The following is a 115,058-nucleotide window of genomic DNA, read 5'->3' as shown; positions in this document are numbered from 1 at the left end:
TCGCGATGTTGTTGCCCCACCGCGCGTTGGCGCTGGGCGCCCCGCGGCGGATCTGCGCCTCGTCCATCACATCGTCGTGGTACAGCGTGGCCAGGTGCACCAGCTCGATCACCGCACCGGCCACCGTCACCTGCCAGGCGTCCGCTTCGGGCCCCAGCTGGGCCGACAGCACCGTGAACAGCGGACGGAACCGCTTTCCGCCGGCGTCGAACAAGTGGGTCACGGCCTCGGTCATCAGGCCGTCTCCACCGCGCAACTCGGTGTCCATCAGCTCTTCGATGCGGGCAACCCCGTCGCGGACCCGGTCCGCGAAACCCGGGTCTCCCAAGCCGCCGAAATCCAACCCCGCCACCACGTTCGCCGGTGTCCTCACGGCTCCAACATACTGGTCAGTGTGAATTCCAGCGCTGAGACGGTGGCCGAGGTGGTGATAGTCGGTGCGGGACCGGCGGGGTCGGCGGCGGCCGCCTGGGCCGCGCGGGCGGGCCGCGACGTGCTGGTGGTCGATTCGGCCGTCTTCCCGCGGGACAAGCCGTGCGGTGACGGCCTGACCCCGCGAGCCGTCGAGCAGCTGGAGTTGCTGGGGCTCGGCGAGTGGCTGGACAGTCACATCCGGCACCGGGGCCTGCGGATGGCCGGCTTCGGCGGTGAGGTCGAAGTGGCCTGGCCGGGTCCGTCGTTCCCGTCGACCGGCAGCGCGGCGCCGCGCACCGAACTCGACGAACGCATCCGCAAGGTCGCCGAGGAGTCCGGTGCCCGGATGTTGTTGGGCGTCAAGGCCGTCGGGGTCCATCACGATTCGTCCGGGCGGGTGCGCTCGGTGGTGCTGGCCGACGGGACGGAGGTCAGCTGTAAGACGCTGATCGTCGCCGACGGGGCCCGCTCCACGCTGGGCCGGGTGCTGGGCCGCCAGTGGCACCAGGAGACGGTCTACGGGGTGGCCGCCCGCGGTTACCTGGCCTCGCCTCGCAGCGACGAACCGTGGCTGACGTCGCATCTGGAGCTGCGATCCCCGGAGGGCGAGGTGCTGCCGGGCTACGGCTGGATCTTCCCGCTGGGCAACGGCGAGGTGAACATCGGCGTCGGCGCGCTGGCCACCGTCAAACGGCCCGCCGACGTGGCGCTGCGACCGCTGATGTCCTACTACGCCGACCTGCGCCGCGAGGAGTGGGGCTTCGAGGGGCCGGTGCGCGCCCCGGCCAGCGCGCTGCTGCCGATGGGCGGCGCGGTCTCGGGTGTCGCCGGACCCAACTGGATGCTGATCGGCGACGCCGCGGCCTGCGTCAACCCGCTCAACGGCGAGGGCATCGACTACGGCCTGGAGACCGGACGGCTGGCCGTCGAACTACTGGGGAATGCGGGCGCCGCCGACCTCACGCAGGCCTGGCCGGAGTTGCTGGCCGCCCACTACGCGCGCGGGTTCTCGGTGGCGCGGCGACTGGCGCTGCTGCTGACGTTCCCCCGGTTCCTGCCGGCCACCGGCCCGCTGGCCATGCGCTCGACGATGCTGATGCGGGTGGCGGTGCGGGTGATGGCCAACCTGGTCACCGACGACGACGCGGATCTGGTGGCGCGGGCCTGGCGCGGCGGGGGGCGGATGTCCCGGTTGATCGACCGCCGCCGCCCGTTCGTCTGATCTGGCGGCTTTGGCCTGACGCCAGCAGTCAGGACCATTGACACATATCAACTTGATTGATATACCGGATTGATGAGTGAATCAATGGAATTCCAGTTCGACGCCGTCTACCGCGGCGAATCTGACCGAATGGGAGCGGGCGTCAAGCCCCCGTGGAGCATCGGGGCGCCCCAGCCCGAGTTGGCCGCCCTGATCGAGCAGGGCAAGTTCCACGGTGACGTCCTTGACGTCGGCTGCGGCGAGGCCGCCATCTCGCTGTATCTGGCTGAGCGCGGGCACACCACCGTGGGCCTCGACAGTTCACCCACCGCCATCGACCTGGCCCGCCGCGAGGCGGCCAAGCGCGGTTTGAGCAACGCCTCCTTCGAGGTCGCCGACATCAGCGACTTCTCCGGCTATGACGGCCGCTTCGGCACCATCGTCGACAGCACGCTGTTCCACTCGATCCCGGTCGAGGCCCGCGACGGCTACCAGCGCTCCATCGTGCGGGCCGCCGCCCCTGGGGCGTCGTACTTCGTGCTGGTCTTCGACAAGGCCGCCATCCCCGAGGGCCCGCCGTTCGCAGTGACCGCCGACGAACTGCGTGAGGTGGTGTCGAAGTACTGGGTGGTCGACGAGATCAAGCCAGCCCGGCTGCACGCGGTGTTCCCCGACGACTTCCCCGGGTTCGGCGGCGTGCCGCTGCGCGACGAACCGGGCGGCCGCAAGTCGGCTGCGGGCTGGCTGCTCTCAGCGCATCTGGGCTGAAAAGGAGGCCCGCCGTGAGTGATCCGAAGCCGCCGCGCTGGCTGAAGCCAGTCAACAAAGTCATGATCGGCCTGCAGAAGCTGGGCATCCCGATGGGTCCGCCGATGGTATTGACGGTGCCGGGCCGCAAGTCCGGGCAGCCGCGCAGCACCCCGATGACACCGTTCACCGTCGACGGCCAGCTCTACACCGTGGCGGGCTTCCCGAAGGCCGACTGGGCGCTCAATGCCCGTGCCGCCGGTGCGGGCCTGCTGCGCCACGGCCGCCACGAACGGCCGGTGCGCATCGTCGAGCTGTCGGCGGAGGCGGCGCGCCCGGTGCTGCGGGCGTTTCCGGTGCAGGTGCCCGTCGGCGCCCGCTTCCTCAAGCAGGCCGGCCTGGTGGAAAAGGGCACGCCCGACGAGGTCGAGGCGCTCGCGGGCCGGATCGCGGTGTTCCGGTTCGACCCGGCTTCCTAGGCCCAGCGCAGGGGGCTACCGCGGTTTGCGGGCCGAGTGCAGCGCGACGATGCCCCCGGTGAGGTTGCGCCAGCTCACGTCCGACCAGCCCGATGCGCCGATCTGCTCGGCCAGCGCGGCCTGATCCGGCCAGGCGCGGATCGATTCGGCGAGGTAGACGTAGGCCTCCGGGTTCGATGACACGGTGCGTGCCACCGCCGGCAACGCCCGCATCAGGTACTCCTTGTAGGCGGTGGCGAACACCGGCACGGTCGGGGTGGAGAACTCGCACACCACCAGCCGGCCTCCGGGCCGGGTCACCCGGGCCATCTCCCGCAGCCCCGCGGCGTGGTCGACGACATTGCGCAGCCCGAAACTGATCGTGACCGCGTCGAAAACCTCGTCGCCGAAGGGCAGCTTGGTGGCGTCCCCGGCGACCTTGGGCACGGGTCGGCCGGCACCGGCGGCCAGCATTCCCACCGAGAAATCCGCCGCCACGCACCAAGCACCGGAGCGGGCCAACTCCACCGTCGACACCGCAGTACCGGCGGCCAGGTCGAGCACCTTCTCCCCCGGCCTCAACTCGAGTGCTTTCCGGGTGGCTCGACGCCAGGACCGGTCTCGCCCCAGCGACAGCACCGTGTTGGTCAGGTCGTAGCGACGGGCGACGCCGTCGAACATCGACGCCACGGCGTGGGGGTCTTTGTCCAGGCTCGCGCGGCTCACCCGGTCGACGGTACCCGCCTTTCGATAGGGTTCTGGAATGCGGTCTTGGCTGGGCACATTGGCAGCACTGGTGATATTCGGCGGGGCATTGGCGGGTCCGGCGGCAGCCGACCCCGAGGCGCCCGGCGGTTCAGCGAGCCTCGACGGAGGAGAGGCGAAGCTGGGACCGGCGCATGAACCCGGCGGTTCAGCGAGCCTCGACGCAGGAGAGGCGAAGCTGGGACCGGCGCATGAGCCCGGCACGGCGTGGAGCGCCGACCACTTCGGCGTGCTGGCCGGAACGGCCTCCGCCCCGGTGCAGCTGGAGATCTTCTGCGACCCGCAGTGCTCCGAGTGCGCGAAGTTCGAGGCCGCCTCCGGCGACGACCTGAGCCGGCACCTGGCCGCCGGTGACGTCGCGGTGACCTACCGGTGGATGACGTTTCTGGATGCCCGCCGCAAAAACGACACCTCGGCGCGCGTCGGCAACGCCCTGATGGCAGCGGCCGATCCGGCCACCCCGGCCGGTGCCTATCAAACGTTCGTAGCCGACCTCTACCGCAAGGGCGGCACTCCCAGCGTGGCGGAGATCGCGACCACCGCGCGTGAAAGCGGCCTGCCCGGCCACGTCGTGGAGCGGATCGCCACCGGGCAGCAGGTCGTGGACGCCACGTCGATGAACGCCTTCAACCGTGTGCAGCTGCTGTCGGCGAACCCGGAGAGCCCCGGTACCCCGACGGTGTATGACGTGGCGACCAGGACGGTGGTGGACACCGACGACGCCGGCTGGCTCGACCGGCTGGTGCAGCAGCGGTAGCCGGGCAGCGCTGTCCAGCGCTGCTTATTCGCAGGCGATACCGTCGCCGTCGCGGTCGAGCGCCCTGCGGTAACCGGGCTCGCCCTCGTGGATGGGCGCCGCTCCGGCCGCTCGGGCCTCAGAGCAGTTCTTGTAGTACGGCTCCGCAGCGGCAATGGGAGCGGTTGCGATACCAACTCCGAACGCGAAAATGCCTGCAAGGACCACCGTGCGACGGATCATTGAACGTCTCCTCACCGTTGAGGGCCGTCGTTTGGCACGAAACGAACAGCGCGAAATCCGCAGCAGCCTAACAAGCGCCTGTGCGCCGGCGGTTGCCGCGTCAGGACCTAGCCGGCAGCCCACCGTCGTTCGGCGACATTGCATCCCGCCAACGCCGCGATCCCGATCAGCCAGGCGATCACCGCAACGGATCCGGCCGGGATGACCGCCAACACCGCGGTACGGTGCTGGACCCGCACCAGGTCCGGATCGGACTTGTCGTATTCGACGTAAATCCGCATCCCCGTTGCTAATTCGGAGGGGTAGAGCACGCCGAGCTCCGGGCGGTAGGTGATCCGCTCCGGCGTGACGAACTCGATGGTGGAGCGCCGGAAGCCCGCGTTGAGCACCTCGGCCTCGGCCACCCCCATGTCGCGCTCGATGGTGATGTCGTTCCGCCACGCCCCCGCCACCAACAGCACCGACTGCAAGGTGACCAGCGCCACCAGGATCACCACGCCGGTGCGCGCCCACCGCAATGCACGTCCACGCCAGGTATTGCCGGGAAGGGCGCCGTTGCCGCGAACCAAGTTGCGCAGCAACGGTTTCAACGTTCGATAGGCCCGGTTGGACCGGTAATCGGGCAGTTTCACAACGCGGCCTTGATCGCGGCGTGCAGTGTCCGCAACGAGGAGCGGTCGGCTTTGACCTCCAGCACCCGCACACCGCCGGCGGGTTCGGCGAGCGCGGCGGTCAGCGCGTCGGCCTCGACCTGGGAGAATTCGACATGATAGGCGCGGCACAACGCGGCGATGTCGACGTCATGCGGGGTGCCGAAGATTCGCGACGAGACGTCGGCGAACCGTGGGTCTCCTTGCTCCAGCAGCTCGAAGATGCCGCCACCGTTGTCGTTGGAGACCACGATCGTCAGCTGCTGCGGCCTCGGTTCGGTGGGCCCGATCAGCAGACCGGAGCTGTCGTGGACGAACGTCAGATCCCCGATCAGCGCAATGGTGCGGGCGTCGGGGTTCTGCTGCTCGTGAGCCAGCGCGGCACCGATCGCGGTGGACACCGTGCCGTCGATGCCGGCGACTCCGCGGTTGGATCGCACGGTGACGCCTCGGGCGTCCTTGGCGTTGCCCAACCCGACCAGCGCGGCGTCGCGCACCGGGTTCGACGCGCCCAGCACCAACTGATCCCCGGGGCGCAGCGCGTCGGCCACGGCCGCGGCCACGTGCAGGCCGGTGGTGAGCGGATGCGACGCCAGCTGCGCGCGCACCGCGGCATTGGCCTGGGCGTTCAGCTCCGCGCAGCGGCGCAGCCAGGCCGGATCCGGCTCCCCGGAGGTGACGGCTCGGGTGCCGGTGGCCTGCGAGTTCCCCGACACGTCCGGCCAGCGTGGCCCGGTGGTCAGCGCGTAGACCGGCACCGTGGGGTCGGCCAGCAGGTTCGACACCGGACGGTGCAGGGTGGGCCGGCCGGCCATGATCACCTGCTGCGGGCGCAGCAGTGGCAGCGCCAACGGGTGCAGCGGATTTTCCGGTGTCGGGGCGGTGGGTTCGGCGACCGTGGGCAGTGCCGCCAAGTTCGGGTGCAGACCCGCACCGTGCCCGGCGATCACCACGGTGTCCGGGGCCAGGTCGATATCCAGGGGCTGGTCGAAGCTGACCGGCGGGGTCAGTGTCCAGGGACGCCCGTGTGGCCGGCCTGGCGGCAGCGACCCTGTGTCGTCGGCGTCGGGCACCAGTGGTTCGCGCAGCGGGATGTCGAACTGCACCGGACCAGCGTTCGCGGTGCGAGATCCGGTGGCGGCGACCAAAACTCGGCACACCGCCGAACGCCAGGTGGCGTTGAGGGCGTCCATCCGCTCGGGAGCGTCCTCGGCCAGGCCCAGGCTGATGGCGGCGCGTACCTGGGTACCGAAGTAGCCGAGCTGCTCCATGGTCTGGTTGGCGCCGGTACCCAGCAGCTCGTAGGGACGGTTGGCGCTCAGCACGATCAGCGGCACCCGCGCGTAGTTGGCCTCGACCACCGCGGGGCCCAGGTTGGCCACCGCGGTGCCCGAGGTCATCGCCACACACACCGGAGCGCCGGCCCCCACCGCCAGCCCGATCGCCAGATACCCGGCGGTGCGTTCGTCGATACGCACGTGCAGGCGCAGCCGGCCGGCCCGGTCGGCGTCGTGCAGCGCGAACGCCAGCGGTGCATTGCGCGATCCGGGGCACAGCACCACGTCGCGGACACCGCCGCGGATCAGCTCGTCGACGACGATGCGGGCCTGTGCCGTCGAGGGGTTGGTCATTGGTACCAGGTTAGTCGTGCGCCGTGGGCGCAGGCGCCCACCGGAACGGCTTGCCGTCCACCTCGGCGAGAAACTCCAGGGCTGCCTTGTTGACCTGGTCCGGCTTCTCGATGAAACCGAGGTGCCCGGCGTCCGGGATCTCCAGGTAGCGCGCCCCCGGGATCGCGTCGGCAACCTCGCGGCTCAGATGTGCCGGGGTGACGACATCGTCGCCGAAACCGATCACCAGCACCGGCTGGGTGATGTTGGCGTAGGCGGGCAGCCGGTTGGTCAGCGGCGCCACGTCCAGCTGGCAGCGCAGCCCCGGGGTGTTTTTGACCGGCCACATGGTGAACATCGCGATCCAGTCCTTGATGGCCGCGTCGTCGCTGAGCGTCTTAGGCGAAAAGCTCTCCAGGAGGCGCACTTTGGCTTCGTATTGGGCAGGAAGTTCGACGCCGGACTCGGCGAGTCTCGCCTCAGCCTGATAGAAGAAGTCCCGGGCGCGGTCGTGGCGGCCGCGAGTGGCCATCAGGACAGCGGATTTCACCAATTCGGGCCGGGCCAGCATCAATTCCTGGGCGATGAAGGAGCCCATCGACACCGCGACAATGCGGACCGGGCCCACGTTCAGCGACTCGATGAGCTGGGCGGTGTCGGCCACCATGGTTTCGGTGGTGAACCCCGAGGCGTTCTCGGTAGCACCGATGCCGCGGTTGTCGAAGGTGATCGGGCGGTACCGGGCGAGTTGGAATTCGCGCACCTGGTGCAGGTGCCAGCCGCGACCGGCGCCACCACGCCCGGCGATGAACAGAACCGGCTCCCCATCCTGATTACGGTCGTCGTAGGCGAGGTTGGTCACCAGAGTGAAGGTACGCGACCCCTCGACGCTTTATGGTGTCAGGATCGCAACTGCGCAGCTGGGGGACGGTGATGCGGATACGGAGCGTCGGGTTGGCTTGCACGCTGGTGCTGGCCAGCACCGTCATGGCGGACTGTTCCCGGGTGACCGGCGGCGTGGCGGTGCCGGCCGACCAGGACGGGCCCCGTCCGGTGACAGCCGCGATGCTGCCGGAGCTGCTGTTGAAGGCGGCCACCGTCAGCGACATCATGGGCGCCCACGGTATGCGGGTCAAAGACTCCCGTACGCGGATGTTCGATTCCGGACGCCAATTCCCCGAGCACGGATGCCTGGCGGCGTGGATGCCCGTCGAGAAGCAGGTCTACACCGACGCGGACTGGACAGCGACCCTCGCCCAAACCCTCACTCAGAGCGCACAAGACCACTTCGTGATTCAGGCCGTGACGGTGTTCGCCACCCGAGATGCCGCACAGAGTTTCTTCGACGCCACCGCCCGCAGTTGGAACTCCTGCGGCGAGCGGACATTCGCGACCGCCAAGGACGGCTACCCCGACACGTCCTGGACGTTCGACACGGTCTCCGACGTCGACTCCACACTGTGGATGACCCAGCACCAGGACGACAGCGCGGGCTGGTCTTGTCAACGGGCCCTGCGGGTGACCAACAACGTTGCGATCGACGTGCTGGCGTGCAAGCTCTACGTCAGCGACGAAGCCGTCACGATCGCCAACGGGATCGATGCGCAGCTGCCCAGCGTGTGAGGGTTAGGCGGCAAGCCGGTGCAGTGAATCGCGCCGAGTGTGCGGTTTAGCGGGCGATTCGGCGCTGTTTGCCCACTAAACCGCACGTTCGAGCGCGATTCAGCGGTCACCCAACAGTCGATGGCAGGCTTTGATCCGGTCGATCCACCACTGGCGTCGCTGCGGCGAAGCGGCCAGGGCGTGCAGCCGGGCGGGGTCCGGGGCGATGGGCTGTACTGGTAGGTAGCCGTCCTTTTGCGCCGGTGTCTCGGCGATATCGTCGACGAACAGCGATCCGGTGCCCAGCCCGCAGGCGTGCTGCAGTTCCGGCAGCGCGGCCGCTGCACGCAGGCCGGTTGCGATACCGACCGCCGAGTCGATCGCGCTGGAGACCACCACCGGGATGCCGATCTGATCAGCGATCTGAAGCAACGACGAAATGCCGCCCAGCGGAGCGACTTTCAGCACAGCGATGTCGGCGGCGCCGGCTTTCGTGACAGCGAGGGGGTCGGAGGCTTTGCGGATGCTCTCATCGGCGGCCACCGGCGTGTCGATGCGGCGGCGCAGCTCGGCGAGTTCGGCGACGGTGGCACAGGGTTGCTCCAGGTATTCCAATGCGCCCAACGCCTTTGCCGCCTCCACGGCCTGATCGAGGGTCCAACCGCCATTGGCATCGACTCGCACCGTCGGGATGAGCGCGCGGACGGCTTCGACGCGGGCGACGTCGTCGGCCAGGGTCTGGCCGGGCTCGGCGACTTTGACTTTGGCGGTCTTCGCGCCGGGGAATCGGGCCAGCACCTCGGGAACCCGCTCGGCGTCGACGGCGGGAACCGTCGCGTTGATCGGGATGCGGTCGCGGAGCGGTTGCGGCAGTTCGCAATAGGCGCTCTCCAGCGCGGCGGCCAACCAGTGCGCCGCCTCGGGCGGTGCGTATTCGCCGAACGCGCCGAACTCTCCCCAGCCTTCCGGGCCGTCGATCAGGGCCACTTCGCGCACCGTGATGCCGCGGAACTTGACGCGCATCGGCAGCGCCACCACGTGTAGGCGGTCAAGGATGTCGTCTAGAGGCGGCGGCATCGGTCTATGGTGCCGGTCCGGTGGCGAGGTGCGCCAGACCAGCGGGCGAACACCTCAGCACCGTCGGATGCACAGCTGCGCGCGGATCGAGGCGCCCGCCACCATGGTGAAGGCAACCCCGAGGGGAAACTCCTCGTTGACCGATCGGATTTCGTTACGACTGAAGCTCCCTGGATTTATCTTCCCAATCGGTCACAACGGTTCACCGACGTCAGGAAGTAATGCGATATCTTCCGGCTTCTTCCAGTTACGAAACATCTCGGCAAGTTGCCGGACTCGCCTCTTAGCCCAGCGCCCCCGGTCAAACCCGAGCTTTCCACGTTCGTAGAAAGCAAAGTGATAGGCACCGTCGTCATCCACGAAAATATTGAGCCCGTCGTTGGTCCGCATCCCGATCGGCATGGAGCGGACGCCGAACTCCGCCGACAACCGATCGATCTCAATCTGCAGTTCCCTGGACTTATCGCCCGAGGGCTCGTCCACACTCATGAACCACTAGCGATCATGGGACAATAGCGCAGCACGCGCTGCCTCGATATGAGTGTCGAACAACGCTTTCCTCCAAGCCCATAGCGCATCGTCCCCTCCTGTCAGGGGCGGCAACCCTAGTTCGTCGTTAGTATCACTAAGGGCCAACATAAAACGCCACTTCTTCGACTGGTTCACCAGCCCGAACTCATTCGGTGCGTCTAACGGTGCCAGCATGAAGTCTGCCCCGCCCTCGCGAGCTGACCAGCAAACTTGAAGTTTGCAATCTGGCCCGCGGTAGAACACTGCCCATGCTGGGCGCTCACCGTATACGAGATCAGAGTCGACCGCATCAAGATGGAAGCCGTGGGCCGCCAATATCGGAGCCATCTGACGTTCCGCTTCGCCGGAGCTCATAGTCGCTTATTCACCTCCGTAGATCCAGGAATTTCCGATACGTTCATATCCGAACGCCGCTGCGTTCTGGTCCATGTAATTAATCTCGAACGCCGAGAAGGTTTCCCGACGGACACGCGCAAGTTCGTCAACGCTGCTGAAGCCATCCGGTAGGCGGTATTCAAAACGTGGTACCCGCTCCTCCATTTGCTGGCGGAGGAACGCCGCATTCGGCTGCCATGCCAGGTGCTTTGCCGGCACCTCGGCCAGTCCACTGGTGAGAGCAGTCCAGGTTGGATCACCAGTGTCGAAGTAGATTCCGCCGTTGGCTCTGGCCTCGCCGATGTAACCACCGTCTTGGCCATCGAACCTGCCCAGAACCACTCGGGCTGGAAATTCGCCCACATAGTGGGTGGACATGGCAGCAACTTGCTGACTGAGCCCGGCTGTAGGTACGCCGTTCGAAGCAGCCTGGTTGAGGTCCATGGCCGTGGCTTCTGCCCACGCGTCATAAGTTGCAGCGGAATCGAGGCCGATGGCCGCATATCGCGAGAATGCCGGCCCGGTTTCGAGCGCCTCGCTAAGCCCCGCCCGGACCATCGCACCTTCCCCGCCGAACGGCGCGGCGACTGCGGTGGCGCCGACATCGAAGGTCTTCTCCCCCAGGAAGTAGGGCAGACTGGGCGCGTTCATTGCTCGTTTGATGTCCTCCATGCCGACACCGACGGGGTTCATGAAGGCACTACCCACGCCCTTGGCCATTCCGCCCCAGGATTGCCGAACACCCGGGGCGCCCGGCCCACCCTGACCCAGCAGATTCTTGACGGCTTGTTCGGTGGCTCTCCAACGGTCACCGAGTCCGTCGCCGTAGCCGGGTGCCGCGGCCCGCTGCGTTTCCGGGGGGATATAGCGCGGCAGCGGCTGCTGGGCGGCGACCACGGCCGCGTTGATCCGCGCCTCGATCTGATCCGGTGGTACGCCGTCATTCGTCAGCACCTGCCGGGCCAGGACTTTGAAGGACTCTGCGTCCTTAAGATTCGACGGCACTTGAGGAACCGAGCCACCGCCCTGCCGCGTCTGATTCAGCAGCCACGGCAGGCTTCCGGCCGCCGCATCACCGGATGCGCCAGCCTCCCGTTGCGGCATCGGCGGGCCGAATATCGCGCGACCGTCCGCGTTGACTTTGGTGTCGCCGACCACTGCCCGGATGGCCGTGGCCAGATCCTGGTCGGTCCTGCTGGCGTCGGCCATCAGCTTGGTCAGCCGACTTTGCAGGGCATCGAAGTCGTTACGCTTCTTGTCGGCGACCTCACCGCTCAACCGTCCATCCGAACTGATGGACCAGTTATTGCTTACCGCAGTTGATTTGATGGATGCCCATTCCGCCTTGCAGGCAGCGACCTCCCCTCGTGCGGCATGGAAGGCGTTGGCGATCGCGGTTGCCTCTGTCTGGTGATCGGTGATGTCAGCGCGGTGTTTGCCCAACTCGCGGCGGAAGGCATCGCCGCCGTGGCCCTCCCAGTCCTTGAGCCCGTTGCCGGCGTCGCCTAATGCCCCGCCGAAGTCGGCCTTACGCATGGAGCGTTCCGTGGCGATCTCGAATGCCGTGTCCAGGGTTTCGAGATTCCACTTCTCGATGCCGTCGGTGGTGATCGTCATGCGCTACGAAGCGCCGGTTCCTTTGGGAACGAGCGCGGTGAACGTCCTGGCGTGCTCCTGCTCCATCGCCGTATAGCGACGACCGCCCTCACGCATGGCTTCGGAGAACGCGCTCACCCGCCCGTGCAACCCCGCATCGGCCGCCTCCCAGTGCGCGGCCAACTCAGCCAGGGCATCCGCCGAGCTTCCGGCCCACGCCGTGGCGCATTCGCCCAGGTAGCCGGCGTGCCGGGCCGAGAATGTGTTTGCCACATCGGTCGCGTCGGCCACCCGCGAGGCGTGGGTATCAAGCAGGGCTGGTTGCACTGAGATTATGGCGGGATCAGTTGGCGCCGAAGCCATGCTCACACCTCCCGTCGGAGCCCCGAGCAAAAGCTAGCAAGTTAACCGCAATTACCGCCAGTCACCTGCACTGCCGTGCAGGTGACTGGCTGCGAGCTACTCGCCCGCCTGCCCGCCACCCAGCTTGAACACCCGCTCGGCATTCCCACCCAAATAGTCCGCGCGGGCCGCGTCATCGAGCCCGAGATCGTCCAGACCGTCGAGCGCGTGGGCGTGCATGATCATCGGATAGTTGGTGCCGAACAACACTTTTCGCTGCCCGGTTCGGGTCCTCATGAACCGGGTCAGCTCATCGGGAAGCCGCTTGGTGGTGTAGGCCGAGGTGTCGATGTAGACGTTCTCATGCTTGCGGGCCACCGCGACCATCTCCTCGGTCCACGGATAGCCGACGTGTCCGCACACGATCGTCAGTTCGGGAAAGTCCAGTGCCACTTGGTCGATGTAGGGAATCGGGCGACCGGTTTCCGACGGCCGCAGCGGGCCGGTATGCCCCACCTGGGTGCAGAACGGGACGCCGAGTTCCACGCACTCGGCGAACAGCGGATAGTAGCGACGATCGGTGGGAGGTGCATTCCACAACCAGGGCACCACGCGCAGCCCGACGAATCCGTCGTCGCGCACCCGGCGCCGCAGTTCACGCACCGCTTCCATCGGGCGATCGAGATCGACGGTGGCCAAACCGGCGAACCGGCTCGGATGCGCTCGGACCCAGCCGGCAACTTCCTCGTTGGAGACCAGGTCCATGCCGTTGGGGCCGCGCCACGCACTGAGCAGTCCGAAATCCACGCCCGCGGCGTCCATCGCCGACACGGTGGCCTCGATGGGGATCTCCTCGTCGGGCATCGCCCCGCCCGTCCAGCGTCGCAGGGACGCCAACATGTCGTGGTCGAGGAACCGCCGGGTCGGGTGCTGCATCCACACGTCGATGGTCATCGACTCCACGGTAGACAGCGTGGTCAAGCGGCGGTCCCAGCTTCGCCTCTCCTTCGTCGAGCCTCGCTGAACCACCGGGTCAGCCGGTGGCCGCCACTCCGGCGACCAAAAGATCCAACAGCCGCCCGGTCTGCTCGGGTGAGCCGCTGGTCAAGAAGATGCCGATCAGGCTCGACACGACGTCGTCAGCGCGCACATCAGCGCGCAAGCTGCCGTCCTGCGCTCCGGCCCGCAGCAGCAGATCGACCGCGCCGACGATGCGCTCGCGCGTCTCGTTGGGCTCCATCGCGCCAGACTCGACCATGGCACGCAACGACTCGGCCATCCCCCGCTTGGCCGCCACGAAACCGGCGTAGCGGTCCATCCAGCGCCGCAGCGCCACCTTCGGCGGGTGGCGGGTGACCAGCTGTTCGGCGACGGCCGCGACGTCGCCCAGTTCAGCGCGATAGACGGCCTCGACCAGTGCCTCGCGGCTGGGAAAGTGCCGGTAGAGCGTGCCGATGCCGACACCGGCGTCGCGCGCGATCGATTCCAGCGGAACCGGACTCCCGTCGGAGCCGCCGAACGCTGCGGCGGCGGCCGCCAACAGCCGCTCTCGGTTGCGGCGGGCATCGGATCTCCCAGCCAAAGCGGAGGAACCTCCGTTTCTGTTACGCTACCTAAACGGAGGGTCCTCCGCATCTGTACCAGTGTCTCACGAGGAGCACCATGACCGACCAACTCCAGCCCGGCGGCCTCGGCCGCATCGGCACACCAGCCGTAGCCCGTGTCGGCTACGGCGCCATGCAGCTCGACGAGAGAATCTCTACCGACGACGCCATCGCGGTCCTGCGCCGCGCGGTCGAGTTGGGCGTCAACCACATCGACACCGCGTCCTTCTACGCCGGTGGCGAGGTCAACCACCGCATCCGCAAAGCACTGGCGCCCTACCGCGACGAGCTGGTCATCGTCAGCAAGGTCGGTGCCGCCTACACCGGCGTCGGCCCATTGCCGCTGACCGCCGCCCAGAAGCCCGCCGAGCTGCGCGCCGCCGTGGAGAACGACCTGCGCCAACTGGGACTCGACACCGTTCCGGTGGTCAACCTGCGGCGCTACGACCTCGGTCCCGCCCCGGCGCCCGAAGGCGATCAGAACGTCGACCTCGACGACCAGCTGGCCGAGATGATCGCGTTGCGCGACGAGGGCAAGATCGCCGCGATCGGCATCAGCAGCGTGGGACTGGAAGCGCTCCAGCGAGCCCTGCCGGCCGGCATCGTCTGCGTGCAGAACGCCTACAGCCTGCTCGATCGCACCCAGGAGGACGCGCTCGACTTCTGCGCCGACGAAGGCATCGCCTGGGTGCCGTACTTCCCGCTCGGCTCGGCGTTCCCCGGCTTCCCGAAAGTCACCGACCACGCCGTCGTCCGCGAGGTCGCCGCCGAAGTCGGCGCCACCCCCGCCCAGATCGGGCTGGCCTGGCTGCTGACCACCTCGGCGAACACCTTGCTGATCCCCGGCACCGGATCTCTTCCCCACCTGGAGGAGAACATGAAGGTGGCCGACATCGTGCTAAGCGACGACGCCGTCGCCCGGCTGGATGCGATCACCGCCCCCGGGCAGGGCCCGGACTATGCCGCGAGCCTGCGCGAAGCGTTCCGGGGCGCCGCAACCACCTGATGGGGAGAATGCGGTCACCTGCCGAGTCGGTGACGTGCGCCAGGCAGGCGTCGAGAATGAGGCTTCGGGCATGCAGCCGCCGCAGATCGCCAAGACACTGCAGGTCAGCGATGCGGCATTAGAGACCGAGGCTCGTTGGTGTGAGTCTCTTGCTGGCAGGCTGGCCGCCAACATGGCTCCGACGGGCGCGGCATCGTCCTCGCCGCTGGCCAGCGCAGCAGCGGTTGCCGCCGTAAACGCCGCGGTGGTAACGGCCAGCACCAACACGGCGAGAGTGCATACCACCGCCGCCAAACTCGCCGACGCCGCACGGGGATACGCCGCGAACGAGACCGAGGCCGCAGCCCGCATGGGAGCGGTTAGCCCGCCGCGGGTGTGTTAGATGCCAGCCGCCGCACCGCCCTCACCTAGCACCAAAGCAGGCGGACTCGGCCCACTTCGATCTCCCGCTGGCGGAGGACTCCCGTGGGATTCGCCGGCAGCAGGACCCCGACCCGTCTATCTGCCGGACCGCGCGGATCACCCACCGGTCTTGGGTGAGGACCAAGCCGAAAATCCACTACCTTGAAATCATGACCATCCCTGAACCGGTGGCGATCGACCTGACCGACGACGAGCGACGACTGATGGTCCACGGCCTCAATGAGTACCGTGGATCTGCGACGCGCGCCATGCCATTTCTCACGCCGGTAATGGGCTTGTCAACGATCGACGAGTTCCGCGCCCTTGTCCAACGACTAATAGATGCCCTGGAAGCTGGTGCCCCGCTCTCCGATCTGGACTGGGCACGCGCTTTGTTTCTCACCGAAATATCCTGGGCCAGTGACCTAGTCGGCTCAGGCATCGACTTCGCAACCAACGTACGCGACGAGAAAGCACTACCACTACTGCGGTCGATCCAGTACAAAGTTAGCAATTACGATCGTTTCGTCTTGCTCCGAGACAATTTCCTCAATCCCCCGCTGGATGCAGCGCCGCGATGAGCCGCAGCTCCGACACCGAACCCGATGGGCCCGGTCCGACGGGGAAGATGTGGTTGACTACCCCACCGGCACGGGCGCTGCGCGCCCTGTTCGGTGAGTCGCTGGAACAGCCCGAGTCCTGAACACATGCAGCGCGATTCCCTCGATTCCGCGATCGACACGAATGCACGGCCCCAGTGGTCACGAACCGGGTATAAGTTCTTCCCTTACGCCGCACAGCAATCCGATCAGTGGTGGGTACTGCGGGTGAACGTCGGGTTTCCCGAACACGATTTGTACACACTGTTCATCGACAGCGTTCCGGCCGTGGATATCACCGGCGATCCGACCAATCCGCTTCCGTTGGCCTCGAGTGTCGGTTCGCTGAGCCCCTTCCCTCCTGCGATGGACGAACCGATACTCGATCCGGCTACCGCCCACCGGGTGGTTAAACCGGTGGCGCAATACGTTAACTACGGCAGTGAATGGAATGATCCGTGCGTGTTCTGCTCCGATGAGCGCGACGGCATGGCTCGCGTCCACACGTCCGACAACGAGGGAGAATGACGCGTTGAGTGACAACCCCTTCAACCCCAGCATCTGGCGCACGGTCGACGGCTTCGCCGACCTGACCGACATCACCTATCACCGCCACGTCACCGACGCGACAGTTCGGGTGGCGTTCAACCGTCCCGAGGTGCGCAACGCGTTTCGACCGCACACCGTCGATGAGCTCTACCAGGCACTGGACCATGCCCGGATGTCTCCTGATGTCGGCGTGGTGCTGCTCACCGGTAACGGACCGGCGCCCAAGGACGGCGGCTGGGCGTTCTGCTCGGGCGGAGACCAGCGCATCCGCGGCCGCAGCGGCTACCAGTACGCATCCGGGGAGACTGCGGACACCGTCGACGCCGCCCGGGCCGGGCGGCTGCACATCCTGGAAGTGCAGCGACTGATCCGGTTCATGCCCAAACCGGTGATCTGCCTGGTCAACGGCTGGGCAGCCGGCGGCGGGCACAGTCTGCACGTAGTGTGCGACCTGACCCTGGCCAGCCGCGAGCACGCCAGGTTCAAGCAGACCGACGCCGACGTGGGCAGCTTCGACGGCGGGTACGGCAGCGCCTACCTGGCCCGGCAGGTGGGCCAGAAGTTCGCCCGCGAGATCTTCTTCCTGGGCCGGACCTACAGCGCCGAGCAGATGCACGCCATGGGTGCGGTCAACGAAGTCGTCGACCACGCCGACCTGGAAGCCACCGGCGTGCAGTGGGCCAAGGAGATCAACGGCAAATCGCCTCAGGCGCAACGGATGTTGAAGTTCGCCTTCAACCTGCTCGACGACGGACTGGTGGGCCAGCAACTGTTCGCCGGCGAGGCGACCCGGCTGGCTTACATGACCGATGAGGCCGTCGAGGGCCGAGACTCGTTCCTGGAGAAGCGCGAGCCGGACTGGAGTCCCTTCCCCCGGTACTACTGAGGCCCGGCGCGTCCGGCGTCCCGCATAGACTGGCTAACCATGAGCAGAAGCCCGCTACGCCGGTTGTCCGACCAGATCACGCTCGCCACCATGCGCCCCCCGGTCGCCGCGCAGCTGATGCACCGGCCCGGCGCCAAGACCGTCGACCTGACCGGCAAGCGGGTGCTGGTGACCGGTGCGTCGTCGGGCATCGGGGAAGCCGGCGCCGAACAGTTCGGGGCGGCGGGCGCCACCGTGATCGCGGTGGCCCGCCGCCAGGAAAACCTCGACGCACTGGTCCAGCGGATCACCGCCGCCGGTGGCACCGCGCACGCCATCGCGTGCGACCTGTCTGACCTGGCGGCGATCGACGCACTGGTCAAGGACGTCGACGAGCGGTTCGGCGGAGTGGACATCCTGGTCAACAATGCCGGGCGCTCCATCCGCCGTCCGCTGGCCGAATCGCTGGATCGCTGGCACGACGTGGAGCGGACCATGCAGCTGAACTACTACTCGCCGCTGCGGCTGATCCGCGGGTTCGCCCCCGCGATGCGCGAGCGCGGCGACGGCCACATCATCAACGTCGCCACCTGGGGCGTGTTCACGGACTCCTCGCCGCTGTTCGGTGTCTACAACGGCTCCAAGTCCGCGCTGAGCGCCGTCAGCCGGGTCATCGACAGTGAGTGGGCCCGCTACGGCGTGCAGTCCACCACGCTGTACTACCCCCTGGTGAAGACCCCGATGATCGCGCCCACCGCGGCGTTCCAGGGCAAGCCGGGGCTCACCGCGCAGGAGGCCGGCGCGTGGATGATCGACGCGGCCAGATACCGCCCGATCCGCATCGCGCCGAGGCTGGCGCTGGCGTTTCGTGCGCTGGACAACCTCAACGCCGGTTGGGCCACCGCCATCGTCAAGCGGAACCGGATCGAGCCGGTCGAGGACTGATGGAGATTCTGGCCAGCCGGGTGTTGCTCCGGCCCACCGATTATCAACGATCGCTGCGGTTCTATCGCGACGAGATCGGGTTGGCGATCGCCCGTGACTACGGCGCCGGAATGGTCTTCTACGCCGGGCAGTCGCTGATCGAACTCGCCGGGCACGGCAACCCCGAACACGCGGACGCGAGCTTCCCCGGGGCGCTGTGGCTGCAGGTCCGCGACGTCGCCGCCACCGAGGCCGAACTGGAGTCCCGCGGGGTCCCCATCGCCCGGCCCGCGCGCCGCGAGCCGTGGGGGTTGCGTGAGATGCACGTCACCGATCCCGACGGCCTGACGTTGATCTTCGTAGAGGTCCCAGACGACCATCCGCTGCGCCGCGATACCCGCCAGGACAGCCCCCGGAAGCCCTGAGGTTAACGAAGGGGAAACAGTTCAATACGTCTCGACGTACACCGGCGTTTCGCGAGGGTGATCGTTAGACAACGGCCCCATCGAGGCCTCAGAATCAGTGCCGTGATGCTCCAGTGAGCCTCGAACTGCTCCTCCTGATCATTGTGGTGATCACGGCTTTGGCCTTCGACTTCACCAACGGATTCCATGACACCGGCAACGCGATGGCGACCTCGATCGCCAGCGGTGCGCTGAAGCCCAAGGCAGCAGTCACCATGTCCGCCTGCCTGAACCTGGTCGGCGCCTTCCTGTCGACTGCGGTTGCCGCGACCATCGCCAAAGGTCTGGTCGACGCCCACCTGGTGACCCTGGAGATCGTCTTCGCCGGGCTGGTCGGCGGCATCGTGTGGAACCTGCTCACCTGGCTGCTCGGTATCCCCTCCAGCTCGTCGCACGCCCTGATCGGCGGCATCGTGGGAGCGATGATCGCCGCGGTCGGCGGGCACGGGGTGAACTGGAGCGGGGTGGTCTCCAAGGTCCTCGTCCCGGCGGTGGTGGCCACTGTGGTCGCCACCCTGATCGCCTCCGTCGGCACCTGGCTGGTCTACCGGGTCACCCGCGGCGTCGACGAGAAGAAGTCCGAGAAGGTGTTCCGGCACGGCCAGATCGGCTCGGCGGCGCTGGTGTCGCTGGCGCACGGCACCAATGACGCGCAAAAGACCATGGGCGTGATCTTCCTGGCACTGATGTCCTACGGCGCGGTGAGCACGTCGGCGACGCTGCCCCCGCTGTGGGTGATCGTCAGTTGTGCGCTGGCCATGTCGGCAGGCACCTACACCGGCGGCTGGCGCGTCATCCGCACCCTGGGCAAGGGCCTCGTCGAGATCAAATCCCCCCAGGGCATGGCCGCCGAGTCAGCCGCTGCCTCAGTCATCCTGCTGTCCAGCCACTTCGGGTACTCGCTGTCGACCACCCAGGTCGCCACCGGGTCGGTGCTGGGCAGCGGCGTCGGCAAGCCGGGTGCGCAGGTGCGCTGGGGTGTCGCCGGGCGTATGGCGGCCGCCTGGCTGGTGACGCTGCCGATGGCCGGCGGGGTCGGCTCGGGCGCCTACGGCCTGGTGCACGGCATCGGCGGCTACCCCGGAATCATCATCGGCGTAGCCCTGCTGATCACCGCGGTCCTGGCGATCTGGCTGCGGTCGCGCCGGGCCCGCATCGACCACAACAACGTCAACGCCGAATGGGACGGCACCCTCACCGGCGGTCTCGACGCCCCCGGCGTGCAGCCCGAAGAAGCGGGCCGCGAGGTCGAGAACGCCCTCAGGTCGGCATTCGACGCCGGCCATGAGGGAGCCAAGTTGACTGTCGTCTCCACCGACGACCCCAACCCACGTGAGGTCATCCGGTCATGAGTCAGTGGTTCAACCTCGCAGCCACGCTGAAAATCCTGGTTTTCGGACTGCTGGTCGGCGGGTTGCTGCCGGCACTGTTCGCGGTCGGGGTGCGGGTCAACGTGGCCGGTAACAGCGCTCCCGCCGTCGCCGGCGCCACTGCGGGTGCGACCGGCGCCCGCCGGCCACTGCTGGTCGCGCTCAGCTGGGCGATCTTCCTGCTAGTGCTGGCCGTGGCGGTCATCGGGGTGCTCTTCATCGCCCGTGACTTCCTGGGGCACCACCTGGGCTGGTACCTGCTCGGAGCCAAGCCCGCCTAACCCGGTTCGACAACGCAGGCGTGCGGCTGCAAAAATCCGCACGGTGACCTTGGAGCTGTTCCTGTTGATCACGGTCGTGATCACCGCCCTGGCTTTCGACTTCACCAACGGCTTCCATGACACCGGCAACGCTGTCGCCACCGGGATCGCCAGCGGTGCGCTCAAGCCCAAGACCGCGGTGACGCTCTGCGCCACGCTCAACCTGGTCGGCGCGTTCATGTCCACCCAGGTGGCGGCCACGGTGGCGAAGGATCTGGTGGTCACCAACCTGGTGACGCTGGAAGTCATGTTCGCCGGTCTGGTCGGCGGCATCGTCTGGAATCTCGCGACCTGGCTGTTCGGTATCCCGTCAAGCTCCTCACACGCCCTGATCGGCGGCGTGGTGGGGGCCATGCTGGCCGCGGCCGGCAAGGCCGGGGTGCGCTGGCCCGGGGTGGTCTCGAAGGTGCTGGTGCCGACGGTGATCGCTGTGCTCGCCGCGACGCTGGTCGCGACCGTCGGAACCTGGCTGGTCTACCGGCTGACCCGGGGAGTCTCCCACGGGCGCACCCTGCGGGACTTCCGCCGCGGTCAAGTCTTCTCTGCCGCCCTGATGTCGCTGGCGCACGGCACCAACGACGCCCAGAAGACCATGGGCGTGATCTTCCTCGCACTGATCTCTTACGGCGCTGCCCACAAGACCGACATCACACCGCCGCTCTGGGTGATCGTGTCGTGTGCGGTGGCGATGGCTGCCGGCACCTATTTCGGTGGATGGCGGGTCATCCGCACGCTGGGCAAGGGCCTGGTCGAGATCGAATCCCCGCAGGGCATGGCCGCCGAATCATCCTCGGCGGCCATCATTTTGCTGTCCAGCCACTTCGGGTATTCGCTGTCGACCACGCAGGTGGTGACGGGGTCGGTGTTGGGCTCGGGCCTGGGAAAGCCGGGCGCCAACGTGCGCTGGGGGGTTGCCCGCCGGATGGCGACCGCGTGGGTGATCACCCTGCCGCTGGCCGGTGCCATCGGCGCGGTCACCTACCACCTGATCCACCGCATCGGCGGCTACCCCGGCACCATCACCGGTCTGGTGTTGCTGATTGGAGTCTCGGCGCTCATCTGGCTGCAGTCCCGCAAAGTCCCGGTCGACCACACCAATGTCACCGCCGATTGGGGTGCACATATGACCGATGGCCTCGAAGTCATTGCGCCGGAACCCAGTACCCCCGGTTCGTCTCGCGAGATCGGCACGGAGGGGGTCGGTGGGTGAACACCTTGAACGCCTGGTTCGACTACGTGGCCACAGCCAAGATTCTGATCTTCGGACTGCTGGTGGGCACCGCGCTGCCGGCATTGTTCGCGATCGGAGTACGCCTGGGCGACGCAGCCGAGGGACCGACGGAACACCGCCGGGAATTGACCCTGTTGAGGTGGATGGTCTTCGGGCTGCTGCTCGCGGCGGTACTGGTGGGCGTGTTGTTCATCGCCCGTGACTTCATCGAGCACCGCATCGGCTGGCAGTGGGATGACTGGGGCAACTGGGACGAGGTGTTCGGCCTTGAATAGACGTAATATTGCAGCTGACATGTTCCTTCCGGTGTCGGCGCGGGGAAGTTGACGCAGTATGAACAAATTTCTCACCTCGATCGTCGCCTGGCTGCGCGCCGGGTACCCCGACGGTGTGCCACAGAACGACTACGTTCCGCTGTTGGCACTGCTGTCGCGGCGCCTGACCAATGACGAGGTCAAAGACGTCGCCCGGGAATTGATCGGCCGCGGCGAATTCGACCGCATCGACATCGGGGTGCTGATCGCCCGCCTGACCAACGAGCTGCCCGCCGCCGAGGACGTCGAACGGGTGCGAGAGCGGTTGGCGGCCAAGGGCTGGCTGCTCGACGACGCCCCCACCAACGGAGGAAACCCATAGCACGCCTGCGTGCGCTGGCCATCCCACCCGGTGATGCCGTCTCCACGCTCCTGCCCGCCTTACAGGGCGTCCTGGACGGTCATGATGCCGCGTTCACTCCCGTAGGCCCCGACACCGATTCCGCGGCCCTGACCGCGCTGCGGGTGGGCGATACCATCGGCGACGACATCGCGCTGGTGGTGACTACGTCGGGAACCACCGGGGTGCCCAAGGGTGCGCTGCTGACCGGTGCGGCACTGGCGGCCAGTGCCTCCGCCACGCACGACCGGTTGGGCGGGCCAGGCAGCTGGCTACTGGCGCTGCCGGCACACCACATCGCCGGAATCCAAGTGCTGGTGCGCAGCCTGCTGTCCGGCACGGCCCCCGTGCAACTCGATGTCGCAACGGGTTTCGATGTCACGCGGTTGCCCGCTGCGGTGGCGGCGCTCGGTTCCGGCCGGCGCTATACGTCGCTGGTCGCCACCCAACTGGCCAAGGCTCTGGCGGTTCCCGCGTCCGCGGCCGCATTGGCCGAGCTGGACGCGGTGTTGTTGGGCGGCGGACCGGCGCCGCAACCGGTCCTGGACGCTGCAACGGGCGCGGGGGTGCGGGTGGTGCGCACCTACGGCATGAGCGAGACCGCCGGCGGTTGTGTCTATGACGGGCTGCCATTGTCGGGTGTCCGGCTCCGCATCGGCGGCGACGGACGGATCGCGATCGGTGGCCCGACCGTGGCGCAGGGTTATCGCAATCCCGTCGAGCCCGACCCGTTCGCCGAGCCGGGCTGGTTTTCGACCAATGACCTTGGCGCCCTTGACTCCTCGGGGAGCCTTACCGTGCTCGGTCGCGCCGACGACGCGATCAGCACCGGCGGCCTGACGGTGCTTCCCGGGCCGGTGGAGGCGGTGTTGGCAACCCATCCCGCGGTGGCCGACTGCGCGGTGTTCGGGATCGACGACGACCGGCTGGGGCAGCGCGTCGTCGCCGCGGTCGTCGTCGCCGGTGCGACGCCACCGACTCTGGAAGCGCTACGCGCCCACGTCGCGGAATCGCTGGACACCACGGCTGCGCCACGCGAGTTGCATGTCGTTCCTGCACTCCCCCGGCGCGGGATCGGCAAGCTGGACCGAAAAGCGCTGGCACAACGGTTTTCTGCCGGGTATTGCCCCCGATTAGACCACTGGTCTAATTTGGAGACCAGTGGTCTACAAGGGGGTCAACCGCTGCTCTGGAAAGGGGTCGCAACCATGCACACACCCACCACCTCCGCGGAACGCACGCGCTCTTTCGCACGCGTCCTGGGACCGTTCATCACCGTGATCACTGCGATCGTCGCGTTCAGAGCCGGGAGTATCGGCAATCAGCTGTCGAGTTTCTCGACCGACCCGATGTGGCCGTGGGTGCTGGGCGCATTGCTGCTCGGCGGCGGCCTGTTCATCATTGCGTTTCACCAATATTGGCGCGGTGTTGCCGCGGTGATCATTTCGCTGTTCGGGTGGTTCCTGCTGCTGCGGGGATTCGTCTTGCTCGCTGCACCGCAGCTGATCGTGCGGGGAGCCGAATCTGCCACCGACACATCGAGTGGCGCCCTCGGTGCGGTGCGGGCCGGCTTCGGACTACTCGCACTGTGCGGGGCGTACCTGACCTACGTGGGATGGCTGAAGAAGTCCGACTGATTCAATACCGCCATGCGCCGTCTCGTGAAGCCCCGGGATGTCCGGCGGGCCGAACTGCTCGACCAGGCGCTGGCACTCTTTCTCGAACGCGGCTATGACAACGTCAGCCTCAACGAGCTTCTCGCTGCGACGGGCATTCCGAAAGGCGCTTTCTACCACTACTTTCCGTCCAAAGACGCACTCGTCACCGCGCTGGCGCAGCGCAGCGCTGAGGCGGCGTTGGAGGCGTTGCGTCCGGTCTTCGACCAGCCGGGTGCGAGCGCCCTGGAACGCCTCAACCGCGGGCTCGCGGCCAGCTACGACGTCAAGATGGCGATGGGCGCTGCAGAGCAGATCGCGGCGATGACGGCACTGTTCGCGCCGCACAACCGCGGGCTGTTCACCAAGATCGTGGACACCTGGGAAGACCTGTTCCGACCCGTGCTGACCAAACTCATCAGCGAAGGGGTCGACGAAGGCGTGTTCGACACCTTCGACCCCGAAGGTGTCGGCGACATGATCCAGGTTTTTGCGGCCAGCTTGCGCAGAAACCTGATGCAGGTACTCGATGCGCCGGACGCGAAGGCACGCAGTCAGGCCGTCGACGACTGTGTGAAGCGGATCAAACTGCACGGTATCGCGACGGACCGCATCCTCGGATTGCCCGACGGGTCAACGGTTGTGCTCGACCGCAGACAGGTGGAAGCGATGGTCGCGCGTATCACGCCCTGACCTGTGGGGGCCGCGACTCAGTCGCCTCCCCCACCGGAGCCACCGCCGCTCGACCCACCGCCCGAGCCACCACCCGAGCCGCCGGACCCGCCGCTCGAACCGCCGCCGGACCCGCCGCTTGAGCCGCCGCCAGAACCGCCGCTCGAGCCGCTTCCGGAACTACCCCCGGAGCCACCGCTCGAACCCGACGAGCTGGACCCGCCACCGGAACTGCCGGCAGAACCGCTGGAGCTGCCGCCGGAGCCGGAGGAAGCACCGCCGGAGCCGCTGCTCCCGGAGCCGCCGGAATCACTACCCGCACTGCTGCCCGAGCCGCCCGAACTACTGCTGCCCGACCCGGAACCACCCGAGCCTGCACCGCCGGATCCCCCTGCATCGCTGCCGGATCCGCCCGACGTGGATCCGCCTGACGTTGATCCGCCTGAGTCACTTCCCGCTCCGGTGCCACCCGTGCCGCTGTCGTCGGATCCTCCAGAGGTGCCGCCGGAATGACCACCCGAACCGGTCTCTCCGGAACCGCCCGAACCACTACCCGATCCGCCCGGATTGTTGCCGGAACCACCTGCACTGCCCTCGCCCGCACCGCTGCCGCCGGAATGCCCAGCACCGGAACCGTTCTCGCCGGAGCCAGTGCCACCCGAGCCAGTGCCACCGGAACCATTACCGCCGGAGCCATTGCTGCCCGTTCCAGTGCCACCCGAACCGTCATCGCCGCCGGAATGACTGCCGCCACCGTGATCACGTCCAGAACCGCTACCGCTGCTACCACTTCCACCCGACCCGGGCAGCCAACCGCCGCCGCCACCAACGGGCCCGGTGTTGATCGGGATCGGGATCGGAATCGGAATCACCGCGGGCGGCGCGGGTGCGGGCGCAGCCGGAAGTTCCGGAACGGCCGCCGGAGGGGCAACGACGGCCGGAGCCGGGTTTGCCGGGGCTACAACAGGATTAGGGGCCGGGGCCTGCAGCGCGGGCAACGGCGCCGGCTTCGGGGCGGGCAGCACCGGCATGAAGTTGCCGGGCACCGGTTGGGCCTGCGGCGGCTGCGCCACCACCGGAGGCTGCGACGGTGTGGACGCGGCGGTCGGGCGGATGCCGATGGTCACGGCCACGGCCAACGCCGCGCACCCGGCCACCAGAATCCCGCCGACCGAGCTGCCGACCAGAAGCGCACGCCCCACCGGCGGTGGCGCCTCCCGCTCATCGACCTCGGCCGCATCGTCGTCGCCGTACTCGGCGCCGTAGTCGTCGTAGCCTTCGTAGTCGCCTTCGGCGTACTCCACCGGCAGCAGTTCGGAGTCATCGTCGGTCATCGAATACGCCAGCTGTTGTTCCGGCTGTTCGCCCTCAGCCTGTCCGCCCTCAACCGCCGGGGCGAGCATGGTGGACGTTCCGTCGGGGGAACCGGCGTTGGTCAGCGCAGGCGCAGCCATCGTCGCGTCACCGGCCGGCGCAGGCAGCCACGTCGTCTCGCCGTCCTCGCCCGAGGCGTTGCGCGCCAACGCCACAGCCGAGCGCGCCTGGGGCTGCTCGGAGACGTTCTCGACTCCGGCATCCTCAAGGGCCCGGCGCAGCTCCGCCATCAGTTCCGAGTCCGACCAGCACAGCCGCGTCGCAGCCAGCCGGTGGCCCTCTTCGGCCAACATGCGGTGGGTTCCGGTCACCGTCTCGGTCAGCGTTTCGACTGGGTTGCGGGTCAGATCGAGCATGGACTCGTCGAGCACGGCATCGCCGTAGGCATCCGATTCGACGAGCGCCAAGCGGGCGAGCGCACCGGTAACCGACACTCCGAGCGCGACATCCATTGCGCGTCTCCTTCCGCGGCCACTCGATTAGCCAGTTTAGCCGCGCGGATCGACCAGCGAGCGGACCGATCTTCGCAGTTCAATGGCGTATGCCCCGCCCGCGGTTATGGTGAGCAGGTGATCGCCGAGTCGACCAGGAGCTGGAATATCGGCCGCGACGCGACCGCCGCGGCACTGCTGCTCGCGGCGCCGGCGCTGCCGTGGAGCCTGTACTTCGGCGCCGGCATCCCGGCCAGCAAGCCCGGCCTCTTCGCCGCGCTGGCCGTGGCCACCGTGTTCGCGCTGGCAGCGATCGCCGCGACCTACGTCGGTCCCTGGGGGATCTTGCGTGTGCCCAACAATCCCGCCGTCGCGGGAAGGCTGCGGCTGTTGCTCAGCGCGCCGTATCTGGTGTTGCTACTCGGCGTGGTGGCCGCCGACGTGGTCCAGACCGTCCGCTACGGCGGAAGCCCGCGACCGCCCGGCGGCGTCGGGCCTGGCGCCTTGCTGGGCGCCGCCGGCGCGCTGCTCGCCGCGCAGCCGGTGCTCGCTGGGCCGGTACGACTGTGGCGACGCACGGTCCAGATCCTCGGCTACGCATCGATCGCCGGTGCCACGTTGAGTGTGCTGTTCAACCTGTACTGGCGGGTGCGCTACGCCCTGCCGGATGCGAACTCCCCGACCGGCTTCGGCCGGCAGCAGGTCGCGATCATTGCGACCGCCCTGGTGTACGGAGCGGTGGCGTGGGCCACGGTGCTCGTCGCCTCAAGGTGGGTTCTGCAGCGCGACAAGGCTTCCCAGCTCGGCGTTGTCCTGCTCGGTGGGGCCACTCTGCTCGCCGGACTCCTGGTGTGGGTGCTGCCGGTGGGCCGCGACATCGACGGTTTTCACGGGATCGCGCAGAACACCTCCACCGCGGGGGTCGGCTTCGAGGGCTACCTGGTGTGGGTGGCCGCCGCAGCGCTGTTCGCGGTGGCGGCGGCACGCGGCGCATCGGCGGCGACGTGGCTGGGAGCCACCCGGAACACGTTGCTGCTCATCGCGATCTGGAGTCTGGGGTCGGCACTCATGCGCATCGTGGATCTCAGCGTCGCGGTCGGCCTGGACCTGCCGTATTCGCCGTATGACAGCGCGGCGATGGCCTCCTTCGACGTGGTGACCGCGGTGATCGCGATCTGGCTGCGGCTCAACCTGGGCACTCGCTCCCTGCCGGCGGCGGCCGTCTGGTCGGTGAGCGCCGTCCTGTTCGGTTTCACGATCGCCCGCGTCGTGGTGGGTGTCGGTCTGGCTCCGCGACTCGCGGAAGCCCAGCGTGCCAGCGCCTGGGCGAACCCGGTGTACGGCAACGGACTGGCGCAGCAGATCACCAGCACATTCGACGTAGTGCTGTGCGGCCTGGCGTTGTGCGGCCTGGTGGTGGCGATCGTCGTCGGACGCTTGACGGTGCCCACCGACGACCGCCCCATACCCGGCGAGCCCGGCACACCCCGCATCTTCCGATCAGCCGACTCCCCGGCCGTCGCACCCGCGGGTGGACCGAAGATCTATCGGGGAACCGACGATTCAGCCGAAGACGCCGTAGAGCGTTTATCGGACGCCGACGGCGGGTAGCCGAAACTGCGTTTCTGCTCGTGAGCCCGGTCGGGTGGACGATACGAATGAAGGTCACCATGTACAGCACTGCACTGGTCGCAACGATGGCACGGCGCATCACCCGGTACCTGGGTGCGGCCCTGGTGATGGGCGGTGCCGCGCTGGTCGCTCCCGGCACCCCGTCCGTCGCGGCGCAGCCCTGCCCCGACGTGCAGGTGGTTTTCGCGCGCGGCACCGCCGAGCCGCCCGGCGTCGGTGGCATCGGTCAATCTTTCGTCGATGCGCTACGCGCCAAGGTGGGTGAGCGCTCCTTCGAGGTGTATCCGGTCAACTACGCCGCCAGCAGCGACTTAGGCGGCGGAGTCGACTTCGCCCGCACCGTCGTCGACGGCATCCGAGACGCCGGCAGCCATATCGAGAACACCGCCGCGAACTGCCCCAACACCCGCATCGTGCTCGGCGGCTTCTCGCAAGGTGCGGCGCTGGCCGGCTACACCACGTCGTCGGAGATCCCCAAGGAAGTCCCCGCCGAGTACCGTGCCTACCTTCCCCAGCCGATGCCGCCGTCGGTGGCCGACCACGTTGCCGCGGTCGTCTTGTTCGGCACGCCCTCGGCGGAGTTCCTGGCACCCAACGGCGCGCCACCGGTGCGGATCGGCCCACTGTATGCGTCCAAGGCCGTGGAGCTCTGCGCCGACGGCGACACCATCTGCAACGGCGCCCCGGCCGGCGGACCGCCCATCGCGCACGCGTCGTACGGCGTCAACGGAATGACGGAGCAGGGCGCCGACTACGCGGTCGCCCACCTCTGAGCGCACTCCGTTGAGTCAGGGCAGCTCGAACGGCAACTGAATGCCTTCGTGCGGCAAGCAGTGCGTGCAGGTCCGCTCTTCATCGATCTGCTCGATCGCTTGGTGCACCAGGCTTTTGAACGGCTCGATGTTCTTCTGGAACTCCGCGAACACGTCGACGACCTTCACACCACTGCCCACGTCGGCACCGGCGTCTAGATCGGTGACCAGAGCTACTGCGGCATAACACATTTCCAGTTCACGGGCCAGCACGGATTCGGGATATCCGGTCATGTTGATCAGTCGAAATCCCGCCGCGGCGAACCATTGGCTCTCGGCGCGGGTGGAGAACCGCGGCCCCTGGATCACCACCATGGTCCCGCCGTCGACGACGTCGGGCAGGCCGGTCACCGCGGTCCGCAGCGTCGGGCAGTACGGGTCGGCGAACTCGACGTGCACGCCGCCGTCATCGAAGTAGGTGTCGACGCGGCCCCGGGTGCGGTCGACCAGCTGATCGGGCACCACCACCGAGCCGGGGGGCAGCTCCGGAGTCAGGCTGCCGACCGCACAGGGCGCGAGGATCCGACGCACCCCCAGCGCCCGCAACGCCCACATGTTGGCCCGATAGGGCACCGTGTGGGCCGAATACTCGTGCGCGGCGCCGTGACGCGGCAGAAACGCCACTTCGTGCCCGCCGACGGCACCGATGGTGATGTCCGCGCTGGGCGTCCCGTAGGGGGTGTCACAGCTGACGCGGCGCGCATCGTCACCGAAGAACGAGTAGAAACCGCTACCGCCGATCACGCCGAGCAAGTCGTGCTCCTCCCGCATGCAAGGATCGTGCGGTGGCCAGCTTCGCACAGTGGATAGAGGGGGCGCGTCCCCGCACCCTGCCCAACGCGATCGCTCCGGTGATCGCCGGAACCGGCGCTGCAGCCTGGCTGGGCGCCGCGGTGTGGTGGAAGGCGTTGCTGGCGCTGACCGTCGCGGTGGCGCTGATCATCGGCGTGAACTACGCCAACGACTACTCCGACGGCATCCGTGGCACCGACGACGACCGGACCGGACCGGTGCGCCTGGTGGGCGCCCGGCTGGCGAGCCCGCGCGCGGTGCTCACGGCAGCGATCGCCGCGCTGTCGGTCGGAGCGCTGGCCGGTCTGGCGCTGGCCCTGGTCAGCGCGCCATGGCTGCTGGTTGTGGGTGCGGCCTGCATCGCCGGCGCCTGGCTGTACACCGGCGGGTCGCGACCGTACGGCTACGCCGGCTTCGGCGAGATCGCGGTGTTCGTGTTCTTCGGTCTGGTCGCGGTGCTGGGCACCCAGTACACCCAGGCCCTGCGGGTGGACTGGGTCGGCGGCGCGCTGGCGGTGGGCGTCGGGGCACTGTCGTCCGCGGTGCTGGTGGCCAACAATCTGCGCGACATCGCCACCGACAAACCGGCCGGCAAGATGACCCTGGCGGTACGCCTCGGCGATGCCCGCACCCGGGTGCTGTTTCAGCTGCTGCTGGCGCTGGCCGGGGTGCTGACGCTGGCCCTGATGCGGGCCACTCCGTGGTGTGCGGCCGGGCTGATCGCGACGCCGCTGGCGCTGCGGGCCGCGGCCCCGGTGCGCTCCGGGCTCGGCGGCGCGGCACTGATCCCGGTGCTGCGCGACACCGGGCTGACCATGCTGGTGTGGGCTATCGCGGAGGCGACGGCGCTGTTTCTCCGTTGACGAGGGCGGTTCACTCCCCGCGCAGTCGGGCCTGCAGTTCCTCGCGAGCCCGGCGGCGTCGCTCGCCGGCCACGGTCAAGCTCTCGGTCGCCCGCTTACGCAGCGGCGTGAAGATCCACATCCCCAACGGCAGCGCCACGATCAGGGCCAGCATCGCAGCGATGATCGGCGGAAAATCGCTGAGCCCGAGCAGCCGGCCCAGCCCGTAGATCACCGCCGTCAGCACAACCACCAGCGCCAGCCGCGCCGCCGTGTACACCGCCACATCGACTACCGCACGGCCCAACGGGGCCCGACCTGTCGCCACGGTGATCAAGCCTACTGGCGGGCTGGACCGGCCAGGACGACGCTAACGGTATATTCGGCGCCAGGAGGTGTCGCGAGTGCTCTACCTGCTCCTCGTCCTGACCCTGGGAACGCTGCTCTACCTCAGCCTGCGCGCCATCCGTGCCCGGCCGAAGACCCGCGTGATCGGTCCGGACGACGACCCGGAATTTCTCTGGCGGATCAGCCACGGCGACAACCAGCCCTAGGGCTGCCGCACCCCTGAATCAGGCCCCGACCTACACGAAGTGCTGGTTGAACCGGTCGTCGCCCGGGAACGCCTCGGCGACCACCGCAGCCAGCTCGACAAGCGCCTCGCGGGTCTCCCGCTTCAGCCGCATCAGGTCGATCTCCGCGCCTTCTTCCAGGTGCGGGTCGAACGGCACCAACCGCACCGCGCGGCAGCGCCGGGAGAAGTGGTCGACCACCTTCTGCATGTCGACCTTGCCCGAGCGTGGCCGCACCGCGTTGATCACCGCGATCGAGTTGCGCACCAGGTCCTCGTGCCCGTGCGCGTCGAGCCAGTCCAGCGTCGCCGAGGCACTGCGGGCGCCGTCGACCGAACCGGAACTGACCACGATCATGGTGTCGGCCTTGGCGAGCACCGCTGACATGGCCGAGTGCATCAGACCGGTGCCGCAGTCGGTGAGGACCAGGCTGTAGAACCGCTCCAGCACCTGCAGGGTGCTGGCGTAGTCCTCGGCGCTGAACGCTTCCGAGACGGCCGGGTCGCTGTCGGAGGCGAGCACCTCCAGGCGGCTGGGGCCCTGGTTGGTGTAGCTGCGAACATCGCTGTAGCGCTGGATTCCTTCGGCGTCGCGCAGCAGGTGCCGCACCGTCGCCGGCGTCTCCATCGGCACCTTCTGGTTCAGCGTGCCGCGGTCGGGGTTGGCGTCCACGGCGACCACCCGGTCGCCGCGAATGGAGGCGAACGTGGCCCCCAGGGTCGCGGTGATGGTGGTCTTGCCGACACCGCCCTTCAGCGACAGCACCGCGATCCGGTGGCAGCCCTGCAGCGGCCGGTTCACCTGCACCACCAAGTCGTTGAAACGGGTGGTTCGCGGGCTCTCCCCGACGTTGATCAGCTGGCCGGACAGCACGTAGAGCAGGCGGCGCCAACCCGACGTCGGCGGCGGCTTGACCTGCCGCAGCAGCGAGGTGGTGGACAGATCCGAGAACGGGGCGATGGGCTCGGAGGCACGATACGGGGCCTGTCCGGCACCGCCGGGGCTGCCGCTGTAGTAGACCGGAGCGGGGTTCTCCATGGGCTGGGGGACCCAGGTGGGCGATGGGTTGGGGTTCCAGGACTGTTGCTGAGGCGGGGTGTCCGCGGGCGCCGGCGGCCACGGGTCGACCGGCTCGGAGAACCGGCGCTCGGTGCGGAAGCCGCCGAAGGAGCGGGTCTCGCCTCCCTCGGGCCGCTGGTTGAACGACCCGGTAGCCCCGGACTCCGATGCGTCCGCTGGGCGGTCAGCAGCCTCGCTGACGTGCTGTAACGGCCGGAACTGGGTGGTCGGATGATCCGTCACGTCGTGGCCCGCAGTGACATCACCGGGTGCATGGTCGGACACGTGTATCTCCCCTGTCGCACTGGTTAGGACGTCAATGGACGTCGGTAACCGCAGGGTAGCGCAGCTGTCATAAAGGAATCTGTCAGCTGGATTAGCCGACTCCGGCATACGAGTGCAGGCCGACGGTCACCAGATTGACGAAAAACAGGTTGAAGATCATCGCCGCGAAGCCCACGACGTTGATCCACGCCGCCTTGTAGTCGCGCCATCCGGCCGTCGACCTGGCATGCAGATAGGCGGCGTAGACGACCCAGGCGATGAACGACACCGTCTCCTTGGGATCCCAGCCCCAGTAGCGGCCCCAGGCGCCCTCGGCCCAGATCGCGCCGAAGATCACACCGAAGCCGAACACCGGGAAAGCGAAGATCGTGGTCCGGTAGGCGATGCGGTCCAGGGTTTGCGCATCGGGCAGCCGGCGCACCATCCGGGCCAGCGCCCCCGGGGCGTCGGGGTCACTGAGCCGCGACGAGCGGATCAGAAACAGGATGCTGGCCACCCCGGCCACCAAGAACACCCCGGAGCCGATGCTGACCACTGACACGTGGATCGGCAGCCAGTAGGACTGCAGTGCGGGCATGACCGGCGCGGCCGTGGCGTAGAGCCAGCGCCCGGAGACCGTCAGCAGGATCAGAACCGGCAGCAGCACGAACACCCACAGGTTGCGGTGTTGCGGCCTGCGCAGCGCGACCGCGGACGCCACCAGCCCGGAGAAGCAGGTCAGGTTGATGAACTCATACATGTTGCCCCACGGCGGGCGCAGCGTGGCGGCACCGCGGAACACGATGCAGGCCAGCAGCAGGGCGATGCCCAGGTAGACCAGGGCCAGTCCGGCGCGGCCCACCCGCTCGCCCAGGGGCCGTCGCTGCGCAGCGAGCACCACGCCCGGGGTGGCACTGTCGGGGCGCACACCGCCGGCGGGAACCAGCTCGGCCTCGGCGGGTGTGCGGGCCCGGCTGGAGGCCAGCTCGACGGCCAGTAGCAGCATTGCGATGACCAGCACGACCATCGCCGAGGTGAACGCCCAGTCGGAGTAGCGCGCCAGCCCGACGTCGATGTGCGTGGTATTCATCTAGATCTCCTTGCCGAACAGCCGCGCGCTGAGACGCTCGAACTCGTCACCCCAGCCGGAGTTGTCGGTGCGAGCCAGCCCGCCTAGCTCGACGTTCACCGTACCGGCCTGCTCCATCGACTCCGTTGGCGTGATCCGGACCCAGATCCGGCGGCGGCGCACCACCAGCGACACCACCAGTCCCGCCATCATCGTCATCGCGAACACCAGCACCCAGATCTCGGCGGGGTCGTGCGACACCTGGATGTTGACAAACGGCACCGCACCGTCGAAGCGCACCCTGGTGCCGTCATCGAGGCGGATCTGTTCACCGGCCTTCAGGTTGGACCGCGCCACCTTGGTCAGCCGACCCTGGTCGATCAACCGGGAATCCAGCGTGAACAGGCTCTGCGGCCGGCCGGTGTCGAGCCCGGTGTCGCCGCGGTAGACGTCGATCGCCACCGCCGGGTCGTTCATCGCGGGGAACGCCGACGACAGCAACCGGTTGTCGAGCTGTTCGGTCGGCGCGAACAACCCCTGGATGCCGATCTGGTGTTTGCGGCGCTCGGCGGCGTCGGGGTAGACCCCGGCCGGGGGGTCGATCCGGACCGCGCCCGACGACAACAGGGTCAGCGGGTTGTCCGGGCGGAACTGCACCGTCTGGGTGCGGGTCTGACCGTCCGGGAAAGTCACGGTGAAGGTGGGCGCGTAGCCGTGGCCCTGCAGGTAGGCCCGCACGCCGCCGACCCGCAGCGGATGGTTGACCTCCAGCAGGTAGGGCCGCCACTGGTCGGTGCGCAAGTCTTCGCCGGCCTGGTAGTCGATATGCGCGGTGAAGGAGGTGGCCAGCCCGGAGACCAGATAGTCGGCGGTGAAGTCGTTGACCCGCACGCACAGCGGGTGCAGCTTGGTCCCGTCGACGGTGGCGCCGGCGCGGAACGAGTCGAACGCGGCCGGCGACGCCGAGCAGAATCCCGGTCCGCCGTCGGCGATCACCATCACGTTGCCCTCGTAGCCGAACATGCGGCCGAGCGCGACGGCGGCCAGCAGCCCCAGTAGCGCGAAATGGAAGATCAGATTGCCGAATTCGCGCAGATAGCCCTTCTCCGCCGAGATCTCAATGCCGCCGGCGACGCTGTCCGAGGAGCGGGTGATCCGCCGCCAGCCGCGCAACTCTGCGGCCATCCGGGCGCCGAGCTCGCCGGCGTCACCGGTCAGCTGCGCGCTGGCGTGCTTGGGCAGCCGGGACAGGTTGCGCGGTGCGGCGACCGGAGTGGCGCGCAGGTTGCGCAGGTGCTCCAGGGTCCGCGGGGTCAGGCAGCCGATCAGCGACACGCACAGCAGCACGTAGATGGCGGTGAACCAGAAGCTGGAAAAGACGTCGAACGCCTGCACGCGTTCCAATAGCGGGCCCAGCACCGGGTGCAGCGCCAGGTACTCCTCGACCTTGGCGGCGTTGAGGCTGCGTTGCGGCAGCAGTGCCCCGGGGATGGCGGCCAGCGCCAGCAGCACCAGCAGGACCAGCGCGGTGCCCATCGAGGTCAGCGCCCGCCAGGTGTTGCGGGCCTTGCCGGCGAGCAGACGCAAAGTCCCCCTAAAACGCGCCATTTTGGGGGCTTTAGCGTCTGTTCGCGGTGCAGAGGTGGCGGCCATCAGATCGGCAGCCTGACGTCGGAGACCAGCCCGTCGCGGACCGCGGCCACGAAGTGGTCCCACACCCCGGTGACCAGGGCGAGCCCGACCGCGATCAGCAACACCCCGCCCAGGACCTGGATCGCGCGGGTGTGCCGGCGCAGCCAACCGAGCCCGGCCACTGCGCTGGCCGACCCGAACGCCAGCGCCACGAACGGGATGCCCAGGCCCAGGCAGTAGGCGATCACCAGCACCACGCCCCGGGCCACCCCGGCGCCGTCGGTGGTCGAGGCGACCGCGATCACCCCGGTCAGGGTCGGCCCCAGACACGGTGTCCAGCCGAGCGCGAACACCGCGCCCAGCAGCGGCGCCCCGAACACGGTGGACAGCTGCTGCGGGGTGAAGCGGACTTGCCGCTGCAGCGCCGGGACGAAGCCGACGAACACCAGGCCCATCAGGATCGTCACCGCGCCGCCGACTCGCTGCAGCAGCACCTGATTGGTGATCAACGTGGTGGTCATGCCCAGCACGGCCACCGAGCCCAGCAGGAACACCGCGGTGAACCCGGCGACGAACAGCGCCGCCGACCCCGCGACACGCCACCTCGCGCCCGGCGGGGGCTCGAGCGCACCGGCCCTTGGAGTTTCGTCGACGCCCACCACGGCCGCCAGGTAGGACAGGTAGCCCGGCACCAACGGCACCACGCACGGCGAGGCGAACGACACCAGCCCGGCCAAAGCCGACACGGCGACGGCCAACAGCAGCGGACCGGTGGTGGCGGTAGCGGTGAAGCCGCTCACGGCGCCGCCTCGGCAGCCAGCCGCTGCACGACGGGCTGCAGGTCTTCGGCGAGTACTTCGCGGAGGAACACCGCCGCCACCCGGTGCTGGCGGTCGAGCACCATGGTCGCCGGGATCACCGACGAGGGGTAGCGACCGCCGAACGCGATCATGGTGCGCATCGCCGGGTCGTAGATCGACGGATAGGTGATGCGGCGGTCGGAGATGAAGTCGCGGGACGCCTGCGGCTCGGGGTCGCGGACATCGATGCCCAGGAAAGCGACACCCTGGGCGCGGGTGTCGTCGTAAACCTTTTGCAATTGGCTGATTTCAGTACGGCACGGTCCGCACCACTGCCCCCACACATTGACGACGACGACCTTGCCACCGAAGTCGTCGACGCCGATGGTGCGTGACGGGTCCATCAGGTCGGGCCCGGAGATCGGGCCGGGCCGGCCGCGGGTGTCCGGTGGGTCGTAGAAGATGTCGGTCTTGCCGCCGGGGGAGACGAACTCAAACGTTCCGCCGTGCGTGACGGCATCGTCGCCGACCGAGCAGCCCGAGATCAGGGCGGCCAGCACTGCCCCGACGATCAGCACTGCCCGCATCGTCAGCCGCCGGCCGGAACCTGGTAATCGACGTCGACGAGAAGGTCACCGTCGTAGATCAACGTGGTCACCGAACCCACGCCGCATTCGCGCCGGCGCGGGTCGTGCCAGAGCCGGTTGCCGGTGAGGTGCTGGCGTGCGGTCCAGACCGGCAGCTGATGGCTGACGCACACCACCTCGTGGCCGGCGGCGCGAGCGCGGGCCTTACTCACCGCGGCGGCCATCCGGGCCGCGATCTGGTCGTAGGGCTCGCCCCACGACGGGGTGAACGGGTTCCGCAGATGCCACCAGAACCGCGGGTGGCGCCAGGCGCCGTCGCCAGGTGAAACCCGCTTGCCCTCAAAGATATTGGTCGACTCGATCAGGTCATGGTCGGTGTCGATCGGCAGGTTGTGCCGGGCGGCGATCGGGGCGGCGGTCTCCTGGGCGCGCTGCAGCGGCGAGGCGATCACCGCGACGATGTCGCGGCCGGCCAGCAATTCGGCGGCGGCCACGGCCTGGGCGCGGCCGGTGTCGGAGAGCCGGAAACCGGGCAGCCGGCCGTACAGAATGCCGTCGGGATTGTGGACCTCGCCGTGGCGGATCAGGTGGACGCGGGTTTCTTCTGCCATCAGGGTTTCGGCTCTCCGGTGGTGGCGGCGGCACGTGCCGCGGCGGGTAGCGCAGCGGCGATCTGTTCGAAGGCCTCGTCGGTCAGGGCGGCCGAGACGAACCACGCCTCGAAGGCACTGCAGGGCGGGTAGACACCGGCCTCGAGCAGGGTGTGGAAAAACGCCGGGAAGCGCCAGGTCGCACTCGCGCGGGCGGCGGCGAAGTCGGTGATGGGCTCGTCGGCGAAGAACACGCTGAACATGTTCCCGGCCCGCGGAATCTGGTGCGGCACACCGGCGTCGGTCAACGCCTCGGCCAGCATCGCGGTCAGTCGGTCGGCGTTCTTGTCCAGCGCGGCGTAGACGTCGTCGTCGGCGGCACGCAGGGTGGCCAGACCGGCGGCGGTGGCCACCGGGTTTCCCGACAGCGTGCCGGCCTGGTAGACCGGCCCCAGCGGCGCCAGCCGGTCCATCACCTCGGCGCGGCCACCGAATGCCGCGGCCGGCAGCCCACCGCTGATCACCTTGCCGAAGGTGAACAGGTCGGCGTCCACCGGATCAATGCCATACCAGCCGCTGCTGCTCACCCGAAAGCCCGTCATCACCTCATCGATGATCAGCAGCGCCCCGTGCTCGCTCGTGATCGTCCGCAGCTCGGCGTTGAAGCCGGGCGCCGGTGGCACCACACCCATGTTGCCGGGGCTGGCCTCGGTGATGACGGCGGCGATCTGGTCGCCGAACTCGGCGAAGGCCTTCCGGACGGCGTCGACGTCGTTGTAGGGCAACACGATCGTGTCGGCGGCGGTGGCGCCGGTGACCCCCGGCGACGACGGCAGCGACAGGGTGGCGACCCCGGAGCCTGCGTCGGCGAGCAGCGCGTCGACGTGGCCGTGATAGCAGCCGGAGAACTTGACGACCTTGGACCGTCCGGTGAAGCCGCGAGCCAGCCGCAGCGCGCTCATGGTGGCTTCGGTGCCTGAGTTGACCAGCCGGAGCTTGTCCACCGCCGGTACCCGGGCGATGATCTCGGTGACCAGCTCGGTCTCGCCGCGAGTAGGTGCCCCGAACGACAGGCCGGTCCCGACGGCGTCGCGAACCGCGTCGACCACCGCGGGGTGCGCGTGGCCCAGGATCATCGGCCCCCAGGAGCAGACCAGGTCCACATAGCGGTTGCCGTCGACGTCGGTCAGCCAGCAGCCCTGCCCTTCGGCGATGAAGCGGGGCGTGCCCCCCACCGCTGCGAAAGCCCGGACCGGTGAGTTGACGCCGCCGGGGATCACCGCGCAGGCCTCGGCGAACAACCGCTCCGACACCGCTGTGGCTCGATCCGCATTACCCACGGCGACCAGTGTCCCAGCTCGCGCGACCTCGCTCGACTACAGGGTGTAGTTGAGGGTTGAAGTGGGTCGGTGCCCGGAGTTGGATGGCAATCATGCAACTACCGCAACGGCTGGCCCGGTTCAACCGGCATGTCACCAACCCAATCCAGCGAATGTGGGCCGGCTGGGCTCCGACGTTCGGAATCCTCGAGCACGTCGGGCGGCGCTCCGGCAAGCCCTATCGCACCCCGCTGACCGTGTTCAGCACCAATGACGGGGTGGCCATCCTGCTCACCTACGGCCCGGACCGTGACTGGCTGAAGAACATCACGGCCGCCGGTGGTGGCACCATGCGCCGGCACGGCAAGACCTTCGGCGTTAGCGAGCCGCGGGTGGTCAGCAAGGCAGAGGCGGCCGAGCACGTCAGCCCGCGGGCGCGGAGGGTCTTTGCCCGGCTGCCGTTCGAGCAGGCGGTGCTGCTCACCCGGCAGGCCTGAGCGGTGCAATTCTCCGAGCGGCGCGCCCGGTTCAACCGGGTCGTGACGAATCCGTTGTTCCGCCCGATCTGCGGCTGGGTGCCGATGTGGTCGATCGTCGAGCACACCGGCCGGCGCTCCGGCACCACCTACCGCACCCCGGTCTCGATGTTCCACACCGACGACGGCGTCGCGGTGCTGCTTCCGTACGGCACCGGCCGCGACTGGGTCAAGAACCTGCAGGCCGCCGACGGCGGGCGGGTCAAAGTCGGCGGGAAGACGTTCGCCGTCACGAACCCGCAGGTGGTGCCGACCGATGAGGCGGTGGGGCTGCTGAAGCCGCCGTGGCGTCAGCTGCTTGGACGGGCCGGGGTGCCGCACACCCTGTTGCTTACCCGCGCTTGAGGCCGGTGCCGGAGATCGAGAGCCTGGAATCCCCGCTGGGCTGGCTGCTGGCGCCGGTGACGGTGCAGTCCTTCCTCGACGAGTTGTGGGGCGCCGCCCCGCACCACATCGAACGTGGGCGCACCGACTACTTCGAGCGCCTGCTGGCCGGGCCGTCGGCGGCCGAGGATCTGCTGGCGGCGTTAGGCACCGAGCCGTCCGCGGTACGCCTGGTGCGTGGCGCCGATCACCTGAAGCCCGAGCAGTACACGCTGCCCGACGGCACCCTGGACGCGGCGCGCGTTCGCGCCGCGGCCGACGCCGGCTACACGATCATCTGCAACAACATCGAGAAGTACCTGCGCACCATGTCGACGCTGACCCACGGTGTCGAGGTCGAGCTGAACTTCCCCACCCACGTCAACGCCTACATCACGCCGCCGGCCGCCACGGGCTTCCTGCCGCACTACGACCACCACGACGTGCTGGTGCTGCAGATCCAGGGCAGCAAGACCTGGTATTTCTACGGTGACGACCCGGTGCCACCACACCTGATGCAACAGCTGCACGAAGTCGACCCGGCTGACCTGCCGGAGCCGACCCGTTTGCACCTGGCGGCCGGGGACACCCTGTACCTACCGCGGGGCCGCGTGCACTCCGCCGAGACCGCAGCGGGACCGTCGGTGCACCTGACCGTCGGGATCCATGTGCCGACCGTGCTCACGCTGCTGACCCACGCCCTGCACATGCTGAGTCTGCGCGACGACGTGGTGCACACCCGGTTGCCCGCAAGACACCTGGACGACCCGCGGGTGCGGGCGAGCCTGGCCACCCTGATCCATGCCGGGCTGACTGCCGTCGAGTCCCCCGACACCGTCGCGGAAGGCCTTGGCGCCATGCAGGATCTGCTGGTGCGGCGAGCCCGCTGCCCGGTGGTCGGCCAGGTCGCCGACACCGTCGGGCTCGACGCCGACACGGTGGTGCGCAAGCAACAGCCGCTGTACTCCCGAGTGACCACGACGCCCGACGGTGTCGGCCTGCAGTTCGCCCAGCTGATCGTCACGGCACGCCCGGATCACGAAGCCGCGATGCGGTTTTTGTCGGAGCGCACCGAGCCGTTCCGGGTCGGCGAACTTCCGGGACTGGCGACCGCGCAACAGGTAGAGCTGGCCCGCAGTCTGATCATGAGCGGTTTTCTGGTGCGCCCGCCCGCCCGATAAACCGCTTGAGGTACATGGACCTCCATGAATGCGGACGAAATCGCCAATCGCCCCCGCATTCGGAGGAAACTTCCAGGAAATGACCAAGATTTGAGGTTTAGGCTTCGGCTATTCACCGCGCGAAAGGCGGCTATGACGGAGCCGATCTGGATGGCCTCACCACCGGAGGTGCACTCAGCCTTGCTGAGCAGCGGTCCGGGCGCCGGGCCATTACTGGCTGCCGCCGCGATGTGGGATGCGTTGAGTACGGAATACACCGAAGTGGCACAGGAACTTTCCGCGATGCTCTCGGCGGTGCAAGCGGGATCGTGGCAGGGGCCGAGCGCGGAATCCTATGTGGCGGCCAATGTTCCGTATCTGGCCTGGCTGGCGAAGGCCGGCGCGGACAGTCTGGCGCTGGCCGCCCAGCACCAGACCGCCGCCACCGCCTACACCTCCGCGTTGGCCGCCATGCCCACCCTGGCCGAGCTGGCGGCCAACCACGCCATTCACGCGGTACTGGTGGCGACGAATTTCTTTGGGGTCAACGCGATTCCGATCGCCCTGAACGAGGCCGACTACACCCGGATGTGGGTCCAGGCGGCCGCCACCATGTCGACGTATCAGGCGGTGGCCGGCGCCGCGGTGGCGTCGTCGCCGGCGGCGTCGACCGCGCCGACGGTGCTCAACCCCGATACCCCCCAGCACCGCGACCACCAGCACCGGACCGATCAGGCACCCACCCAGGACTTCGGCAACATCTACCAGGAGAGCTGGTGGACCACCCGGATCGCCGAGATCAACGAGGCCATCCAAGCCGACCTGTCCAGCAACAACCCGCTGACCAGTCTGATCAGCGATCCGGTGCTGATGACGATCGCTCCGCACTACGCGGGTGAGATCGTCCTCGGGATAGCGCCGGCCGTCACGTCGCTGACCGAGACGATGCTCGGCTTGGTGGCTCCGGTCTCACCGGTGGGCGGATTCGCCGGTCTCGCCGGGCTGGCCGGCCTGGCGGGTATCACCGCTCCCGCCGCGCCGGCGCTGCCGGCCCCGAGCACGCCGATGCCCGTTCCGGCCGCCGCTGCACCACCGGCTCTGTCGGCCCCGCCGGCCCCCGCCCCGGCGGCTCCCCCGGCCATGGCTCCGCCGACGCTGGCCCCGGCCGCCACTGTCGCCGGAGGCGCCCCGGCGGTTCCGCCTCCGTTCACCGGCGCCGAGGCAGGGTTCGTCCCCTACCTGGTGGGCGGCGGCCCGGCCAGCGGGGCGCGCATGAAAGTGCGCGTGGGCACTCCTGCGCAGGACCAGCGCCGCGATGCGGCCGAGGCGGTGGCCGCCAGTGCCGCTCTCGCGGGCCAGCAGCGCCGCCGACGGCAGCGCAAGGCCCTGACCGATCCCGGAAACCGCTACGAATACCTCGACCCGAACGACGTCGCGGCCGCCGAACACGGCGCGGGCCCGATCGGGTTCTCCGGCACCGTTCGTCACGAGACCGGTTCTGCGGTAACCGGATTGACCACCGTGACCGAGAGCGCCGCGGGCCCGACCATCCCGATGTTGCCGCACACCTGGGAAACTCCCGAAGACCCGGACCAGCTCAGCTGAGTCGGCCTGCGCGCCAGTCAGCTAACCGGCTAGCCGGCTAACCGTAGGACTCACCGGGACTGCCCGGTTGGCCGGCAGCACCGTTCGGATCACCGGCGCCACCGCTGCCAGGCTTGCCGGCCGCTCCACCCGGGACCCCCTGCCCGCCGTCACCGCCGTTGCCTCCCGCGCCGCCCGGCCCGACCGATCCGCTCCCAGCCGCCGTCCCACCGGCGCCTCCGGTGCCCCCGTCCCCACCGGCTGCCGCGGCGTTGCCGTCCCCGGCATTGCCCCCGTTTCCGCCCTTCCCGCCGGCTCCGCCATCGGGATGAGCGGCCGTCCCGGCACCACCGGCACCACCGGTGCCACCCTTGCCGCCTCCGCCGGCTTCACCTCCGTTGGGATGGCCGAGCATGCCGTCACCGCCATTGCCGCCGTCACCGCCATTGCCGGCGGTGGCCGTGGGCGATCCCGCAGCCCCGCCGTTGCCGCCGGCACCGCCGGCACGAGCGTGGCTCGGGTTGCCGCCGTAGCCGCCGGAGCCACTGTCGCCGCCGCGGCCGCCGTTGCCGCCGTCGCCCTGGGCTGAGCCGGCCAGGCCGTCGCCGCCGTTACCACCGGGAGCGCTGAAGCCGCCGGGTCCGGCGTTGCCCATGAACACCAGGTTGCCGGCGTTCCCAGAGGCGCCGCCGTCCCCGCCGTTACCACCGCTCGGGTGCTCGGCGGTGCCCGCGCCGCCGTTACCGCCGTAGCCTCCGGAGCCACCGGGGCCGCCGAAGCCGGCCACCGCGTTGCCACCGTCACCGGCGGCGCCGCCGTTGCCGCCGTCACCGCCGTCGTTGCCCCAGCCGCCGTCACCGCCGTCACCACCGCGTCCGCCCGCACCGAACAGCGAGATGGCGTTGCCGCCGAGTCCGCCGTCACCACCGTTGCCGGCGGTGCCCGACACGCTGTCCAGTCCGTCACCACCCCAACCGCCGTCGCCGCCGTTGCCCATCAGCCAGCCGCCGACACCGCCGACACCGCCGTCGGCACTGGCCCCGCCGTCGCCGCCCCAGCCGCCGTTGCCGATCATCTTGGCGTCGCCGCCGTCCCCGCCGTTGACGCCGAGTTCGGTGTCTTCGGAGGCGCCCGGGTTGTAGCCGTTGCCACCGTCGCCGAACAGCCATCCGCCGTCGCCGCCGTCGGGGTGATCCACCGTGCCGTCGACGCCGTTACAGATCAGGCCGCAGGCACCGTCGACGGCGAACAGCGGGTTGATGATCGGGTCGAGCAGCACCCCCGGACCTTGGATCCACAGCTCACCGAGGTCGTGAACGGTCGCGTAGAGCTGGTTCTGGAACAGCCCGGCGAAGACGACCTCGACCACCGATGCCCAGGTGTAGATGTCGTTGCCCACCACCTGCGAAAGATCCAGCGCATCGGTGGCATCTGCCGGTTCGGGCAGCGCCAACGCCCCCATACCCGCGGCGTCGAGGAGTTGGTCGAACAGGTCGTCGAAGTCGGCGTATGCCGGTGCCGCAGGCGCCAACCCCAGCGCTAAGCAGACCCCCACCGAACTCGCCGAGGCGAAGGTATGGCGGTTCCTGCTGAGACGCCCCTTGCTGCCGCGATCGACCATTTCCCGCCCCTCCGACTGACTCACCCCTGAGCAACTACTGAGTGGGCGGAGCTTAGCCACCGAGACTTGGAGCCACAAGGGCGGTATTTGAACGGAAAAACTGCCGTAAGTGCGGAATTCGTTTAACGGCCTAACAGGCGCATCTTCTGTTCGTTGTACTCGTCGTTAGTGATCAGCCCGCGGTCGCGTAGCTCGGCGAATTCGCGGATCTCCGCGGCGATGCCCATCATCGAGGGGCCGGGGGTGCCCTCGGTGTCACCGGGCTGCGAGTCAGCCGTGGAGTCGCCCGCCGCGCGCTGCGGCGTCTGAACCCGCGCCGGCGATTCCGCGTCGGCGCCGCCACGGCCGCGGCTGACCGACCCGGCCAGGGCGCTGCCCCCCATGCCCGCCAGCGCCATCTGGCTGAACGCGGTGCCGGCACCGCTGAGCGATGCCGCCGGGGCACCGCCGAGGCTTGGGCCGGCCAACGGCTTGGTGTAGGACAGGCTCCGGATCTCCGGGGCGTTGGCCGCCCAGTTGATCGGCACCGACAGGTTCCCGGAGGTGATCGCCTCGCCCATCGCCGCCGACATCGATGAGACACCGGGCACCATCGGCCGCGACGGGGTCAACGGGGAGAACAGATCGATGTTGCGCAGGATCTCGTACTCCACCATCCGCAGCTGGTCCTGCTCGTAGAGGATCTCTCGGGTACTGGCGTCTCCGGCCGCCCAGGCGCCGGCAGACATGATCAGCCCCACCGCCGACACCGCGCTCACGCCCAACAGGTCCGAAAGACTCGGCCAGGTGAGCAGGTCCTCGGGTCCCTGCGCTATCCCGGGCAGCGTTGCGGCCGCGGTCTGCAGCAGCGAGTTGTTCGGCGACCCGGAGATCCCCGACGCCAGCTGGCCGAGCAGGGACTGGACGTCCGACGACGACGAGGTGGCCTCGGCGGTCCCGACCGAGGCGGCCTGGCTGGCCGGCCCGGCGGGATTGCTGGTCTGCGGCGGATTCTGGAACGGTGTGAGCCCGGTGGCGGCCGCCGACGCCGCGGCGTAGGCGTACATGGCGGCGGCATCCTGAGCCCACATCTCGCTGTATTCGGCCTCGTTGGCGGCGATCGCGGCGGTGTTGGTGCCCAAGACATTGGTGGCGATCAGCAGCAGCAACTGAGCTCGGTTGGCCGCCACCACCGACGGCGGCACGGTCGCGCTGTGCGCCGCCTCGTAGGCCGCCGCCGCCGCGTTCGCCTGGGCGGTCGTCTGGTCGATCTGCGCCGCCGTGGCGGTCATCCAGGCCACGTAGAGCGCGGCGGCCCGGGTCAGCGATTCCGACGCCGGCCCCAGCCAGGCCTGGGCGGTCAGCTCAGCGATCACCGATTCGTACGACGCGACCGCCGAGTGCAGTTCGGCGGAGAGTCCGCCCCAGGCGGCGGCAGCGGCGCGCATTGGCGCGGAGCCCGGCCCGGTGTAGATCCGCAGCGAGTTGATCTCCGGTGGCAGGGCAGCGTAATTCATCACTGACCCCCTCCCCGGGCTCATGAAAGCGGCGTGTGTGTATTTGTAACCCAAAAGCTAGCGGTTGACCGGGCATTCCGGATTTGCGGAGGCCGTTCCGGCCGCGCACCGAGACGGCGATCACAGCCGCACGCTGCGATAACATGCGCGCGTGCGGATGTTAATCACCGCGTTTCGTGATCTGCAGTGGCGACTGCGCCGGTTCATTGTCGCCGCGGTGGGCACCGCGATGGTGTTCGCCCTGACTCTGGTGCTGGCCGGGTTGACCCACGGGTTCCGGGTCGAGGCGGAGAATGTGGTCGATTCACTGGGCATCGACGGCTATCTGATCCAGACGGCTGCGGTGGGCCCGTTCATGGGCTCGTCGCGGTTCCCGCAGGCCGAAGCCGGCGACGTCGCCCGAGTTTCCGGCGTGCAGGCGGCGTTGCCGGTGGTCTACGGCAACACGATCCTGCAGGACGGCCGCTCGCCGCTGAACGTGAATATCTACGGTGTGCCCAAGGCCGCGATGCCGCCGCTCACTGCCGGCCGAGCTCCGACCGAACCCAATGAGATCGCGATGTCGACGACGCTCAAGCGCTCCGTCGGCGACGAGATCGAACTGGGCGCGGACAAGCTGCGGATCGTCGGCCTGGTGGAGAAGTCCACCACGCTGGCCGGCCAGCCCAATGGTTTCCTGACCGTGGCGGGCGCGCAACGACTGATGTATTCCGGCCAGCCGGTGGCCTCCGCGATCGGCATTCGGGGCACGCCCGCGCACGTCCCGGAGGGCTACCGGGTGGTGGACCGGGCCGCCGCCGTCGACGACATGGTTCGCCCGCTGGCGGGTGCACAGATGGCCCTGTCGTACATGTCGGTGCTGCTGTGGGGCGTCGCCGCACTGATCGTGGGCTCCCTGATCTACCTGTCGGCGCTGGAACGCACCCGCGACTTCGCGGTGTTCAAGGCGCTGGGCGTCACCACGTGGATGGTGCTGGCCGGGTTGGCGCTGCAGGCGGTGGTCGTCGCGGTGGCCGCGGCAGTGCTCGGCGGCGTCCTGGCGGTGTCGATCGGGCCGCTGTTTCCGATGCTGGTGGCGGTGACCGGGTCGTCGTTCGCCCTGCTGGTCCTGACCGCGGTGGGAATCGGTCTGCTGGCCAGCCTGGCGGGACTGCGGCACGCGGTGGCCGTAGACCCGGTGCTGGCGTTCGGGGGTCCGTAACTCATGGGGGACCTGCGGATCCGTGATCTGGTCATCGAATACGCCACCGGCGGCGGGGAACCGATCCGTCCCATCCACGGCCTGAGCCTGGACGTTCCGGCCGGCTCACTGGTGGTGGTGCTCGGTCCCAGCGGCTGCGGCAAGACCACGCTGCTGTCGTGCCTGGGCGGCATCTTGAGTCCCACGAGCGGTCAGATCCAGTTCGGCGCCACCGACGTGACCGCACTGAGCCGGCGCGACATCACGTCCTACCGGCGGCGCACCGTCGGCATCGTCTTCCAGGCGTTCAATCTGGTGCCGAGCCTGACCGCGCTGGAGAACGTGATGGTGCCGATGTGGGCGGCCGGGTGGACCCAGTGGTCCGCCCAAGAACGTGCCCGGGATCTGCTGTCGCGGGTCGGTCTGGCCGACCGGACTCACCACCGGCCCGGGCAGCTCAGCGGCGGCCAGCAGCAGCGGGTGGCGGTGGCGCGCGCCCTGTCCCTAGATCCGCCGCTGATCCTGGCCGACGAACCCACCGCGCAACTGGACTACGTGCGGGCCGGCGAAGTGGTGCAGCTGCTGCGGGTGCTGGCGGCGGGCGATCGCGTCGTGGTGGTGGCGACCCACGACACCCGGATCGTCCCGCTGGCCGACATCGTCATCCAGCTGTCGCCGACCGCCGCCCCGGCGCGCCCGCAGCAGGCGCCGGTCCTGTTGGGTCCCGGCTCGGTGCTGCTGGAGCAGGGCACCGTCGAGGACCTGATCTACGTCGTCACCGAAGGCGAGGTGGAGATCGCTCCCGACTCGGCCGGCGCCGGCGACGGGCTGCTCAAGATCGGCAAACCGGACCACTACGCCGGCCAGCTCGGACCCATGGTGCGGATCCCCCGCTCGGCGACGGTGCGTGCCCCACGCGAGGCAACCGTCGTGAGTTATACCGTGGACGCGTTTCGCCGGCAGTTCGGCCGCCCACCGCTTCCCGACGTTCCTAACGAACCGGCATCAACCTGATCAATACCGCGTCGCGGCGGGCCGAACCGAGCATGCGCCACGCGATGATGCTGTACATGGCAGATTTGACCCGCCGGGCTGCTTTGCGCCTCGGGGTCGGTGCCGCGGGGGCTGTAGGCCTATTCGGCGTGGGTGTGGGGCGGTACCCGGCCGAGTCGCGGGCGACCGGCAGTACCTATCCGACCCGGGAATCCGGCTCGTTCGTGTCGGCGGCCCGCGGCGGGGTGGAGACCAACTGGATCATCGCGCGGCCGCCCGGGCAGACCGCTCCGCTGCGGCCGGTGATCGCGTTGCACTGCAAGGACGGCGACGCGGCCTGGGTGATGGATCTGGGCGTGGAAGAAGAGCTGGCGAAGCTGACCGCTTCGGGCCGGCCGCCGTTCGCGGTGGTGGCCGTCGACGGCGGCAACACCTACTGGCGCCGGCACAGCTCCGGTGAGGACTCCGGTGCGATGGTGCTGGGGGAGCTGATCCCGATGCTGGCGGAGAAGGGCCTCGACACCACCCGAGTCGGGTTCATGGGCTGGTCGATGGGCGCCTACGGCGCGCTGCTGCTGGGCAGCCAGCTGGGTCCGGCGCGCACCGCGGGGATCTGTGCCATCAGCCCGGCGATCTACATGACCTATTTCGGCGCGCCCGCCGGGGCATTCGACAGCGTCGACGACTGGCGGACGAACTCGGTTTTCAACCTGGTGCCGCGGCTGGCCCGGATCCCGTTGCGGGTCGACTGCGGGACCGGAGACAGCTTCGCCTACGCGACCAAGAGTTTCATCGGCCAACTGAATCCGCCGCCGGCAGGCGGGTTCTCCCCGGGCGGTCACGACGTGTCCTATTGGCAGGAGCAGCTTCCGGCGGAGTTGGCTTGGCTGGATTCGTGATCTAAGAAGACGCCCGCCACCGCCGAGTGTGCGTTTTGGGTGGCATCACGCGAAAAGCCCCGCGCAGAACGCACATTCGGCACCGGTGTCCGACTTCTCCGGACGCTACCGCGCGAATCGCCGAAGCCGGAGGCTATTCGTCACCACCAAAACCGACGAGGCCGCCATCGCCGCGCCCGCGATCATCGGGTTGAGCAATCCGGCCGCCGCGAGCGGGATCGCCGCGATGTTGTAGCCGAACGCCCAGACGAGGTTCTGCCGGATGATTCGCAGGGTGCGTGCGGACAGCCGCAGCGCAGTCGGAACCGTGCCGAGGTCACCTCGCACCAGCGTCACGTCACCGGCCTCGATGGCGGCGTCGGTGCCGGTGCCCATCGCCATCCCGATATCGGCGGTGGCCAGCGCCACCGAGTCGTTGACGCCGTCGCCGACCATGGCCACCCGTCGGCCCTGCGCCTGCAACCGCTTGACCGCCTCGGCCTTGTCCGCGGGCAACACGTCGGCGATGACGTTGACCGGATCGATCCCGACCTCGCGGGCCACCATCCGCGCCACCGCTGCGCCGTCACCGGTGAGCAGCATCGGGGTGATGCCCATGGCCTTGAGCTCGGCCACCGCGGCCGCGCTGGTGGGCCGCACGGTGTCGGTCAGGGTGATCGTCCCGCGCGCCCGACCGTCCCAGGAGACCTCGACGGCGGTGCCGGTTTCGTGCGCGGCAGCTGACCGAGCGACCTCGACTCGCACACCGTCGACCACCCCGGTCACACCCTGGCCGGGACGGCTGGCGAACTCGGTCACCCGGCCGATCTCAAGGCCGGCGGCGGTGGCCCCGGCGACGATGGCCGCGGCGATCGGGTGCTCGGACGCCGATTCGACGGCGGCGGCTCGGCCCAGCACGGTGTTGGGGTCCTCGCCGCGGGCGACCGCGAGACCGCCGACCGCCATGACGCCGGTGGTGATGGTGCCGGTCTTGTCCAGCACGACGGTGTCGATGTCCTTGACGGCCTCTAGGACCTGCGGGTTCTTGATCAGAATGCCGAGCTGCGCGCCGCGGCCGGTGCCGACCAGGATTGCGGTCGGCGTGGCCAGCCCAAGCGCACACGGGCAGGCGATGATCAGCACGGCGACGGCCGCGGTGAACGCCGCCGCGACGGATGCACCGGTCAGCAGCCAGCCGGCCAGGGTGAGCGCGGCGATCCCCAGCACCGCGGGCACGAACACCGCCGACACCCGGTCGGCGAGCCGCTGGACCGACGCCTTGCCGGCCTGGGCGTCGGCGACCATCGTGGCCATCCGGGCCAGCTGGGTGTCCGCGCCGACCTTGGTGGCGCGGACCAGCACCAGCCCGGTGGTGTTGAGCGAGCCGCCCAGTACGTCGGCGCCGACGCCCACGTCGAGGGGCAGTGATTCGCCGGTCATCGCCGAGGTGTCCAGCGCGGTGGCGCCGTCGATGACCACGCCGTCGGCGGCGACCCGCTCCCCCGGCCGGACCACGATGACGTCACCCACCCGCAGGTCGGCGATCGGCACCCGGACCTCGGTCAGCACACCGTCCTCGCGCCGCATGACCGCGGCGTCTTTGGCCCCGAGTTCCAGCAGTTCCCGCAGCGCCGCGCCCGCCGACCGTTTTGCATACGATTCGGCGTAGCGGCCGGCCAGCAGGAAGACCGTGACGACGGCCGCCACCTCGAAATACAGGTGGCCCGCCCCGGTGAAGACCGCAACCGCCGACCACAGGTAGGCGGCAAGGGTGCCCAGCGAAACCAGGGTGTCCATGGTGGCGGCGCGGTGGACGGCGGTGCGCAGTGCGGCGAGGTGGAACGGGTAGCCGCCCCACGCCACGATCGGGGTGGTCAGCGCGAATGCCACCCACTGCCAGCCGGTGAACTGCCAGGCCATCACCATCGACAGCGCCACCACGGGCACGGCCATTAGTGCCGAGCCGATCAGCCGGGAGCGCAGTTGTCCGACAGGCACGTCGGTGTGCTCGCCGGAGTGCTCGTGCGCGGCACCGATCACCGCGGCCTGGTAGCCGCATGCCTGAACGGCGCGCACCAGGTCGGCTGGCGTGACGTGCGAGTCGTGTTCGACGTGGGCCCGTTCGACCGCGAAGTTCACTGTGGCGTGCACCCCGTCGAGCGCGTTCAAGCCGCGCTCCACCCGCGCCGCGCACGACGCACAGGTCATTCCCCGCAGTTCGAGGTCGGTGGTGATCACCCCGTCGATGATACCCCCGTGGGGTATCCCACCGCTGGGGCGCGGCGGGCCCGACGCAGACGCGCGGTGCCCACCACCGCCAGCACCCCTGCGGCCGTGGCCAACGCCCATGCCAGCAGCAGCATCCGTGGCTGGTAGGTCACCGAGGTGGTGGCCGGTTCGCTGTCGATGACCGGCGCGACCAATACCAAATAACGCACCTGCAACCAGCTCATCGCGCAGCCCGCCGCCGCGGCGGCAGCTAAGGCCAGCTCGACAAGAGCACGGAGAACCGGGGCGGTCCTCACCAGGACGATCCGTCCTCGACGTCGGTTTCGGCTGGACCGCCGGGTGCGACCGTCTCTGGAATCAGCTCGCTGAGCGCGGCACGAAGCCTGCGATGGTCACGCGCCCAGGCCTGCACCGTGCGCCGCCCGGACAGCCTGAGACCGATGCCCACCCGGCGTCGGGGCACCCCGCTCAGCTCGCCCAGCGCCCGGGATTCCTGCCACTTCTGCGGTTGCTGCTTGCCCCAGCCGGTGGGACGCTCAGCCTCGGGATAGATCGCCTGAATGTCGGCGACCCGGATGGTTTCGGTGCCCTGCCGCAGAGTGACTGGCGTGAGCTCGACGGAGGTGTGGATACGCGCCGCCTTCACCTGGATGGCGAGCATCGCCGAGACCAGCACCAACAACACGCCGGGAACCAGGGGTTGAAAGCCGTAGCCACCGGAGTTCTGAATCAGCACCAGCAGTCCCGCCGAGATCGGGCCGAACAGCACCCAATACCAGCTGGCACCGTGCTCGAAGAACAGCGGTGCGGGTTGCGGCTGGGGTTCAGACATGTCGGGTCAGCCTAACGCGGCCTCGAGGTTCACAGCACCTGGCCGCAACGTCCGGCCGGTTTTATTGATTCTTATGTTACGCGCAAGTAGGCGGGGTTAGATTTCTGCTTGCGTACATGTTTTACACAGGTTTGCCGCGACTTGGAGATGAAACAGCAGGATGATGCGCCGCAACAACTCCGCCACAAAGCGCCACATCAGCAGCCAGATCGTCGGGTTTACCGCGACCGCGGGCGCGTTTCTGGCGTTCGGGGTGGCGCCGCTGGCTGCCGCTCCGGGGGCCCAGGCCGATTTCGATGACGCGCTCGACGCAGCCTTCGCACCCTTCCTCGACACCACCACCAACACCCTCGACTGGGACGCGGTGCTCTCACCCTCGGCGTGGGACACCTTCCTGGCCCCGGCGCACTGGGACACCGTCCTGACCGAACTGGGCGGTTTGACCGCCCCCGGCCCCGCCGCCGCCGACCCCAACACCTGGCTGCTGCAGTACGTCTACACCCCCCTCCACACCGGCATCGAAGCCTGGATCCACAGCGACCTCGGCCAACAAATCAACTCCCTCATCAACCAACCCTTCCAGGACCTGACCGGTAGGCCCCTGATCGGCGACGGCATCGACGGCACCGCCGAACACCACGACGGCACCGACGGCGGCTGGCTGTTCGGCGACGGCGGAAACGGCTGGAATAGCACCGAATCCGGCGGCATAGGCGGAGCCGGCGGCAACGCCGGCATGTTCGGCAACGGCGGCACCGGTGGCAACGGAGCAGACGGCGGCCTCGGCGGCAACGGCGGAGACGGCGGCAACGGCGGCTGGCTGATGGGCAACGGCGGCACCGGCGGCGACGCCGGTGCCGGCACCTACACCGGCCCCGGCGACCTCCCCGCCCTCGGCGGCGCCGGCGGCAACGCCAGCACGCTGCTCGGCGCCCACGGCGACCACGGCCACTACGGCACCCTCGACGGTGCCCCGGCAGCCGTCGCCGGGATCACCACCGCCGGCACCTGGATCACCGACGCCGACGGTCGGGTTCTCGTGCTGCACGGGTTCAACGAGGTCTACAAGATCCCGCCCTATGAGCCGTCCGCTGGCGGGTTCAGCGACGACGACGCGGCGTTCCTGGCCGCCAACGGCTTCAACTCGGTACGGCTGGGCGTCATCTGGGCGGGCGTGGAACCACAGCCCGGCGTCATCGACTACAACTACCTCGCCTCGATCAACCAGACCGTGCAGATCTTGGCCAACCACGGCATCGTCAGCATCATCGACTTCCACCAGGACGACTTCAGCCCCGTCTTCGGCGGCGAAGGCGCACCGGAGTGGGCCACCCAAACCGGTGGGCTGCCCAACCCCGACATCGGCTTCGGACTCAACTACGCACTCAACCCCGCACAGAACCACGCCTGGGACATGTTGTGGTCCAACGCCAAAGGGCCCGACGGCGTGGGCCTTTTGAATCACTACGCGCGGATGACCCAAGCCGTTGCGGACTACTTCAAAGACGACCCCAACATCGCCGGCTACGAGATCATCAACGAGCCCTGGGCCGGCTCGACTTGGCTGTCAACGATATTCGGCAATTCCTTCTACGAAGCTCAGCAGCTGACCCCGTTCTACAACCAGGTGAGCGCGGCGATCCGGTCCGTCGACCCCACCACACCGATGATCTACGAGCCGAACACCCTGTTCAACGAGGCAGTGCCGACCCAGCTGGGTGCGGTGGACGACCCGCACGGCGTCTTCGCATTCCACGACTACTGCATGTTGACCAGCATCAGCGCGGCCTTCTCACCACTGTGCCCGGGGTACATCGAGCTACTGGCCGCGAACGGCGAGGCATACACGAGCAGGTACGACGTGCCGGGGCTCATCTCGGAGTTCGGATCCGGAAACGGCGCCGCGGAAGCCGTCATGGTGATGAACGCTGCGGACCAGCGCATGTGGGGCTGGTCGCAATGGGCCTACAACGGGGTTCCCGCCATCACCGGCACCGCCCCGGGCAATGCGCTGGTCTTCGACCCCAGCAAGCCGCCCGTCGGCGACAATGTCGATTGGTCCAGGCTGGAAGCGACGTCGGCGCCGTACGCGCAGGCCGTTGCCGGCACCCCGACCTCCTGGTCGTTCGACTCCGGCACTTTCCAGCTGAGCTACTCCACCGAGATGGCCGGCGGCACAGGCCACTTCGCCGCCGGCTCCCAGACCGAGATCTCGGTGCCGCCCATCCAGTACCCGGACGGCTATCAAGTCACGGTCACCGGCGGGCATGTGGTCTCGGCCCCTGGCGCGCCGGTGCTGGTCATCGCATCAGACAGCGGCGCGAGCACCGTCAGCGTCGTGGTGACTCCGGCAAGCTAGGAGGTACGCCTCAGCATGAAAGCCCAAATCAGCAGTCGAGTTGTCGGGTTTACCGCGACCGCGGGCGCGTTTCTGGCGTTCGGGGTGGCGCCGCTGGCTGCCGCTCCGGGGGCCCAGGCCGATTTCGATGACGCGCTCGACGCCGCCTTCGCACCCTTCCTCGACACCACCACCAACACCCTCGACTGGGACGCGGTGCTCTCACCCTCGGCGTGGGACACCTTCCTGGCCCCGGCGCACTGGGACACCGTCCTGACCGAACTGGGCGGTTTGACCGCCCCCGGCCCCGCCGCCGCCGACCCCAACACCTGGCTGCTGCAGTACGTCTACACCCCCCTCCACACCGGCATCGAAGCCTGGATCCACAGCGACCTCGGCCAACAAATCAACTCCCTCATCAACCAACCCTTCCAGGACCTGACCGGTAGGCCCCTGATCGGCGACGGCATCGACGGCACCGCCGAACACCACGACGGCACCGACGGCGGCTGGCTGTTCGGCGACGGCGGAAACGGCTGGAATAGCACCGAATCCGGCGGCATAGGCGGAGCCGGCGGCAACGCCGGCATGTTCGGCAACGGCGGCACCGGTGGCAACGGAGCAGACGGCGGCCTCGGCGGCAACGGCGGAGACGGCGGCAACGGCGGCTGGCTGATGGGCAACGGCGGCACCGGCGGCGACGCCGGTGACGGCACCTACACCGGCCCCGGCGACCTCCCCGCCCTCGGCGGCGCCGGCGGCAACGCCAGCACGCTGCTCGGCGCCCACGGCGACCACGGCCACTACGGCACCCTCGACGGCGCCCCACCCGGTGGCGTCTCCGACCTCGGCACCACCGGCACCTGGATCACCGACAACGACGGACGAGTGGTCCTCCTGCATGGAGTAAACGAGGTGAACAAAGAGGCGCCGTTCACGTTGTCTGCGGCGGGTTTCAGCGACGACGACGCAGCGTTCCTGGCCGCCAACGGCTTCAACTCGGTGCGGGTCGGAGTCATCTGGGCCGGGGTGGAGCCCCAGCCCGGCGTCATCGACTACGACTATCTCGCCTCGATCCGAGAGACGGTGCAGATCCTGGCCAACCACGGCATCTACGCCATCCTCGACATGCACCAAGACCTCTACAGCGCCTCACTCGGTGCCGACGGCGCACCGGAATGGGCAGTGCTGACCGGCGGACTGCCCAATGAAAACTACGGCTTCCCGTGGACCTACGCGCTCAATGCGGCAGAGAACCACGCTTGGGATGCGTTCTGGTCCAACGCCAAAGCACCCGACGGCATTGGTCTCCAGAACCACTACGCGCAGATGTGGGAACACGTCGCGAACTACTTCAAAGACGACCCCTCCGTGGTCGGCTACGAACTCATGAACGAGCCGTGGGCCGGATCATCATGGCTGTCAACGATATTCGGCAACTCCTATTTTGAGGCGCAACAGCTGACCCCGTTCTACAACCAGGTGGACGCCGCGATCAGGGCGGTCGACCCGGCCACGCCGGTGTACTTCGAACCGAACACCCTGTCCGGCAACCTTCCGATCCCAACCCACCTGGGCACGGTGGACGACCCGAACCGAGTGTTCGCGTTCCACGACTACTGCCTCACGACGACGTTCATCGCCGGCAGCGACTTCGGCTGCTCGCTGTGGGAATCGATCGTCCAGGGCTACGCCGAGGACTATGCGGCAGCGCAGCACATACCCGCAACGATCACCGAGTTCGGTGCCACCAACGACACCGCCGTGCTGACCGACACCCTGAACCAGGCCAGCCAGCAGGAGTACAGCTGGCTGTATTGGCACTACGGCAGCCGATTGGTCCACGACCTCAGCGAAGCGCCGTCGGGTGCCAACGTCGACACCTCGGTCTTGGCAACGCTCGCTGAACCGTACGCGCAGGCCGTTGCCGGCACCCCGACCTCCTGGTCGTTCGACTCCGGCACTTTCCAGCTGAGCTACTCCACCGAGATGGCCGGCGGCGCCGGCCACTTCGCCGCCGGCTCCCAGACCGAGATCTCGGTGCCGCCCATCCAGTACCCGGACGGCTATCAAGTCACGGTCACCGGCGGGCATGTGGTCTCGGCCCCTGGCGCGCCGGTGCTGATCATCGCCTCGGACAGCGGCGCCACCACCGTCACCGTCACCGTCACGGCCGCAGTCGGTCCGGCCTGAGCGGCGTGACCTCAGGCACCATCAGATGTTCGCTGAACCGCTGAACACGGACAGCTTGAGCGACCGGGCTATGCTTAATCCCATCGAGATCAACACCCGCAAATTGGGTTACTTCGTGGCCGTTGCCGAAGAGTTGCACTTCAGCAAGGCCGCGGAACGTGTTCACCTGGCCCAGCAGGCCCTCAGTCGCCAGATCAAGGAACTCGAGAACCTGGTTGGCGCCAAGCTGCTGGAGCGCACCACCCGCAAGGTGACGTTGACGCCCGCTGGTGAGGCCTTCCTGGCGGGAGCTCGCACCGCGCTCGCCGCTCTTGACGAAGCTGCATCCGCCGCCCGGCGAGCCGCGCGCGGGCTGGCCGGCACGCTGCGGCTGGGCTACGTCCCCGGTGCCGCCCTCGAACTGACACCGTTGATCCTGGCCGAGTTCGCCGAACGCCACCCCGCCGTCGTCGTTGAGATGCAAGAGTTTCCGGTCCACGACTCATCGGCGGGCCTGGCATCTGGGGCCGCCGACGTGGCGTTCGTGCGGCTGCCGAAGGGCATACCCAACATCGAGACGGAGGTCCTGTTCGTCGACCCGGTGGTGGCGATGGTGCCGAACTCGCACCACCTCGTCGGACGGGGTTCGGTGTCTGCGAAGGATCTCGTCAGTGACCCGATCACCAACGGGGACACCGTTGACGAGGCCTATCGCGCATTCTGGTGTCTGGAGGCGGCACGCGACGAGTCAACCAAGGCCCGCCTCGTTCCCATCACCTCGATCACCGAGGAAGCACAAGTGGTCGCGGCCGGAGCGGCTATCGCCGTCACCAGCGCAGTGGTCATGAACTTCATGCCGTTGCCGGGCGTGCGATTCCTGGCGATCAACGACTGGCCCGGCTCGGCGATCGCCCTCGGCTGGCACCGCGGCGAACGCTCCCCTTTGGTTGCCCAGTTTCTCGAGGTCGCGCTGTCAGTGCGGGACCGCGAGTCCGAGCTCGTCCACACCATGGAGAACAGGCCGACCACCGCCTGAATTCAGCACACTGCCGTTGTCAATGAGCCGGCGGTTTGGTGTTTCCGTTCGCGGCTGCCGATTGTCAGGATTGACGCAGGAATTATTAGAATTCCTGCTCAGAGCCATGACTATCTGAGAAATTACGTCGCCAGGGGTTTCGGTTATGACTCATCAGCGTTCTGCCATGCGTCCCCACCGGTTGTGCACGGCACGACGTCGCCTGATCGGTCTCAGTGTCAGTGCCGGCGCGTTCGTGACCCTCGGGTTGGGGCCATTGGCCGTTGCGCCGGTGGCCCAGGCCGACTTCGACGACGCGATCGACGCCGCCATCGCACCTTTCGTCAACGCCACCACCAACACCCTCGACTGGGACGCGGTGCTCTCCCCCACCGCCTGGGACACCTTCCTGGCACCCACTCACTGGGACGGCGTGCTGGCCGAACTGGGCGCCCTCGCGGTGCCCGGAACGGCCGGCTTCGACCAGACAGACCTCGCTGAATGGGTGCAGCAGTACCTCTACACCCCGATCCACGCCGGTATGCAAGCCTGGATCACCAGCGACTTCGGCAAATCGGTCAACGACGTGATCAACACGGTGTTCGGCTCGCTGGTGATCGGCAACGGCGTCGACGGAACGGAAGCGATCCCCAACGGCACCGCGGGTGGATGGCTGTTCGGCGACGGCGGCGCAGGTTGGGACAGCACCGAGCCCGGCGTCGCCGGCGGTGACGGCGGCACGGCCGGGCTCTTCGGCACCGGAGGGGCCGGCGGTGACGGCGGCACGGGAGCCATCGGTGGGCACGGCGGCAATGGCGGATGGTTGATCGGCATCGGCGGTGACGGTGGCGACGGCGGCAGCAGCGACGGCGGTGTCGGTGGCTATGGCGGTGACGGCGGTAGCGCAACGGGATGGTTCGGCAGCGGTGGCGACGGTGGCGACGCCGGCGCTGGTGTGTACACCGGTGGCCGCGAGCTGCCCGCCCTCGGCGGAGCCGGCGGCAACGGCAGCTCGCTACTCGGCACCCACGGTGTCCACGGGCAATTCGGCACCCTCGACGGCGCCCCGCCCGGAGGTGTCTCGGATCTCGGCACCAGCGGCGCCTGGATCACCGACAACGACGGACGGGTCGTCGTCCTGCACGGATTCGGCGAGGTGAACAAACGAGCACCGTTCTATCCCGCCGCTGAGAACGAAGGGTTCAGCGACGCCGACGCGGCACTACTGGCCGCCAACGGCTTCAACGTGGTGCGGGTGGGAATCCTGTGGGAAGGCGTGGAGCCCAGACCTGGCGTCATCGACTACGACTACCTCGCCGCGATCAACCAGACCATTCAGACACTGTCCAACCACGGCATCTACACCGTTCTCGACATGCATCAGGACCTCTACGCCGCCGGGCTGGGCGGCCCGATGGGCTACGGCGACGGCGCACCGGACTGGGCCGTACAGACCGGTGGGCTTCCCGACCCCGACACCGGCTGGCCGTGGACCTACGCGCTCAATCCGGCCGAGAACCACGCCTGGGACAAGTTCTGGACGAACGCCGACGCACCCGACGGCATCGGGCTGCAGAACCACTACGCGCAGATGTGGCAAGCCGTTGCGCATTACTTCAAAGACGACCCCCACGTTGTCGGCTATGAGCTGATGAATGAACCGTGGCCGGGCTCGACGTGGTTGTCGACCATCTTCGGCAACTCGTTCTTCGAAGGCCAGCAGCTCACCTCGTTCTACGACCAGGTGGCCTCGGCAATCCGGTCCGTCGACTCGACCACCACGTTGTACTTCGAACCGAGCACGCTGTCCGGCAATCTCCCGATCCCGACCTACCTGGGCGAGGTGGACGACCCGAACACCGTCTTCGCGTTCCACGACTACTGCACCATGACCGCCCTGTTCGGCACCGACTTCGGCTGCTCACTGTGGGAGACGATCGTTCACGGCAACGCCGACGCCTACGCGTCGAAATACGATCTCCCGGTGGCGATCACCGAGTTCGGCGCCTCCACCAACACCGGCTCGATCACCGACACCATGACCGAGGCCAACCGCTATGGCTACAGCTGGATGTTCTGGGACTACACCCTGATCCGCAACCACGACCTGCACACGCCCATAACCGACGAGACCGTCGACTATGCGACCTTGACCACGCTGGCCCAGCCCTACCCACTGGCGGTGGGCGGCACCCCTGGCGCCTGGTCGTTCGCGGACGGCACCTTCAACTTCAGCTACTCGACCGAGATGGCCAGCGGCTCAGGACACTTCGACGCCGGCACCCAAACCGAGATCTCGGTACCGACCCTGCAATACCCCGACGGCTACCAGGTCAGCGTCACCGGAGGACACGTTGTCTCCGCGCCGAACGCCCCTGTGCTGGTGATCGCCTCAGACGGCGGCGCGAACACCATCACCGTCACCGTTACCCCGGCAATCTAGGAGATTCGCGTGACCATGACGGACCGCATCCGCATCCGAAAGACCGTCGGATTTGCCACTGCCACAGGCGCATTCCTGACCTTCGGACTGGCGCCACTGGCTGTCGCGCCGGCAGCCCAGGCAGACTTAGACGACGCGATCGAAGCAGCCATAGCACCCTTCGTGGACGCCACCACCAACGATCTCGACTGGGATGCGGTGTTCTCCCCCACCGCCTGGGATACCTTCTTCGCCCCCGCGCACTGGAACACCATCTTCGGTGAACTCAGTATCCCGGGTGAAGCTGCCGGACCGGCCGCATACGATCCGGCGGACCTGACCGGTTGGCTGGAGCAGTACTTCTACATGCCGATCCACGACGGCATCGAAGCCTGGATCAACAGCGACCTTGGCCAACTGATCAACAACTTCATCAACCAGCCGTTCATCGACCTGACCGGACGCGCGCTGATCGGCGACGGCGTCGATGGGGACTACTTGCATGTCAACGGCACCGACGGTGGTTGGCTGTTCGGCGACGGCGGCAAGGGCTGGGACAGCACCGTAGACCACACGCCCGGTGGCAACGGCGGACACGGCGGACTGTTCGGCATCGGCGGGGACGGCGGCCATGGCGGCCTCGGTGCTTCCGGTGGTGCCGGAGGCGCGGGTGGGGTGCTGATGGGCATCGGCGGAAACGGCGGCGACGGCGGCGACGGCGACCTCGGCTTCAACGGCGGTGCCGGCGGGGCCGGCGGCGCAGGTGGTGACGCGACCGGCTGGTTCTTCGGCCTCGGCGGAAACGGCGGAAACGGCGGCGACGGCGCCGCCGGCGGCACCGGCGTCGCAGGAGGTCACGGGGGCGACGGTGGTAGCGCCACCGGACCGTTCAGCAGCGGCGGCCACGGCGGCGATGCCGGCGACGGCGTCTACAGCGGCCCACGCGATCTGCCCGCCCTCGGCGGGGCCGGCGGCAACGGCGGCCTGCTCGGCAGCCACGGCGACCACGGCCACTTCGGCACCCTCGACGGCGCCCCGCCGGGTGGCGTCTCCGACATCAGTACCGCCGGCAGCTGGCTGGTCGACGGTGACGGACGAGTCGTCGTCCTGCACGGATTCGGCGAGGTGGTCAAAGACCCGCCGTTCTACCCAGCCTCCGAGGGGTTCGGCGACGCCGACGCGGCGCTGCTGGCCGCCAACGGTTTCAATGTGGTGCGGCTCGGCATCATCTGGGCCGGAGTCGAGCCCGAACCCGGCGTCTACGACTACGAGTACCTGGACTTGATCAACCAGACCGCACAGACACTGTCCAACCACGGCATCCGCGTCGTCCTCGACATGCACCAGGACAACTACGGCACCACCTTCTGGGGCGATGGCGCACCGGCGTGGGCGGCGCAGACCGGCGGCCTGGCCAATCCCCACACGCCTTTCCCGTTCCGCTACGTCATGAGCCCGGCGGAGAACTACGCCTGGGATTCGTTCTGGACGAACGCCGACGCGCCCGACGGGATCGGACTGCAGAACCACTACGCGCTGATGTGGCAAGTGGTTGCGAACTACTTCAAAGACGACCCCAACGTGATCGGCTACGAGCTGATGAACGAGCCGTGGCCGGGCTCAACGTGGCTGTCGACCATCTTCGGCGGCTCGTTCTTCGAAGGACAGCAGCTGACCCCGTTCTACAACCAGCTGGCTTCGGCGGTCCGCTCGGTTGATCCGGCCACGCCGCTGTACATCGAACCAAGCGTGCTGTCCGGAAACCTCCCCATCCCGACCTATCTGGGCGAGGTGGACGATCCACGCGTCGTCTTCGCGTTCCATGACTACTGCACCACAACGGCTTTCATGGACAGCAACTTTGGCTGCTCATTGTGGGAGACGATCGTCCACGGCAACGCCGATGCGTACGCATCGCAGTACGACATCCCGTCAGCGATCACCGAGTTCGGCGGAACCACCAACGCCGGCTCGATAGCCGACACCCTCAACGCGGCCAATAGCTATGGCTACAACTGGATGTTCTGGGACTACACCATGCTCCGGTACTGGGACCTGAACCAGCCCATGACCGAAGACAACATCAACATGGACCTGCTGACGCAACTGTCGGAGCCGTATCCGCTCGCCGTGGCCGGCACCCCGGACGCCTGGTCGTTCGACTCCGGCACCTTCGAGCTCAGCTACTCCACCGAGATGGCCAGCGGCACCGGCCACTTCGCTGCCGGCGCACACACCGAGATCTCGGTGCCGAACATCGTCTATCCGGACGGCTACCAGGTCACCGTCACCGGCGGACACGTCGTCTCAGCCCCCAACGCTCCGGTGCTGATCATCGCCTCCGACAGCGGTGCGGGCACCGTCAACGTCGTGGTGAGCCCGGCAGCCGGCTAACGCGTGAAGTACCGCTGGGCGTCGGATCGGTGCAACAGAAAAGTCCCCGCGGCGATCAGTACCGATCCGACAATGCCGGTGGCCGCAACCACCAGCGCGACCGCCGGCCGCGCATCGGCGTGCGACAGCGTGCTGACCGCGTTGACTATCGCCGCGATTCCCCCGCCGGTCAACACCGTGCGCGCCCAGCGGTACCCGGAACGCATCAGCATCAAAAACGTCGTCACCACCACGACCACCACGAGCGCCATCAGTGCGGTGATCGGATAGGTGACCGCGGTCGCGCGGACGTCCGGGGCGGTCAGCAGGCTCACCACGTAGCCGCACGTCATCAACGGCAGGGCGGTCAGCCACAGCCAGAACCCGGTGTCGACGTCCGCCGGGCGGGCCAGCTGGGCGTCCACCGTTGGCTCCGGCCCGTCCGGTAGGCCCGTCACGCCAGCCAACCGGCCGCTTCGGCCGCCCAGTAGCTCAGCACGATGTCGGCGCCGGCCCGCCGGATACCGATGAGGGACTCCAGCGCCGCGGACCGTCCGTCGATCCAGCCGTTGGCGGCGGCCGCGGCGATCATCGCGTACTCACCGGAGACCTGGTATGCGGCGACGGGGACCGAGGACACCGCGGCGGTCGCCGCGATGACGTCCAGGTAGCCCATCGCCGGTTTGACCATGACGATGTCGGCGCCTTCGGCGAGGTCGAGGGTGACCTCTCGCAGCGCCTCGCGGGCGTTGCCGGGTTCCTGCTGGTAGGTGCGACGGTCCCCGGCCAGGGTCGAGGCGACCGCATCCCGGAACGGGCCGTAGAACGCCGAGGCGAACTTCGCCGCGTAGGCCAGGATCACCGTGTCGTGATGCCCGGCAGCGTCCAGCCCGTCGCGGATGGCGGCCACCTGGCCGTCCATCATGCCGCTCGGACTCACCACGTGGGCGCCCGAATCCGCTTGGGCGACAGCCAGTTCCACGTAACATTTCAGGGTGGCGTCGTTGTCGACCCGACCCCGTTCGTCGAGCACCCCGCAGTGGCCGTGATCGGTGAACTCGTCCAGGCAGGTGTCGGCCATCAGCACGGTGGAATCACCGAGGTCGGCGGCCAGATCACGCAGCGCGGTGTTGAGCACCCCGTCGGGAGCCGCGCCGGCCGATCCGGTGCTGTCTTTGTCCGCCGCTGCCGGAACCCCGAACAGCATCAGCCCGCCCACGCCGGCCGCCACCGCCTCGGCGGCCGCGGCGCGCAGCGAGTCACGCGTGTGCTGATACACCCCGGGCATAGAAGGGATCGGCCTCGGCTCGTCGATGCCGTCGGCGACGAACATCGGCAACACCAGATGCCTGGGCTCCAGCGACGTTTGAGCCACCAGCCGGCGCAGCGCCGGAGTGGAACGCAGCCGACGGGGACGCTCTCTCACGCGTTGACTCTGCGATGAGGGCGAAGGCTACTCGCACTTCTTCGCCGTAGGCGCAGAGTCAACGCGGGATGAATCATCGCCTGCGGCTCTTCTTACGCGGCGGCGGCAACGCACCCTCGGCCCGCAGTCGCGCGGCGTGCTCGGCCAGCGCGTCGACCAGCGGACCCACCGCCGCGGTCTCCGGCTGCACGTCCACCCGCAGCCCGAATTCGGCTGCCGTCTCGGCGGTCTTGGGGCCGATGCAGGCCACCAGGGTCCGGGCGTGCGGCTTGCCGGCGATGCCGACCAGGTTGCGCACCGTCGAGCTCGAGGTGAAGCACACCGCGTCGAACCCGCCGGTCTTGATCATCTCGCGGATGGTCGCCGGCGGCGGAGCGGCCCGCACAGTGCGGTAGGCGGTGACGTCCTCGATCTCCCAGCCCCGCTCGCGCAGCCCTTCGGCCAGCGTCTCGGTGGCGATGTCCGCCCGCGGCAACAGCACTCGGTTCACCGGGTCGAAAATATCGTCGTAGGGCGGGAATTCGTCCAGCAGGCCGAGCGAGGACTGCTCACCCGAGGGCACCAGCTCGGGGCTGATCCCGAACGCCCGGACCCGCTCTGCGGTGGCCTCGCCGACGCAGGCGATCTTCACCCCGGAGAACGCCCGAGCGTCCAGACCGAACTCGGCGAACTTCTCCCACACGGCGCGCACCGCGTTGGTCGAGGTGAACACCACCCACTGGTAGCGGCCGTCCACCAAACCCTTGACGGCCCTTTCCATCTGAGCGGGGCTGCGGGGCGGCTCCACGGCGATGGTCGGAACCTCGATCGGCGAGGCGCCGTGCCCGATCAGCCGGTCGCTCATCTCGCCGGCCTGGTCCTTGGTGCGCGGCACCAGAACCGTCCAGCCGTACAGCGCGCGGCTCTCCCACCAGTTCAGCTTGGCCCGGTTGCTGACCGTCTTGCCGATGGTCACCACCAGCGGCCCGGCCGAGGTCTCCTGACCGTTGGGCAGGATGACCGGGTCGATGCTCGCCAGCGCCGACGCCTCCGTCAGACCGCCGAGGCTGGACTCGATCGAGCGCTGCGCGCAGGTGGTACCCGAGGTGGTGACCACGCACGGCGTGTTGTCGGACAGGCCGTACTCGATCAGGGTGCGGGCCGCCTCCGGCAGGTGCGAGGTGGTGGCCTGCAAGATCAGCGGCCCCGGAGCGGCGGCCAGCGCGCCCCAGTCCACGTTCGGGTCGCGGACATCGGCCACCGTGTGCGACGAGCCGAGCGGCAGACCGGCGTAGGTGGGCACCGCGCTCGTGGCGGGCAGTCCCGGCACGATCTCGAACGCAACGTTGGTGCGAGCCACCGCGTTCACCTCGGTGATGACCGCGTCGATCGAGAGCGGATCACCGGCGACCAGCCGCACCACGTCGGCGCCTGCGCGAGCCTCGGCCGCCAGGATCTTCGCCACCTCGGCCGGCTCGCCCAGCGCCGGGCGGATGTCGGGCCCGCCCGGAACGGTCGCGGCCTCGCCGGCAGCGTCAGCGTCGGTGCCGTCGGCGTCGTGGGCCGCGTCGTCGTCGGCCTTGTCCGCCTTGGGCGCCGGGGGCACGGGACCGGCGATCGGAGGCAGGTCCGTGCCGACCAGCGCCAGCACCGCCTCGGGCACGTCGGGGTCGATGAACACCAGCGCGGCGTTCGTCAGCGCCGTCCGTGCCCGCGTCGTCAGCAGGCCCGGGTCGCCAGGACCCGAGCCGACGAAAACAATGCGGCCCGGCTTGGGCTTCTGCCCTCGCACGCTCACTTGGCGAGCCATTCCGTACTCCCCGTCACTTCTCACTCACTTCCGACGCACGTCTTCACCGTGCGTCCGCCATCAGCTCGCGCGCACCCAACTCGAACAGTTCCGCCGCGACCGACACGCCCAGTTCCCGGGCTCGGTCCGGACTGCCGATGCCGGACGCGCGGATCACGTCGGATCCGTCCAGCGCCGCTACGCAACCGCGCAGCGACAGCTCCTCGAAGACCCGGCCGTCCTCATCGATGGACTCGACCACCTCAGCGATCGCGCCCACCGGTGCGGAACAACCCGCCTCCAGTTCGGCGAGCAGGGTCCGCTCGGCGGTAACCGCCAGGCGGGTGTCGGCGTCGTCCAACTCCGCCAGCAGCGCCGCCAGTGCCGTATCACCGGCGCGGCACTCCACCGCCAGTGCCCCTTGGGCCGGAGCCGGCAACATCTGTACCGGTTCCAACGTCTCGGTGACCGCGTCGAGGCGTCCCAGCCGGGCCAGACCCGCCCGGGCTACCACGATGGCGTCGAGTTCGCCGCTGCTTACCCTGTTCAACCTGCTATCTAGGTTGCCTCGTAGGGGGCGAATTTCCAAACCGAGACCCAGTGCTCTAAGCTGTGCCGCCCGCCGCGGCGACGAAGTGCCCACCACGGCACCCGCCGGCAACTCTCCCAGCACCAATCCGTCCCGCGCCACCAGCGCGTCCCGGGCGTCCTCACGAGGCGGATTCGCGGCGAGCAGGAACCGGGAGTCGGCAGCGGTCGGCAGGTCCTTGTGCGAGTGCACGGCGGCATCGACCCGGCCGTCGAGAATGGCCTCGCGCAACGCGGCGGTGAACACTCCCACCCCGATGTCGGCGATCGGCCCGGACGTGACATCCCCTGCCGTGCTGATCACGACCAGTTCAGCGGGGTGTCCGGCGGCCACCAAGGCATCGCGAATGGTCCCGGCCTGGGTGGTGGCCAACAAGCTGCCCCGGGTACCGATGCGGATTACTTCACCCAAAACGTCTACCCGGCCGACCCGGTTTCGGCGCCGACATCCAGTCCGCCCGGCACTACCGGCAGCTCACCGGCGGTCGCGACCGCGTCCACGGCGGTCGGGTCGAGCTCGAACAGTTCGCGCAGCGCCTCGGCGTAGCTGTCACCGCCGGGCGAGCTGGCCAGCTGTTTGACCCGAACGGTGGGGGCGTGCAGCAGCTTGTCGACGACGCGACGCACGGTGCGCGCCACCTCCTCGCGCTGGGCGGCCTCCAGGTCCGGCAGCCGGTGATCCAGCCGCATCAACTCGGCAGTGACCACGTCGGCGGCACGCTGGCGCAGCGCGGTCACGGTCGGGGTGACCTCGGCCATCCGTTGCCCGGCCAGATAGGTGGCAACCTCGCGGGCCACGATGTTGCGCGCGGCCTCGGTGTCGGAAGTGGCGACCTGCGCCGACGGCTCGCGCTGGATCCGGTCCATGTCGATGACCCGCACGCCGGGCAACCCGGCGACCGCGGCGTCCACGTCACGCGGCATGCCCAGGTCGCAGATCACCAGCGGCTGGGTCGCCTCGTCACGGTCACCCCCGGCCAGCGCGTGGTGCACGTCGGCCAGCGACACGACTGGGCTCACCGCGCCGGTGGAGGACACCACGATGTCGGCGCTGATCAGGGTTGCGGCCATCCGGTCCAGCGCGACGGCGTCGGCCGTGACACCGCTCTCGCGGACCTTGCGGGCCAACCGCTGAGCGCGCGGCAGCGAGCGGTTGACGACGTGGATGTGTTCGACCCCGGCGCGCACCAGGTGGGCCGCGGACAGCGCGCCCATCGACCCGGCGCCGATCACCACCGCGGTCCGTCCCCGCAACGCGTCTTCGCCAGACTTCGAGCCCAACTGCTTGGCCGCGATGCCCAGGGCGACCGAGACCACCGACGCGCCGGCGGCGTCGATCCCGGTTTCGGAGTGCACCCGCTTGCCCACCGACAGTGCGCGCTGGGCCAGCTCGTGCAGCACCCGGCCGACGCTGCTGTTGGACTCGGCGGAGGCGTAGGCGCGACGCACCTGGCCCAGCACCTGCTGCTCGCCCACGACCGCGGAGTCCAGGCCGCTGGCCACCGAGAACAGGTGCTCGACGGCGGCCTCGCTGTAGCGGACGTAGGCGTATTTGGTCAGGTCGGCCATCGACATGCCGGAGTGTTCGGAGAGCACCTGCCCGATCGCCGACAACCCGGCGTGGAAGGCGTCGACGACGGCGTAGATCTCCACCCGGTTGCAGGTCGACAGGATCATCGCCTCGGTGACGAGCGGCGATTGCAGCACCTGCTCGACGATCTTGACCTGATCGGATTCAGCGGTGCTGAGCTGCTCGAGTACGGAGACGGGGGCGCTGCGGTGCGAGACCCCGAAGAGCAGGACGCTCACGGCAATATCACCTGGTCCGCTCCTTGCTGTCACCCGTGAACAAACTTCACTCCACGGTAGAGGCTAAAGCGCTGGCCCACCAAATTCGGCGGTTTAGCGAGGCTCGACGGAGGAGAGGCGAAGCTGGAACCGCGACTTGAGCGCCGCGGTTTAGCGAGGCTCGACGGAGGAGAGGCGAAGCTGGAACCGCCTCATGAACCCGCCAAATCGGCACGTAGCCGGGGCTCGTCGACTTCCCAGTAACTGTGCTCTCGTCCGTCGAGCAGCACCACCGGCAGCCGGTCGCCGAATTCCGCTCGCGGGCCGGTGTCACCGGCCCCCGCGGCGGCGTCGACGTCGACGACGTGCAGGTCGAACCCGAGTTCGACCGCCAGCTCGGCCAGCTGGGCCTGCACCTGCACGCAGACCGGGCAACCGTCGCGGGTGAGCAGCTGTACCTGGTGGCGGGTCATGGCTTCAGTGTGGCGCAGGGTGGCTATGTTTTCGCTATGACCAGCGGAAGTGCGGTATCGATCACGAATCTGCTGTATCGCTATGCGGAGTTGATGGACTCCGGTGACCTGGACGGCGCTGCGGCGCTGTTCACCCATGCCCGGATCAAAGCCGACCCCGACGGCACGGTCATCCTCGACAGTGCCGGGATCCTGCAGCTGTGGCGCGGGCTCGTCACCATCCACGCGGACGGCACGCCGCGCACCAAGCACGTGATCACCAACCCGATCCTCGACATCGACGAGGCCGCCGGCACGGCATCCTGCCGGTCCTACTACACGGTGCTGCAGCAGACCGACGCCGTGGCGCTCCAGGTGATCGCCGCCGGCCGCTACCACGACACGTTTGAGCGGGTCGACGACGTTTGGCGGTTCAGTTTCCGCGATTACTCGATGTTCGACCTCAAAGGTGATCTACGCGATCACCTGGGGGTCATCGGCCCTACCGCCGGATAGGGTTGATGACGGCCGGAGCACCGGCCCTACAGCCCAGACGCGGAAGGAGTCGGGTGATGGCATCACCGGGCCCGGCCGAACGGGCATCCGCAGCCGATGTGACATCGCTGATCAACGACGCCAGCGCAGAGCGGGCGCTCGCCGATGTGGCCGACACCGACACGCCCGCACCGGTTGACCTGACCGCCGCGGCGTTCTTCGACGTCGACAACACCCTGGTCCAGGGCTCCTCGATGGTGCACTTCGGTCGTGGACTGGCCGCCCGCAACTACTTCACGTATCGCGATGTCATCGGGTTCGTCTACGCCCAGGCCAAATTTCAGCTCACCGGCAAGGAGAACAGCGACGACGTCGCGGCCGGCCGGCGCAAAGCGCTGGCGTTCATCGAGGGACGGCCGGTGTCGGAGCTGGTCGATCTGGGCGAGGAGATCTACGACGAGATCATCGCCGACAAGATCTGGCCCGGCACCCGTGAGTTGGCCCAGATGCACCTCGACGCCGGCCAGCAGGTGTGGCTGGTCACCGCGACCCCTTATGAGCTGGCCGAGACCATCGCCCGTCGGCTCGGATTGACCGGCGCGCTGGGCACCGTCGCGGAGTCGGTCGACGGGGTGTTCACCGGCCGGCTGGTCGGCGAGATCCTGCACGGGCCGGGCAAAGCGCACGCGGTGCGGTCACTGGCGATCCGGGAGGGGCTGAACCTGCGGCGTTGCACGGCCTACTCCGACAGCTTCAACGACGTGCCGATGCTCTCGCTGGTCGGCACGGCGGTGGCGATCAACCCCGACGCCGCGTTGCGGGAGATGGCACGCAAGCGGGGATGGGAGATCCGCGACTTCCGTACCGCACGGCGGGCGGCGCGGATCGGTGTGCCCTCGGCGCTGGCGCTGGGGGCGGTCGGCGGGGCCCTGGCTGCGGCCGTGGCGCACCGGAACGAGCGCGGCTGAGCTTGCGAAGCGCGCGAGGACCGGTCGACCGCATCAAGCACCGTGGCGCACCGGAACGAGCGCGGCTGAGCTGCTCGCTGATAGGCTTCCGCCGCCGAGCACCACGGCGAGCGGAGGGGTAAACCGGCATGTCAGTACACACCGAATCGCAGGGAGTCATCGGTACCCACTACCGGTTCCCGGACTACTTCGAGGTAGGCCGGGAGAAAATTCGGGAGTTCGCCCGCTCGGTCAAAGACGACCACCCGGCCCATTTCGACGAGGCCGCGGCCACCGAAGCCGGGCATCCGGGGCTGGTGGCATCGCTGACGTTTCTGGCGGTCGCCGGGCGTCAGGTGCAGCTGGAAATCTTCGAAAAATTCGACATACCGATCAACATCTCTCGGGTGCTGCACCGCGACCAGAAGTTCACCTTCCACCGGCCGATCGTGGCCGGTGACAAGTTGTTCTTCGACACCTACCTGGACTCGGTGATCGAGTCGCACGGCACGGTCGTCAGTGAGGTCCGCAGCGAGGTCACCGACGCCAACGGCGAGCCGGTGGTGACCAGTGTGGTCACCATGCTCGGCGAGTCGGTCAACCAGGACGCCGAGACCGAAGCGGCGACGATCGCCGCCCTGGAGGCGATGCGCGATCGGGCGCTGGGCAAGAAGTAGCCCCGCCACCCCGCCGAGGGTGCGTAGTTGTACGCATGCACGCGGCGTGTTGCGCACAAACACGCGCGCTCGCGCAAGAAGCGCAAGAAGCGCAAGAAGCGCAAGAAGTCAGCCGAAGAACATGTTGCGGCGGCCGGCCAGCAGCCGGTACAGCGTCTGCTGAATGGTCTCGCGCACCTGGTCGGTCAGCTCGAAGGTGACCATCGGGTCGTCGGCGGCACCGGCCTCGTAGTCGGTGGTCGCAATCGGCTCGCCGAAGGCGATGTGCCACTTCGACGGCATCGGCACCAGGCCGGCGGGACCGGCCAACGGAAACAGCGGCGTGATCGGGAAATAGGGCACGCCGAGCAACCGGGCCAACAGCTTGACGTCGGCGATCATCGGGTAGATCTCCTCGGAGCCGACGATCGAGCACGGCACGATCGGCGCCTTGGTGCGCAGCGCCGCTGAGACGAAGCCGCCGCGGCCGAACCGCTGCAGCTTGTAGCGGTCCTTGAACCGCTTACCCAGGCCCTTGTAGCCCTCCGGGAACACCGCGGTCAGCTCGCCGGCCTCCAGCAACCGGTTGGCGTCGGCGGTGCAGGCCATGGTGTGGCCCGCCTTGCGGGCGGTCGGGCCGATCATCGGCAGGTCGAATACCAGGTCGGCGGCGAGCATCCGCAGGTTCCGATGGTCGGGGTGGTGGTCGTGCACCGCCACCGAGAGCATCAGCGCATCCATCGGCAACACCCCGGCGTGGTTGGCCACCAGCAGCGCGGGCCCATCGACCGGCAGGTTCTCGATGCCGCTGACCTCGACCCGGAACCAGTCGTTGAAGAACACCCGCAGCAACGGCAGCACAACCGCCTCGTTGAAGTGCGGGTCGAAGCCGAATTCGTCGACCTGATAGTCCCCGGTGATCCGCTCCCGCAGGAACGCGGCGACCGCGGCCACCCGGCGAGTGAGTTCACTCGGGGTGGGCGTTGAGGCGCCGGTGGTTCCCGCGGCGCCGCGGCGCTCGCCGAGCTCGCGGACGACGGCAGCGACCTGATTGGCCGAGGCCTGTTCGGCCGGGCCGGCCAGCGTCGACGGGTGTCGGCGCACAGAACTTGAATGTTTGTGCAGCGGAATGACTTTTGCCTTCGAATCATCAGCCATGGTGTTAACCTCCCCGCACCCTGTTGAAGCTGATATCCCCCAGGCGCTGCGCTGCGCTCACTGTTCGCCGTTCCACCGAACGGACCCACTTGGGATCGACGATCGGGTTCAGTCCCCGACCCCGCACGTAGTCATCGAAAGCTTCGGCGGTGGTCCACTTGGTGCTGTACCCGAGTTCGGTTCGCATTCTAGTCGTGTCCATGACCCGGCCAAAGCTCAGATAGTCCAGCTGTTCCCGGTTGATCTCGGTGTAATTGTTGGCCCGCCGCAGCGAATCCATGACCCACAGCCCGACACCGGGCAGCGGAACCGGAACGCGGCCCGACCGGCGGATGGCCTGCGACATCATGATGATCCCGTCGGCGCCGATGTTGAAGGTGCCGGCCTTGCCGGCCGTGGTGGCTCGCTCCAAGGCGCCCAGCGCGTCTTGCTCGTGTAGCAGCTGCAGCCGCGCATCTCGGCCCACCACCATCGGAACCAGCGGGCCGGCCAGGTAGCGCGACAGCGCGGTGTCCATGGCCGGGCCGATCATGTTGGCCATCCGCAGGATCGTGACCGCGATGTCGGGCCGGCGCCGGCCCAGTCCGCGCGCATAGCCCTCGATGTCGATGCTGTCGCGGGGGAACCCCTGAGTCGGAGGCCGGCGACTGGTGCTGTCCTCGGAGAACAACACCGGGTCACGCGAGCACGACCCGTAGACCTCCGAGGTCGACTTGAGCACCACCCGGCGCACCGAAGGCGCCTTCTGGCAGGCCGCGAACAGCTGCATCGCGCCCATCACGTTGAACTCTTTGAGCGCCGCCCCACCGCCGGACCGCGGCACGTACGACGCCGCTGCCGCGTGCACCACGGTGTCGACGTCGCTGTTTCGAATCACCTTGGCGATAAAGGGGTTACGGATGTCGGCGCGGACAAACTCAGCGCGCCCCATCCGGCGCAGCATGTCCTTGCTCGGCATGACCGCATCCACGGCGATCACCCGGTTGATCAACGGGTTCTGCGTGAGCCTTGCGGTGAGAAACCCACCCAGGAACCGGCACGCACCGGTGACCAACACAACCTTGGGGTAATGCCGGGAGTCACTTCGCGTGCCGTCGCTCGGGGGTCCGGCGTCGTCCACCCCGTCAGCCTAACGGCCACGCCGGAAAAGCAATACCGGCGAGCGGCTCGTTGTCGAGCGTGAAGCCAACGTCACACCCGGCACGGCTCGGGGGCCTGGACGGACCTGGGCGGAGTTACTTACCGAGTTTTCTGCGCTGCACGCGGGTACGGCGAAGCAGCTTGCGGTGCTTCTTCTTCGACATGCGCTTGCGCCGCTTCTTGATGACTGAACCCATGAACTCCGCTATCTGCTTCTGCCCGCGCCGACGAATGGGCGCTGCTGAACTTGATCGACCCGGTTACTTTACCCGTAGGCAGGCACGGACCGGAAAACCGCACCTGGCCGCGGCCACCCAGACAGCCGACCCCGGGCGTCGCCGTGCGGCGACGCCCGGGGGGCGCTTACCTGTCGACCGGCTCTTTAGCCCGCGTCGAAGAAGGACGTCTCCAGCAGATCGTGCACCGCCTTGGCGTGCACTCGGAAAGACCGTCCCACCCGTACCGCGGGCAGCTCGCCGTTGTGCACCAGGCGGTACACCGTCATCTTGCTGACCCGCATCAACGCGGCCACCTCGGCCACGGTGAGAAATTGTGTCGTGTCACGTGCCGAAGGCCCGTTCGCAGACGTCATCGTTACCCATTTCAATCAGGCACGTGCAGTCTCAGCGGCTTCCCCTCCGCTGCGCCCACACGCACAGACATAGAGGAGAATAGCGGGACGGATGGGGTTCCTGCGACTAGTGAGAGCCAATATGTGAAAAATAAGTGAATTACTCTGATGTGATTCTTAGCTGCTCAGAGCGGGTTTTTGCGGCCTGCACCGCCCGATCGATCGAGGTCCGCAGGCCACCGGCCTCCAATTCACGCAGTGCGGCCGCGGTAGTCCCCCCGGGCGAAGTCACCATCGCTCTCAGGTGGGCCGGGGCGGTGTCGATGCCCGCATTCGGCGCCCCGTCGCCCTCGCCGCGCCCCTCCAGCAGCATCTGCGCCGAACCGGCCATCGTCTGCACCGCCAAGTCGGTGGCCGCCTGCCGGCTCAACCCCGCCGCAACCCCGGCATCCACCAGCGCCTCGACCACCAAGAAGAAGTAGGCCGGCCCCGAGCCCGATACCGCGGTGACGGCGTCCATTTGCTCCTCCGGAACGATCGCCACCGTCCCGACGCACTCGAACAGCGCAGCGACCTCACTGACCTGTTCGTTGGTGGCGAACCGGCCCTTTGCCAGCGCGCTGGCACCGGCGCCGACCTTGACCGGGGTATTGGGCATCACCCGCACCACCGCGGCGCCGGCCGGGAGCTTGGACTCCACGTACCCGGTGGTGAGACCGGCCACGATCGTGACCAGCACCTGCTCGGCGCTGTCCCCGGCGGCGGCGGTGACGCTCTTGGCGAACTCGTCGACCACGGCGTCCACATCCTGCGGCTTCACCGCGACGATCACGATGGAAGCGTTCTCGACCGCGTCGGCGACCGAAGTCACCAGTACGGAGTACTTCTCCGACAGCTGCCGAGCCCGGTCGCCGTACCGCTCGGCGACCACCAGGTCCTTGACCGGGCGGCCGGCAGCCAGCAGCCCCGCCAGCAACGCTTCGCCCATGTTGCCGCCACCGATGATCGCGATTCTGGTCATGGCGACAGCATTTCAGACCCGGCCCGCCAGCGCGGTGAAGCCGGGCGCAGCGGGTCGCCCGCTACCGGGCCGCTACCGGGCCGGAACCATCGCCAGTTGGCGGGTCTGCACCACGATTCGGCCCTGGCAGTCGACGACGGTGTGGTCCTCGTCGAACCAGTCCTGACCGATCTGTACGCAGCTGCAGATCACCCGCAGCCAGCCGTTCGCCGGGATGGCCCGCAGATAGGCGGTGAGCTGCACGGTGGGCGCCCAGCCGTTGCGATCGACGGCGTAGGTCACCGGCGCCGACACATCGCCGCACAGCAGCGCGAACAGCACGTCGGGTTCGGCGTCTTTGGGCCGCACCCACATCTCGATCACCGGCGGGCCGCCGTCCGAGCGTGGCCCGAGCGTGGTCAGCGCCGGCCGGATATCGCAGCCGTGTGCCAAGTGCACGATGTGTTCCATCGGATGGCCCGGGCCGATCGGCTCCAAGCCGGGTGGCGGCTCCGGCGTCATCAACGGCACCACCGGGTTGAACGACAGCAGTGGCGGCGCCTGATGCTCGGGCTCGCTGAGGGTGATGACGGCGCGCACCGCGGTGCGCTCGCCCTGGTTGAGTTCGACGTCGACGAGGCTGACCCGGCGGCCGCGCTTGCGGATCGTGGTCACCAGTTGCATGGGGCCGGGGTCGGGTGCCCACAGATAGCTGGCCGACACCGCGACCGGCTGCAATCCCCCACCGTGGGCGGTGCGTGCGGCGTTGGCGCACAACGCCAGCATCGCGCCGCCGTGCACCTTCGGACCGATGGTCCAGTGCTCGTTTAGCTCACCGGCGAAGGACGCGACATCGTCGTCACCATCGATCCGCACCAACGTCATGGCATCGGTGAACAGCGTGGATGAAGTCACGCACGGGCTCCTTACGAGTCAGCGATCAGCGCAGCAGATGCGTCCGGGCGAAATGCAGCGATTCGGTCAGCAGAGCCTCGCGCTCGTGTGGCGAGCGCGCTTGCGAGGTGGTCACTTCCAGCACCACGTGGCCGGTGAAGTCACTGGCGGCCAGCAGCTGACACACTTCGGCGGTGGGCTGGTCGCCACGGCCGGGCACCAGATGCTCATCGGCCGGCAGCCCGGTGCCGTCACACAGGTGCAGGTGCGTCAGCCCCGAGCCCATCCGACGGGCCATCTCCAAGCCGTCGGCGCCGGCGGTCGCGGTGTGTGACAGGTCCAAGGTGTAGTGCGCATGGTTGCCGTCGAGTGGATCGTGGGACGGCGCGAACGCCGAAATCCCCGCTCCCGGACCACCTCCGCGGCGACGCATCCGCTCGCGGGACTGATCGGCGCCGAAGAACCGGTCGGCCCGGAACGGGAACATGTTCTCCACCGCCACCGCCACATCGCTGGTGGACTCCAATTCGGCGACCTGATCGCTGAAGCCCTCGGCGTAGCGCCGCTGCCAGCGAAACGGCGGATGCACCACCACGGTTTGGGCGTCGAGCTGCTCTGCGGCCCGGACGCTGCGTTCCAGCTTGGCGATCGGGTTGGAACCCCATACCCGTTGTGAGATCAACAGACACGGTGCGTGCACCGACAGCACCGGTATCCGGTACTTGCGCGACAGCCGCCGGACGGCACCGATGTCCTGGCTGACCGACTCCCCCCACACCATCAGTTCGACACCGTCGTAGCCGAGCCGGGCCGCGTATTCGAAGGCGGCCTCGGCCCGCATGGGGTAAACCGAAGCCGTCGACAATCCGACCTTGATGGCTGGGCGCACGGACTAATAGTGAACGGCTAATTGGCGTGCAACGCCAGCGGCCCCAACGTAACCAGCAAACCGACCGCGACGGCGATCAACGTGCTGACGATGTCGACGGTCTTGCGGACGGCCTGCACCGCAGCCACCAGACCGAGCGTGACCAGGACCGTGAGCACCAGGGCCACGATGCTGTTCCACCGCCACAGCTGGTCGAAAGCGATGAACAGGCCGCCGCCGAACGCCACCGCCAGGATCGACTGCAGCACCACCAACGCGCCGCCCACCACGCCCGGCCGGCCGAGGTACTGGTCAGCCGTCTCGGCTTCAGCGGCCGCGGCGCTGTCGGCACCGGCGTCCTCGGCGTCGGCGTCAGCAACCAGGGCCCCGCCCGCACGGTCGGTGGAGCGGGCCTTGGTCAGGAACGACCGCACGAATGCGGAATCCCCGGTGGGCAGGTCGGCGTCACGGACATCGCCGGCCATCACGTCGACGGCGAGATCGGTGTAGGTGTCAACCGGATCCGGACGCATCCGTTCGGCGCCGGAGCCCGCCGACCGGGTTTCGGCCGGTTGGCCGTTCTCCGCGACGGGCGGGTCGGAGCGACGCATCGGCCGGGGGTAAGCACTCTGCTCCGGCCCGGAGCCGCGTGGCGCGGCTTGCGGCGGGGACTTGGGCCAGCGCGGCTCGGCTGCCGGCCGCTTGCCGGATTCCACCCGCTGCGCGGGACGCGGCCCGGTCACGGGCCGGTCCTCGTCGACGAACCCGGGTGCCGGGCCGATGGGCAGCGCGCCGCTCGGCTCGCTGTCGGTGCTTGCCGAGGACGGGGCCGAGACCTCGGGCTCGGGCGGAGCCTCGTCACGGATGATCGGGATCTCCCCGGTCAGTTCGGCGACCGTGACGGCGTCGGCATTGCCGCGCCTGCGCCGGCGGCGGCCGGTGACCGGCGGAGAACCGATGTTGCCGTTCTTGGCGAGCAGTTCGGCAACCGAGATCGGTCGCGTCTCGACGTCGCGAGGGTCGGGCTTGGGTCCACTCATCGGTCCGCTCCCTTTGGCCGCGCCCCGGCCATGTTCACCGCTGGGGATCCGAACAGGGTGACACCGTCGGCTTCGCTGTCGAGTCGGCGCAGGATCAAGCCCTCCCGCAGCGCCCACGGGCAAATCTCCACCGTTTCGATCGACAGCGCTCGCATGCTCGCTTCCGCCACCAGAGCACCCGCCACGATCTGTGGCGCTCGCTCGGCGCTCACCCCTTCCAATTCGGCCCGATCAGCCGTGGTCATCCTAGAGATGAATGATATGAGCTGCCTAAGGCCGGTGGCGGTCAATGTGCGCCGGACGCGCGGCCCGGCGGCCGACGGAGCTGCGCCGGTGAGCCGCGCCAGCGAACGAAAGGTCTTCGAGCTCGCGACCGCGAGATCGGGCGGCCCGGCGTCCAGCACGGCCGCAGCGGCACCTGCGAGCTCGGTGTCCAGCCAGTCCCGCAGCATGGCCACCCGGCGCCGGCCGGGCGGGTCTTCGGTCAGCCACTCCCGGGTGAGCCGTCCGGCCCCCAACGGCAGCGACAGCGCGACGTCCGGTTCCTCGTCGACACCGCTGGACATCTCCAGCGACCCGCCACCGATGTCGAGGTTGTTGATCCGTCCGGCGCTCCAGCCGAACCAGCGCCGCACCGCCAGGAACGTCAGCCGGGATTCGTCTTCGCCGGCGAGCACCTGCAATTCGACACCGGCCTCCGAACGCACCCGGGCCAGCACATCTTCGGAGTTGGACGCGTCGCGCACCGCCGAGGTGGCGAACGCCACCAGCTCCGCACAGCCCGAACTCGCTGCGATCGTGGCGAATTCGCCGACCGTGGACACCAGCTTGTCGGCTCCGCGCCGGGTGATCTTGCCGGAGCTGTCGGTCGCCTCGGCCAGCCGCAGCGTGGCCTTGGTCGAGCTCATGGGAGTCGGGTGACCACCCCGGTGGGCATCGACCACCAATAGGTGGACGGTGTTGCTGCCGACGTCGAGCACCCCTAATCGCACGCACCCAACTTAGTGGGGTGAAGCCCAGACGAGGTGAGGCAACGTGAATTTCTGGTCTAGCGTGGAGTTTTGTGACCCCCGCGCAGCGCCGCTCCCATCCTGGTGAGGTCGATCTGGACTTCCCCCGCGAATGGGTGGAGTTCTACGACCCCGACAACCCCGAACACCTGATCGCCGCCGACCTCACGTGGCTGCTGTCCCGGTGGACCTGTGTTTTCGGCACCCCCGCGTGCCGGGGCATCGTGGCCGGCCGCCCCGACGACGGGTGCTGTTCGCACGGCGCCTTCCTGTGTGACGACGACGACCGCGCCACCCTCGATGACGCGGTCGCCCAGCTCACCGACGCCGACTGGCAGCTGCGGGACAAAGGCCTGGGCAAAAAGGGTTACCTGGAATACGACGAGAACGACGGTGAGCAACAACTGCGCACCCGCACCGTCAAGGGCGCCTGCATCTTCCTGAACCGGCCGGGATTCGCCGGCGGTGCGGGCTGCGCACTGCACATCAAGGCCGTTCGCCTCGGCGTGGAACCCCTGACGATGAAGCCCGAGGTGTGCTGGCAGCTGCCGATCCGGCGCACCCAGGATTGGGTCACCCGCCCCGACGACACCGAGATCCTCAAGACCACGATCACCGAATTCGATCGGCGTGGCTGGGGCCCGGGCGGCGAAGACCTGCACTGGTACTGCACCGGCGACCCCCAAACCCACGTCGGCACCCGGCAGGTCTGGCAGAGTCTGGCCCCCGAACTGACCGAGTTGCTGGGCGCCAAGGCCTACGCCGAGCTGGCGGCGATCTGTGAGCGGCGCAACGAGCTCGGCCTGGTGGCTGTCCACCCCGCGACCCGGGCGGCCCGGCGCACCTGAGCGGAGCATGGTGCACTTGGGTGGCCGCAAATTCATGACTGAATAGCCGCAGGTCAGCCAGCACTTTCTCGCCGTAGCGCGAGCGTGGCGCCAGGATGCGGGTGGTCGTTGTCACCACCGAACGATTTTCGGCAGGCGACCAGCGCCGGTATGATCGGCCAAGAGCGCCGCGTAGCGCACCAACTTCGCGGAGTGCGTACTGAATTGAGAAACGCGCCCAACGCGGGCATGATCGCCTATATTACGACGCCCGCCGGAGATTCATGATCAGGACCAAGATGCATACCGTGGATATGGAGCTCGACCGGAACGGACACACGCCGCCGGTCGTTCTTAGGCCTCCCGTGGTCCTGGAAGCGCGCAAACTCAACAAACAGTTCGGCGAGGGCGATACCGCCACGCCGATTTTGCGCAACATCGATATCCAGATAACCCGTGGCGAATTCGTCGCCATGGTCGGGCCGTCCGGTTCGGGCAAGTCCACCCTGCTGAGCATCCTCGGCCTGCTGGACATGCCGACCAGCGGCGATGTCCTCATCAACGGCCAGAGCGTCTCGCAGCTCTCGCGCAAGCAGTTGGCTGCCGTGCGATGTCAGACGCTCGGTTACGTCTTCCAAGCCTTCAACCTTCTGGCAGGCCTGTCAGTGGTCGAGAACGTGATGCTCCCGGGCCTGCTGGCCGGTAAATCCGGCCGCGCCCAGCACGCCCATGCGATGAGCCTGCTCGACCAGGTCGGCCTGGCCGCCAAGTCCAAGCGCGTCCCGTCGGAATTGTCCGGCGGCGAACAACAGCGCGTCGCGGTTGCCCGGGCGCTGTTCATGAAACCGGACGTGATTCTCGCCGATGAGCCCACCGGCAACCTGGACACCGTAAATGGCCAGCGGGTTATCGATGCGCTGTATAACTTGAATGCAGCAGGCCAGACAATTGTTCTGGTGACCCACGACCGGAAAATAGCTGACGACGCTCCTCGTCTGATTTCATTGCTCGACGGTGAAATTGAGACCGACAGCGGAATGGCTCACGCGGCAAATAATGTGACATGGCTCGCGGAACATTAGCCGCGACATTCGGCCTGCTGCGGATAATCAACTTCCGGGCCGTCCGTAAACACGCATTCCGGGCCGCACTGGCCGCATTCTCGCTCGGCGGCGGCGTAGCCGTCGTGGTGGCCGTCATGATCGAGGTCACCAGCGTCTCCAAGGCCGTCGAAGACGTCGGCTACCAGATCGCCGGGCCCGCCCCCCTGCGCGTGGTCGGTGCGGCCACCCGTGGCGGCATCAGTCCCGCCGTCGTCGAAGACTCCCGGGCGGTGCCCGGGGTGGCGGCCGTGGTGCCGGTCATCCGCGGCGTGACGATGATCCACAACGACGGCAAGGAGAGCTTCGGGCTGGGGCTGGGCGTGGACTGCTCGGCACAGTGGATCGTCGACCCGAAGGTCTGCCAGACCGGGCAGGCCGAACCCCCGCCGGCGATCTCGAAGTCGCTGGGCGACTCGCTGAACTCTTCGGCGACCCTGGTCACCGATGTCGGGCAGCTGTCGGTGGAGAAGTTCCAGCGGGTAGCTGACCTCGACGACGTCAACAACGGCCTGGTCGCGGTGCTGCCGCTGAGCATGGCGAAAGTGCAGTTCGCCCGCGGCGACCGGGTGGACTTGCTGTATGTGACCCTGGACAAGGACGCCAACCCCGACGAGGTCCAGCAGCGGCTGAAGACCACCCTTGGTCCCACCTACACCGTGCAGCCCCGCAGCGAGCCGGCGAAGGGTTACAACGTCAACGACGTGCTGCTGCCCCTGCTGGGGATCTTCGCCCTGATCTCGATCGGTGTCGGGGTCATCCTGATCACCCAGATCACCCGGCTCTCGGTGGAGGAGCGCCGACGCGAGATCGCGATCGCCTCCGCGTTGGGGGCCTCGCCCGCGTCGATCATGACCGGATTCCTCAGCGAGGCCGCACTGTTGGGCGCGGTGGGCTCGGCGATGGGTGTGCTGACCGGCATCGTGATCTCCGAACCCATCGTGGCCAGCGCCAGCGAGCTGACCGAACGCTTCGTCGGCGTCACCGTCCCGGTGATCCTCAAGCCCGCGATCCTGGTCGTCGGCGTCCTGGCCGGCATCTTGCTGGCGGTGGGGGCCGCGATCGGCCCCGCCCTGTCGGCGTCCAACACTCCCATCGCGGCCGAGCTGTCGGGCCGAGCGGCGCAGGAACAGACCACGCAGCGCAAGATCTGGTTCAAGGCGCTGCTGCTGCTGGCGATCGGCCTGAGCGGCGTGATCGCGGCACGGCTGGCCACGCTGTCCGGCGCGCTGGTCGCGTGGCAGGCCATCATCGCCGACGTGGGAGCGGTCGTCGCCCTCGTCGGACTCCTGCTGGCTACGGCGTACCTGAGCGCGCAGGCGATCACCAGCCTGCGCCCCCGGCCGGACAAGTCCAGCGGGGCAACGCTGACCATCGCGCTCAACGCGCTGCGCTCGGACCGGTCACGCACCGCGGCCATCTCCGGAGCCATCGCCGTGCCCGTCGTGGTCGCCATCTTGCTGTCCGGGTTCCTGGTGGCGATCCACATCGGCGCCACCAAGGTCGCCGAATCGCAGGCGGACGGCCGCATTGCCATCACTACGACGCAGTTCGCCGATTACGGGCCCATTGATGCCCGATTCGCTCCGCAGACGGTCAACAAACTGAACTCGGTGGCCGGGGTGGAAAAGACCGAGCGGATGGCGGAAATCGAGATCAGCCTCAAGGACGGGTCGTTAGCGCATATTCAGGCGCAAGACCGGCCGACATTTCCGTTCGGATTACTCGCGGGGCAATCCCCGGAGGCAAGCCAGAAAGCCAATCAGGTCGTCATCGGCAGCGTCCTCGCGCGCGAGAAAAATCTCCACATCGGTAACACTCTTGTTTTTGGAAGTGGACTCGACGCGCAGGCAATGAGCATCGGCACCATCGTGGCTACGCCGGAATACGGCGGCCGTCGCATCTACATGCCCTACGCGGTCGCCGAGCAGATCTACGGCCCCCAGCCCGCCGGCCTGATCTTCGCCACCCCGGCGTCCGGGTTCACCGCCGGTCAGGTCATCGAGAACATCAAGGCCGCGCAGTTCGACCAGCCGGTGACCGCGGTGGACACCGACGGTTACGCCGCCGACATCGCGGCCTCCATCGGCCGCTACCTCACGCCGCTGAACACCCTGAAGTACGGCCTGCTCGCGATCGCCTTCATCTCGGTGCTGTCGACGCTGCTGTTGGTCGGTATCCGCCGCAGGCGCGAGGTGGCGCTGATCCAGGCGCTGGGCGCCACCCGCCTGCGCGTGTTCAGCATCACCACCATCGAGGCCGTCGTCGCCGGCGCCGCCGGCGGACTGTTCGGGGCGGTGCTCGCGATCGCCATCTCCGAGGCGGTGCGGCGGGCCGCCGTCGTCAACGTCGGGCTGGTCACCCCGCTGGTATTCCCGTGGACCGACGCGGTGGTCTACGCCGTGCTGGCCACCGTCGCCGCGATCTTCGCGGCCATCATTCCCGCCTGGAAGAGCACCCGGTCCACCCCGGCGACCGAACTCCGCGACGAGTGAGCTCGCCGCGCTGACCCGTTAAGGATGCGATGACAGCCACCACCCCCACCGTTCCGGGTTTCACCGGCGACGCCGTCTACCCGGGCGATGCCCGCTACGACGAGGTGCGCCAGGTCTTCAACGGGATGATCGACAAGCGGCCGCGGGTGGTACTGCAGTGCCGCTCGCAGGACGACGTCGTCGCCGCTGTGCGTTATGCCGTGGACTCCGGTGCCGAAATCGCGGTGCGCAGCGGCGGTCACAGCGTCGCCGGCCACTCGGCCACCGAAGGCGGCATCGTGATCGACCTGACGCAGATGCGCGGGGTGCGAGTCGACGCCGAGAAGCGGATCGCCTACGCCGACGCCGGCGCCACCTGGGGCGATGTCGACCCGGTGACCAGCAAGTACGGCCTGGCGACCCCCGGTGGGGTGGTGTCGACCACGGGCTTGGGTGGATTCGGGCTCGGCGGCGGCATCGGCTGGCTCTCCCGCGCCCACGGCATGACCTGCGACAACCTGATCGGAGCCACCCTGGTGACGGCATCCGGCGAGGTGCTGACGGTCAGCGAGACCGAGAACGCCGACGTGCTGTGGGGCCTGCGCGGCGGAGGCGGCAACTTCGGCGTCGTGACGCAGTTCGTGCTGCGCCTGCACCCGATCAACGGTGTGGTGGCCGGCGTGCAGTCCTACCCCGACACCGACGCCGAGGCAGCCCTCAAGCACTTCCGCGCCCAGATGGACAACGCGCCCGACAGTCTGGCGTCCATCCTCGACTTCTCCACCGACTTCACGACGGGCCAATCGCTGGTCAACGTGCTGGCCTGCTCGACGCGGACCGACCAGATCGGCAGCGACGACGTCAGCGCGCTGCTCAACGTTCGCGGCGTGGCCGCCAAGCCCGTGGTGGCCGTCCAGCACAAGCTGGACTACTCGACCTGGCAGCAGGCCCTCGATTACACGGCGCCGTACGGCTGGCTGAACTACTGGAAGTCGCTGTTCGTCACCGAGCTCACCGACGAGGCCATCCGGCGCATCGCCCTACTGGGGCGGTCGCGGCCCTCGGCGCAGACCCGACTGCACCTGATCCGGCTCGGCGGGTACGCCAGCCGGGTTCCGGAGGAGTCGACGGCCATCGTCGCCCGCCACCACCCCTACATCATTCATTTGATGGCGACGTGGACCGACCCCGCCGACAGCGCGCGCTGCACGGCGTGGGCCCGGCAGGCCTTCGAGATCCTGCGGCCGCTGGGCCCGGACAGCGCCTATCTGAACTTCGTCGGCGACGAAGGGCAGGACCGCATTCGCGCGACATTCGGCGACGCCGGATACCGACGTCTCGCCGAACTCAAGGCACGCCTGGACCCGACCAACCGGTTCACCCTCAACCACAACATCGAGCCCGCGACGGGGAGCTGACCGCTCCGCAGTTCTCAGTGTGTCGCCAACGCCGACACACGTTTACGCCGACGCACGGTAGGTATTGTTGTCCGCGGGGGGAAAGGACGCAGGGATGTCTGCCGCGCACGATGATGACTTGGCCTTCGCCGGCGTCGCGCGCTTGGCGCAGTTGGTGCGTGCGCGCGAGGTGTCGCCGCGCGAGCTGGTGACCTTGTATCTGGATCGGATCGCCCGGCTGGACCCGGTTTTGAACGTCTTTCGCACCGTCATGGGCGACCGAGCCATGGCCGAGGCGGCAGACGTCGAGCGGCGACTGGCCGCCGGAGAAGCACTACCGCTGGCCGGTGTGCCGATCGCGGTCAAGGACGACACCGACGTGGCAGGCGTTTCCTCGATGTGCGGCACCGGAATTGACGTCGGCCCGGCGAGCACCGACAGCGCCGCGGTACGCCGGCTGCGGGCCGCCGGCGCGGTGATCATCGGCAAGACCCATCTCTCGGAATTCGGCGCCTACCCGGTGAGCGAATCGGCGACCTGGGGGGTGACCCGCAACCCGTGGGATCTGTACCGGACCCCGGGTGGCTCCAGCGGCGGCTCGGCCGCTGCCGTTGCCTCCGGCATGGTTCCGGGCGCCACCGGTAGTGACAGCGGCGGCTCGGTTCGCATTCCGGCCGCCTGCTGTGGGCTGGTCGGGTTGAAGGGCCAGCGTGGCCGGGTCAGCACGAAGGAGTCGCCGGAGCGGGCATACCGGTTCCACGGGCTCAACCACATCGGACCGCTGGCTCGCAGCGTTATCGACGCGGCGTTGCTGCACGACGCGATGACCGGGCCCGAACCCGACGACGAGATTCCGTCGCCGCCACCGGCACCGCCGCTGATGGACGCACTGCTCGCGTCTCCGCGGCGGCTGCGGATCGCGATGTCGTTCAAACCCGTTGTGCCGGTGCACGTCAGCGACGAGGTGCGCCGCCCGGTCCTTGAGACCGCGGAGTTGTTGCGCTCACTGGGCCACGAGGTCATCGAGCGCGACCCGGTCTATCCGGTGACAGGTATCGCCGCGGTGCTCGCACTGTTCATGAACGGGTTCGCCCACGAGATCGAGCGGCTCCCGAAAACCGAACTGCTGGAACGGCGTATGCAGGCTGAGGCCCGAACCAGCCGGTTGGTCCCGGATTGGCTGGCTCACCGGGCTGTCGCCGCGGAGCCCCGGATCACCGCCCGCTCGCAGCGCAGGATCGCCGACTTCGACATCCTGATGACCCCGGTGCTGGCGATACCGCCGGTGCGGGTGGGCTATTTCGAAGGCCTCGGGCCGACCCGGGCCATGCTGCGGATGCTCAAGTTCATCCCGTTCACCTTCCCGCAGTGCTACAGCGGTCAGCCGGCCATGTCAGTCCCGACTGGGATCGCCCCCGACGGCCTGCCCGAGGCGGTGCACCTGGTGGCGCGCGCCAACGACGAGGCCACCCTGGTTTCACTGGCGGCACAGATCGAGTCGGTACAGCCCTGGGCACACCGGCGGCCTCCGACCGAAGCGCTGGTGTCGCAGGTGGGTTGACCGAACCGCCGCAGCGGGTCAGCCGGAATGCTCAGCGCCCTCGGTCATTCAATGCGGCGAGATGCGCCCATGCGCAATTCGCGAGCGATCAGAAAGAGCGGGAAGGCGACGCTTATTCCGACGAAGAAGGCTCCAACGAGATACGCCCAGACGAAGCGCACGTTGTGCTTCCGTGCCTCGATCACCATCAGAATCGCGGCCGAAAGGCCGACTAACAGGGCGTCGGCAGTGATGTATTTGGAGGCCGAGTTGACCTGGGTATCACGCCAGAACGTGACAAAGATGTCGACCGGTGAGTGCAGGTATGGCCCCGCCAGTGTCCACGTCGCGATGAGCGCAGCAAAGGCGATAGCGCCGTAGACGACGCAGAGCACTTTGCGGGACATAGGGAGGGATGATGCCTCGTCGGCCTGGTCGGCTGTTGTCATAACCCGCACTCTAAGGCGAACTGCGCAACGGTAGTCCTCGCTCGAGGAACTTCGATGCCCCCGAAGGTTCACCCCCAAGAGCGCCATCTCGTAACCATCAGGATCGGCGAAGGTGAATGTGCGGCCGAGGGGGCCGCAAAGCCCTCGCCAAGATCCCCACCCCAGTCAGCGTCGGGTTCCGGGAGCGAGCCGAACGCGGATCAGCCACCACCACCCAGAAAAACTCCTGAGCGACAAGGACTCCGGCGACGATGATGACGATGGGCACTAGGTGCCCGTGGCGGCTCGGCTAGTCCAGATAGCCGTTGTCGCGGTACCACTCGTAGCCGGCACGCAGCGCCGTGCGGAACGGCGTGAACGGCACACCCAACTCCACGCGAGACTTGCTGGCATCGGCGAAGATCTCCGCGGTCGACAGTCGCATCTGGCGGGCATCGATCGGCAGCCGCGGTCCCACCACGGTGCGGGCGACACTGACGCCGGCTGCGGCCACCGGAATGACCCAGCGCGGCAAAACGACCGAGGGCGGACGCCGGCCAAAGAGCGCGTTGGCGGCAGCGAATACCTCACGGAACAGCAGATTTTCACCGCCCAGGATATAGCGCTGCCCGATCCGGCCTCGCTCGGCGGCGGCGATGTGCCCGGCCACCACGTCGTCGACCGAGACGAAGTTGGTGCCACCGGGCGCGGCGAACCACAGCCGGCCCTGCTGCGCTTCGACCAGCATCGCGCTGGCGATGCGGTTGACGTCGCGGGGCCCGATGACCACCGACGGGTTGACGATCACGACCGGCAGACCGGCCGCGGCGGCCTTCTGAAGTTCGGCTTCGGCGAGGTGCTTGCTGTGCCCGTAGGGGAACTGCCGCGGGCGGATGTTGAACTGGTCGGTCTCGACCAGCTCATGACCGCGCTCCGGGACGCCCAGTGCGGCAAGCGAGCTGGTGTAGACGAAACGCTGCACCCCGGCGCGGGCTGCGGCGGTGGCCATGTCGCGGGTGCCGTCGACGTTGGTGCGATACAGCCGGGTCTGAGTCCGGTAGCGCCAGTAGTCCGAGATCGCCGCGGTGTGAAACACCCAGTCGCAGTCGGCCATCGCGTCGGTCAGTGCGTCGACACCGTCGTTGACGTCGCCGATCCGGGTCTCGCAGTCCAATCCCTCCAGCGCCACCATCGGCGAGGTCGAGCGACGCAACACCCGCACCTGCATGCCGCGGCTCAGCAGCGCGGCGACCAGGTTCGAGCCGACGAATCCGGTTCCCCCGGTGACGAATGCGCGCATGCCGGTCAGAACCGGTAGGTCGTGCAACCGACCTCGACGCCCGAGCCGACCGCCATGATCAGCGCGACATCGCCAGGCTTGACCAACCCGCGCCGGCGGGCGTCGGCGATCTGGTAGGGCAGCGTCGAGGTGAACGGGTCGGCAGTCCAGCCCTGCGCTTCGAGGTCGACGAACCGTGACCGGTCCACGCCGATGTGCGCGGCCAGCTCGTCGAGAGCGGCACCGGGCAGGTACGGCGGGAAGACGAGGGCGATGTCCTCGGGCGCCAGCCCTTCCAGCGTCAGCAGTTCCTTGACCGACGACGGCAGGCAGCTCACGTAGATCGCGGCCAGGTTGGGGTCGCGGTCGATCCGCAGCCACATCCGGCCGTCGCGCTCCTGGGTGTAGGTGGCCAGTGCGCCCCGGTACTCCGGGTGGTGGCCGAAGACGAACCGGCCGAAGCCTTCTGGGCCCTGGCTCGGACTCAGCATGATCGCCGACCCGGTCTCGGAGATGCCGTTGCGCGGGTAGCCGCTCTCCGGGGTGTTGTTCTCCACTTCGGAGGCCAGCACCATGGCATGTCCGGTCCGGCCGGCGCCGATCATGCCGGCGGCGATGTGGCAGCCGTTGAGGAAGCCGACCGCCCCGTTGAGGACGTCGAACGCGAAGGTCTTGGGGGCGTCCGCGGACTCCGGCTCGGCGTTGATCCCGACCTCGCCGGCAACCAGGGTGGCGACCGCCGGCTCGCTCAGGAAGTCGTCGCGGTAGATGCCGGCGTGAATCACCAGCCCGACGTCGGTGCGCTCGACACCGCTGTCGGCCAGGCAGGCGTTGGCGGCGTCCACGGCGAACTGGATCGAGCTGGGCGGCGTCTGACCCTCGGGGGCCATGCCGATGCCCTCGATACGCACCCGCGGCGTGGCCGGCAGCTCCCGGCGGGCACCGGACCGGTTTCCGCGGGCGGAGGATCCAGTCTGGCCGCTCGCGGCCCGGCGCATCCGGTCGGGCAGGTCGTCGAACGTGTACAGCCCGGTGCCGATGGTCTGCCCGGAGCCGGTGATGGACAGCACGACGTTGTCACCGGAGTTGATCCGTCCCGCGTTGATGTAGTCATAAAGCGCGACGAAATGCGTTGTGGTGGCGGTGTTCCCGCGCTCAGCCAGGTTGCAGATGGTGTTGGCCCGGCTGGCGGCGCCGGCACCGAAGACCCGGTTGATGGTCAAGATGGCGTCGTTGATCGATGCCTCGGAGGTCTGGTGCATCAGCAGCTGATCGGCGGTCTCGGGCCGCCAGCCGTGCCGCTGCATGACCGCCGCCACATACGGCACCGAGTGCTTCACCGCGATCGCGGTCTGGGTGACCGAGTCGGTGACCATGATGGCGCCGCCGTGTGGGCCTTCGGTGGCCTTGGCGATGCACAGCTTGGCGAATTCGCTGTAGGTGGCCAGGTCCAGGTCGTGGAAGCCGACCCGGTCGTTGGGCCCGAGTTCGAGCACCGCCGCCGCGCCGGCGTCGCCGACGGTCAAGCAGGCCAGCCGTGGGTCCATCGCACCCTCGATCTCCTGCTGCGCGGTTTCGGTGATGTGGCTGATGTACTCGCCACTGAACACCAGCGCGTTGCGCACCAGGCCGGTCTTAAGGAAGTCCTGGGCAATACTGACGCCGGTGAACATGCCGGCGCAGGCGTTGTTGATGTCGAAGCAGACCGCGTTGCTCAAGCCCAGCTGGTCGCGCAGCTGCGAAGCCGTACTGGGCTCGAAGGTGAACATGTGCTCCGGGCCGTCGCAGCGCGAGATGTTGCACGCGATGAGCAGGTCGATCTCTTCGGGCGCGTAGCTCGACCGCGACAAGCAGTCGGCAATCGCCTTGCGGCCCAGGTCGATCGAGAACTCGTCCTGGCCGGCCATCCGCCGGCTCTTGATGCCGGTGAGGCGCTCCAGCGGGATCTTCACCTCGTTGACGCAGTCGGCCAGCACCTGCTCGGTGGAGACCGCCCGCGGCGGCAGGTACACGCCCAGGCTCTCGATCACGACGTTGCGCGCCGGACCGCCTTGCACGGGTTTGATCACCGGCGCCGCAACGGGTTTGGGCGCTGGAGCTGGTTGGAGCGCGGCCACCGCAAGCTCGGGCTGCGCCGTGGGCTTTTCGGCGGGCTCCTCGGCCTTGGCGCCGCCGATCGGGCCGAACTCGGCGGCCAGCTCGGCGATGGTGCCGTAGACGAACAGCGACTCCGGCCGCAGTTCCAGCCCGAGCTCGCCCACGCGCACCGCAACTTCCAGCGCCTGGGTGGAGGCACCGCCGAGGGCGAAGAAGTCGTCGGTGACGCCGACCCGATCCAGGTCGAGCACGTCACGCCAGATCTGGGCCAGTGCCTCTTCGGTGGCATCGCGGGGCGCGACAAATTCTGTAGGTGCGGCGTCGAGATCCTTGTCGAGGGCAAGCAGTGCCCGGCGATCCACCTTGCCGCTGGCCGACAACGGCAGCAGATCGCCGGTGCGGAACACCGCGGGAACCATCGCCGCCGGCACCAGGTCCAGCAGGAAGCGGCGCAGCTCGGCGGTGCCGGGCGCCGCCGCGACCGGCACGATATGCGCGATCAGCTGCGTATTGCCGGCGGCGTCCTTGCGTGCCACCACGGCGTTCTCGGCGATGCCAGGATGCTTGGCCAGCGCGGCCTCCACCTCGCCGAGCTCGATCCGGAAGCCGTTGATCTTCACCTGGTCGTCGCGACGGCCCAGGTACTCGATGTTGCCGTCGGCCCGGTAGCGGGCCAGGTCGCCGGTGCGGTACAGCAACGGGAGCGGGCCGGAGTCCGCGGAATGCGCACTGAACGGGTCGGGCAGGAATGCGGCAGCGGTGGCCTCGGGCCGGTTCAAGTAGCCGCGGGCCACGCCCACACCGCCGATGTGCAGTTCCCCGGGCACCCCGACCGGAACCGGGTTGCCCGCCGCGTCCAGTAGGTGGATCGCGATATTGGCGATCGGCCGTCCGATCGGGATAACCGGATCGGAAACTCCACGTACGCAATGGAAATGGGTGACGTCGATGGCAGCTTCGGTCGGGCCGTACAGGTTGTACAGCTCGGCGGGCAGCGCAGCGAAGAAGGCGTCGCGCAGGTCCGCGGTGAGCGCTTCACCGCTGCAGAACACCTTGCGCAGGCCGGTACAGGAGACCGATTCCGGCTCCGCAAGGAAGCGGCGCAGCATCGACGGAACGAAATGCATTGTGGTGATGTGCTGTTCAACGATGGTGCGCGCCAGGTAGGCGGCGTCTTTGTGGCCCTCGGGTTTGGCGATCACCACCCGGGCGCCGACCGTCAACGGCCAGAAGATCTCCCAGACGAACGGGTCGAAGTTGATCGGGGTCTTGTGCAGCACCCGGTCTTCGGCGGTCAGCTGGTAGGCGTCCTGCATCCACAACAGCCGGTTGCGGATACCGGCGTGGCTGTTCAGCGCGCCCTTCGGTGCTCCGGTGGAACCCGAGGTGTACATCAGGTAGGCCAGGTCGGCCCCGGAAGACCCAGCGGTGCCGGTCTCGGGAGCCTCGGGAGCCGAGTCTTCCTCGGCGGGCGCCGTCGACGGCTGGTCCAGACACAGTCGGGCCCCGGTGAAACCCGTTGGCACGTGCGACAAATGCTCACGGTGCGTGACACAGACCGGCGCGTCGGGAACGTCGGCGAGCATCGCCTCCATCCGGCCGGTGGGCTGGGCGGGATCCAGCGGCAGGAACACGCCGCCGGCCTTGAGCACGCCCAGCAGCGCGATCACCAGATCCTCGGAGCGTTCCAGCAGCACCGGAACCACGGCGGGGCCCGGGCCGGCGCCGACACCGAACTGGCGCAACCGGTGTGCCAAGCCGTTGGCCCGCCGGTCCAGTTCGCCGTAGCTGATGTCCCGGCCGTCGTAGCTGACCGCGACGGCGTCCGGCGTGCGCGCGGCGCTGGCGGCGACCATGTCGTGCAGAGACACAGGGGCCGCCGAGTAGTCGACCGCGGTGTCGTTCCAGGCCTCCAGCGCGGCGCGCTCGGCGTCGGTGAGCAGCGTCAGCTGCGAGACCGGGGCCTCGGCCGCCCCGGGCTGGGCCAGCTGGGCCAGCAGCAACGTGAAGTGCTGCCCAAGGGCCTCGATGGTCGTGGCGTCGAACAGGTCGGTGTTGTACTGCAGCGCGACCTGAAGCTCGGGGCCCTGCTCGCCGACCTGCATGGTGATGTCGAACGGCGAGCCGCCCTGACCGATGTAGAGGGTCTCCAGCGGCAGCAGGCCCGAGCCCGACTCCGCACCGTCTTCGAACAGCCGGACCTGCTGCCAGGCGAACGACACCTGGAACAGCGGGGTGCGCCCGGCGTCCCGCACCGGCCGCAGCCGCTCGACGAGCAGCGGCAGCGGGTACTCCTGGTGGCCGATCGCACCCAGCACGGTGTCTTTGACCTGACCCAGCAGCGCAGCGAAGCTCGGGTCGTCACCGACGTCGACGCGCAGCGGCAGCGGGTTGGTGACGTAGCCGACCATGCCCATCAGCCCGGCGCGGTCGCGGCAGGCAAACGGCGAACCGATGACCAGGTCGTCCTGGCCGCTGTAGCGGTGCAGCAGCACCGCATAGGCCGCCAGCAGCGTCATGTAGGGCGTCGCTCCGACGGTCCGCGCCACCTGCTTGAGCCCGGCCGTGACCTGGGCGTCGATGCTGAACCGGTGCAGCGCACCGTCGTAGGTCTGGATCGCGGGCCGCGGCCGATCGGTGGGCAGCGCCAGAGTCGGCAGTTCGCCGCCCAGCGTCTGGTGCCAGTACTCCCAAAGCCGCTCGCCCTCGGGCCCGGCCAGCATCCGGGCCTGCTGCGCGGCGTAGTCGACGTAGCGGTCTGCGGTCTCTTCCGGCGGGGTTCCGCCGTGTTCGGCGGCGTAAAGCGCACGCAGCTCGTCGAGGATGATGTCGATGGACCAGAAGTCGACCGCGATGTGGTGCACCGTCAGCAGCAGTACGTGGTCGTCCGGGCGCGCCAGCAACGTCAGCCGCAACACCGGGCCGGTCCGCAGGTCGAAGGGTCGGTCGATCTCGGCCTGGACCCGCTGGTCGAGTTCCGCCGCGTCCGCACCGATGCGCTGCGTGGCGATACGCACCGGCCAGTGCGCGTGGACCAGGGCGACCGGCTGGCCGTCCCGTTCGGTGTAGGTGGTCCGCAGCATCGGGTGCCGGTCCACCAGCGCCTGCGCGGCCCGCTCCAAGGCCGGCACATCCACGCCACCGTCGATGCGTCCCGCGTAGGCGACGGTGTACGCCGCGCTGTCGGGTGCGAGCCGGTGCATGAACCACATCGAGCGCTGCCCGTAGGACAGCTCGTGTTCGGATGCCGCGTCCTGCGCCTTGGCCATCAGCAACTGGGCGAGCAGCTCACGCTTCTTCTCCGGCGACAGGCTGGAGATGTCGGTGGGCACGTCCGGACGATCCGTCACGCGCTACCCCCATCTTCGGCCATCATTTTCGCGAGCAGGGCGTCCACCGCGTCGTCGGAGAGCTCGGTGACCTGCGCCAGCAGCTCCATCTCCGGTGCGGGGGCCGCCTCGGCGACGTCCGGAGCTGCGGACCCTGCTTCCGCCACGGCCCGGTCCGGCGCGGCAGCCAACTGCTCGCCGAGCCAGCTGGACAGACTGACGACGCTCGGCCCGTCCAACAGCCGGGCAACGGGAACCACGATACCCAGCTCCCGCTCGACCTGGATGCGAAGTTCCAGGGTGATCAGCGAGTCCACCCCGAGGCTGTTCAGCGGTGCATGCACGTCCAGGCTGGCCGGAGCCAGGCCCAGCTTGCCGGCGACCAGATCACGCAGGTAGGTCGCCAACAGCTGCTGACGCTCCTGCGGCTCGGCGGCCTGCACCGCCTCGAACAGACCGCTGCCGGACGCGCCAAGGCCGTCGGTGACGGTGGCCTGCAGGTCACGCAGCAGTGGCGACTGGGCGCTCGGACGCCACCTCGACCAGTCGATGTCGAGCACCATCGCTTCGGTTGCGCCGTCGGCCAGCAGCGCCGCCAGCGCTGCGAAGTAGTTCTCCGCCGACAGCCCTTCCACGCCGTAGTGGGAGAAGTGCCGGTGCAGCTCCGAGTTGGTGAACATACCCAGCCCGGCCCAGGGGCCGAAGTTGACGCTCAACGCCGGCCGGCCCGCCGCCCGCCGATGCCACGCCAGCGCATCCAGGAAGGCGTTCGCGGCCCCGTAGTTGGCGGCGCCGGGCGAACCCAGCACCGAGGCCGCCGAGGAGAACAGCACGAAGAAGTCCAGCTCCGCGTCGGCGGTCAGGGTGTGCAGGTTCCAGGCGCCCTGAACCTTGGGCGCCATCACCGAACGCAGCTTGGCCGCGTCCAGGCGGGCCAGGATCGCGTCGTCGACGGTGCCGGCCGCGTGCACCACACCGCGCAGCGGCGGCATCGACGCACCGATGGTGGCAAGCGCCGCGGCCACGTCGGAGGACTTGGTGACGTCGCCTTGGGCGACGGTCACCTCGACGCCGGCGGCGCGCAGGCCGTCCAGGGTCGCCTGCACCGCCGCCGAGGGCGCGCTGCGGCCCATCAGGACCAGGTGGCGGGCACCGCGCTCGACCAGCCAGCCGGCCACCTTGCCACCGACCGCGCCGAGCCCGCCGGTGACCAGGTAGGTCGCGTCATCACGCAGGGTGAACTCGCCCGCCGGCGCCGACGGTGCCGTATAGGGCTCCAGCCGGGCCACGTAGCGGCGGTGACCGCGCAGGGCCACGTCCGTCTCGGGGTTGTCCGACCAGATCTCGCTGAACAGGCCCCGCAGTTCTTCGGGACCACCGTCGACGGACAGGTCGACGCCGGTGGCGTGCAGCTCGGGGTGCTCATGGTCAATGGAGCGGCCCAGGCCCCAGACCGGCGCCTGGCCGATCGCCACCGCGCCCGAGTCTGCTCCATCTTCCTGGCCGGCCGGCTGCGCCCCGCGCGTCACCAGCCACAGCCGTGGCGATTCCGGCCAACCGGCCAGCGTCAGCGCCTGGATCAGGTGGACCACACTCAGCGATCCGACGTCGGTGGCCGTCGCCAGCGACTCTTCGGTCGTGTCAGCCGGCGGTGCGGCCAGCAGGTTCCACAGGTGCACCACTCCCCGGCAGTGCGGCCGGTCGCCGCCGAACGCGGCGCGCAGCAGCTCGGCGAAGTGTTCCGGCCGGGCCGGGTCGATCCGGTAACTGTCGGCGCTCACCCGTTCGATCTCGGCGAGCCCGACGACCGGTTCCACCAGCACACAGGACTGAGACTGCGCCTCGAGATGGTCCCGCAGGGTGTCGGCGACCGGCCCGTCGGACAGGATCAGCCAACTGCCGGGCTCGGCGGGCCGGCCCACCCTCGGCCGCCAAAGACGCCGGCTGCCAACGCATCCGGTAGCTACGGTCCCGCGGGTCCACCGGGGCGGTGATGACGGTCCGCGCGTGAGTCTGCTCGGCGGACAGCGTGCCGGTGGCCAGTAGCGACCAGTCCGCACCGGCGCTGCCATAGCACTCGAAGGCATCTCCGGTGAGGGCGAACTGCACGGTGCGCGCCTGGTCCAGACCGTCACGCAGGCTCAGCTCGGCGACCGACCGCGTGCCGGGACCGAACGCGACCTCGGCCGCGGCCAGGGCCAACTCGGCCAGCTGCTCGGCCGACAGCGTCGCGGTGGTCACATCGATTTCGGCCAGCACCGCTTCAGGCTGGGCGGCCGAGCGGATCGGTCCGCGCCAGCCGCCGGGTGCGCCCGCGCCGGAGTGCCGCGGCGCGGCGATGGAGCCGGCGTTGAGCCAGGAGTGCACCCGCTGCCAGGGATAGGTGGGGGCGGGGACGCAGCGGCTGCCTTCGGGGTAGATCTGCTCCCAGGCCACCCGATGCCCCAGGGTGTAGAGGGTGCCCAGCGAGCCGAGCATGGTGGCGCGGCCACTGAAAACCCCGTCGTCGCGGCGCATCGAGGGCAGCAGGGTGGCGCTGCGGTGCAGATGCTCGGCGTCCTCGCGAGCCGCCGTCAACAGGATGGGGTGCGGGCTGAGTTCGACGAACGTGTCGTGTCCGGTCTCGAGCAGCCGCCGCAGCGCCGGCGAGAACCGCACCGGCGAGCACAGGTTCGCCACCCAGTAGTCGGCGTCCAGCAGTCGCTCGCCCACCAGTTCCCCGGTGACGGTCGAGTACATCGGCACCGTCGGCACGGTCGGCTTCAGCTTCACCAGGCTGCCGCGCAGGCCGGCGCCGAGCGCCTCCATCTGCGGGCTGTGCGAGGCGACGTCGACGTCGATCCAGCGGCAGAACCGGTCCCGCTGCTGCAGTTTTTCCATCAGCTGCTCGAGCACCTTGCGCTCACCGGCAAGCACCGTCGACCGGTAGCTGTTGCTCGCGGCGACGGCCACCTCGCGTTCGTGGCCGGCGATGAGCTCCTGCGCCTCGGCCATGGTGGTCTCGGTGACCATCATCGCCCCGCGGCCGCGCACGCCGCGCAGCATCCGGGCACGGGCGCAGATCACCCGCGCGGCGTCATCGAGGCTCAGCGCGCCCGCGACGTGGGCGGCGGCGGCCTCGCCGAGGCTGTGCCCGACCACCGCGGCGGGCTCGACACCCCAGGAACGCCACAGCGCCGCCAGCGCCACCTGAATCGCGAAGATCGTCGGCTGCAGGATGCCGATGTCTTTGAGCTTGGATTTGTCCTCGGGTCCGTCCTGGGCGGCCAGTACCTTGAGGATCGAGTGCCCCAGATGCGGGAACAGCGCGTTGTCGCAGGCGGCCAGGGCATCGGCGAACACCGGCTCGTCGGCCTGCAGTCGCTGCGCCATGCCGTGCCACTGCGAGCCCTGGCCGGAGAACACGAACGTCACGCCCGGGCCGGGTCGGCTCGGCGAACAGTGCCCGACCGACAATCCCGGCCGCGACTCGCCCAGACGGTAGGCCGACAGCGACTCGAACATCGCCGCCGGGGTGTCGCCGACCACCGAGAGCCGGTAGTCGTGGTGGCCACGGCGGGCACCGGCGGTGTAGCAGAGGTCGGTCAACGCGCTGCCGCCCATCAGCCCGCCAGAAAATAAAGCCATCTCGTACTCGCCGACCAGCGCGGTCAACGCCTCCGGCGATCGTGCGGACAGCGCCAACAGCTCGGCGCGCGGTGCCGCGGTGTCGTCGTGGTAGCTGCTGCGGGCCTGCGGAGCCTCGGTGAGCACGACGTGGGCGTTGGTGCCACCGAACCCGAACGAGCTGACCCCGGCGACCGCCCGGCTGCTCGCCGGCCACGGGGTCAGCTTCTGGACCACCTCCAGCGGCAGGCTGTCGAACAGGATGTGCGGGTTGGGCTCGTGATAGTTCAGGCTGGCCGGGATCTCCCGGTGCTGCAGCGACAGCGCCACCTTGATCAGGCCGGCGATACCGGCCGCCGCCTCCAGGTGGCCGATGTTGGTCTTGACCGAGCCGACCAGGCAGCGACTGCCCTCCGGGCGGCCTTCGGCCAGCACGGTGCCCAAAGCGTTGGCCTCGATGGCGTCGCCGATCGAGGTGCCCGTGCCGTGCGCCTCGACGTACTGGACCGCGCCGGCCGGCAGACCCGCCCGGCGGAACGCCTCGGCCACGACGCGTTCCTGGGCTCGTCCGCTGGGGGCGATCAGGCCGTTGGTGCGACCGTCGGAGTTGGTGGCGCTGCCGCGGATCACCGCGTAGACCGGGTCGTTGTCCTCCAGCGCCTTACTCAGCGGCTTGAGCACGACCACCCCGGCGCCCTCACCGCGGACGTAACCGTCGGCGTCGGCGTCGAAGGTCTTGCAGCGGCCGTCGGGCGCCATCACCCGGGCCTTGCTGAAGTTGATCGCCAGCGCCGGCGACAGGATCACGTTCACCCCGGCGGCCAGTGCCATCGAGCACTCGCCGTCACGCAGGCTGCGGCAGGCCATGTCGACGGCCACCAGCGAGGACGAACAGGCGGTGTCGATCGACATGCTCGGCCCGTGGAAGTCGAAGGTGTACGACAGCCGGTTGGCGGCGATGCTCAGCGCGTTGCCGGTGCCGGTGTAGGCGTCGACGAGCTGCGGCTGGCCCAGCCGCAGGAAGCCGTAGTCGTTGGTGGAGATGCCGACGAACACGCCGGTGCGGGTGCCGGCCAGCTCATCCGGTACCTGGCCGGCGTCTTCCAGCGCCTCCCACGCCACCTCGAGCAGCAGTCGCTGCTGCGGGTCCATCTGCGCCGACTCACGCGGCGAGATCCCGAAGAACTGAAAGTCGAACTGGTCGACCTGGCCCAGGAAGCCGCCGCGGCGAGTGACCGCGGTGCCCGGAACCGACGGGTCGGGGTTGTAGAAGGCGTCGACGTCCCACCGGTCGGCCGGGACGTCGCTGGTGGCGTCCACCCCACCCGACAGCAGCCGCCAGAAACCCTCGGGACCATCGGCACCCGGGAAACGGCAGCCGATGCCGACGATCGCGATCGGCTCGTCGGCCGCGGGCCGATCGGCGCGCTCGGCGGCGGCTTCAGCACCCGGAGCCGCCGGAGCATCCTTGGCGACCCGGGCCAGATGCGCCGAGAGGATGTCGATCGACGGGTATTCGTAGGCGATGGTGGGGGCCAGCTCGCAGCCCAGCCACTTCTCGAGAGCGCTGGAGAGCCGGACCGCGTGGATGGAGTCCAGCCCGTAGAACGCGAACGGCTTGGCCGGGTCGATCTCGGCGACCGGCAGCTCGAGGTCTTGGGCCAACCGCTCGATGAGCCAGGCGCTGATCTCGGACGCGCTGCGGGCGCCCGGCTCGGTCTGCTCCGCCGCTCGAGCCGGCTCGGCCGGGGCCTGCGGCTGCGCCGCGGCGGTCGCCGACGGCCACTGCGCCACCACCGGCAGCTCGCCGTCGAGGTACTGCTGCTTACACGCGCTGCGCTGGATCTTGCCGCTGGAAGTGGTGGGCAGCTGCAACGGCTGGACCAGCACCACGGCGTGGGTGCGGACCGAGTGGTTCTCGGTGACCGCGGTGCGGATGATCTGCATGGCCTCGTCGGCCTGCTCCCCGGCCACGCGGCTGGGGTCCACTTCCTGGACCACGACCAGTTGCTCGGCCGCGCCCGGTTCCGGGGCGATCGAGAACACCGCACCGCGGCCGCGCAGCAGCGCCGGGTTGGTGTTCTGAACGGTCAGCTCGATGTCGTTGGGGTAATGGTTGGTGCCGCGGATGATGATCAGGTCTTTGCGACGGCCAGTGACGAACAACTCCCCGGAATGCAGGAATCCCAGGTCACCGGTGCGCAGGAACGGCCCCTCGCCGGTGTCGGCCAGCGTCGCGGCGAACGTCTCCGCGGACAGTTCCGGTGCTCCCCAGTAGCCGTGCGCGACGCTGCCTCCGGCGACCCAGATCTCGCCGACCTGGTCTCCGGCGCACTCCAGACGGGTCTCGGGGTCGACGATGATCACCCGCTGGCCGCCGCGGGGCTTGCCGCAGCCCACCATGGTCGCCACGTTGGGGTCGTCGGCGGCGACGTCGACCACCCGGTTGTCGCCCAGCGCCACCCGGTCGATGTGCTGCACCATCGGCACCGGCAGGTCCGATCCGCCGGACACCAGCAGGGTGCCCTCGGCCAATCCGTACACCGGGTAGAACGCCTCGGCCCGGAATCCGGACGGGGCGAACAGTTCGGCGAACCCGTCCAGGGTGGCGGTGCGCACCGGCTCGGCACCGCACAGCGCCACCGACCAGTTGGACAGGTCCAGCGCGGCGCGCTCCTGCGGGGTGCTCAGCTCGACGCACAGGTCGAAGGCGAAGTTCGGTGCGGCGGTGATAAAGGCGCGGTGCCGCGAGATCGCCTCCAGCCACCGCATCGGCCGCTTGATGAACGCCGTCGGCGGCATCAGGACCGAATGTCCGGCGACGTACAGCGTCTCGAGCAGTCCCCCGATCAGACCCATGTCGTGGTACGGCGGCAGCCAGAACACACCGGTCACGTTGGGCATGTCGGTGTTGGCGTCCCAGGCCTCGGCGATGGTCGTCAGGTTGTGCACCAGGTTGCCGTGGGTCAGCACCACGCCCTTGGGCGCGCTGGTCGACCCAGAGGTGTACTGCAGCATCGCGATGCTCTCGCCGTCGATCTGCGGCGCCACCCAGGCCGCCTCCTTGCCCGTGGCGTCGCTATCAGTGATCGTCCAGCGCAGCGCCTGGCCGCCGGGCAGGCCGTCGATCGCGGGCTTGATCCTGGGCTCGATCTCACTGGTGGTGAGCGCGTAGCCGGGCTGGACGTCGGCGATGATCGACTCGACGCGCGGCAGCAAGTGTTCGCGCATGGGCGGATGCACAGGGATCGCGATGGCTCCGGCGTACAGACAGCCGAAGAAGCTGGCGATGAAGTCCAGCCCCGGCGGACACAACACCAGCACGCGTTCCCCGGCCGCTCCCTGACTCTGCAGGTCAGCGGCAATCTGGCGGGCGCGACGGTCCAGCTCCCCGTAGGTCACCTGGCTGGTTTCGTGCTCATCGCCGTCACGCGAGAAGGTGAATGCCAAGTTTTCGCCGTACCGCGCAGCACGCTGCGTCAGCAGATCAACCAGCGTGCGCAGGGTGTGCACCGTGTCGTCCGGCCCGCTCATCGATCGCGTCTCCCGTGTAACTGACGAAGAAGGGTTTTAGATGGGGCCCAAGGATTCCGTAGGCAACCTTGATTAAGGCTACCTTAAGAAGTCAGACGTCCAGTCCGTGATTTTCGGCGACGAAGACCCCGCCGAGCAAGTTAGGAGACCCCACTACGGGGTTACGGGGGAGCGCGCGAGGTTAACCCTCCAGCTTGTACCCGAGTCCGCGCACGGTAACCAGGTGCACTGGATTGGCAGGGTCGGCCTCGATCTTGGACCGAAGTCGTTTGACGTGGACATCCAAGGTCTTGGTGTCGCCGACGTAATCCGCACCCCAGACCCGGTCGATCAACTGGCCGCGGGTCAGCACCCGGCCGGTGTTGCGCATCAGGTACTCGAGCAGGTCGAACTCCTTGAGCGGCAAGGTAATCTGCTCGCCGTTCACCATGACCACGTGCCGTTCGACGTCCATCCGCACCGGACCGGACTCCAGCACACCCTCGCCCACGCCGCCCTCGTCGTCGCCGCCGCGGCGCAGCACCGCCCGGATCCGGGCGATCAGCTCCCGGGCCGAATACGGCTTGGTCACGTAGTCGTCGGCGCCCAATTCCAGGCCGACGACCTTGTCGATCTCGCTGTCGCGGGCAGTGACCATAATCACCGGCACGCTGGAACGCGCGCGCAGTTGTTTGCAGACGTCGGTGCCCGACATCCCCGGCAGCATCAGATCCAGCAGCACAATGTCGGCGCCGGCCCGGTCGAATTCGGCCAGGGCGGCGGTGCCGTCACCGACCACGGTGGCCTCGAAACCTTCTTTGCGCAGCAGAAATGCCAACGGGTCGGCCAGCGATTCCTCGTCCTCGACGATCAAGACGTGTGTCATCGACGCTGTCCTTCCCGATAGCTACCCTCTGCGTCATCGACAGCGGGTGTGATCACTGCTCCTCCTTCTCTGGGTCCACACTGCCCTGGTAGGCGGGAATCGCCAAGGTAAATGTCGAACCGGTCCCCGGCTGGCTCCACAACGTGATGGTGCCGTTGTGGTTGGCCGCCACGTGTTTGACGATCGCCAACCCCAGCCCGGTGCCCCCGGTGGCCCGCGAGCGGGCCTTGTCGCTGCGGAAGAACCGTTCGAAAACGCGCTGCTGGTCCTTGGGTGCAATGCCGATGCCACGGTCGGTCACGGCGATCTCGACGAAACCGTCCCGGCGACGCCGGCTGATCGACACCGGCGAACCGTGCGGTGAGTAGGCGATCGCGTTGGACACCAGGTTGGCCAGCGCGGTGACCAGGAGCGGTTCGTCGCCGAGTACGCGCAGCCCGCTCGGGGCGTCGGTGGTGATGGTGATCTCGGCGTTGTCGGCGGCCACCTTGTGTCGGGAGATCGCCTCGTTGACCACCGCGTCAACGTCGACGACGCCCAGGTCCGGCAACGGGTCGGCGCCCTGGAGCCGGGACAGCTCGATCAACTCACCGATCATGCTGGCCAGCCGGTTGGCCTCCACCAGCACCCGCTCGGCGAACGGCCGCACCGCCTCGGGGTCGTCGGCCGAGGCCAGCAGCGCTTCGGCGAGCAGCCCCATCGCCCCCACCGGGGTCTTGAGTTCGTGGCTGACGTTGGCCACGAAGTCGCGTCGGCTGGCCTCCATGCGGGCCTGCTCGGACTGGTCGTCGACGATCACCACCGCGAACCGGCGATCCTCTTCCGACAACAACCGGGCGTAACCGCGCACCGCCGACAGATCCGACCGGGTGGCCCCGGGAGCCCGCTTGGCCACCGTCAAGTCGAAGACGACTTCTTCCTCGCCGGCCAGCGCACGCTGCGCGGCCGCCCAGGCCTCGTCGTCGATCAACCGGCCGTGCACCAGCCCCAGCTCGGTGGCTCGGTCATTGAGGTAGACGACGTCGCGGTGGGAGTCGACAACCGCGATTCCCAGCGAGGCGTGCGAGACGATCTGCTGCAGCATCTCCGCGACGGTGATCCCGGAGCGTTCGGTGGCTGCCTTGCGACGCCGCTCGGCCAGCCGCGGCGACAGCCAGATGCCGGCCGCCACGCCCGCCGCGAGCGCAAGAACCGCCGACGCTGCAGCAAGCGTCAGCGCCGAGGTCGCAGCCACGGCAAAATCGTACGCAGTCTGGCACCGTGAGCTGACCAGCGTTCGACCATGACGTGCGCCGAATGTGAATTCAACCCGAAGATTTCACCCGTGCTCCACCCGGTATTCACACTGGGCGGGCCTCAAGCCGCTATTTGGCGCCCTGGCTCGCCACCGCCGCGGCCCCGGCGGCGGCCGCCTCCGGGTCCAGGTAGACGCCACCGGCCACCTTCGGGCGCAGGTCGGCGTCCAGGTCGTAACGCAGCGGGATGCCCGTCGGGATGTTCAGCCCGACCACGTCCTCGTCCGACATCTGGTCGAGGTACTTCACCAGCGCCCGCAACGAGTTGCCGTGCGCCGCGATCAGCACCGTCTTGCCGCACCGCAGGTCCGGGATGACGACGTCGGTGAAGTAGGGCAGGAAGCGCGCCACCACGTCGGCCAGGCACTCGGTGAGCGGCCCGCCGCCGATGTCGGCGTAGCGGGGGTCGGTGTCCTGGCTGTACCGGCTGCCGGCCTCGATGGGCGGGGGCGGGGTGTCGTAGCTGCGCCGCCACGTCATGAACTGCTCGTCGCCGTAGCGCGCCTTGGTGGCCGCCTTGTCCAGGCCCTGCAGCGCGCCGTAGTGGCGCTCGTTGAGCCGCCAGGTGCGGTGCACCGGGATCCAGTGCCGGTCGGCGGCGTCCAGCGCCAGGTTCGCGGTGGTGATCGCCCGACGCAGCAGCGAGGTGTAGACCACATCGGGAAGCAGGCCGTGTTCGACCAGTAGCGAGCCGGCGCGGACCGCCTCGGCACGGCCCTTGTCGGTCAGGTTGACGTCCATCCAACCGGTGAACTGGTTGCTGGCGTTCCATTCGCTCTCGCCGTGACGCAGCAGTATCAGGGTGGCAGTGTCAGACATGGGCGTCAGTGTCTCACGCGGGGTTCGGGTGCCTTTGGCTCACCACTGCCAGGACCAACGGCCCTGCCTGGCGCGTGATCGCGTCGATAGCGTCAAGGCATGGCAGTAGAACCCAGCGACCCCGCCCGGGAGCGCAGTGGGCCCGCCGGGCGGTCGCCCGTCACCGCCCCGTTGGGGACGGTGACCCGGCCGTTTCGGCGTACCGGCCGGTACTACGCACGGATGTGGCGCGACTACCTCGACGAGCGCCACGAGGAGGACCTGCCCGTCGCCCGGCCGACCCTCGCGTTGGCCACCCAGGCCTTCCGCGACGAAGTCGTCCTGCTCGGACTGCGGGGACGCCGTCCGATCGGCGGCATGGACGTCTTCGAACGCATCAACGCCGAGGTCTCCGAGGCGATCGACTTCTACGGTTCGCGCGGCTTTCTCGACGAACCGGAGAAGTTCTTCGCCGCACCGCCGCCGCTGACCGAGGTCACCCTGCTGCCCCGGGAAGGCCGTCGGCGATCCCATGACCGGATCCGCTGGGAGAGCGGATACGCACCGCTGCCGGGGGAGCCCGGCGCGCAGCGGTGGCGCAGTTACACCGGCAACGACCGCGCCTACGCGATTCTGCTGCGACATCACGAGCCCCGACCGTGGCTGGTGGGTGTGCACGGCGCCGAGATGGGCCGTGCCGGGCTGGACCTGTGGCTGTTTCGGGCGCGCCACCTGCATGAGAAATTCGGCCTGAACATCGTCCTGCCGGTGCTGCCCATGCACGGGCCGCGGGCACGTGGCCTGCCCAAGGGGGCGGCCTTCCCCGGCGAGGACGCCCTGGACAACGTGCACGCCGGCGCCCAGGGAGTCTGGGATGTCCGACGCCTGCTGAGCTGGATCCGCGCGCAGGAGCCGGAGTCGCCGATCGGGCTGAACAGCATCTCGATGGGCGGCTACATCGCCGCTTTGGTTGCCAGCCTGGAGGACGATCTGACCTGCGCCATTCTGGGGGTGCCGGTGGCCGATGTGGTCCAGTTGCTGGGTCGGCACTCCGGTCTGAGCCGCACCGACCCGCGCCGGCAGACGGTCGTGCTGGCCGAGCCGCTCGGCCGGATGACGTCGCCGCTGTCGCTGCAGCCCCGGGTCCCGATGCGGGGCCGTTTCATCTACGCCGGCATCGCCGACCGGGTGGTGCACCCACGCGAGCAGGTGGTCCGGCTGTGGGAGCACTGGGGCAAGCCGGAGATCGTCTGGTACCGCGGCGGGCACACCGGATTCTTCGAAGCTCGACCGGTTCAGCGGTTCGTCGAGGCGGCCATCGTGCAGTCCGGGCTGCTCGACTGACGGGGGCCGACGACGCGAGGTGATACATGAACGGGATGAGCGTCCTTGACGCAGCGATGATCACCGGGGACTCGTTGTTCCACCCGATCAACATCGGCGCGGTGCTGATTCTCGCGCCGCCGGAAGATGCGGGCGAACGGTTCGCCGACCAGCTCTACCGCCAGGCACTGAACCACACCGGCGCCGTCGACCACCGCCTCCGCCGCGTTCCGCACCGGAGCCCGCGCACCGGCGGCATGTGGGTCTGGCGCGATGAACACGACCTCGACCTGGAGCAGCACCTCGCCCGACGGACCCTGCCGGCCGGCAGCGGCCGTGACGAACTGTGGCGGCTCATCGGCGAACTGCACGCCGAGCGACTGGACCGGTCGCGGCCGCTGTGGACGGCCGTCCTGATCGACGGGCTCGCCGACGGCAGAATCGCCTTCTACGCCAAGGTCCATCACATCATCGTGGACGGCGTTGCGGGGCTACGGATGATCAGCGACGGGCTGAGCCCGGATCCTGATCGGCGCGGCATGTCACCGTTCTACGCCGCACAGCACAGCCGGACGGCCCAGCCGACCGCCGATTCCGGATCGGATCTGATCGCACCGCTGCGACGCCTGGCCGGCGCCGCCGTCTCCGGTGTGACGATGCTCGAGCACCTCGTCGAAAGCCCGGCACGCGCCGTGCTCGCGACACTCACCGGCCGCACCCCCATCCCGGCGGTCGGCGCGCCGTTCACGCCGTTCAACCGGCGGCTGGGACCCAAACGCGGCGTCGTCGCCGGCAGCTGGGCCAAGAGCCGCATCCGGGCGGTGCAGCAGGCCACCGGCACCACGGCCAACGACGTCACCACCGCCGTCGTCGGTGGGGTGCTGCGCAGCTGGCTGACCGATCATGGCTGCCTGCCGGGGCAATCGCTGGTGGCGTTCTGCCCCATCACCGTGCGCGCCCCCAACGCCACCTCCGATGACTCCGGAAACCGTTTCGGCGCATGGCTGTGCCCGATCGGCACCGACGTTGCCGACCCGGTGCAACGACTCCGGCGGGTGCACCGGTCCATGCGTGAAGGCAAACGCTATGTCGCCCGGTACGGGTCGGGGGCATCGCTGTCGCTGCTGGCGCCCAGCATCGCCTCGACCATCTTCCAGGCGGTTGCGCCGGTGAGTCCGCGGATACGAACCGGATACAACCTTCCGATATCCAGCGTGCCCGGGCCGCGCGATGAAATGTATTGGAACGGTGCACATGTCGAAGAGATCTATCCGGTGTCGACCGTTTTCGACGGCCAGACGCTCAATGTCACGTTGTGCTCGTATGCCGACCGCATCGGTATCGGCTATGTCGGCGACGGCGAGGTGATGCCCGATATCGCAACGCTGGTGCCGAGGACCGAGCGCTGCCTGCGCGAGTTGGAGTCGGCGGTCCTGCCCGACGGGTGAGGGTCAGCTGCTCGGCGGGATCAAATGCTCGAACGCCCGCAGGTTCTTCAGCGACTGTCCGGTGGACACCCGCCACTCCCATTCCTTCTGGATCGAGGTGGCAAATCCCAACTCCAGCAACGTATTGAAGTCGAAGTCGACGGCTTCGAGCACCTGTCCGAGCACCCGGTCGATCTCCTCGGGCGTCACCGAAGTCAGCGCCATGCGACCGACGAGGTAGATGTCGCCGACGTTGTCCAGGGTGTAGGCCACCCCGTACAGCCGGCGGTTGCGCTGGAGCAGGTACCGGTAGACCCCGGCGTGGTTCTCGTCGGGCTGACGGCAGACGAACGCCTCGACGCGCACCGAGTGCTCTCCGACACTGAGGATGGTGTTGGTCTTGAGTTTGCGCTCGCCGGGCAGTTCCACGATCAGCCCGGGCAGCCCGCCGTGTGAGCCCGGGGTCGGCGAATAGGCCAGCTCAGCCGCCTGCAGGGTGCTTTCGATGAGCTCCTGGACGTCGCTGCGGTTCATCCCCACCACTGACTCCTGTGCGCGTGCCCCCGATGTGCGTCGAGTGTGCGGTTTACTCGGCAACACACCGGGGCAGGCCTCGCAAACCGCACACTCGGCGCCGACGGGACGCGCCGTGTCGCCATCCTGCTCATGCGCGCGCCCCGCGCCGCGTCGGCCACCGGCGAGGCCGGCGCGCCGATCCGAGCACCCGCATCCGGCCGCCCCGGGCCGCGGCGAAGTCTTCGATCGCGTGCGTGTAGCTGGCCAATTGGGCGTCGACGGTGCGCTCCCAGGAAAACTGCGCCGCATGGCTGACGGCGGCCCTGCGCATCGCCCATCCCCGGGGCCCGGAACCGAGCCGCAGCAGCTCATCGAGGGCGGTCGTCCACGCCTCAATCCCGTGCCCGTCGACCAGACGCCCGGTGACGCCGTCGCGCACCGCGACCGGCAGCCCACCGACGGCCGCGGCCACCACCGGCGTCCCGCACGCCTGGGCCTCCAGGGCCACCAGCCCGAACGATTCGGAGTAGCTCGGCACGGCCACCAGGTCGGCGGCTTGGAACAGCATCGCCAGATCCTCGCGGGACTGCGGCGGCAGGAAGGTCACCCGGTCACTGGTACCCAGTTCGGCGGCGAGCCGAACCAGGCCGCCCGGTTCCGCCAGCCCGCTGCTGCCCGACGGCCCGCCGGCCACCACCACACGCACCCCGGGCAGTTTCGCGGCCGCCCGCAGCAGGATGTCGGGCGCCTTGAGCGGCTGGATGCGGCCGACGAACGCCACGATCGGTTCGCCTACCGACAACCCCAACGCCGCCCGGGCCGCCCGCTTGTCGCCGGGCCGGAACACCTCCAGGTCGACGCCCGGGTGCGCCACGTCGATCCGGCGCGGGTCCGCCTCATGCAGGTCGACGAGTTGCTGGGCTTCATCGTCGGTATTGACGATGAGCCGGTCGGCGGCATCGACGACCTGCTGCTCGCCGACCGTGCGCAGCGGCGGTTCCGGGGCGTCCCCGGCGGCCAGGGCGGCGTTCTTCACCCCGGCCAGGGTGTGCGCGGTGTGCACCAGCGGCACCGCCCACCGGTCCGCGGCCAGCCAGCCGACCTGCCCGGACAGCCAGTAGTGCGAATGCACGACGTCGTAGTAACCGGGCTCGTGGGCGGCCTCGGCGCGCAGCACCCCGGCGGCGAACGCGCACAGCTGCGTGGGCAGGTCGTTCTTGTCCAAACCTTCGAACGGCCCGGCCACCACGTTGCGCACCAGCACGCCGGGCGCCACGTGCTGCACCGGCGGGTCGACCGACGACGTGGCGCGGGTGAACACTTCCACCGACACCCCGCGGCGCGCCAAATGCAGCGCGCTCTGCAGGACGTAGACGTTCATGCCACCGGCATCGCCGGTGCCGGGCTGGGCCAGCGGCGAGGTGTGTACCGACAGCAGCGCTACTCGGTGCACATCGGATCTGACGCTCCCAACCCCTCCAACGTCGTAGCCCACCCCGCCATCCTTACAGGTTCGGTCAGGCGGACACTTCCGGGACCACGCGGGCGACCGGACCGCGGGACCGGCGCATCGCCCCGACCGGGTCGGCGTAGAGCCCGCCCAGTGACACCGTGCCGGCGCCGGCCTCCTGAACCCGGTTGCCGAACGCGGTGACGCGGATGCTGCGCGCCGACAGCACCGAACGCTGCGTGAAGGCCCGCTCGACCTCGGCCATGCCCTCCGGGTATTCGGTGAAACCCTGGCCACCGACCACCAGGTCATCGGGGTTGAGGACGTCGCGCAGCAGCGCTACGGCTTCGCCCAGAGCACGGGCCCGCTCGGTCAGCAGTGCTGCGGCTCGCTCGTCACCGCCGCGCGCCTCGCGCACCAGAGTGGTCACCGCCGCCGACACGGCGCCGTTGCCCTCCGGCAGCAGCCGCAGCCGACGAGCCGCGGCCAGCACCGCCTCATCGCTGACGGTGGATTCGAGATGTCCGGTGCCCCCGAGCAGCTCCGAGTACACCGGCAGGCCGGCGATGGTGCCGGGACCGCTGGTCGGGCTGTGCACCCGCCCGCCGATCACCAGCGCGTAGCCGACCGTTTCCCGGGCGTAGACGTAGAGGCTGGTGGTGCTGTTGGCCGTCGGCCGCCGCACACCGAACAGCAGTTCCGCCCCGGCCATCGCGTCCACATGCGAGGCCACCGATACGGGCAGGCCCAGCTCCTCGGCCAGCACCGGCCCGACCGGCGCGGCGGTCCAGCCCAGTCGCGGGTGGTCGACGTGACCGGTGGCCCCGTCCACCGCACCACCGATGGCGACCCCGACCCACAGCGGCCGGCGCTTCTGCCAGCGGGTCAGGTACCGGCTGGCGCTGGCGGCCAGCGACGCCAGCGCCGGCGTGGCCCCATTGTTCGGGGTCGGGGTCTCGACGACGTCGAGGGTGCGGCCGAGCAGGTCGGTGGCCACGATGCTGGTGGTCTTGGCCCCGATGTGCAGACCCAGGGTGAGGAACGGTTCGTGGTTGACCACCACCGGCCGACGCGGCCGCCCGATCGCCCCGGACGTGGCCAGGTCGGCGCGCTCCAGCAGCAGGCCGGCTTCCAGCAGCGCGCTGACCTGGCGGTTGACGGTGGCGACGCTCAGCGAGGTGGCGCCGGCGATGGCCTCCCGGGCGACCGGGCCGTGTTGACGAACCGCCGCGAAGACCTCGGCGCCGGCGCTGTCGGCCAGCTGCAGGGCCGGGGCTACCACACGCGGGTGGGAGCGGGGCCGCCCGTTCCGGTGGCTGGCGAGGTGAGCGGTGAGAGAGGTAGTACGCACGCGATGTCCTTAGTCTGGAGAAAAATCCGAAGGGGGCCGTTTACGCCTGCGACCCGGCGGACTCTCCTAAGGAGCGCTACTCGCAGCAGGTCAGGCGCAGCAACACGCGCGACAACACGCGCCGTGGGCGACCAGACAGACCGCTGTCAGAAAGCGGGCACTGCGAGACATAGCTGAGAATCTATCACGATCACTAAGGTTGGGGCGATGACGACTTCTGCGCGCGACCAGCGCATTGCCGTAGTCACCGGCGCCAGCTCGGGTATCGGCGAGGCGACCGCGAGAACTCTTGCCGCACAGGGCTTTCATGTGATCGCCGTGGCACGTCGCGCCGATCGGCTCGCCGCGCTGGCCGATGAGATCGGCGGCACCGCCGTAGTGACCGACGTCACTGACCCGGCCGCAGTGGCCGCACTGGCCCAGGTGTGCGAACAGGTCTGCGACTCGCTCTCGGGTTCGGTCAATGTGCTGGTCAACAATGCCGGCGGGGCCAAGGGCCTGGCCTCGGTGGAGCAGGCCGACCTCGAGCACTGGCGCTGGATGTGGGAGACCAACGTGCTGGGCACGCTGCACGTGACGCGCGCGCTGCTGCCCAAGCTCGTCGCGTCCGGCGACGGCCTGGTGGTCACGGTGACCTCGATCGCGGCGTTTGAGATCTACGACGGCGGCGCCGGCTACACCTCGGCCAAACACGCCCAGAGCGCGCTGCACCGCACGCTGCGCGGGGAGCTGCTGGGAAAGCCGGTGCGGCTCACCGAAATCGCTCCCGGCATGGTGGACACCGAGTTCTCGCTGGTGCGCTTCGACGGCGACCGCGAGCGGGCCGACGCGGTCTATTCCGGCCTGACCCCGCTGACCGCGGCCGACATCGCCGAGGTGATCGGGTTCGTGGCTTCCCGGCCGCCGCACGTCGACCTCGATCAGATCGTCATCCGCCCGCGCGACCAGGCATCGGCGACCCGGGCTAACCGCCGGGTCGAGCACTAGAGGTCGTCGTGGTGGGCGTGCCCGACAGCGTCGGCGCGTCGGTCGGGGTGGCCGGCGCGACGCTGGGCAGTGAGGTCCGCGACGGTTCAGTACTCGACAACGCCGACATCGAGACCCAGGTGTCCCAGTCCACGGCCCAGTCCCAGATATCCCCGTCGGCGTAGGACAGCTCGATCGAGCTGCCGGTCACCTCGACCGGGTCGCCGTAGATCGCGCTGTAGAAGTACTGCTCGGCATCCTCCGTCGACAAGTTGATGCAGCCGTTGGTGACGTTGGTGTTGCCCTGAGCGCCGGCACTGGACGGGTTGGCGTGGATGAACTCGCCGTTGTTGGAGATCCGGACCGCCCAGCGCTCGTGGATGTTGCTGTAGCCGGCGGCCGGGTTGGACATGTAGAAGTCCGCGTACTTCTCGCTGACCACGTGGACACCATTGCGAGTGATGTTGCGCGCCTTGTCGGCCTGACCGTAGCTGCAGGGGAAGTCCATGATCACGCCCTCGTCGCGGATCACCTGGATGCGGTGCGAGGAGACTTCGGCCTTCACCACCTGGCGCCGCCCGATCGAGAATTCCAGCGACATGTCTTGGGCCCCGTAGGCGCCGTCGCCCAACGCCAGGCCGTACAGCTTGGCGTCGACGCGGACGGTGGTTCCGGCCGGGAAGTAGTCGCGGCTGCGCCAGTGCACCCGGGCGCCCTGCACCTCGTCGGGCAGCCAGGCCCAGCTGCCTTCCACCGGCGGCTCGGTGACGATGCTCAGGGCCCGCTCGACGGCGGCCTTGTCGGCGATCGGTCCGTCGAACTGCAGGATCACCGGCGCCGCGACGCCCACCGTCTGACCGTCGGCCAGCTGAAAGCCTCCGTCGATGACGGCGGTGGGGGTGACCGTGGTGATGGTGCCGGCGACCGGCACGGCGTGGCCGTCGTGGCCCACCACCGACCCGCTCCAGGTGTAGACCGAGCCGTAGCCCAGCGGTTCGGTGACGGTGTAGCGCGTGCGCTCCCGGTTGAACGTCCCGGTGAGCACCTTGCCGGCCGGGTTGGTCAGCGCCACCCGCTGAAACCAGCCGTCGCGGACCGTGACGCCGACCGCGGCCGTGGGCAGCACGTCGGCCACCGCGCCGCTTTCCAGGGCGGGTTCGAACGTCAGAGCGGGCGCTGAGGGTGGCGCGTTGTCGGCGTTCTTGCCGGCCCGGCCGAAACATCCCGCCAGCGCTGCCGGCGCGACCGCCCCGGCAGCCAGCGCTGCCAACGCACGTCGCCGGTTCAGGGTCACGGCATTCCAAGATACCGGCCCAGCCGCCTGACCACCTGCGACGCTGATTACACCCGGGCTATAGCGCGCACCCGACGAGCACCGGCTCGGGGTGCAAGGTGATGCCGAACGCGTCGTGCACCCCGTCGCGCACGACGCGGGCCAGGCTCACGATGTCGGCGGAGGTCGCGCTCCCCCGGTTGGTCAGCGCCAGGGCATGTTTGGTGGATAACCGCGCCGGCGCATCCGGCCCGGGATAACCCTTGCCGAAACCGGACCGCTCCACCAGCCAGCCGGCCGCCAATTTCACGCCACCGGGGGTGTCCCAGTGCGGCACCGCGCCGCTCTCCCGGTCAGCCAGAATGCGGTATACCTCTTGCGAAACAACAGGATTGGTAAAAAATGATCCGACACTCCAGGTGTCGTGGTCGGTCACCTCGAGCACCATGCCCTTGGCCGCCCGTAGCGCGAGCACCGCGGCGCGAACCGCTGCCGGTGCGCGGTACTCGCCCTCGGCGGCGTCCAGCGCAGCGGTCAATTCGCCGTACCGCAGCGGCGCGCTGCGCCCGGCCGGATCCAGGTCGAATTCGACCTCCAGCACCACCGCCGCCCGATCTTCAGGGGAGCACTTGAGCACACTGGTGCGGTAGCCGAGCTCCAACTCGGTCGCCGGCGTCCAGCGCACCTCGCCGGTACGCCGATCCAGCAGCAAAACCCTGGTCAGGCGGTCGGCGACCTCCACACCGTAGGCCCCGACGTTCTGCACCGGGGTGGCGCCGGCCGAGCCGGGGATGCCCGACAGGCACTCCAGCCCGCCCAGATTCGCAGCGACCGCCCGCGCAACGACGTCGTCCCAGACCGCGCCGGCCTCGGCTCGCAGCAGATTGCCGTCGATGGTGATGCCGTCGTTGGCCAGCAGGACGGCGGTCAGGCCCTCGAGGTCGTCGGCGATCAGCACGTTGGAGCCCCCGGCCAGCAGCAACGGGCGGTCATCGGCCACGTCGAGTGCGCCCAGCGTTGCCACGATCTGTTCGGTGTCGGTGCACGTGATGACACGTCGGGCGACCGGCCCCACCCGCAGGGTGGTCAGCGGCGCCAGCGGCACCGCCTCGGCGACACGCGCGCCCGCGAACTCGGAACCCGCCACGGGCGGTAACGGTAGCGTGACCAGGTATGCCGCGTACATTCACGCTCTTCGAGCACTACTCGGCAACCGTCGAGCAGGTCTATGCCGTCTTCGCCGACGAGCACTACTGGCGGGCCCGGCTGGCCGAGTCCGGAGCCGATGTCGTGGCGTTGGACTCGATGACCGTCGGCCCCGATGGCGGCGTCGACGTCGCCATCAGGCAGGGCATTCACCGGGAGAAGTTGCCCGCACTGGCGGCCCAGTTCCATCCCGGCAACCTGGATGTGGCGCGGCAGGAGACCTGGCATCCGGTGCGCGACGGGAAGGCACGCGCCCAGGTGACCGGCAAGGTCGTCGGCGCACCGGCGAAGCTGTCCGGCGATGCGGTCCTGTCGCCGGCCGCCGGCGGCTGCGAGTTGCGGCTGATCGCGACCGTGCAGGTCGATATCCCGCTGGTGGGCGGCAAAATCGAGAGTTTCATCGGCGGGCAGTTGGCCGAGCTGATGAGTGTCGAGCAACGGTTCACCTCGACGTGGCTGAGGCAGGGCGGCGCAACACCGACGGAATAGGCTGGGTCCATGCGGATTGCGTGTGCGCAGATACTCAGCGGCGCCGACCCGGCCGCGAACCTGCAACTGGTGACCGACTACACGCAGCGGGCCGCCGATCAGGGGGCGTCGCTGGTGGTGTTCCCGGAGGCGGCGATGTGCCGGTTCGGGGTGCCGCTGGGTCCGGTTGCCGAACCGCTCGACGGGCCGTGGGCCACCGAGGTTCGGGCGATCGCCGCCAGGGCTCAGATCACCGTCGTCGCGGGAATGTTCACCCCGGCCGATGACGGACGGGTCACCAACACGTTGCTGGCGACCGGTCCCGGAACCGACACGCACTATCACAAGATCCACCTGTACGACGCCTTCGGATTCACCGAATCGCGCACGGTGGCACCGGGATTCGAGCCGGTGGTGATCGATGTCGACGGAGTCGGCGTCGGGTTGTCGACCTGCTATGACATCCGGTTCCCGGCGTTGTACACCGAGCTGGCCGAGCGCGGTGCGCAGCTGATCGCGGTCTGCGCCTCATGGGGGGCCGGCCCGGGGAAGCTGTCGCAGTGGGAGCTGCTGGCGCGGGCCCGGGCGCTGGATTCGACCAGCTACGTCGTCGCGGTCGGGCAGGCCGACCCCGGCGGTCCGGCGGATTCCTCCGGCGCACCCACCGGTGTGGGCCACAGCATGGTCACCTCGCCGTGGGGCGAGGTGGTTGCCGCGGCCGGCGCATCGCCGCAGCTACTGGTCTGCGACATCGACCTCGACGCGGTCTCCGCCGCCCGCCGGACGCTGGCCGTGTTGAGCAATCGCGCGACCTTCCTTCAGGTCGGTAAGGCAGAATCGCGCGGGTGAGCAATCCGCCCGGACCTCCCCACGGCGAGTCACCCTGGGCTCGCCCCGCCGGCCAACCCGAACCGCAAGGCGGCGCTACGTCGTCTCGCCCACCGGAGCCGTCCGCCTCGCCCACCCGGCAGATGCCGGCGGGCGGTCACGAGGAGCCCACCACCCGGATTCCCGCGGCGCCCGCGCAGCCTCCGGTGCCCCCGCAGGCCCCGGTGCCGCCGCCCGCGGACCCGCCTCCCGCGCCGGCCGGTGAGGCGCCCACCACCGTGATCGAAGCCCCGACTGCCCCGTCGCGGCCGGCTTCGGTGCTGCGTGACCCGCTGGCCCTGGTCCTGATCGTGGTCACCGTGATCGCGCTGGCGCTGGCCGGGTTGATCGGCGCCGAGCTGATCGCCCGCCGTATCGGCGACAGCAAGGTGGCCAAGGCAACCGAATGCGTGGTGAACGACAAGGCCAGCGCCTCGTTCGGGGTGACGCCGCCGTTCCTGTGGCAGCACATCACCGGCAACTACACCAATATCTCCATCCACACCGCGGGCAACCAGGTCAAAGATGCCAAGCAGATGACGGCCGACTTGAGCATCTCCGACGTCGATCTGCACGGCAGCGGCGACTCGAAGGGCACGATCGGTTCCCTGCAGGCGACGCTGACCTGGCCGGCGGCCGGCATCAAGGAGACCGTCCAGACCATGGTGCCGATCCTGGGCAACCTGGTCTCCGACCTGAAGACCAATGCACAGGACGGCACCGTCGAGCTGCGGGGCGCGTTCGGTCTGGCCACCGTCGTGGTCAAGCCCGAAGTCGTCAACGGGGGCCTGTCCCTGCAGGTGCAGAAACTGACCGGCCTGGGCGCCCTGACCCTGCCGCGTGAATCGCTGCAGCCCGAGTTGGACAGGTTCGCCGCGGAGTTGACGAAGCGTTATCCGCTCGGCCTGCGCGCCGACAGCATCCAGGTCACCGACACCGGTGTGGTGGCGCGGTTCTCCACCCGCAACGCCTCCATACCGCGCTCCGACGACCCCTGCTTCGCAAATCTGTAACCTTGCACAATGAGCGCTCCCGGACCCACACATCGGTTTTCCGGCCTGCCGGCGGCCATGCTGGCGTTGACCGTGGTGCTTGCCATCGCGCTGGTCGGGATGCTCGGGGGTGAGCTTTACGCCCGCCACCGGGCGAACAGCCTGGTTGCCGAGGCCGTCAAGTGCGAAGCGCAGGACAGCGCCACCGTGTCCTTCGGGACCACTCCCCCGGTACTGGCGCAGTACTTCAACGGCGAGTACTCCCACATCTCGGTCCAGACCGCGGGCAACCAGATCCGGCAGGCCAAGGGCATGCGGCTCGAGCTGGACATCCGCAACGTCCGGCTGAACAAGGGTGCGGGTGCATCAGATCCCAAGGGCACCATCGGGTCACTGGACGGCACCATCACCTGGCCGGCCGACGGGATCAAGCAGTCGATCCAGGATGTGGTCCCGGTGATCGGCAGCATCGTCACCGGCACTGTCACCGCCGATCCCAGCGCGGGTACGGTCCAGCTCAAGGGCCTGCTCAATAAGGCGACCGTCAAGCCGCAGCTGGTCAACAACGGACTGTCGCTGCAGGTGGTGGACCTGGAGGCGCTGGGCCACGACCTGGACACCGACACCGTGCAGCGTCACCTCGACGAACTCACCGCAAAAGTGACCGATGACCTTCCGCTGGGCATCCACCTCGACAGCGTGGAAGTCACCGATTCCGGTGTGGTGGTGAAGTTCTCGACACGAAATGCCGCCATCGAGGGGTCGTCGTCGAGTCAGTGCTTCGAATCGCTCTGAGGCATCAGGTCCGGGCGAGCCGGAAGTAGCCGTAGAGGTAGGCGTCCGTGCCGGCCGCGTCCGGCACCGGAGTGCGGTTGAAGCCCGCGACCAGAATCAAGTCGTCGTTGAGCCAGCGCCGAAGCCGACCGCTGTGTCCGTACACGCTGTATTCGACGGCGAAGTCGGCCGAGAAACCATCCGCCGTCAGCGCGTAGCCCGAAGGCGCGAGGCACGGCCCGACGAAGTGCCGCAACGCATCCCATACCAGCGGGACCCCAGCAGCGAGAAACCGTTCGTCAGCGACCCGGTAACCCGGCGCTATGCCGTCGGCGAACTCACGCAACTGCTTCTCAGCGCGGGCGTGATCCGGCACCGACGTGAGGGGAATATCGGCGCTCTCGGCGTACACCCGAATGTCACCCAGCGCGGGGGGCGCAGCGCTT

General features: G+C 68.7%; 105 protein-coding genes and 2 pseudogenes (2 of these 107 running past the window's edge). 51 read left to right on the top strand and 56 right to left on the bottom strand.

Features of this window, described 5'->3' with window-relative positions; genetic code table 11:
- On the bottom strand, positions 1-373 hold the start of the coding sequence (gene grcC1, locus K3U94_RS03240; protein WP_167344284.1) for a nonaprenyl/(2E,6E)-farnesyl/geranylgeranyl diphosphat synthase. It extends 644 nt beyond the left edge of the window; only the first 373 of its 1,017 coding nucleotides appear in the window; its start codon is at positions 371-373; the stop codon falls past the left edge of the window.
- Positions 374-415: 42 nt separating this feature from the next.
- On the opposite strand from grcC1, the gene menJ reads away from it, so the two are divergent.
- From menJ to K3U94_RS03225, 3 genes are all read left to right on the top strand, one after another.
- Positions 416-1,636, top strand: coding sequence for a menaquinone reductase MenJ (gene menJ / locus K3U94_RS03235; protein ID WP_220696649.1), 1,221 nt, complete (start codon positions 416-418; stop codon positions 1,634-1,636).
- Between the two features lie 72 nt (positions 1,637-1,708).
- On the top strand, positions 1,709-2,383 hold the full coding sequence (locus tag K3U94_RS03230; protein WP_220695551.1) for a class I SAM-dependent methyltransferase: 675 nt from the start codon (positions 1,709-1,711) through the stop codon (positions 2,381-2,383).
- Between the two features lie 14 nt (positions 2,384-2,397).
- Positions 2,398-2,841, top strand: a complete 444-nt coding sequence (locus K3U94_RS03225) for a nitroreductase family deazaflavin-dependent oxidoreductase (protein WP_220695550.1) — start codon at positions 2,398-2,400, stop codon at positions 2,839-2,841.
- Between the two features lie 15 nt (positions 2,842-2,856).
- On the opposite strand, the gene K3U94_RS03220 is transcribed toward K3U94_RS03225, so the two are convergent.
- The gene (locus tag K3U94_RS03220) at positions 2,857-3,546 is read right to left on the bottom strand and encodes a demethylmenaquinone methyltransferase (protein ID WP_220695549.1); all 690 of its coding nucleotides are present in this window, start codon (positions 3,544-3,546) and stop codon (positions 2,857-2,859) included.
- Positions 3,547-3,583: 37 nt separating this feature from the next.
- On the opposite strand from K3U94_RS03220, the gene K3U94_RS03215 reads away from it, so the two are divergent.
- A complete protein-coding gene (locus K3U94_RS03215) occupies positions 3,584-4,342 on the top strand; it encodes a DsbA family protein (protein ID WP_230987376.1) in 759 nt (252 codons plus the stop codon).
- A gap of 24 nt (positions 4,343-4,366) precedes the next feature.
- Here K3U94_RS03215 and K3U94_RS03210 read toward each other — a convergent pair whose 3' ends face one another.
- The 4 genes from K3U94_RS03210 to K3U94_RS03195 form a co-directional block, all read right to left on the bottom strand.
- Positions 4,367-4,564 carry an excalibur calcium-binding domain-containing protein gene (locus K3U94_RS03210; protein ID WP_220695548.1) on the bottom strand — a complete coding sequence of 66 codons (198 nt, stop codon included), beginning with the start codon at positions 4,562-4,564 and terminating at the stop codon, positions 4,367-4,369.
- 107 nt (positions 4,565-4,671) lie between these two features.
- Positions 4,672-5,190: a DUF3592 domain-containing protein gene (locus K3U94_RS03205; RefSeq protein ID WP_220696647.1), complete on the bottom strand. Its 519-nt coding sequence runs from the start codon at positions 5,188-5,190 to the stop codon at positions 4,672-4,674.
- A gap of 2 nt (positions 5,191-5,192) precedes the next feature.
- Positions 5,193-6,845: a 2-succinyl-5-enolpyruvyl-6-hydroxy-3-cyclohexene-1-carboxylic-acid synthase gene (menD, locus tag K3U94_RS03200; protein WP_220695547.1), complete on the bottom strand. Its 1,653-nt coding sequence runs from the start codon at positions 6,843-6,845 to the stop codon at positions 5,193-5,195.
- Between the two features lie 10 nt (positions 6,846-6,855).
- Entirely contained in the window at positions 6,856-7,686 is an 831-nt protein-coding gene (locus K3U94_RS03195) for an alpha/beta fold hydrolase (protein ID WP_220695546.1), read from the bottom strand.
- A gap of 71 nt (positions 7,687-7,757) precedes the next feature.
- Between K3U94_RS03195 and K3U94_RS03190 the strand changes: the two genes are divergently transcribed.
- Positions 7,758-8,447: a sensor domain-containing protein gene (locus tag K3U94_RS03190; protein ID WP_230987374.1), complete on the top strand. Its 690-nt coding sequence runs from the start codon at positions 7,758-7,760 to the stop codon at positions 8,445-8,447.
- 99 nt (positions 8,448-8,546) lie between these two features.
- On the opposite strand, the gene K3U94_RS03185 is transcribed toward K3U94_RS03190, so the two are convergent.
- The 6 genes from K3U94_RS03185 to K3U94_RS03160 all read right to left on the bottom strand — a co-directional run bounded on the left by K3U94_RS03185 (position 8,547) and on the right by K3U94_RS03160 (position 13,929).
- Positions 8,547-9,503 carry an o-succinylbenzoate synthase gene (locus K3U94_RS03185; protein ID WP_220695545.1) on the bottom strand — a complete coding sequence of 319 codons (957 nt, stop codon included), beginning with the start codon at positions 9,501-9,503 and terminating at the stop codon, positions 8,547-8,549.
- A 192-nt stretch (positions 9,504-9,695) separates the two neighbouring features.
- Positions 9,696-9,992: a hypothetical protein gene (locus tag K3U94_RS03180; protein ID WP_220695544.1), complete on the bottom strand. Its 297-nt coding sequence runs from the start codon at positions 9,990-9,992 to the stop codon at positions 9,696-9,698.
- Positions 9,993-10,394: 402 nt separating this feature from the next.
- Positions 10,395-12,026, bottom strand: a complete 1,632-nt coding sequence (locus K3U94_RS03175) for a hypothetical protein (RefSeq protein ID WP_220695543.1) — start codon at positions 12,024-12,026, stop codon at positions 10,395-10,397.
- 3 nt (positions 12,027-12,029) lie between these two features.
- Complete coding sequence (locus tag K3U94_RS03170) at positions 12,030-12,332, bottom strand: WXG100 family type VII secretion target (RefSeq protein WP_220695542.1); 303 nt, start codon at positions 12,330-12,332, stop codon at positions 12,030-12,032.
- 132 nt (positions 12,333-12,464) lie between these two features.
- Positions 12,465-13,301 carry an amidohydrolase family protein gene (locus K3U94_RS03165; protein ID WP_220695541.1) on the bottom strand — a complete coding sequence of 279 codons (837 nt, stop codon included), beginning with the start codon at positions 13,299-13,301 and terminating at the stop codon, positions 12,465-12,467.
- Positions 13,302-13,380: 79 nt separating this feature from the next.
- Complete coding sequence (locus K3U94_RS03160; protein ID WP_220695540.1) at positions 13,381-13,929, bottom strand: TetR/AcrR family transcriptional regulator; 549 nt, start codon at positions 13,927-13,929, stop codon at positions 13,381-13,383.
- Between the two features lie 80 nt (positions 13,930-14,009).
- Between K3U94_RS03160 and K3U94_RS03155 the strand changes: the two genes are divergently transcribed.
- The 15 genes and pseudogenes from K3U94_RS03155 (at position 14,010) to K3U94_RS03090 (ending at position 24,683) form a co-directional block, all read left to right on the top strand.
- Positions 14,010-14,957 (top strand): aldo/keto reductase, encoded by a 948-nt coding sequence (locus K3U94_RS03155; protein WP_047319696.1) that lies wholly within the window; start codon positions 14,010-14,012, stop codon positions 14,955-14,957.
- Between the two features lie 70 nt (positions 14,958-15,027).
- Positions 15,028-15,339: a hypothetical protein gene (locus tag K3U94_RS03150; protein WP_047319743.1), complete on the top strand. Its 312-nt coding sequence runs from the start codon at positions 15,028-15,030 to the stop codon at positions 15,337-15,339.
- A gap of 190 nt (positions 15,340-15,529) precedes the next feature.
- Positions 15,530-15,940, top strand: a complete 411-nt coding sequence (locus K3U94_RS03145; protein WP_131721497.1) for a hypothetical protein — start codon at positions 15,530-15,532, stop codon at positions 15,938-15,940.
- The gene (locus tag K3U94_RS24040; RefSeq protein ID WP_267878341.1) at positions 15,937-16,062 is read left to right on the top strand and encodes a hypothetical protein; all 126 of its coding nucleotides are present in this window, start codon (positions 15,937-15,939) and stop codon (positions 16,060-16,062) included. The genes K3U94_RS03145 and K3U94_RS24040 overlap by 4 nt, the downstream gene beginning before the upstream one ends.
- A 4-nt stretch (positions 16,063-16,066) precedes the next feature.
- Positions 16,067-16,486: a hypothetical protein gene (locus K3U94_RS03140; protein WP_047319694.1), complete on the top strand. Its 420-nt coding sequence runs from the start codon at positions 16,067-16,069 to the stop codon at positions 16,484-16,486.
- A gap of 4 nt (positions 16,487-16,490) precedes the next feature.
- Positions 16,491-17,393 (top strand): 1,4-dihydroxy-2-naphthoyl-CoA synthase, encoded by a 903-nt coding sequence (locus K3U94_RS03135; protein ID WP_047319693.1) that lies wholly within the window; start codon positions 16,491-16,493, stop codon positions 17,391-17,393.
- 39 nt (positions 17,394-17,432) lie between these two features.
- Positions 17,433-18,317: an SDR family oxidoreductase gene (locus K3U94_RS03130; protein ID WP_047319692.1), complete on the top strand. Its 885-nt coding sequence runs from the start codon at positions 17,433-17,435 to the stop codon at positions 18,315-18,317.
- The gene (locus K3U94_RS03125) at positions 18,317-18,721 is read left to right on the top strand and encodes a VOC family protein (protein WP_220695539.1); all 405 of its coding nucleotides are present in this window, start codon (positions 18,317-18,319) and stop codon (positions 18,719-18,721) included. Before K3U94_RS03130 ends, K3U94_RS03125 begins: the two co-directional genes overlap by 1 nt.
- 113 nt (positions 18,722-18,834) lie before the next feature.
- A complete protein-coding gene (locus tag K3U94_RS03120) occupies positions 18,835-20,112 on the top strand; it encodes an inorganic phosphate transporter (protein ID WP_047319690.1) in 1,278 nt (425 codons plus the stop codon).
- Positions 20,109-20,411 carry a hypothetical protein gene (locus tag K3U94_RS03115; RefSeq protein WP_220695538.1) on the top strand — a complete coding sequence of 101 codons (303 nt, stop codon included), beginning with the start codon at positions 20,109-20,111 and terminating at the stop codon, positions 20,409-20,411. The genes K3U94_RS03120 and K3U94_RS03115 overlap by 4 nt, the downstream gene beginning before the upstream one ends.
- Before the next feature lie 43 nt (positions 20,412-20,454).
- On the top strand, positions 20,455-21,660 hold the full coding sequence (locus K3U94_RS03110; RefSeq protein WP_220695537.1) for an inorganic phosphate transporter: 1,206 nt from the start codon (positions 20,455-20,457) through the stop codon (positions 21,658-21,660).
- 5 nt (positions 21,661-21,665) lie between these two features.
- Positions 21,666-21,956 (top strand): hypothetical protein, encoded by a 291-nt coding sequence (locus tag K3U94_RS03105; RefSeq protein WP_047319740.1) that lies wholly within the window; start codon positions 21,666-21,668, stop codon positions 21,954-21,956.
- A gap of 58 nt (positions 21,957-22,014) precedes the next feature.
- Entirely contained in the window at positions 22,015-22,317 is a 303-nt protein-coding gene (locus K3U94_RS03100; RefSeq protein WP_047319687.1) for a DUF3349 domain-containing protein, read from the top strand.
- 50 nt (positions 22,318-22,367) lie between these two features.
- Positions 22,368-23,450, top strand: a pseudogene (menE, locus tag K3U94_RS03095) (o-succinylbenzoate--CoA ligase); the annotation flags it as partial.
- A 534-nt stretch (positions 23,451-23,984) separates the two neighbouring features.
- Positions 23,985-24,683 carry a TetR/AcrR family transcriptional regulator gene (locus K3U94_RS03090; protein ID WP_047319684.1) on the top strand — a complete coding sequence of 233 codons (699 nt, stop codon included), beginning with the start codon at positions 23,985-23,987 and terminating at the stop codon, positions 24,681-24,683.
- A 17-nt stretch (positions 24,684-24,700) separates the two neighbouring features.
- Here K3U94_RS03090 and K3U94_RS03085 read toward each other — a convergent pair whose 3' ends face one another.
- Positions 24,701-26,488, bottom strand: a complete 1,788-nt coding sequence (locus K3U94_RS03085; RefSeq protein WP_052956902.1) for a DUF7159 family protein — start codon at positions 26,486-26,488, stop codon at positions 24,701-24,703.
- 117 nt (positions 26,489-26,605) lie between these two features.
- Here K3U94_RS03085 and K3U94_RS03080 point away from each other — a divergent pair, with 117 nt between their 5' ends.
- Both K3U94_RS03080 and K3U94_RS03075 read left to right on the top strand, forming a co-directional pair.
- Complete coding sequence (locus tag K3U94_RS03080; RefSeq protein ID WP_047319683.1) at positions 26,606-28,078, top strand: DUF7937 domain-containing protein; 1,473 nt, start codon at positions 26,606-26,608, stop codon at positions 28,076-28,078.
- A 59-nt stretch (positions 28,079-28,137) separates the two neighbouring features.
- The gene (locus tag K3U94_RS03075) at positions 28,138-28,872 is read left to right on the top strand and encodes a cutinase family protein (protein WP_434084903.1); all 735 of its coding nucleotides are present in this window, start codon (positions 28,138-28,140) and stop codon (positions 28,870-28,872) included.
- 15 nt (positions 28,873-28,887) lie between these two features.
- Here the strand turns inward: K3U94_RS03075 and K3U94_RS03070 are convergent, their stop codons facing one another.
- Positions 28,888-29,682: an S-methyl-5'-thioadenosine phosphorylase gene (locus K3U94_RS03070; protein WP_220695536.1), complete on the bottom strand. Its 795-nt coding sequence runs from the start codon at positions 29,680-29,682 to the stop codon at positions 28,888-28,890.
- A gap of 14 nt (positions 29,683-29,696) precedes the next feature.
- On the opposite strand from K3U94_RS03070, the gene K3U94_RS03065 reads away from it, so the two are divergent.
- A complete protein-coding gene (locus K3U94_RS03065; protein WP_220695535.1) occupies positions 29,697-30,566 on the top strand; it encodes a 1,4-dihydroxy-2-naphthoate polyprenyltransferase in 870 nt (289 codons plus the stop codon).
- A 10-nt stretch (positions 30,567-30,576) separates the two neighbouring features.
- Here K3U94_RS03065 and K3U94_RS03060 read toward each other — a convergent pair whose 3' ends face one another.
- Positions 30,577-30,873: a DUF4229 domain-containing protein gene (locus tag K3U94_RS03060; protein ID WP_052956908.1), complete on the bottom strand. Its 297-nt coding sequence runs from the start codon at positions 30,871-30,873 to the stop codon at positions 30,577-30,579.
- Positions 30,874-30,949: 76 nt separating this feature from the next.
- On the opposite strand from K3U94_RS03060, the gene K3U94_RS03055 reads away from it, so the two are divergent.
- Positions 30,950-31,099: a hypothetical protein gene (locus K3U94_RS03055; RefSeq protein WP_105294679.1), complete on the top strand. Its 150-nt coding sequence runs from the start codon at positions 30,950-30,952 to the stop codon at positions 31,097-31,099.
- Between the two features lie 30 nt (positions 31,100-31,129).
- Here the strand turns inward: K3U94_RS03055 and K3U94_RS03050 are convergent, their stop codons facing one another.
- The 7 genes from K3U94_RS03050 to hemL form a co-directional block, all read right to left on the bottom strand.
- Positions 31,130-32,467 (bottom strand): MinD/ParA family ATP-binding protein, encoded by a 1,338-nt coding sequence (locus K3U94_RS03050; RefSeq protein ID WP_047319736.1) that lies wholly within the window; start codon positions 32,465-32,467, stop codon positions 31,130-31,132.
- Positions 32,468-32,552: 85 nt separating this feature from the next.
- The gene (ccsB, locus tag K3U94_RS03045) at positions 32,553-33,530 is read right to left on the bottom strand and encodes a c-type cytochrome biogenesis protein CcsB (protein ID WP_220695534.1); all 978 of its coding nucleotides are present in this window, start codon (positions 33,528-33,530) and stop codon (positions 32,553-32,555) included.
- Positions 33,531-35,117 (bottom strand): cytochrome c biogenesis protein ResB, encoded by a 1,587-nt coding sequence (gene resB / locus K3U94_RS03040; protein WP_230987372.1) that lies wholly within the window; start codon positions 35,115-35,117, stop codon positions 33,531-33,533.
- Between the two features lie 44 nt (positions 35,118-35,161).
- Positions 35,162-35,941, bottom strand: a complete 780-nt coding sequence (locus tag K3U94_RS03035; protein ID WP_047319677.1) for a cytochrome c biogenesis CcdA family protein — start codon at positions 35,939-35,941, stop codon at positions 35,162-35,164.
- Entirely contained in the window at positions 35,938-36,528 is a 591-nt protein-coding gene (locus tag K3U94_RS03030; RefSeq protein WP_047319676.1) for a TlpA disulfide reductase family protein, read from the bottom strand. The genes K3U94_RS03035 and K3U94_RS03030 overlap by 4 nt, the downstream gene beginning before the upstream one ends.
- A gap of 2 nt (positions 36,529-36,530) precedes the next feature.
- A complete protein-coding gene (locus K3U94_RS03025; protein ID WP_220695532.1) occupies positions 36,531-37,139 on the bottom strand; it encodes a histidine phosphatase family protein in 609 nt (202 codons plus the stop codon).
- Entirely contained in the window at positions 37,139-38,458 is a 1,320-nt protein-coding gene (gene hemL, locus K3U94_RS03020; protein WP_220695531.1) for a glutamate-1-semialdehyde 2,1-aminomutase, read from the bottom strand. The genes K3U94_RS03025 and hemL overlap by 1 nt, the downstream gene beginning before the upstream one ends.
- 92 nt (positions 38,459-38,550) lie before the next feature.
- Between hemL and K3U94_RS03015 the strand changes: the two genes are divergently transcribed.
- The 4 genes from K3U94_RS03015 (at position 38,551) to K3U94_RS03000 (ending at position 42,101) form a co-directional block, all read left to right on the top strand.
- Positions 38,551-38,934, top strand: coding sequence for a nitroreductase family deazaflavin-dependent oxidoreductase (locus tag K3U94_RS03015; RefSeq protein ID WP_047319735.1), 384 nt, complete (start codon positions 38,551-38,553; stop codon positions 38,932-38,934).
- Between the two features lie 3 nt (positions 38,935-38,937).
- Positions 38,938-39,318, top strand: a complete 381-nt coding sequence (locus K3U94_RS03010; protein WP_047319673.1) for a nitroreductase family deazaflavin-dependent oxidoreductase — start codon at positions 38,938-38,940, stop codon at positions 39,316-39,318.
- A gap of 5 nt (positions 39,319-39,323) precedes the next feature.
- Positions 39,324-40,517: a JmjC domain-containing protein gene (locus K3U94_RS03005; protein WP_230987371.1), complete on the top strand. Its 1,194-nt coding sequence runs from the start codon at positions 39,324-39,326 to the stop codon at positions 40,515-40,517.
- A 132-nt stretch (positions 40,518-40,649) separates the two neighbouring features.
- A complete protein-coding gene (locus K3U94_RS03000; protein ID WP_220695530.1) occupies positions 40,650-42,101 on the top strand; it encodes a PPE family protein in 1,452 nt (483 codons plus the stop codon).
- 37 nt (positions 42,102-42,138) lie between these two features.
- On the opposite strand, the gene K3U94_RS02995 is transcribed toward K3U94_RS03000, so the two are convergent.
- Entirely contained in the window at positions 42,139-43,701 is a 1,563-nt protein-coding gene (locus K3U94_RS02995; protein ID WP_220695529.1) for a PGRS repeat-containing protein, read from the bottom strand.
- A gap of 122 nt (positions 43,702-43,823) precedes the next feature.
- Positions 43,824-45,197: a PPE family protein, SVP subgroup gene (locus K3U94_RS02990; RefSeq protein ID WP_220695528.1), complete on the bottom strand. Its 1,374-nt coding sequence runs from the start codon at positions 45,195-45,197 to the stop codon at positions 43,824-43,826.
- A 157-nt stretch (positions 45,198-45,354) separates the two neighbouring features.
- Here K3U94_RS02990 and K3U94_RS02985 point away from each other — a divergent pair, with 157 nt between their 5' ends.
- From K3U94_RS02985 to K3U94_RS02975, 3 genes are read left to right on the top strand one after another with little or no spacing between them, the layout of a single operon-like run.
- The gene (locus K3U94_RS02985; protein WP_220696644.1) at positions 45,355-46,398 is read left to right on the top strand and encodes an ABC transporter permease; all 1,044 of its coding nucleotides are present in this window, start codon (positions 45,355-45,357) and stop codon (positions 46,396-46,398) included.
- Between the two features lie 3 nt (positions 46,399-46,401).
- On the top strand, positions 46,402-47,391 hold the full coding sequence (locus K3U94_RS02980) for an ABC transporter ATP-binding protein (protein ID WP_047319669.1): 990 nt from the start codon (positions 46,402-46,404) through the stop codon (positions 47,389-47,391).
- 44 nt (positions 47,392-47,435) lie between these two features.
- A complete protein-coding gene (locus tag K3U94_RS02975; protein ID WP_220695527.1) occupies positions 47,436-48,269 on the top strand; it encodes an alpha/beta hydrolase in 834 nt (277 codons plus the stop codon).
- Positions 48,270-48,374: 105 nt separating this feature from the next.
- Here the strand turns inward: K3U94_RS02975 and K3U94_RS02970 are convergent, their stop codons facing one another.
- Genes K3U94_RS02970 through mce1N form a run of 3 tightly spaced genes read right to left on the bottom strand, consistent with a single transcriptional unit; the run spans position 48,375 to position 51,309 of the window.
- Complete coding sequence (locus tag K3U94_RS02970; RefSeq protein WP_220696643.1) at positions 48,375-50,456, bottom strand: heavy metal translocating P-type ATPase; 2,082 nt, start codon at positions 50,454-50,456, stop codon at positions 48,375-48,377.
- 26 nt (positions 50,457-50,482) lie between these two features.
- The gene (locus K3U94_RS02965; RefSeq protein WP_047319667.1) at positions 50,483-50,773 is read right to left on the bottom strand and encodes a hypothetical protein; all 291 of its coding nucleotides are present in this window, start codon (positions 50,771-50,773) and stop codon (positions 50,483-50,485) included.
- A complete protein-coding gene (gene mce1N, locus K3U94_RS02960; RefSeq protein WP_047319666.1) occupies positions 50,770-51,309 on the bottom strand; it encodes a transport-regulating membrane protein Mce1N in 540 nt (179 codons plus the stop codon). Before mce1N ends, K3U94_RS02965 begins: the two co-directional genes overlap by 4 nt.
- Positions 51,310-51,469: 160 nt before the next feature.
- On the opposite strand from mce1N, the gene K3U94_RS02955 reads away from it, so the two are divergent.
- The 5 genes from K3U94_RS02955 (at position 51,470) to K3U94_RS24035 (ending at position 61,650) form a co-directional block, all read left to right on the top strand.
- A complete protein-coding gene (locus K3U94_RS02955; protein ID WP_267878340.1) occupies positions 51,470-53,668 on the top strand; it encodes a cellulase family glycosylhydrolase in 2,199 nt (732 codons plus the stop codon).
- A gap of 15 nt (positions 53,669-53,683) precedes the next feature.
- Positions 53,684-55,840 (top strand): cellulase family glycosylhydrolase, encoded by a 2,157-nt coding sequence (locus K3U94_RS02950; protein WP_220695526.1) that lies wholly within the window; start codon positions 53,684-53,686, stop codon positions 55,838-55,840.
- A 70-nt stretch (positions 55,841-55,910) separates the two neighbouring features.
- Positions 55,911-56,855 (top strand): LysR family transcriptional regulator, encoded by a 945-nt coding sequence (locus K3U94_RS02945; RefSeq protein WP_047319730.1) that lies wholly within the window; start codon positions 55,911-55,913, stop codon positions 56,853-56,855.
- Positions 56,856-57,021: 166 nt separating this feature from the next.
- A complete protein-coding gene (locus K3U94_RS02940; protein ID WP_220695525.1) occupies positions 57,022-59,277 on the top strand; it encodes a cellulase family glycosylhydrolase in 2,256 nt (751 codons plus the stop codon).
- 15 nt (positions 59,278-59,292) lie between these two features.
- The gene (locus tag K3U94_RS24035; protein ID WP_082134107.1) at positions 59,293-61,650 is read left to right on the top strand and encodes a cellulase family glycosylhydrolase; all 2,358 of its coding nucleotides are present in this window, start codon (positions 59,293-59,295) and stop codon (positions 61,648-61,650) included.
- Here the strand turns inward: K3U94_RS24035 and K3U94_RS02930 are convergent.
- The 6 genes from K3U94_RS02930 to K3U94_RS02905 all read right to left on the bottom strand — a co-directional run bounded on the left by K3U94_RS02930 (position 61,647) and on the right by K3U94_RS02905 (position 67,672).
- Positions 61,647-62,087 (bottom strand): hypothetical protein, encoded by a 441-nt coding sequence (locus K3U94_RS02930; RefSeq protein WP_220695524.1) that lies wholly within the window; start codon positions 62,085-62,087, stop codon positions 61,647-61,649. The two genes, K3U94_RS24035 and K3U94_RS02930, sit on opposite strands and share 4 nt — an antisense overlap.
- The gene (gene hemB / locus K3U94_RS02925; protein WP_220695523.1) at positions 62,084-63,055 is read right to left on the bottom strand and encodes a porphobilinogen synthase; all 972 of its coding nucleotides are present in this window, start codon (positions 63,053-63,055) and stop codon (positions 62,084-62,086) included. The genes K3U94_RS02930 and hemB overlap by 4 nt, the downstream gene beginning before the upstream one ends.
- A gap of 73 nt (positions 63,056-63,128) precedes the next feature.
- Complete coding sequence (locus K3U94_RS02920; RefSeq protein ID WP_220695522.1) at positions 63,129-64,844, bottom strand: bifunctional uroporphyrinogen-III C-methyltransferase/uroporphyrinogen-III synthase; 1,716 nt, start codon at positions 64,842-64,844, stop codon at positions 63,129-63,131.
- Positions 64,845-64,887: 43 nt separating this feature from the next.
- A complete protein-coding gene (gene hemC, locus K3U94_RS02915; RefSeq protein WP_047319660.1) occupies positions 64,888-65,823 on the bottom strand; it encodes a hydroxymethylbilane synthase in 936 nt (311 codons plus the stop codon).
- A gap of 5 nt (positions 65,824-65,828) precedes the next feature.
- Positions 65,829-67,220, bottom strand: coding sequence for a glutamyl-tRNA reductase (locus tag K3U94_RS02910; protein ID WP_047319659.1), 1,392 nt, complete (start codon positions 67,218-67,220; stop codon positions 65,829-65,831).
- Positions 67,221-67,411: 191 nt separating this feature from the next.
- Positions 67,412-67,672, bottom strand: a complete 261-nt coding sequence (locus K3U94_RS02905; RefSeq protein ID WP_220695521.1) for a glutaredoxin family protein — start codon at positions 67,670-67,672, stop codon at positions 67,412-67,414.
- A 36-nt stretch (positions 67,673-67,708) separates the two neighbouring features.
- Between K3U94_RS02905 and K3U94_RS02900 the strand changes: the two genes are divergently transcribed.
- From K3U94_RS02900 to K3U94_RS02890, 3 genes are all read left to right on the top strand, one after another.
- On the top strand, positions 67,709-68,167 hold the full coding sequence (locus K3U94_RS02900) for a nuclear transport factor 2 family protein (RefSeq protein ID WP_047319728.1): 459 nt from the start codon (positions 67,709-67,711) through the stop codon (positions 68,165-68,167).
- Positions 68,168-68,223: 56 nt separating this feature from the next.
- Positions 68,224-69,114 (top strand): HAD family hydrolase, encoded by an 891-nt coding sequence (locus tag K3U94_RS02895; RefSeq protein WP_047319658.1) that lies wholly within the window; start codon positions 68,224-68,226, stop codon positions 69,112-69,114.
- A gap of 128 nt (positions 69,115-69,242) precedes the next feature.
- Positions 69,243-69,770 carry an FAS1-like dehydratase domain-containing protein gene (locus K3U94_RS02890; RefSeq protein ID WP_047319657.1) on the top strand — a complete coding sequence of 176 codons (528 nt, stop codon included), beginning with the start codon at positions 69,243-69,245 and terminating at the stop codon, positions 69,768-69,770.
- A 108-nt stretch (positions 69,771-69,878) separates the two neighbouring features.
- Here the strand turns inward: K3U94_RS02890 and K3U94_RS02885 are convergent, their stop codons facing one another.
- The 9 genes from K3U94_RS02885 to K3U94_RS02845 form a co-directional block, all read right to left on the bottom strand.
- Positions 69,879-70,907: a lysophospholipid acyltransferase family protein gene (locus K3U94_RS02885; RefSeq protein WP_220695520.1), complete on the bottom strand. Its 1,029-nt coding sequence runs from the start codon at positions 70,905-70,907 to the stop codon at positions 69,879-69,881.
- A 4-nt stretch (positions 70,908-70,911) separates the two neighbouring features.
- On the bottom strand, positions 70,912-72,027 hold the full coding sequence (locus tag K3U94_RS02880) for an SDR family oxidoreductase (protein WP_220695519.1): 1,116 nt from the start codon (positions 72,025-72,027) through the stop codon (positions 70,912-70,914).
- A gap of 115 nt (positions 72,028-72,142) precedes the next feature.
- Complete coding sequence (locus K3U94_RS02875; protein WP_003402602.1) at positions 72,143-72,244, bottom strand: 30S ribosomal protein bS22; 102 nt, start codon at positions 72,242-72,244, stop codon at positions 72,143-72,145.
- 185 nt (positions 72,245-72,429) lie between these two features.
- A complete protein-coding gene (locus tag K3U94_RS02870) occupies positions 72,430-72,639 on the bottom strand; it encodes a helix-turn-helix domain-containing protein (protein WP_024442553.1) in 210 nt (69 codons plus the stop codon).
- 139 nt (positions 72,640-72,778) lie between these two features.
- Positions 72,779-73,639 carry a pyrroline-5-carboxylate reductase gene (gene proC, locus K3U94_RS02865; RefSeq protein WP_047319654.1) on the bottom strand — a complete coding sequence of 287 codons (861 nt, stop codon included), beginning with the start codon at positions 73,637-73,639 and terminating at the stop codon, positions 72,779-72,781.
- Positions 73,640-73,711: 72 nt separating this feature from the next.
- Complete coding sequence (locus K3U94_RS02860) at positions 73,712-74,533, bottom strand: thioesterase family protein (protein ID WP_047319653.1); 822 nt, start codon at positions 74,531-74,533, stop codon at positions 73,712-73,714.
- Between the two features lie 25 nt (positions 74,534-74,558).
- On the bottom strand, positions 74,559-75,401 hold the full coding sequence (locus K3U94_RS02855; protein WP_220695518.1) for a sugar phosphate isomerase/epimerase family protein: 843 nt from the start codon (positions 75,399-75,401) through the stop codon (positions 74,559-74,561).
- A 17-nt stretch (positions 75,402-75,418) separates the two neighbouring features.
- Positions 75,419-76,420 carry an Rv0497 family membrane protein gene (locus tag K3U94_RS02850; protein ID WP_220695517.1) on the bottom strand — a complete coding sequence of 334 codons (1,002 nt, stop codon included), beginning with the start codon at positions 76,418-76,420 and terminating at the stop codon, positions 75,419-75,421.
- Positions 76,417-77,412, bottom strand: coding sequence for a Ppx/GppA family phosphatase (locus tag K3U94_RS02845; RefSeq protein WP_047319650.1), 996 nt, complete (start codon positions 77,410-77,412; stop codon positions 76,417-76,419). Before K3U94_RS02845 ends, K3U94_RS02850 begins: the two co-directional genes overlap by 4 nt.
- A 71-nt stretch (positions 77,413-77,483) precedes the next feature.
- On the opposite strand from K3U94_RS02845, the gene K3U94_RS02840 reads away from it, so the two are divergent.
- The 5 genes from K3U94_RS02840 (at position 77,484) to K3U94_RS02820 (ending at position 84,789) form a co-directional block, all read left to right on the top strand.
- Complete coding sequence (locus K3U94_RS02840; RefSeq protein ID WP_220695516.1) at positions 77,484-78,278, top strand: DUF3109 family protein; 795 nt, start codon at positions 77,484-77,486, stop codon at positions 78,276-78,278.
- Between the two features lie 293 nt (positions 78,279-78,571).
- On the top strand, positions 78,572-79,339 hold the full coding sequence (locus K3U94_RS02835) for an ABC transporter ATP-binding protein (RefSeq protein ID WP_047319727.1): 768 nt from the start codon (positions 78,572-78,574) through the stop codon (positions 79,337-79,339).
- Entirely contained in the window at positions 79,321-81,852 is a 2,532-nt protein-coding gene (locus K3U94_RS02830; RefSeq protein WP_230987370.1) for an FtsX-like permease family protein, read from the top strand. Before K3U94_RS02835 ends, K3U94_RS02830 begins: the two co-directional genes overlap by 19 nt.
- Before the next feature lie 29 nt (positions 81,853-81,881).
- On the top strand, positions 81,882-83,249 hold the full coding sequence (locus K3U94_RS02825; protein WP_220695515.1) for an FAD-binding oxidoreductase: 1,368 nt from the start codon (positions 81,882-81,884) through the stop codon (positions 83,247-83,249).
- 94 nt (positions 83,250-83,343) lie between these two features.
- Positions 83,344-84,789 (top strand): amidase family protein, encoded by a 1,446-nt coding sequence (locus K3U94_RS02820; RefSeq protein ID WP_220695514.1) that lies wholly within the window; start codon positions 83,344-83,346, stop codon positions 84,787-84,789.
- A gap of 44 nt (positions 84,790-84,833) precedes the next feature.
- Here the strand turns inward: K3U94_RS02820 and K3U94_RS02815 are convergent, their stop codons facing one another.
- From K3U94_RS02815 to K3U94_RS02780, 8 genes and pseudogenes are all read right to left on the bottom strand, one after another.
- The gene (locus tag K3U94_RS02815) at positions 84,834-85,217 is read right to left on the bottom strand and encodes a DUF2834 domain-containing protein (protein WP_220695513.1); all 384 of its coding nucleotides are present in this window, start codon (positions 85,215-85,217) and stop codon (positions 84,834-84,836) included.
- A gap of 289 nt (positions 85,218-85,506) precedes the next feature.
- Entirely contained in the window at positions 85,507-86,496 is a 990-nt protein-coding gene (locus K3U94_RS02810; RefSeq protein WP_220695512.1) for an NAD-dependent epimerase/dehydratase family protein, read from the bottom strand.
- A 5-nt stretch (positions 86,497-86,501) separates the two neighbouring features.
- A complete protein-coding gene (locus K3U94_RS02805; protein WP_220695511.1) occupies positions 86,502-91,922 on the bottom strand; it encodes a non-ribosomal peptide synthetase in 5,421 nt (1,806 codons plus the stop codon).
- A complete protein-coding gene (locus tag K3U94_RS24405; RefSeq protein ID WP_434084900.1) occupies positions 91,919-93,973 on the bottom strand; it encodes a beta-ketoacyl reductase in 2,055 nt (684 codons plus the stop codon). The genes K3U94_RS02805 and K3U94_RS24405 overlap by 4 nt, the downstream gene beginning before the upstream one ends.
- A gap of 481 nt (positions 93,974-94,454) precedes the next feature.
- A pseudogene (locus K3U94_RS02795) lies at positions 94,455-99,041 on the bottom strand (beta-ketoacyl synthase N-terminal-like domain-containing protein); the annotation flags it as partial.
- Positions 99,042-99,222: 181 nt separating this feature from the next.
- The gene (gene regX, locus K3U94_RS02790; protein WP_024443448.1) at positions 99,223-99,906 is read right to left on the bottom strand and encodes a two-component sensory transduction protein RegX; all 684 of its coding nucleotides are present in this window, start codon (positions 99,904-99,906) and stop codon (positions 99,223-99,225) included.
- Between the two features lie 52 nt (positions 99,907-99,958).
- Positions 99,959-101,140, bottom strand: a complete 1,182-nt coding sequence (locus K3U94_RS02785; RefSeq protein ID WP_047319643.1) for a sensor histidine kinase — start codon at positions 101,138-101,140, stop codon at positions 99,959-99,961.
- 130 nt (positions 101,141-101,270) lie between these two features.
- On the bottom strand, positions 101,271-102,020 hold the full coding sequence (locus K3U94_RS02780) for a phosphoglyceromutase (RefSeq protein WP_047319642.1): 750 nt from the start codon (positions 102,018-102,020) through the stop codon (positions 101,271-101,273).
- 99 nt (positions 102,021-102,119) lie between these two features.
- On the opposite strand from K3U94_RS02780, the gene K3U94_RS02775 reads away from it, so the two are divergent.
- The gene (locus K3U94_RS02775; RefSeq protein ID WP_047319641.1) at positions 102,120-103,343 is read left to right on the top strand and encodes an alpha/beta hydrolase family protein; all 1,224 of its coding nucleotides are present in this window, start codon (positions 102,120-102,122) and stop codon (positions 103,341-103,343) included.
- A gap of 26 nt (positions 103,344-103,369) precedes the next feature.
- On the top strand, positions 103,370-104,770 hold the full coding sequence (locus K3U94_RS02770) for a wax ester/triacylglycerol synthase family O-acyltransferase (protein WP_220695509.1): 1,401 nt from the start codon (positions 103,370-103,372) through the stop codon (positions 104,768-104,770).
- A gap of 3 nt (positions 104,771-104,773) precedes the next feature.
- Here K3U94_RS02770 and K3U94_RS02765 read toward each other — a convergent pair whose 3' ends face one another.
- The 3 genes from K3U94_RS02765 to K3U94_RS02755 all read right to left on the bottom strand — a co-directional run bounded on the left by K3U94_RS02765 (position 104,774) and on the right by K3U94_RS02755 (position 108,066).
- On the bottom strand, positions 104,774-105,283 hold the full coding sequence (locus K3U94_RS02765; protein ID WP_220696640.1) for a type III secretion system chaperone family protein: 510 nt from the start codon (positions 105,281-105,283) through the stop codon (positions 104,774-104,776).
- Positions 105,284-105,413: 130 nt separating this feature from the next.
- Positions 105,414-106,760, bottom strand: a complete 1,347-nt coding sequence (mshA, locus tag K3U94_RS02760; RefSeq protein WP_220695508.1) for a D-inositol-3-phosphate glycosyltransferase — start codon at positions 106,758-106,760, stop codon at positions 105,414-105,416.
- A gap of 22 nt (positions 106,761-106,782) precedes the next feature.
- A complete protein-coding gene (locus K3U94_RS02755) occupies positions 106,783-108,066 on the bottom strand; it encodes an ROK family protein (RefSeq protein WP_047319638.1) in 1,284 nt (427 codons plus the stop codon).
- 207 nt (positions 108,067-108,273) lie between these two features.
- Between K3U94_RS02755 and K3U94_RS02750 the strand changes: the two genes are divergently transcribed.
- A complete protein-coding gene (locus tag K3U94_RS02750; RefSeq protein WP_220695507.1) occupies positions 108,274-109,053 on the top strand; it encodes an SDR family oxidoreductase in 780 nt (259 codons plus the stop codon).
- Here the strand turns inward: K3U94_RS02750 and K3U94_RS02745 are convergent.
- Together K3U94_RS02745 and K3U94_RS02740 are read right to left on the bottom strand one after the other, a co-directional pair.
- The gene (locus K3U94_RS02745) at positions 109,031-110,374 is read right to left on the bottom strand and encodes a L,D-transpeptidase (RefSeq protein WP_220696639.1); all 1,344 of its coding nucleotides are present in this window, start codon (positions 110,372-110,374) and stop codon (positions 109,031-109,033) included. The genes K3U94_RS02750 and K3U94_RS02745 overlap by 23 nt on opposite strands.
- Before the next feature lie 10 nt (positions 110,375-110,384).
- On the bottom strand, positions 110,385-111,491 hold the full coding sequence (locus tag K3U94_RS02740) for a UDP-N-acetylmuramate dehydrogenase (RefSeq protein ID WP_220695506.1): 1,107 nt from the start codon (positions 111,489-111,491) through the stop codon (positions 110,385-110,387).
- Between K3U94_RS02740 and K3U94_RS02735 the strand changes: the two genes are divergently transcribed.
- The 4 genes from K3U94_RS02735 to K3U94_RS02720 all read left to right on the top strand — a co-directional run bounded on the left by K3U94_RS02735 (position 111,479) and on the right by K3U94_RS02720 (position 114,633).
- On the top strand, positions 111,479-112,000 hold the full coding sequence (locus tag K3U94_RS02735; RefSeq protein ID WP_047319634.1) for a DUF2505 domain-containing protein: 522 nt from the start codon (positions 111,479-111,481) through the stop codon (positions 111,998-112,000). The genes K3U94_RS02740 and K3U94_RS02735 overlap by 13 nt on opposite strands.
- Before the next feature lie 9 nt (positions 112,001-112,009).
- The gene (locus K3U94_RS02730; RefSeq protein WP_220695505.1) at positions 112,010-112,828 is read left to right on the top strand and encodes a carbon-nitrogen hydrolase family protein; all 819 of its coding nucleotides are present in this window, start codon (positions 112,010-112,012) and stop codon (positions 112,826-112,828) included.
- Positions 112,829-112,950: 122 nt separating this feature from the next.
- Positions 112,951-113,859, top strand: coding sequence for an LmeA family phospholipid-binding protein (locus K3U94_RS02725; protein WP_220696638.1), 909 nt, complete (start codon positions 112,951-112,953; stop codon positions 113,857-113,859).
- Positions 113,860-113,868: 9 nt separating this feature from the next.
- Entirely contained in the window at positions 113,869-114,633 is a 765-nt protein-coding gene (locus K3U94_RS02720) for an LmeA family phospholipid-binding protein (protein ID WP_220695504.1), read from the top strand.
- Positions 114,634-114,637: 4 nt separating this feature from the next.
- Here the strand turns inward: K3U94_RS02720 and K3U94_RS02715 are convergent, their stop codons facing one another.
- Positions 114,638-115,058 carry the 3' portion of a hypothetical protein gene (locus tag K3U94_RS02715; RefSeq protein ID WP_220695503.1) on the bottom strand. The gene runs 89 nt beyond the window's last position, so the window shows 421 of its 510 coding nt (coding positions 90-510); its start codon lies beyond the right edge, outside the window; the stop codon is at positions 114,638-114,640.

Source organism: Mycolicibacter heraklionensis, assembly GCF_019645815.1.
GTDB classification, from domain to species: domain Bacteria; phylum Actinomycetota; class Actinomycetes; order Mycobacteriales; family Mycobacteriaceae; genus Mycobacterium; species Mycobacterium heraklionense.
The sequence above is the reverse complement of the archived record's forward strand: the minus strand, read 5'-3'. Positions and strand labels throughout refer to the sequence as shown.

Excerpts from the sequence above, each read along its gene's own strand:
- K3U94_RS03230 (WP_220695551.1), top strand. The coding sequence starts at position 1,709 with ATGAGTGAATCAATGGAATTCCAGTTCGACGCCGTCTACCGCGGCGAA.
- K3U94_RS03215 (WP_230987376.1), top strand. The coding sequence starts at position 3,584 with ATGCGGTCTTGGCTGGGCACATTGGCAGCACTGGTGATATTCGGCGGG.
- K3U94_RS03210 (WP_220695548.1), bottom strand. The coding sequence starts at position 4,564 with ATGATCCGTCGCACGGTGGTCCTTGCAGGCATTTTCGCGTTCGGAGTT.
- menD (WP_220695547.1), bottom strand. The coding sequence starts at position 6,845 with ATGACCAACCCCTCGACGGCACAGGCCCGCATCGTCGTCGACGAGCTG.
- K3U94_RS03190 (WP_230987374.1), top strand. The coding sequence starts at position 7,758 with ATGCGGATACGGAGCGTCGGGTTGGCTTGCACGCTGGTGCTGGCCAGC.
- K3U94_RS03185 (WP_220695545.1), bottom strand. The coding sequence starts at position 9,503 with ATGCCGCCGCCTCTAGACGACATCCTTGACCGCCTACACGTGGTGGCG.
- K3U94_RS03180 (WP_220695544.1), bottom strand. The coding sequence starts at position 9,992 with ATGAGTGTGGACGAGCCCTCGGGCGATAAGTCCAGGGAACTGCAGATT.
- K3U94_RS03175 (WP_220695543.1), bottom strand. The coding sequence starts at position 12,026 with ATGACGATCACCACCGACGGCATCGAGAAGTGGAATCTCGAAACCCTG.
- K3U94_RS03165 (WP_220695541.1), bottom strand. The coding sequence starts at position 13,301 with ATGACCATCGACGTGTGGATGCAGCACCCGACCCGGCGGTTCCTCGAC.
- K3U94_RS03155 (WP_047319696.1), top strand. The coding sequence starts at position 14,010 with ATGACCGACCAACTCCAGCCCGGCGGCCTCGGCCGCATCGGCACACCA.
- K3U94_RS03150 (WP_047319743.1), top strand. The coding sequence starts at position 15,028 with ATGCAGCCGCCGCAGATCGCCAAGACACTGCAGGTCAGCGATGCGGCA.
- K3U94_RS03145 (WP_131721497.1), top strand. The coding sequence starts at position 15,530 with ATGACCATCCCTGAACCGGTGGCGATCGACCTGACCGACGACGAGCGA.
- K3U94_RS24040 (WP_267878341.1), top strand. The coding sequence starts at position 15,937 with ATGAGCCGCAGCTCCGACACCGAACCCGATGGGCCCGGTCCGACGGGG.
- K3U94_RS03140 (WP_047319694.1), top strand. The coding sequence starts at position 16,067 with ATGCAGCGCGATTCCCTCGATTCCGCGATCGACACGAATGCACGGCCC.
- K3U94_RS03130 (WP_047319692.1), top strand. The coding sequence starts at position 17,433 with ATGAGCAGAAGCCCGCTACGCCGGTTGTCCGACCAGATCACGCTCGCC.
- K3U94_RS03125 (WP_220695539.1), top strand. The coding sequence starts at position 18,317 with ATGGAGATTCTGGCCAGCCGGGTGTTGCTCCGGCCCACCGATTATCAA.
- K3U94_RS03115 (WP_220695538.1), top strand. The coding sequence starts at position 20,109 with ATGAGTCAGTGGTTCAACCTCGCAGCCACGCTGAAAATCCTGGTTTTC.
- K3U94_RS03100 (WP_047319687.1), top strand. The coding sequence starts at position 22,015 with ATGAACAAATTTCTCACCTCGATCGTCGCCTGGCTGCGCGCCGGGTAC.
- K3U94_RS03090 (WP_047319684.1), top strand. The coding sequence starts at position 23,985 with ATGCGCCGTCTCGTGAAGCCCCGGGATGTCCGGCGGGCCGAACTGCTC.
- K3U94_RS03085 (WP_052956902.1), bottom strand. The coding sequence starts at position 26,488 with ATGGATGTCGCGCTCGGAGTGTCGGTTACCGGTGCGCTCGCCCGCTTG.
- K3U94_RS03075 (WP_434084903.1), top strand. The coding sequence starts at position 28,138 with ATGTACAGCACTGCACTGGTCGCAACGATGGCACGGCGCATCACCCGG.
- K3U94_RS03070 (WP_220695536.1), bottom strand. The coding sequence starts at position 29,682 with ATGCGGGAGGAGCACGACTTGCTCGGCGTGATCGGCGGTAGCGGTTTC.
- ccsB (WP_220695534.1), bottom strand. The coding sequence starts at position 33,530 with ATGAATACCACGCACATCGACGTCGGGCTGGCGCGCTACTCCGACTGG.
- resB (WP_230987372.1), bottom strand. The coding sequence starts at position 35,117 with ATGGCGCGTTTTAGGGGGACTTTGCGTCTGCTCGCCGGCAAGGCCCGC.
- K3U94_RS03030 (WP_047319676.1), bottom strand. The coding sequence starts at position 36,528 with ATGCGGGCAGTGCTGATCGTCGGGGCAGTGCTGGCCGCCCTGATCTCG.
- K3U94_RS03025 (WP_220695532.1), bottom strand. The coding sequence starts at position 37,139 with ATGGCAGAAGAAACCCGCGTCCACCTGATCCGCCACGGCGAGGTCCAC.
- K3U94_RS03015 (WP_047319735.1), top strand. The coding sequence starts at position 38,551 with ATGCAACTACCGCAACGGCTGGCCCGGTTCAACCGGCATGTCACCAAC.
- K3U94_RS03000 (WP_220695530.1), top strand. The coding sequence starts at position 40,650 with ATGACGGAGCCGATCTGGATGGCCTCACCACCGGAGGTGCACTCAGCC.
- K3U94_RS02995 (WP_220695529.1), bottom strand. The coding sequence starts at position 43,701 with ATGGTCGATCGCGGCAGCAAGGGGCGTCTCAGCAGGAACCGCCATACC.
- K3U94_RS02990 (WP_220695528.1), bottom strand. The coding sequence starts at position 45,197 with ATGAATTACGCTGCCCTGCCACCGGAGATCAACTCGCTGCGGATCTAC.
- K3U94_RS02985 (WP_220696644.1), top strand. The coding sequence starts at position 45,355 with ATGTTAATCACCGCGTTTCGTGATCTGCAGTGGCGACTGCGCCGGTTC.
- K3U94_RS02980 (WP_047319669.1), top strand. The coding sequence starts at position 46,402 with ATGGGGGACCTGCGGATCCGTGATCTGGTCATCGAATACGCCACCGGC.
- K3U94_RS02975 (WP_220695527.1), top strand. The coding sequence starts at position 47,436 with ATGATGCTGTACATGGCAGATTTGACCCGCCGGGCTGCTTTGCGCCTC.
- K3U94_RS02970 (WP_220696643.1), bottom strand. The coding sequence starts at position 50,456 with ATGACCTGTGCGTCGTGCGCGGCGCGGGTGGAGCGCGGCTTGAACGCG.
- mce1N (WP_047319666.1), bottom strand. The coding sequence starts at position 51,309 with ATGTCTGAACCCCAGCCGCAACCCGCACCGCTGTTCTTCGAGCACGGT.
- K3U94_RS02955 (WP_267878340.1), top strand. The coding sequence starts at position 51,470 with ATGATGCGCCGCAACAACTCCGCCACAAAGCGCCACATCAGCAGCCAG.
- K3U94_RS02950 (WP_220695526.1), top strand. The coding sequence starts at position 53,684 with ATGAAAGCCCAAATCAGCAGTCGAGTTGTCGGGTTTACCGCGACCGCG.
- K3U94_RS02945 (WP_047319730.1), top strand. The coding sequence starts at position 55,911 with ATGCTTAATCCCATCGAGATCAACACCCGCAAATTGGGTTACTTCGTG.
- K3U94_RS02940 (WP_220695525.1), top strand. The coding sequence starts at position 57,022 with ATGCGTCCCCACCGGTTGTGCACGGCACGACGTCGCCTGATCGGTCTC.
- K3U94_RS24035 (WP_082134107.1), top strand. The coding sequence starts at position 59,293 with ATGACGGACCGCATCCGCATCCGAAAGACCGTCGGATTTGCCACTGCC.
- K3U94_RS02920 (WP_220695522.1), bottom strand. The coding sequence starts at position 64,844 with ATGGCTCGCCAAGTGAGCGTGCGAGGGCAGAAGCCCAAGCCGGGCCGC.
- K3U94_RS02905 (WP_220695521.1), bottom strand. The coding sequence starts at position 67,672 with ATGACCCGCCACCAGGTACAGCTGCTCACCCGCGACGGTTGCCCGGTC.
- K3U94_RS02900 (WP_047319728.1), top strand. The coding sequence starts at position 67,709 with ATGACCAGCGGAAGTGCGGTATCGATCACGAATCTGCTGTATCGCTAT.
- K3U94_RS02895 (WP_047319658.1), top strand. The coding sequence starts at position 68,224 with ATGGCATCACCGGGCCCGGCCGAACGGGCATCCGCAGCCGATGTGACA.
- K3U94_RS02890 (WP_047319657.1), top strand. The coding sequence starts at position 69,243 with ATGTCAGTACACACCGAATCGCAGGGAGTCATCGGTACCCACTACCGG.
- K3U94_RS02885 (WP_220695520.1), bottom strand. The coding sequence starts at position 70,907 with ATGGCTGATGATTCGAAGGCAAAAGTCATTCCGCTGCACAAACATTCA.
- K3U94_RS02875 (WP_003402602.1), bottom strand. The coding sequence starts at position 72,244 with ATGGGTTCAGTCATCAAGAAGCGGCGCAAGCGCATGTCGAAGAAGAAG.
- K3U94_RS02870 (WP_024442553.1), bottom strand. The coding sequence starts at position 72,639 with ATGACGTCTGCGAACGGGCCTTCGGCACGTGACACGACACAATTTCTC.
- proC (WP_047319654.1), bottom strand. The coding sequence starts at position 73,639 with ATGACCAGAATCGCGATCATCGGTGGCGGCAACATGGGCGAAGCGTTG.
- K3U94_RS02850 (WP_220695517.1), bottom strand. The coding sequence starts at position 76,420 with ATGAGTGGACCCAAGCCCGACCCTCGCGACGTCGAGACGCGACCGATC.
- K3U94_RS02835 (WP_047319727.1), top strand. The coding sequence starts at position 78,572 with ATGGAGCTCGACCGGAACGGACACACGCCGCCGGTCGTTCTTAGGCCT.
- K3U94_RS02830 (WP_230987370.1), top strand. The coding sequence starts at position 79,321 with ATGGCTCGCGGAACATTAGCCGCGACATTCGGCCTGCTGCGGATAATC.
- K3U94_RS02825 (WP_220695515.1), top strand. The coding sequence starts at position 81,882 with ATGACAGCCACCACCCCCACCGTTCCGGGTTTCACCGGCGACGCCGTC.
- K3U94_RS02820 (WP_220695514.1), top strand. The coding sequence starts at position 83,344 with ATGTCTGCCGCGCACGATGATGACTTGGCCTTCGCCGGCGTCGCGCGC.
- K3U94_RS02815 (WP_220695513.1), bottom strand. The coding sequence starts at position 85,217 with ATGACAACAGCCGACCAGGCCGACGAGGCATCATCCCTCCCTATGTCC.
- K3U94_RS02810 (WP_220695512.1), bottom strand. The coding sequence starts at position 86,496 with ATGCGCGCATTCGTCACCGGGGGAACCGGATTCGTCGGCTCGAACCTG.
- K3U94_RS24405 (WP_434084900.1), bottom strand. The coding sequence starts at position 93,973 with ATGGCAGCGCCGGTGCGGACTGGTCGCTACTGGCCACCGGCACGCTGT.
- regX (WP_024443448.1), bottom strand. The coding sequence starts at position 99,906 with ATGACACACGTCTTGATCGTCGAGGACGAGGAATCGCTGGCCGACCCG.
- K3U94_RS02780 (WP_047319642.1), bottom strand. The coding sequence starts at position 102,020 with ATGTCTGACACTGCCACCCTGATACTGCTGCGTCACGGCGAGAGCGAA.
- K3U94_RS02775 (WP_047319641.1), top strand. The coding sequence starts at position 102,120 with ATGGCAGTAGAACCCAGCGACCCCGCCCGGGAGCGCAGTGGGCCCGCC.
- K3U94_RS02770 (WP_220695509.1), top strand. The coding sequence starts at position 103,370 with ATGAACGGGATGAGCGTCCTTGACGCAGCGATGATCACCGGGGACTCG.
- K3U94_RS02765 (WP_220696640.1), bottom strand. The coding sequence starts at position 105,283 with ATGAACCGCAGCGACGTCCAGGAGCTCATCGAAAGCACCCTGCAGGCG.
- K3U94_RS02750 (WP_220695507.1), top strand. The coding sequence starts at position 108,274 with ATGACGACTTCTGCGCGCGACCAGCGCATTGCCGTAGTCACCGGCGCC.
- K3U94_RS02735 (WP_047319634.1), top strand. The coding sequence starts at position 111,479 with ATGCCGCGTACATTCACGCTCTTCGAGCACTACTCGGCAACCGTCGAG.
- K3U94_RS02740 (WP_220695506.1), bottom strand. The coding sequence starts at position 111,491 with ATGTACGCGGCATACCTGGTCACGCTACCGTTACCGCCCGTGGCGGGT.
- K3U94_RS02730 (WP_220695505.1), top strand. The coding sequence starts at position 112,010 with ATGCGGATTGCGTGTGCGCAGATACTCAGCGGCGCCGACCCGGCCGCG.
- K3U94_RS02725 (WP_220696638.1), top strand. The coding sequence starts at position 112,951 with ATGCCGGCGGGCGGTCACGAGGAGCCCACCACCCGGATTCCCGCGGCG.
- K3U94_RS02720 (WP_220695504.1), top strand. The coding sequence starts at position 113,869 with ATGAGCGCTCCCGGACCCACACATCGGTTTTCCGGCCTGCCGGCGGCC.